103 protein-coding genes, 1 tRNA gene, 1 other RNA gene and 1 pseudogene (1 of these 106 running past the window's edge) are annotated in these 112808 nt (G+C 63.5%); 68 read left to right on the forward strand and 38 right to left on the reverse strand.

The window, feature by feature from the left end; genetic code table 11:
- Positions 1-490 precede the first annotated feature (490 nt).
- Positions 491-1105, forward strand: coding sequence for a LysE family translocator (locus AC1D0N_RS17195; RefSeq protein WP_477245915.1), 615 nt, complete (start codon positions 491-493; stop codon positions 1103-1105).
- A gap of 9 nt (positions 1106-1114) precedes the next feature.
- Here the strand turns inward: AC1D0N_RS17195 and AC1D0N_RS17200 are convergent, their stop codons facing one another.
- Both AC1D0N_RS17200 and AC1D0N_RS17205 read right to left on the reverse strand, forming a co-directional pair.
- On the reverse strand, positions 1115-1441 hold the full coding sequence (locus AC1D0N_RS17200; protein ID WP_477245917.1) for a hypothetical protein: 327 nt from the start codon (positions 1439-1441) through the stop codon (positions 1115-1117).
- 134 nt (positions 1442-1575) lie between these two features.
- The gene (locus tag AC1D0N_RS17205) at positions 1576-2139 is read right to left on the reverse strand and encodes a peroxidase-related enzyme (protein ID WP_477245918.1); all 564 of its coding nucleotides are present in this window, start codon (positions 2137-2139) and stop codon (positions 1576-1578) included.
- 137 nt (positions 2140-2276) lie between these two features.
- On the opposite strand from AC1D0N_RS17205, the gene AC1D0N_RS17210 reads away from it, so the two are divergent.
- Together AC1D0N_RS17210 and AC1D0N_RS17215 are read left to right on the forward strand one after the other, a co-directional pair.
- On the forward strand, positions 2277-7076 hold the full coding sequence (locus AC1D0N_RS17210) for an NAD-glutamate dehydrogenase (RefSeq protein ID WP_477245919.1): 4800 nt from the start codon (positions 2277-2279) through the stop codon (positions 7074-7076).
- Positions 7077-7349: 273 nt separating this feature from the next.
- The gene (locus AC1D0N_RS17215) at positions 7350-8729 is read left to right on the forward strand and encodes an MFS transporter (protein ID WP_477245920.1); all 1380 of its coding nucleotides are present in this window, start codon (positions 7350-7352) and stop codon (positions 8727-8729) included.
- Between the two features lie 133 nt (positions 8730-8862).
- On the opposite strand, the gene purH is transcribed toward AC1D0N_RS17215, so the two are convergent.
- From purH to AC1D0N_RS17230, 3 genes are all read right to left on the reverse strand, one after another.
- Positions 8863-10479: a bifunctional phosphoribosylaminoimidazolecarboxamide formyltransferase/IMP cyclohydrolase gene (gene purH, locus AC1D0N_RS17220; protein ID WP_477245921.1), complete on the reverse strand. Its 1617-nt coding sequence runs from the start codon at positions 10477-10479 to the stop codon at positions 8863-8865.
- A gap of 97 nt (positions 10480-10576) precedes the next feature.
- Positions 10577-12301: a heparinase II/III family protein gene (locus AC1D0N_RS17225; protein WP_477245922.1), complete on the reverse strand. Its 1725-nt coding sequence runs from the start codon at positions 12299-12301 to the stop codon at positions 10577-10579.
- 156 nt (positions 12302-12457) lie between these two features.
- Positions 12458-13300, reverse strand: coding sequence for a helix-turn-helix transcriptional regulator (locus tag AC1D0N_RS17230; protein ID WP_477245923.1), 843 nt, complete (start codon positions 13298-13300; stop codon positions 12458-12460).
- Between the two features lie 93 nt (positions 13301-13393).
- Here AC1D0N_RS17230 and AC1D0N_RS17235 point away from each other — a divergent pair, with 93 nt between their 5' ends.
- Positions 13394-14329, forward strand: a complete 936-nt coding sequence (locus tag AC1D0N_RS17235; RefSeq protein ID WP_477245925.1) for a phytanoyl-CoA dioxygenase family protein — start codon at positions 13394-13396, stop codon at positions 14327-14329.
- A 286-nt stretch (positions 14330-14615) separates the two neighbouring features.
- Here the strand turns inward: AC1D0N_RS17235 and AC1D0N_RS17240 are convergent, their stop codons facing one another.
- Positions 14616-16004, reverse strand: coding sequence for an RsmB/NOP family class I SAM-dependent RNA methyltransferase (locus tag AC1D0N_RS17240; RefSeq protein ID WP_477245926.1), 1389 nt, complete (start codon positions 16002-16004; stop codon positions 14616-14618).
- The gene (htpX, locus tag AC1D0N_RS17245) at positions 15995-17014 is read right to left on the reverse strand and encodes a zinc metalloprotease HtpX (RefSeq protein ID WP_477245928.1); all 1020 of its coding nucleotides are present in this window, start codon (positions 17012-17014) and stop codon (positions 15995-15997) included. The genes AC1D0N_RS17240 and htpX overlap by 10 nt, the downstream gene beginning before the upstream one ends.
- Before the next feature lie 105 nt (positions 17015-17119).
- Here htpX and AC1D0N_RS17250 point away from each other — a divergent pair, with 105 nt between their 5' ends.
- The gene (locus AC1D0N_RS17250; protein ID WP_477245930.1) at positions 17120-17341 is read left to right on the forward strand and encodes a DUF1674 domain-containing protein; all 222 of its coding nucleotides are present in this window, start codon (positions 17120-17122) and stop codon (positions 17339-17341) included.
- Positions 17342-17483: 142 nt separating this feature from the next.
- Here the strand turns inward: AC1D0N_RS17250 and AC1D0N_RS17255 are convergent, their stop codons facing one another.
- Positions 17484-18149: an HAD-IA family hydrolase gene (locus AC1D0N_RS17255; RefSeq protein WP_477245932.1), complete on the reverse strand. Its 666-nt coding sequence runs from the start codon at positions 18147-18149 to the stop codon at positions 17484-17486.
- A 171-nt stretch (positions 18150-18320) separates the two neighbouring features.
- On the opposite strand from AC1D0N_RS17255, the gene AC1D0N_RS17260 reads away from it, so the two are divergent.
- A complete protein-coding gene (locus AC1D0N_RS17260) occupies positions 18321-19190 on the forward strand; it encodes a transglutaminase-like domain-containing protein (protein ID WP_477245933.1) in 870 nt (289 codons plus the stop codon).
- A gap of 420 nt (positions 19191-19610) precedes the next feature.
- Complete coding sequence (locus AC1D0N_RS17265; RefSeq protein WP_477245935.1) at positions 19611-20879, forward strand: class I SAM-dependent methyltransferase; 1269 nt, start codon at positions 19611-19613, stop codon at positions 20877-20879.
- A 3-nt stretch (positions 20880-20882) separates the two neighbouring features.
- On the opposite strand, the gene AC1D0N_RS17270 is transcribed toward AC1D0N_RS17265, so the two are convergent.
- Positions 20883-21626, reverse strand: coding sequence for an MOSC domain-containing protein (locus AC1D0N_RS17270; RefSeq protein WP_477245937.1), 744 nt, complete (start codon positions 21624-21626; stop codon positions 20883-20885).
- Entirely contained in the window at positions 21626-23581 is a 1956-nt protein-coding gene (gene acs, locus AC1D0N_RS17275; RefSeq protein ID WP_477245939.1) for an acetate--CoA ligase, read from the reverse strand. The genes AC1D0N_RS17270 and acs overlap by 1 nt, the downstream gene beginning before the upstream one ends.
- A gap of 302 nt (positions 23582-23883) precedes the next feature.
- Here acs and AC1D0N_RS17280 point away from each other — a divergent pair, with 302 nt between their 5' ends.
- Entirely contained in the window at positions 23884-24156 is a 273-nt protein-coding gene (locus AC1D0N_RS17280; protein WP_477245941.1) for an usg protein, read from the forward strand.
- 179 nt (positions 24157-24335) lie between these two features.
- The gene (locus AC1D0N_RS17285) at positions 24336-24980 is read left to right on the forward strand and encodes a TrmH family RNA methyltransferase (protein ID WP_477245943.1); all 645 of its coding nucleotides are present in this window, start codon (positions 24336-24338) and stop codon (positions 24978-24980) included.
- A gap of 87 nt (positions 24981-25067) precedes the next feature.
- Here the strand turns inward: AC1D0N_RS17285 and AC1D0N_RS17290 are convergent, their stop codons facing one another.
- Together AC1D0N_RS17290 and AC1D0N_RS17295 are read right to left on the reverse strand one after the other, a co-directional pair.
- The gene (locus AC1D0N_RS17290; protein WP_477245945.1) at positions 25068-26102 is read right to left on the reverse strand and encodes an aldo/keto reductase; all 1035 of its coding nucleotides are present in this window, start codon (positions 26100-26102) and stop codon (positions 25068-25070) included.
- Between the two features lie 59 nt (positions 26103-26161).
- A complete protein-coding gene (locus AC1D0N_RS17295) occupies positions 26162-27343 on the reverse strand; it encodes an MFS transporter (protein WP_477245946.1) in 1182 nt (393 codons plus the stop codon).
- Positions 27344-27469: 126 nt separating this feature from the next.
- Here AC1D0N_RS17295 and AC1D0N_RS17300 point away from each other — a divergent pair, with 126 nt between their 5' ends.
- Positions 27470-28375, forward strand: a complete 906-nt coding sequence (locus AC1D0N_RS17300; protein ID WP_477245948.1) for a LysR family transcriptional regulator — start codon at positions 27470-27472, stop codon at positions 28373-28375.
- A 64-nt stretch (positions 28376-28439) separates the two neighbouring features.
- On the opposite strand, the gene AC1D0N_RS17305 is transcribed toward AC1D0N_RS17300, so the two are convergent.
- The gene (locus AC1D0N_RS17305; protein WP_477245949.1) at positions 28440-29489 is read right to left on the reverse strand and encodes an aldo/keto reductase; all 1050 of its coding nucleotides are present in this window, start codon (positions 29487-29489) and stop codon (positions 28440-28442) included.
- A 430-nt stretch (positions 29490-29919) separates the two neighbouring features.
- The gene (locus tag AC1D0N_RS17310) at positions 29920-30582 is read right to left on the reverse strand and encodes a YggS family pyridoxal phosphate-dependent enzyme (RefSeq protein WP_477245951.1); all 663 of its coding nucleotides are present in this window, start codon (positions 30580-30582) and stop codon (positions 29920-29922) included.
- A gap of 148 nt (positions 30583-30730) precedes the next feature.
- Here AC1D0N_RS17310 and leuS point away from each other — a divergent pair, with 148 nt between their 5' ends.
- Together leuS and lptE are read left to right on the forward strand one after the other, a co-directional pair.
- Positions 30731-33358: a leucine--tRNA ligase gene (gene leuS, locus AC1D0N_RS17315; RefSeq protein ID WP_477245953.1), complete on the forward strand. Its 2628-nt coding sequence runs from the start codon at positions 30731-30733 to the stop codon at positions 33356-33358.
- Positions 33345-33923: an LPS assembly lipoprotein LptE gene (gene lptE, locus AC1D0N_RS17320; protein WP_477245955.1), complete on the forward strand. Its 579-nt coding sequence runs from the start codon at positions 33345-33347 to the stop codon at positions 33921-33923. Before leuS ends, lptE begins: the two co-directional genes overlap by 14 nt.
- Before the next feature lie 90 nt (positions 33924-34013).
- Here the strand turns inward: lptE and fsa are convergent, their stop codons facing one another.
- A complete protein-coding gene (gene fsa / locus AC1D0N_RS17325; protein ID WP_477245957.1) occupies positions 34014-34670 on the reverse strand; it encodes a fructose-6-phosphate aldolase in 657 nt (218 codons plus the stop codon).
- 89 nt (positions 34671-34759) lie between these two features.
- Here fsa and AC1D0N_RS17330 point away from each other — a divergent pair, with 89 nt between their 5' ends.
- The 9 genes from AC1D0N_RS17330 to lepB all read left to right on the forward strand — a co-directional run bounded on the left by AC1D0N_RS17330 (position 34760) and on the right by lepB (position 44664).
- Complete coding sequence (locus AC1D0N_RS17330) at positions 34760-36943, forward strand: primosomal protein N' (RefSeq protein WP_477245959.1); 2184 nt, start codon at positions 34760-34762, stop codon at positions 36941-36943.
- A 37-nt stretch (positions 36944-36980) separates the two neighbouring features.
- Positions 36981-37676 (forward strand): aspartate/glutamate racemase family protein, encoded by a 696-nt coding sequence (locus tag AC1D0N_RS17335; protein WP_477245961.1) that lies wholly within the window; start codon positions 36981-36983, stop codon positions 37674-37676.
- 93 nt (positions 37677-37769) lie between these two features.
- Positions 37770-38165: an AGROH133_08824 family phage infection protein gene (locus AC1D0N_RS17340; protein WP_477245963.1), complete on the forward strand. Its 396-nt coding sequence runs from the start codon at positions 37770-37772 to the stop codon at positions 38163-38165.
- Between the two features lie 235 nt (positions 38166-38400).
- Positions 38401-38961 (forward strand): F0F1 ATP synthase subunit delta, encoded by a 561-nt coding sequence (locus AC1D0N_RS17345; protein ID WP_477245965.1) that lies wholly within the window; start codon positions 38401-38403, stop codon positions 38959-38961.
- Positions 38961-40490: a F0F1 ATP synthase subunit alpha gene (atpA, locus tag AC1D0N_RS17350; protein WP_477245967.1), complete on the forward strand. Its 1530-nt coding sequence runs from the start codon at positions 38961-38963 to the stop codon at positions 40488-40490. Before AC1D0N_RS17345 ends, atpA begins: the two co-directional genes overlap by 1 nt.
- 33 nt (positions 40491-40523) lie before the next feature.
- Positions 40524-41408: a F0F1 ATP synthase subunit gamma gene (locus AC1D0N_RS17355; RefSeq protein WP_477245969.1), complete on the forward strand. Its 885-nt coding sequence runs from the start codon at positions 40524-40526 to the stop codon at positions 41406-41408.
- Positions 41409-41478: 70 nt separating this feature from the next.
- Complete coding sequence (gene atpD, locus AC1D0N_RS17360; RefSeq protein ID WP_477245971.1) at positions 41479-43074, forward strand: F0F1 ATP synthase subunit beta; 1596 nt, start codon at positions 41479-41481, stop codon at positions 43072-43074.
- 109 nt (positions 43075-43183) lie between these two features.
- Complete coding sequence (locus AC1D0N_RS17365; RefSeq protein ID WP_477245973.1) at positions 43184-43591, forward strand: F0F1 ATP synthase subunit epsilon; 408 nt, start codon at positions 43184-43186, stop codon at positions 43589-43591.
- Positions 43592-43803: 212 nt separating this feature from the next.
- Positions 43804-44664: a signal peptidase I gene (gene lepB / locus AC1D0N_RS17370; protein ID WP_477245974.1), complete on the forward strand. Its 861-nt coding sequence runs from the start codon at positions 43804-43806 to the stop codon at positions 44662-44664.
- Positions 44665-44739: 75 nt separating this feature from the next.
- Here lepB and AC1D0N_RS17375 read toward each other — a convergent pair whose 3' ends face one another.
- Positions 44740-46236 (reverse strand): mannitol dehydrogenase family protein, encoded by a 1497-nt coding sequence (locus AC1D0N_RS17375; protein WP_477245976.1) that lies wholly within the window; start codon positions 46234-46236, stop codon positions 44740-44742.
- Between the two features lie 172 nt (positions 46237-46408).
- Between AC1D0N_RS17375 and uxaC the strand changes: the two genes are divergently transcribed.
- From uxaC to recQ, 4 genes are all read left to right on the forward strand, one after another.
- Positions 46409-47818, forward strand: a complete 1410-nt coding sequence (gene uxaC, locus AC1D0N_RS17380) for a glucuronate isomerase (RefSeq protein ID WP_477245978.1) — start codon at positions 46409-46411, stop codon at positions 47816-47818.
- Entirely contained in the window at positions 47815-48591 is a 777-nt protein-coding gene (gene kduD, locus AC1D0N_RS17385; protein WP_477245980.1) for a 2-dehydro-3-deoxy-D-gluconate 5-dehydrogenase KduD, read from the forward strand. The genes uxaC and kduD overlap by 4 nt, the downstream gene beginning before the upstream one ends.
- A gap of 8 nt (positions 48592-48599) precedes the next feature.
- Positions 48600-48938 (forward strand): cupin domain-containing protein, encoded by a 339-nt coding sequence (locus tag AC1D0N_RS17390; protein WP_477245982.1) that lies wholly within the window; start codon positions 48600-48602, stop codon positions 48936-48938.
- A 275-nt stretch (positions 48939-49213) separates the two neighbouring features.
- Positions 49214-51052, forward strand: coding sequence for a DNA helicase RecQ (gene recQ, locus AC1D0N_RS17395; RefSeq protein WP_477245984.1), 1839 nt, complete (start codon positions 49214-49216; stop codon positions 51050-51052).
- A 25-nt stretch (positions 51053-51077) separates the two neighbouring features.
- Here the strand turns inward: recQ and AC1D0N_RS17400 are convergent, their stop codons facing one another.
- The 3 genes from AC1D0N_RS17400 to AC1D0N_RS17410 all read right to left on the reverse strand — a co-directional run bounded on the left by AC1D0N_RS17400 (position 51078) and on the right by AC1D0N_RS17410 (position 53440).
- Positions 51078-52673 (reverse strand): caspase family protein, encoded by a 1596-nt coding sequence (locus tag AC1D0N_RS17400; protein WP_477245985.1) that lies wholly within the window; start codon positions 52671-52673, stop codon positions 51078-51080.
- Between the two features lie 174 nt (positions 52674-52847).
- Positions 52848-53222 (reverse strand): hypothetical protein, encoded by a 375-nt coding sequence (locus AC1D0N_RS17405; RefSeq protein WP_477245987.1) that lies wholly within the window; start codon positions 53220-53222, stop codon positions 52848-52850.
- Positions 53223-53350: 128 nt separating this feature from the next.
- Positions 53351-53440 (reverse strand) — tRNA-Ser (locus tag AC1D0N_RS17410).
- Between the two features lie 371 nt (positions 53441-53811).
- On the opposite strand from AC1D0N_RS17410, the gene AC1D0N_RS17415 reads away from it, so the two are divergent.
- The 3 genes from AC1D0N_RS17415 (at position 53812) to AC1D0N_RS17425 (ending at position 55597) form a co-directional block, all read left to right on the forward strand.
- Positions 53812-54519 carry a 50S ribosomal protein L21 gene (locus AC1D0N_RS17415; protein WP_477245989.1) on the forward strand — a complete coding sequence of 236 codons (708 nt, stop codon included), beginning with the start codon at positions 53812-53814 and terminating at the stop codon, positions 54517-54519.
- 101 nt (positions 54520-54620) lie between these two features.
- Entirely contained in the window at positions 54621-54890 is a 270-nt protein-coding gene (gene rpmA, locus AC1D0N_RS17420) for a 50S ribosomal protein L27 (RefSeq protein ID WP_013529063.1), read from the forward strand.
- 119 nt (positions 54891-55009) lie between these two features.
- Positions 55010-55597, forward strand: a complete 588-nt coding sequence (locus AC1D0N_RS17425) for a GNAT family N-acetyltransferase (protein WP_477245991.1) — start codon at positions 55010-55012, stop codon at positions 55595-55597.
- Positions 55598-55768: 171 nt separating this feature from the next.
- On the opposite strand, the gene AC1D0N_RS17430 is transcribed toward AC1D0N_RS17425, so the two are convergent.
- Positions 55769-56632 carry an endonuclease/exonuclease/phosphatase family protein gene (locus tag AC1D0N_RS17430; RefSeq protein WP_477245993.1) on the reverse strand — a complete coding sequence of 288 codons (864 nt, stop codon included), beginning with the start codon at positions 56630-56632 and terminating at the stop codon, positions 55769-55771.
- A gap of 158 nt (positions 56633-56790) precedes the next feature.
- On the opposite strand from AC1D0N_RS17430, the gene obgE reads away from it, so the two are divergent.
- From obgE to AC1D0N_RS17460, 6 genes are all read left to right on the forward strand, one after another.
- The gene (obgE, locus tag AC1D0N_RS17435) at positions 56791-57822 is read left to right on the forward strand and encodes a GTPase ObgE (RefSeq protein WP_477245995.1); all 1032 of its coding nucleotides are present in this window, start codon (positions 56791-56793) and stop codon (positions 57820-57822) included.
- A 1-nt stretch (position 57823) separates the two neighbouring features.
- Positions 57824-58999 (forward strand): glutamate 5-kinase, encoded by a 1176-nt coding sequence (gene proB, locus AC1D0N_RS17440; RefSeq protein ID WP_477245997.1) that lies wholly within the window; start codon positions 57824-57826, stop codon positions 58997-58999.
- A 3-nt stretch (positions 59000-59002) separates the two neighbouring features.
- Positions 59003-60289 (forward strand): glutamate-5-semialdehyde dehydrogenase, encoded by a 1287-nt coding sequence (locus AC1D0N_RS17445; RefSeq protein WP_477245999.1) that lies wholly within the window; start codon positions 59003-59005, stop codon positions 60287-60289.
- A 47-nt stretch (positions 60290-60336) separates the two neighbouring features.
- Positions 60337-60924, forward strand: coding sequence for a nicotinate-nucleotide adenylyltransferase (locus AC1D0N_RS17450; RefSeq protein ID WP_477246608.1), 588 nt, complete (start codon positions 60337-60339; stop codon positions 60922-60924).
- A 13-nt stretch (positions 60925-60937) separates the two neighbouring features.
- Positions 60938-61708 (forward strand): glycosyltransferase family 32 protein, encoded by a 771-nt coding sequence (locus AC1D0N_RS17455; protein WP_477246001.1) that lies wholly within the window; start codon positions 60938-60940, stop codon positions 61706-61708.
- Positions 61709-61784: 76 nt separating this feature from the next.
- Complete coding sequence (locus tag AC1D0N_RS17460; RefSeq protein WP_477246002.1) at positions 61785-63074, forward strand: MFS transporter; 1290 nt, start codon at positions 61785-61787, stop codon at positions 63072-63074.
- 2 nt (positions 63075-63076) lie between these two features.
- Here the strand turns inward: AC1D0N_RS17460 and AC1D0N_RS17465 are convergent, their stop codons facing one another.
- Positions 63077-63934 (reverse strand): mechanosensitive ion channel family protein, encoded by an 858-nt coding sequence (locus tag AC1D0N_RS17465; RefSeq protein WP_477246004.1) that lies wholly within the window; start codon positions 63932-63934, stop codon positions 63077-63079.
- A 243-nt stretch (positions 63935-64177) separates the two neighbouring features.
- On the opposite strand from AC1D0N_RS17465, the gene rsfS reads away from it, so the two are divergent.
- The 8 genes from rsfS (at position 64178) to AC1D0N_RS17505 (ending at position 72423) form a co-directional block, all read left to right on the forward strand.
- Positions 64178-64555: a ribosome silencing factor gene (rsfS, locus tag AC1D0N_RS17470; RefSeq protein ID WP_477246006.1), complete on the forward strand. Its 378-nt coding sequence runs from the start codon at positions 64178-64180 to the stop codon at positions 64553-64555.
- Positions 64556-64589: 34 nt separating this feature from the next.
- Positions 64590-65072, forward strand: a complete 483-nt coding sequence (gene rlmH, locus AC1D0N_RS17475; protein ID WP_477246008.1) for a 23S rRNA (pseudouridine(1915)-N(3))-methyltransferase RlmH — start codon at positions 64590-64592, stop codon at positions 65070-65072.
- Between the two features lie 125 nt (positions 65073-65197).
- Positions 65198-66541, forward strand: coding sequence for a murein hydrolase activator EnvC family protein (locus AC1D0N_RS17480; protein WP_477246010.1), 1344 nt, complete (start codon positions 65198-65200; stop codon positions 66539-66541).
- A gap of 1 nt (position 66542) precedes the next feature.
- Complete coding sequence (locus AC1D0N_RS17485) at positions 66543-67868, forward strand: S41 family peptidase (RefSeq protein ID WP_477246610.1); 1326 nt, start codon at positions 66543-66545, stop codon at positions 67866-67868.
- A gap of 99 nt (positions 67869-67967) precedes the next feature.
- Positions 67968-69146: a divergent polysaccharide deacetylase family protein gene (locus tag AC1D0N_RS17490; RefSeq protein ID WP_477246011.1), complete on the forward strand. Its 1179-nt coding sequence runs from the start codon at positions 67968-67970 to the stop codon at positions 69144-69146.
- Between the two features lie 156 nt (positions 69147-69302).
- Positions 69303-69824, forward strand: a complete 522-nt coding sequence (locus AC1D0N_RS17495) for an RNA pyrophosphohydrolase (RefSeq protein WP_477246013.1) — start codon at positions 69303-69305, stop codon at positions 69822-69824.
- A gap of 85 nt (positions 69825-69909) precedes the next feature.
- A complete protein-coding gene (gene alr / locus AC1D0N_RS17500) occupies positions 69910-71061 on the forward strand; it encodes an alanine racemase (RefSeq protein ID WP_477246014.1) in 1152 nt (383 codons plus the stop codon).
- Between the two features lie 105 nt (positions 71062-71166).
- Complete coding sequence (locus tag AC1D0N_RS17505) at positions 71167-72423, forward strand: D-amino acid dehydrogenase (protein ID WP_477246016.1); 1257 nt, start codon at positions 71167-71169, stop codon at positions 72421-72423.
- On the opposite strand, the gene AC1D0N_RS17510 is transcribed toward AC1D0N_RS17505, so the two are convergent.
- The 3 genes from AC1D0N_RS17510 to AC1D0N_RS17520 form a co-directional block, all read right to left on the reverse strand.
- Entirely contained in the window at positions 72424-74562 is a 2139-nt protein-coding gene (locus AC1D0N_RS17510) for a phospholipase D-like domain-containing protein (RefSeq protein ID WP_477246018.1), read from the reverse strand.
- Between the two features lie 14 nt (positions 74563-74576).
- Positions 74577-75017, reverse strand: a complete 441-nt coding sequence (locus AC1D0N_RS17515; RefSeq protein ID WP_477246020.1) for a hypothetical protein — start codon at positions 75015-75017, stop codon at positions 74577-74579.
- Between the two features lie 159 nt (positions 75018-75176).
- Positions 75177-76058, reverse strand: a complete 882-nt coding sequence (locus tag AC1D0N_RS17520; protein WP_477246022.1) for a LysR family transcriptional regulator — start codon at positions 76056-76058, stop codon at positions 75177-75179.
- A 197-nt stretch (positions 76059-76255) separates the two neighbouring features.
- Between AC1D0N_RS17520 and AC1D0N_RS17525 the strand changes: the two genes are divergently transcribed.
- Complete coding sequence (locus AC1D0N_RS17525; RefSeq protein WP_477246024.1) at positions 76256-77752, forward strand: CoA-acylating methylmalonate-semialdehyde dehydrogenase; 1497 nt, start codon at positions 76256-76258, stop codon at positions 77750-77752.
- Between the two features lie 414 nt (positions 77753-78166).
- The gene (locus AC1D0N_RS17530; protein ID WP_477246026.1) at positions 78167-78484 is read left to right on the forward strand and encodes a hypothetical protein; all 318 of its coding nucleotides are present in this window, start codon (positions 78167-78169) and stop codon (positions 78482-78484) included.
- A 9-nt stretch (positions 78485-78493) separates the two neighbouring features.
- Here AC1D0N_RS17530 and AC1D0N_RS17535 read toward each other — a convergent pair whose 3' ends face one another.
- Positions 78494-79147 carry a GntR family transcriptional regulator gene (locus AC1D0N_RS17535; RefSeq protein ID WP_477246612.1) on the reverse strand — a complete coding sequence of 218 codons (654 nt, stop codon included), beginning with the start codon at positions 79145-79147 and terminating at the stop codon, positions 78494-78496.
- A gap of 108 nt (positions 79148-79255) precedes the next feature.
- Between AC1D0N_RS17535 and AC1D0N_RS17540 the strand changes: the two genes are divergently transcribed.
- The 3 genes and pseudogenes from AC1D0N_RS17540 (at position 79256) to AC1D0N_RS17550 (ending at position 82455) form a co-directional block, all read left to right on the forward strand.
- A complete protein-coding gene (locus tag AC1D0N_RS17540; RefSeq protein WP_477246027.1) occupies positions 79256-80149 on the forward strand; it encodes a dihydrodipicolinate synthase family protein in 894 nt (297 codons plus the stop codon).
- Positions 80150-80188: 39 nt separating this feature from the next.
- Positions 80189-81437 (forward strand): annotated as a pseudogene (locus AC1D0N_RS17545) (NAD(P)/FAD-dependent oxidoreductase).
- A gap of 16 nt (positions 81438-81453) precedes the next feature.
- Positions 81454-82455: a 4-hydroxyproline epimerase gene (locus tag AC1D0N_RS17550; RefSeq protein WP_477246029.1), complete on the forward strand. Its 1002-nt coding sequence runs from the start codon at positions 81454-81456 to the stop codon at positions 82453-82455.
- On the opposite strand, the gene AC1D0N_RS17555 is transcribed toward AC1D0N_RS17550, so the two are convergent.
- Positions 82448-83365 carry a LysR substrate-binding domain-containing protein gene (locus AC1D0N_RS17555; protein ID WP_477246030.1) on the reverse strand — a complete coding sequence of 306 codons (918 nt, stop codon included), beginning with the start codon at positions 83363-83365 and terminating at the stop codon, positions 82448-82450. The two genes, AC1D0N_RS17550 and AC1D0N_RS17555, sit on opposite strands and share 8 nt — an antisense overlap.
- A gap of 175 nt (positions 83366-83540) precedes the next feature.
- Between AC1D0N_RS17555 and AC1D0N_RS17560 the strand changes: the two genes are divergently transcribed.
- The 11 genes from AC1D0N_RS17560 to AC1D0N_RS17610 all read left to right on the forward strand — a co-directional run bounded on the left by AC1D0N_RS17560 (position 83541) and on the right by AC1D0N_RS17610 (position 95301).
- Entirely contained in the window at positions 83541-83927 is a 387-nt protein-coding gene (locus AC1D0N_RS17560; RefSeq protein WP_477246032.1) for an ectoine synthase, read from the forward strand.
- Positions 83928-84360: 433 nt separating this feature from the next.
- Positions 84361-85263 (forward strand): branched-chain amino acid ABC transporter permease, encoded by a 903-nt coding sequence (locus AC1D0N_RS17565; RefSeq protein ID WP_477246033.1) that lies wholly within the window; start codon positions 84361-84363, stop codon positions 85261-85263.
- 4 nt (positions 85264-85267) lie between these two features.
- Entirely contained in the window at positions 85268-86659 is a 1392-nt protein-coding gene (gene livM, locus AC1D0N_RS17570; protein WP_477246035.1) for a high-affinity branched-chain amino acid ABC transporter permease LivM, read from the forward strand.
- On the forward strand, positions 86659-87774 hold the full coding sequence (locus AC1D0N_RS17575; protein WP_477246037.1) for an ABC transporter ATP-binding protein: 1116 nt from the start codon (positions 86659-86661) through the stop codon (positions 87772-87774). The genes livM and AC1D0N_RS17575 overlap by 1 nt, the downstream gene beginning before the upstream one ends.
- Positions 87774-88502 carry an ABC transporter ATP-binding protein gene (locus AC1D0N_RS17580; protein WP_477246039.1) on the forward strand — a complete coding sequence of 243 codons (729 nt, stop codon included), beginning with the start codon at positions 87774-87776 and terminating at the stop codon, positions 88500-88502. Before AC1D0N_RS17575 ends, AC1D0N_RS17580 begins: the two co-directional genes overlap by 1 nt.
- 110 nt (positions 88503-88612) lie before the next feature.
- Positions 88613-88960 carry a DUF6867 family protein gene (locus AC1D0N_RS17585; RefSeq protein ID WP_477246041.1) on the forward strand — a complete coding sequence of 116 codons (348 nt, stop codon included), beginning with the start codon at positions 88613-88615 and terminating at the stop codon, positions 88958-88960.
- Between the two features lie 137 nt (positions 88961-89097).
- Positions 89098-90216: a branched-chain amino acid ABC transporter substrate-binding protein gene (locus AC1D0N_RS17590; RefSeq protein ID WP_477246042.1), complete on the forward strand. Its 1119-nt coding sequence runs from the start codon at positions 89098-89100 to the stop codon at positions 90214-90216.
- A 290-nt stretch (positions 90217-90506) separates the two neighbouring features.
- Entirely contained in the window at positions 90507-93965 is a 3459-nt protein-coding gene (gene pyc / locus AC1D0N_RS17595; RefSeq protein ID WP_477246044.1) for a pyruvate carboxylase, read from the forward strand.
- 149 nt (positions 93966-94114) lie between these two features.
- Positions 94115-94375, forward strand: coding sequence for a DUF2312 domain-containing protein (locus AC1D0N_RS17600; protein WP_477246046.1), 261 nt, complete (start codon positions 94115-94117; stop codon positions 94373-94375).
- Positions 94376-94547: 172 nt separating this feature from the next.
- Positions 94548-94988: a hypothetical protein gene (locus AC1D0N_RS17605; protein WP_477246048.1), complete on the forward strand. Its 441-nt coding sequence runs from the start codon at positions 94548-94550 to the stop codon at positions 94986-94988.
- A gap of 7 nt (positions 94989-94995) precedes the next feature.
- Entirely contained in the window at positions 94996-95301 is a 306-nt protein-coding gene (locus AC1D0N_RS17610) for a hypothetical protein (protein WP_477246050.1), read from the forward strand.
- Between the two features lie 67 nt (positions 95302-95368).
- On the opposite strand, the gene msrB is transcribed toward AC1D0N_RS17610, so the two are convergent.
- The 4 genes from msrB to AC1D0N_RS17630 all read right to left on the reverse strand — a co-directional run bounded on the left by msrB (position 95369) and on the right by AC1D0N_RS17630 (position 98569).
- On the reverse strand, positions 95369-95773 hold the full coding sequence (gene msrB, locus AC1D0N_RS17615; protein WP_477246052.1) for a peptide-methionine (R)-S-oxide reductase MsrB: 405 nt from the start codon (positions 95771-95773) through the stop codon (positions 95369-95371).
- Between the two features lie 217 nt (positions 95774-95990).
- The gene (locus tag AC1D0N_RS17620; RefSeq protein WP_477246053.1) at positions 95991-97181 is read right to left on the reverse strand and encodes a vWA domain-containing protein; all 1191 of its coding nucleotides are present in this window, start codon (positions 97179-97181) and stop codon (positions 95991-95993) included.
- Positions 97182-97189: 8 nt separating this feature from the next.
- The gene (locus tag AC1D0N_RS17625) at positions 97190-97636 is read right to left on the reverse strand and encodes an N-acetyltransferase family protein (protein WP_477246055.1); all 447 of its coding nucleotides are present in this window, start codon (positions 97634-97636) and stop codon (positions 97190-97192) included.
- 93 nt (positions 97637-97729) lie between these two features.
- Positions 97730-98569, reverse strand: a complete 840-nt coding sequence (locus AC1D0N_RS17630) for an AAA family ATPase (RefSeq protein ID WP_477246057.1) — start codon at positions 98567-98569, stop codon at positions 97730-97732.
- Between the two features lie 133 nt (positions 98570-98702).
- Here AC1D0N_RS17630 and AC1D0N_RS17635 point away from each other — a divergent pair, with 133 nt between their 5' ends.
- From AC1D0N_RS17635 to AC1D0N_RS17665, 7 genes are all read left to right on the forward strand, one after another.
- Positions 98703-99128, forward strand: a complete 426-nt coding sequence (locus AC1D0N_RS17635; protein ID WP_477246059.1) for a DUF4345 domain-containing protein — start codon at positions 98703-98705, stop codon at positions 99126-99128.
- A 25-nt stretch (positions 99129-99153) separates the two neighbouring features.
- Positions 99154-99309, forward strand: a non-coding RNA gene (gene ssrS / locus AC1D0N_RS17640) — 6S RNA.
- Positions 99310-99408: 99 nt separating this feature from the next.
- Positions 99409-99996 carry a 5-formyltetrahydrofolate cyclo-ligase gene (locus tag AC1D0N_RS17645; protein ID WP_477246061.1) on the forward strand — a complete coding sequence of 196 codons (588 nt, stop codon included), beginning with the start codon at positions 99409-99411 and terminating at the stop codon, positions 99994-99996.
- Between the two features lie 61 nt (positions 99997-100057).
- Entirely contained in the window at positions 100058-100882 is an 825-nt protein-coding gene (locus tag AC1D0N_RS17650; RefSeq protein WP_477246062.1) for a TIGR00282 family metallophosphoesterase, read from the forward strand.
- Positions 100883-100962: 80 nt separating this feature from the next.
- Complete coding sequence (locus AC1D0N_RS17655; protein ID WP_477246063.1) at positions 100963-101727, forward strand: TerC family protein; 765 nt, start codon at positions 100963-100965, stop codon at positions 101725-101727.
- A gap of 219 nt (positions 101728-101946) precedes the next feature.
- A complete protein-coding gene (locus AC1D0N_RS17660) occupies positions 101947-102696 on the forward strand; it encodes a YebC/PmpR family DNA-binding transcriptional regulator (protein WP_477246064.1) in 750 nt (249 codons plus the stop codon).
- A gap of 13 nt (positions 102697-102709) precedes the next feature.
- Complete coding sequence (locus tag AC1D0N_RS17665; RefSeq protein ID WP_477246066.1) at positions 102710-103015, forward strand: Rdx family protein; 306 nt, start codon at positions 102710-102712, stop codon at positions 103013-103015.
- Positions 103016-103049: 34 nt separating this feature from the next.
- On the opposite strand, the gene AC1D0N_RS17670 is transcribed toward AC1D0N_RS17665, so the two are convergent.
- On the reverse strand, positions 103050-103526 hold the full coding sequence (locus tag AC1D0N_RS17670) for an anthrone oxygenase family protein (RefSeq protein ID WP_477246067.1): 477 nt from the start codon (positions 103524-103526) through the stop codon (positions 103050-103052).
- A gap of 1 nt (position 103527) precedes the next feature.
- Positions 103528-104361, reverse strand: coding sequence for an NAD(P)H-binding protein (locus AC1D0N_RS17675; RefSeq protein ID WP_477246069.1), 834 nt, complete (start codon positions 104359-104361; stop codon positions 103528-103530).
- Between the two features lie 125 nt (positions 104362-104486).
- Between AC1D0N_RS17675 and AC1D0N_RS17680 the strand changes: the two genes are divergently transcribed.
- Positions 104487-105122 (forward strand): TetR/AcrR family transcriptional regulator, encoded by a 636-nt coding sequence (locus tag AC1D0N_RS17680; protein WP_477246071.1) that lies wholly within the window; start codon positions 104487-104489, stop codon positions 105120-105122.
- 83 nt (positions 105123-105205) lie between these two features.
- On the opposite strand, the gene rpmE is transcribed toward AC1D0N_RS17680, so the two are convergent.
- Positions 105206-105427, reverse strand: a complete 222-nt coding sequence (rpmE, locus tag AC1D0N_RS17685) for a 50S ribosomal protein L31 (RefSeq protein ID WP_006327661.1) — start codon at positions 105425-105427, stop codon at positions 105206-105208.
- Between the two features lie 216 nt (positions 105428-105643).
- Between rpmE and AC1D0N_RS17690 the strand changes: the two genes are divergently transcribed.
- Entirely contained in the window at positions 105644-107446 is a 1803-nt protein-coding gene (locus AC1D0N_RS17690; protein ID WP_477246073.1) for an ABC transporter transmembrane domain-containing protein, read from the forward strand.
- A 23-nt stretch (positions 107447-107469) separates the two neighbouring features.
- On the opposite strand, the gene AC1D0N_RS17695 is transcribed toward AC1D0N_RS17690, so the two are convergent.
- Positions 107470-108957, reverse strand: a complete 1488-nt coding sequence (locus tag AC1D0N_RS17695; RefSeq protein ID WP_477246075.1) for a carboxypeptidase M32 — start codon at positions 108955-108957, stop codon at positions 107470-107472.
- Positions 108958-109112: 155 nt separating this feature from the next.
- Between AC1D0N_RS17695 and AC1D0N_RS17700 the strand changes: the two genes are divergently transcribed.
- Positions 109113-109466, forward strand: coding sequence for a DUF1304 domain-containing protein (locus AC1D0N_RS17700; RefSeq protein ID WP_477246077.1), 354 nt, complete (start codon positions 109113-109115; stop codon positions 109464-109466).
- Positions 109467-109535: 69 nt separating this feature from the next.
- Here AC1D0N_RS17700 and AC1D0N_RS17705 read toward each other — a convergent pair whose 3' ends face one another.
- From AC1D0N_RS17705 to trhA, 4 genes are all read right to left on the reverse strand, one after another.
- Positions 109536-109955, reverse strand: coding sequence for a hypothetical protein (locus AC1D0N_RS17705; protein WP_477246079.1), 420 nt, complete (start codon positions 109953-109955; stop codon positions 109536-109538).
- A 248-nt stretch (positions 109956-110203) separates the two neighbouring features.
- Positions 110204-111232, reverse strand: a complete 1029-nt coding sequence (locus tag AC1D0N_RS17710; protein ID WP_477246081.1) for a peptidoglycan -binding protein — start codon at positions 111230-111232, stop codon at positions 110204-110206.
- 1 nt (position 111233) lies between these two features.
- Positions 111234-112256 carry a MotA/TolQ/ExbB proton channel family protein gene (locus AC1D0N_RS17715; protein WP_477246083.1) on the reverse strand — a complete coding sequence of 341 codons (1023 nt, stop codon included), beginning with the start codon at positions 112254-112256 and terminating at the stop codon, positions 111234-111236.
- 164 nt (positions 112257-112420) lie between these two features.
- On the reverse strand, positions 112421-112808 hold the 3' portion of the coding sequence (gene trhA, locus AC1D0N_RS17720; protein WP_477246085.1) for a PAQR family membrane homeostasis protein TrhA. It continues 305 nt past the right edge of the window; the window shows 388 of its 693 coding nt (coding positions 306-693); the start codon falls outside the window, past its right edge; its stop codon occupies positions 112421-112423.

Here is a 112808-nt window from a genome sequence, read left to right on the forward strand (position 1 = left end):
CGTCCAGCCAATCCTTAGAAACATCAACTCCACAAATGATCTTGTTCACGGTAACCTGCCTTGTGCGTACGGTTGGAACCAAGCGACTGTTCGGTCGTGCGTGACGAAGGCGAAGATCCCAAGCTCTCCCGCGGCTGTAACCTCAGGTGGTACGGGCGACTTCACCAAGCCAAGGTCCGGGCGGCCGCCCGGACCTTGGCTCAACCGCTTCAATCCCACGAAATCTCTCTCGTGCAGATACAAGGTGGCTCGGCGAAGCCGAGACGGAGAGGGGGAAGGCTCGACGTTCACAAGAATGCGGAGCAAACTCACCGGCGCCGCAGGCCCCCTCTCCGACCGCTTCGCGGCCACCTCTCTCCCCCGCTTTGCGGGGGCGAGGAACCCAAGCCTTGGTAGGTCAGTGCAAATGGTCCGTATCGAGTTGCCTTTGCCAGAGCCGCAGCTGTCGAGTATTTGTGGTTGATCGAGCCCTGACGCAGAGACTCACACCATGCACCTCACCTCGCTCCTGATCTTCGCCGCCGCTCTTTTCGTCGCCGCCGGTTCGCCCGGCCCGTCGATTGCTGCGCTCGTAGCGCGGGTGATCGCCAAGGGCTTTCGCGATGTGTTCCCTTTCCTGCTCGCCATGTGGATCGGCGAGGGCATCTGGCTGTCGCTGGCGGTGTTCGGGCTGGCGGTGGTGGCGCAGACCTTCCATTTCGCTTTCGTCGTGGTGAAATGGGTCGGCGTCGCCTATCTCGCTTACCTCGCCTGGAAGATGTGGACGGCACCGGTCGAGGCGCGCGAAGGCGAGATGCCACGCGAAGATTCGCCGGCAAAGCTGTTCTTTGCCGGCATGGCGGTTACGCTCGGCAACCCCAAGATCATGATGTTCTATCTGGCGCTGCTGCCGACGATCATCGACCTCGCTTCGGTCAGCCTCATCGGTTGGGTCGAGCTGACGGCGACCATGGCCGTGGTCCTGGTCGCCATCGATCTCGCCTGGGTGCTCGCCGCATCGCAGGCGCGCAAACTGTTGAAGAGCAAGCGGGCGATGAAGATTGCCAACCGCATCAGCGCCGGCACTATGGCCGGCGCTGCTGCGGCGATAGCGGCGCGGTCCTGAACCGGCGCGTCAACCCATCATATTGAGGATCGGCGCGATCTCGACGTTGCAGTTCGGCTCCATCAGGATCGGACAATCTTTGGCCTTGCTGGCGGCGTCGTCGATGTCTTTCGCTTCGATGATCGAATAGCCGCCGGTCGGGTTGCTGCCGCCATTGTTCTCGACCTTGCCGCCGGGCATGACGGTCTTCGACATGCCGACCGGATTGCCGCGGTCGACCACGGCAGAGCCAAGTTTTCCGAACCAGCCTGTCCAGGTATCGGTTAACGCCTTTAGATCGGCCTCGGTCGCCGGCATCTTGCCCGAGCCGTGATAGATGTAGAGAAACTTCGCCATGTTCTCCTCCCTGATCAGCGGCATCGAACCGGCATGCGGTCACGCCGCGTGCCGATCATCGGACCAAACCGGCAAACAAGCAACGGGGATGCGAGACAGCTAATATACGGCGCGGCTGTGACAGAGGCGATCCGCTATCGGGCCATGGCGTGATATTCATCGTTCGGCCGCATGTCGATGGCCGCTGCCACCCGGTTCGACATGTTGAAGAAGGCGGCGGTCGAGGCGATGTCCCAGATGTCGCGGTCGGAAAAGCCGGCCTGGCGCAAAGCTGCCCGGTCGGCCTCGACGATCTTTGCCGGCTCTTCGGTCAGCTTCACCGCAAATTCGAGCATCGCCGTCTGTCTGGCGGACAGGTTGGCGGCGCGAAAATTCATCACCATCATCTCGCCCAGCGACGGATCGCCGGACAGCTGGCGCACTGCCGCGCCATGCGCGGTCAGGCAGTAGTAGCAGTGATTGATGGAGGAGACGACGACCGCGATCATCTCGCGCTCCAGCTTCGACAGGCCGGAGCTGCCCAGCATCAGGTCGTTGTACATGTCGGTGAAGGCGCGCAGCTTCTTCTCGTCGAAGGCGTAGGCCCTGAGCACATTGGGGACGAGACCGAGCTTTTCCTCGCATTTCGCAAAATAGGCTTTTGTTGCGTCGCTCAGCTCCGTTTGTGCAAGGTCAAGCGCGGAAATCCTGCCGGACATGGGGCATTTCTCCTCTTTGGGCGCGGATCTGTCGCGGAATGCCGATATTTCTTCGCAAGCCGTCAAACCTTTGTCGCCAAATACCGGTCATCTGCTACCATAGTCGCAAAAGCATGTGACGGGAGGGAATTAGCGTCATGGCCAGCCTGAAATCCGCAGACAGCCCAAAAAAGAGCAAACCGATAAAGGGAGGTGCGGCAAAGGCGGGCGAAAAGCCCGGCAGGCTTGCCGACTACCTGCTTGCCCGGGCGCCGGCTGAAGACATCGCCGCCTATGACGTCGAAGATCTGGTACGCGCTGCCGATCTCGCCGGCCGTGCCGTTGCCAGGCACAAAAAGGGCGGTTGCGTCGTTGCCATAGATGTCGATTCCGGTGTCGTGCGCGAGGGCCGGCCGACGACGGTCATCACTGTCGTCAACGACAACATGCCGTTCCTGTTCGATTCCGTCCTTGGCGAGATCACCGAAAGCGCCGGCGAACCGCTGCTGGTCACCCACCCGGTCATCACCGTCAGGCACGGCAAGGGCGGCGTCGATGAAATCCTGGGCGATGGCGGCTACGCCAAGGGCGACGACAGCCAAGACCGGCTGAGCGTCATCCACGTCCATATCGGCCGCCTTTCAGCCGACCAGGCCGAGGCTTTGGCCGAGCGGTTGAAGAAGATACTCACCCAGGTGCGCGCTGCGGTCACCGACTGGAAGCCGATGCTGGCCCGCCTCGACCAGGCTATCCACGAATTCCGCTACGCGCCGATGCCCCTCGACAAGGCCAGCGTCACCGAGGCGATCGCCTTCCTCGAATGGCTGCGCGATGACAATTTCACCTTCCTCGGCATGCGCGAGTTCAAATACACCGGCGGCGAGAAGAGCGGCACTCTGGAGCGCGCCGACAAGCCCGGCCTCGGCATCCTGTCTGATCCCGACGTGCTGGTGCTCAGACGCGGCACCGAAGCGGTGACGACGACACCGGAAATCCGCGCCTTTCTGCATGGGCCCGAACCGCTGATCGTCACCAAGGCCAATGCCAAGTCGGCGGTGCACCGCCGCATCTATCTCGACTACATCGGCGTCAAGACCTACACCGCCAAGGGCGTGCTGTCGGGCGAACTGCGCATGGTCGGCCTGTTCACCTCGACCGCCTACACGCGCTCGGTGATGAAGATCCCCTATCTCAGGTCGAAAGCCGAAACCATCATCGCCAAGTCCGGCTTCAATCCGGGCGATCACTCCGGCAAGGCGCTGATCAATGTGCTGGAGAGCTATCCGCGCGATGAGCTGTTCCAGGTCCCGGTGCCGATCCTGCGCAAGCACGCCGAAGCCATCCTGGGGCTGGTCGAGCGGCCGCGCGTCAGGGCGCTGGTACGCGCCGACCAGTTCGACCGCTTCGTCTCGATCCTCGTCTTCGTGCCGCGCGACCGTTACGACAGCGTCGTGCGCGAAAAGATCGGCGCCTATCTGAAGACGGTGTTCGAAGGCCGGTTGTCGGCCTATTACCCGGCCTTCCCGGAAGGCGGGCTGGCGCGCGTGCATTTCATCATCGGCCGGTCCGGCGGCAAGACGCCGAAGATCGAACAGGCGACGATCGAAGCGGCGATCCGCGGCATCGTGCGGACCTGGGAAGACGCGCTGCGCGAAACCGCGGCCGAAACCGGCGCCGATGCGGCGCTTACGGCCATCGCCTCGCGCTTTTCGGAAAGCTACCGCGACAGTTTCCCGCCGGCAGTGGCGCTGGCGGACGCCGGACGCATCGCCAAAATCGATGCGTCCAATCCGATCGCCATCGACTATTACCGGCATGCCGACCAGAAGCCGCATCAGGCGGCGCTGAAGATCTTTCATCATGCCAGCCCGGTAGCGCTGTCGCGGCGGGTGCCGGTGCTGGAAAACATCGGCTTCCGGGTTATCAGCGAACGCACGTTCGAGGTCGGTGACGAAGCCTCCGGCATGGTCTTCGTGCACGACATGGAGCTGGAGAACAGCTACGGCAAGCCGATCGATCTCACTGACGGCGGCGCGCTGTTCGAGGATGCGTTCCTGTCGGTCTGGCGCGGCGATGTCGACAATGACGGCTATAACGGCCTTGCCCAGACCGCCGGCCTGTGGTCGGGCGAGGTCACCATCCTGCGCGCCTATGGCCGCTATCTGCAGCAAGCCGGCATCCCGCAGAGCCAGGACTTCATCGCCGCCGCGCTCAACCGCTACCCGGAGATCGCGCGCGGCCTACATGCGCTGTTCGTTGCCCGTCTGGGGCCGACCGCCGAAGGGGAAGGCGTGGTGGCGGCCAAGCATCTCAAGGCCAAGATCAAGGACGCGCTGGAGGACGTCCCCAACATCGACGACGACACCATCATCCGCCGCTACCTCAATCTGATCGAAGCGTCGCTGCGAACCAATCATTTCGTTGCCGAAACGAAAGAAAAGGGCCAGTCGCTGGCGATCAAGCTCGATTCGCATGCAGTCGACGGTTTGCCGGCGCCACGGCCCTGGCGCGAGATCTTCGTCTACGGGTCCGAGGTCGAGGGCGTGCATCTGCGCTTCGGCCCGGTTGCGCGCGGTGGCCTGCGCTGGTCGGACCGTGCCCAGGATTACCGCACCGAGGTGCTCGGCCTGGTCAAGGCGCAGCAGGTCAAGAACGCCGTCATCGTGCCGGTCGGCGCCAAGGGCGGTTTCTTTCCCAAGCGTCTGCCGGTCGGTGGCAGCCGCGACGCGATCTTCGAAGCCGGCACGTCGGCCTACAAGAACTACGTCTCCAGCCTGTTGTCGATCACCGACAATATCGGCCTCGACGGCATCATCCCGCCGGCCGGCGTGGTGCGCCGCGACCCTGACGATCCCTATTTCGTCGTCGCCGCCGACAAGGGCACGGCGACCTTCTCCGACACCGCCAATGCGATCTCGGAGAAGCATGGCTTCTGGCTAGACGATGCCTTTGCCAGCGGCGGGTCGGCCGGCTACGACCACAAGAAGATGGGCATCACCGCCAAGGGCGCCTGGGAAGCGGTGAAGCGGCATTTCCGCGAGATCAATCGCGACATCCAGACCACGCCGTTCACCGTCGTCGGCGTCGGCGACATGTCGGGCGACGTGTTCGGCAACGGCATGCTGCTATCGCCGCAGACACGGCTGATCGCCGCCTTCGACCATCGCGACATCTTCATCGATCCCGACCCGGATATGGCGGCGTCGATGGCCGAACGCGAGCGCATGTTCGCCCTGCCGCGCTCAAGCTGGCAGGACTACGACAAGACCAAGCTGTCCGAGGGCGGCGTCATCGTCTCGCGCAGCCAGAAGTCGATCACGCTGCCGGCGGCGGCAGCAGCAGCCATCGGGCTTGACAAGACGACCGCGACACCGGTCGAGATCATGAAGGCCATTCTCAAGGCGCCGGTCGACCTTCTGTGGTTCGGCGGTATCGGCACGTATCTGAGGGCATCGACCGAAACCAACGGCGATGTCGGCGACCGCGCCAATGACGCGATCCGTATCACCGCGCTCGACGTGCGCGCCAAGGTGATCGGCGAGGGCGCCAATCTCGGCGTGACGCAGCGCGCACGCATCGAGTTCGGCCTGAATGGCGGCCGCTGCAATTCCGACGCCATCGACAATTCGGGCGGCGTCAATTGCTCCGACGTCGAGGTCAACATCAAGATCGCGCTGGCGTCGGCCATGCGCAAGGGATCGCTGACCCGCCCGGCGCGCAACAAATTGCTGGCCGAGATGACCGGCGAGGTCGGCGGCCTGGTGCTGTCCAACAATTACGAGCAGACGCTGGCGCTTTCCATCGCCCGCAAGCGCGGCCTTGCCGACATTGCGCATCAGAGCCGCTTCATGGCGGCGCTGGAGGCACGCGGCCTGCTCGACCGCGCCGTTGAGACGCTGCCGTCGCCGGCAGCGCTTGCCGAGCGCGAGGCGCGCGGCGAGCCGCTGACCCGGGCCGAACTTGGCGTGCTGCTCGCCTATGCCAAGATCGTGCTGTTTTCCGACATCGTCGCCAGCGACGTGCCTGATGACGCGCATTTCGAGCGCGACCTGATGGGTTATTTCCCTGATCGCATGGCGAAGAAGTATGGCGACGAAATCCGCAACCACCGGCTGCGCCGCGAGATCATCGCCCGCGTCGTCGCCAATGACCTGGTCAATCGCGGCGGACCGTCCTTCGTCAACCGGCTGCAGGAAGCCACCGGCCGCACCGCGGCCGACGTGGTGCGCACCTTCGCCGTGGTGCGCGACGGCTTCGCGCTGCCGGCGCTCTATCGCGAGATCGATGCGCTCGACAACCAGATCGACGGCCAGGTGCAACTCGATCTCTACCAGTCGGTTAGCCGGCTTATTTTTATGACCAGCGGCTGGTATCTGAAGAACGATGCCGGCATCGCGCCGCTTGGCCAGCGCATCGCCGAACTGCAGGACGCGCGCAAGGCACTCGAGCCAAAACTCGGCTCGCTGCTGCCGGCCTTCTCGCGCGAGCGGATCGAGGAAAAACGGCATGGCCTGTTCAAGGGCGGTGCGCCGGAGAAACTGGCCGAACGGCTGGCGCTGGCCGATATGGCGGAACTCATCCCCGACATCGCGCTGACGGCACGCATGGCGAATGCCGATATCGTCGCTGCGGCGAAGGCCTTCTTTGCGGTCAGCGATGCCTTCCGCATTCCGCGCGTCGAGGATGCGGCGCGCTCGATCACGCCGTCGGACTATTACGACCAGTTGGCGCTCTCCCGCGCCACCGACACGATCGGCGCCGCTCGCCGCGGCATCGCGGTGGCGGCACTCACCGGCCACGCCAAGGCGACGGATCCGGTGGCGGCATGGCTGGAGGCCGGCGGCGAAAGGGTGGCGCGCATCCGCGAGCGGCTGCAGGCGCTGACCGAAGGCGGCGACATTACCGTGTCGCGGCTATCGGTGGCCTCGGGGCTGATGAGCGATCTGACGGGGATGTGATCATCTTCGCAAGGCTGGCGCCGCCACTCATTGCCCTGCCGGGCACTTCTCCCCGTATAGGGACGGGGAGAAAGGGCTGACCCAGCCTTGGCGCCCTCATTGCAACGCCGGCGATTGGCGAAATCATCAATGAGGGCGACCCTCTCCCCGTCCCTATACGGGGAGAGGATGCCGGCAGGCAGGTGAGGGGCAGCAGCAAACTTCGTCGGTTTGCATGGTCGTCAAAAACATGCAGACATGGCGCCCGACACGGGCGGTGCCGGGGGAATCAGCATGGCGGCGGTAGAGACAGTGCAGCGGGCGTCGGGACGCGGCATTTGGGGATGGATGTTCTTCGACTGGGCGGCACAGCCGTTCTTCACCGTCGTCACCACCTTCATTTTCGGCCCCTATTTTGCTTCGCGCATGGTCAGCGATCCGGTGATGGGTCAGGCAATCTGGGCCTGGGGTATCGCTGCCGCCGGCCTGGTCATTGCCGTTTTGTCGCCCATTCTTGGCTCGATCGCCGACCAGACCGGGCCGCGCAAGCCGTGGATCGCATTTTTCGCGTCGATCAAGATCACCAGTCTTTGCCTGTTGTGGTTGGCGGCGCCTGGCTCGAATGCATTCCTGATCGTGGCGTTGTTCTCGCTGGCCTCCGTCGCGGCGGAGTTCTCAACCGTGTTCAACGATTCCATGATGCCGCGCCTGGTGCCGAAGAGCGAGATCGGCCGCATCTCCAACATTGCCTGGGGCCTCGGCTATCTCGGCGGCATGGTCGCGCTGATCTTTGTCATCGCCTGCATGGCCGGCTCGGCGGAAACCGGCAAGACGATCCTTGGCCTCAATCCCATCTTCGGGCTCGACCCGAAGCTCGGCGAAGATGCACGCGCCACCGGGCCACTGTCGGCCGGCTGGTATTTCCTCTTCATCCTGCCGATGTTCTTTTTCACCCCGGATGCCGTCAAAGGCATCCCCATCCGGCCGGCCGTACGCCAGGGCCTGTCCGAGCTGAAGTCGACACTGGCCGAAGCGCGCAAGCGTGGCGGCATCTTCCGCTTCCTTGTCGCCCGCATGATCTATCAGGACGGCGTCAACGCGCTGCTGACGCAGGGCGGCGTGTTTGCTGCGGCGATGTTCGGCTGGTCGATCACCGAGATCGGTATTTTCGGCATCATCCTCAATGTCGTCGCCATCTTCGGCTGCTGGATTGCCGCCCGCGTGGACACGGCCTTCGGCTCCAAAGTGGTTGTGATGATCGCGCTTGTGATGCTGACGGTGGCCACCGCCGGCATCGTCTCGACCGGACCAGGTTTCACGCTGCTTGGCCTCATACAGCTCTCGACCACCGATTCGGGCGGTCTGTTCGGCACAGCGGCGGAGAAGGCCTATATTCTCTATGGGCTTTTGATCGGGCTGGCCTTCGGGCCGGTGCAGGCGTCGTCGCGCTCCTACATGGCGCGCAGCGTGACAGCTGCCGAATCAGGCCGCTATTTCGGCATCTATGCGCTGTCGGGCCGGGCGACCAGTTTCCTGGCGCCGTTCCTGTTGGCAACGATCAGCTGGGCCACCGACTCAGCGCGGCTCGGCATGGCGGTGATCATCCTGTTCCTCGGCATCGGCATTGCGATATTGATCAAGACGCCATATCCGGCGGATCAGCCGGTGGAGTAGTTTTACCCTCCCCCTTGTGGGGAGGGTCGATCCGCGAAGCGGAGCGGGGTGGGGGTGCGGCGCCAATCACCCCACACCGGCGCGCTCGCTTGCGAGCGCACCGACCCTCCCCATCAAGGGGAGGGTAAAAGCGCTAATGCCTGAAATGCCTCACACCCGTAAACACCATCGCTATGCCGTGCGCGTCGGCGGCGGCGATGACATCGTCGTCGCGCATTGAGCCGCCCGGCTGGATGACGGCGGTGGCGCCGGCTTCGATGGCTGAGATCAGCCCATCGGCGAAGGGGAAGAAAGCATCGGAGGCGACCACCGAGCCCTTGGTCAGTGGCTCGGCCAGACCAGCGGCCTCGGCGGCGTCGAGCGCCTTGCGGGCGGCGATGCGCGAGGAATCGACGCGGCTCATCTGGCCGGCGCCGATGCCGACGGTGGCGCCATCTTTGGCGTAGACGATGGCGTTCGACTTGACGTGCTTGGCGATGCGGAAGGCAAATTTGAGATCGGCCATCTCTGCCGGCGTCGGCGTGCGCCTGGTCACCACTTTTAGCTCAAGGTCGTCGACGACCGCATTGTCACGGCCCTGGACGAGCAGTCCGCCGGCGACGGATTTGACGGTGATGCCGGCGGTGCGCGGATCGGGCAGTCCGCCGGTGACCAGCAGCCGCAGATTCTTCCGGGCGGCGACGACGCGGATTGCTTCTTCGGAGGCGTCCGGCGCGATGATCACTTCGGTGAAGGTCTTGACGATCTCTTCCGCCGCCTCGGCATCGAGGATGCGGTTCATGGCGACGATGCCGCCAAAGGCCGAGACCGGGTCGCAGGCCAGCGCCTTGGCATAGGCTGATATCAGCGACGCGCCTTCGGCGACGCCGCACGGGTTGGCGTGCTTGATGATGGCGACGGCTGCGGAGCGCGCCGGATCGAACTCGCCGACCAGTTCGAAGGCGGCGTCGGTGTCGTTGATGTTGTTGTAGGAAAGCTGCTTGCCCTGCAGCTGGCGCACTGTGGCGACACCCGGCCGCTTGTCACCGTTGATGTAGAAGCCGGCGCTCTGGTGCGGGTTCTCGCCGTAGCGCATGACGCTGTCCAGCCTGCCGCCGAAGGCGCGCCAGGTCGGATGCTCGATCTCCAGCGCTTCGGCGAACCAGCCGGAGATCGCCGCGTCATAGGTGGCGGTGCGGGCAAAGGCCTTGGCCGCCAGCTTCTTGCGGAAATCCAGCGAGAGGGAACCGATATTCATCTCCAGCGCATTGAGCACCGAGGCATAGTCGCCGGGGTCGGTGACGATGGCGACATAGGCGTGATTCTTGGCCGAGGCGCGGATCATCGCCGGGCCGCCAATGTCGATGTTCTCGACGATCGAGGCGTAGTCGGCGCCGGAACGGCGCACCTCCTCGAACGGGTAGAGGTTGGAAACCAAAAGGTCGATCGGCTCGATCTTGTGGTCGCGCATCGCCTTGGCATGCTCAGGGTCGTCGCGCACGCCAAGCAGGGCGCCATGCACCGAGGGATGCAGCGTCTTGACGCGGCCGTCCATGATCTCGGGAAAGCCGGTGAGCTCGGAGACGTCACGCACCGCCAGGCCGGCTTCGGCGATGGCCTTGGCCGTGCCGCCGGTTGAGACCAGTTCGACGCCAGCCGCGGCCAATCCCCTGGCGAAGTCGATCAGGCCGGTCTTGTCGAAAACGGAAAGCAGCGCGCGGCGGACGGGAACGAGGTCGGGCGCGGGAATGTTCTTGGCGGCGACGGCCATGGGCTGGCGGCCTTTCGAGGCTTGATTTGAAGCGTCCGCGGGCCGTAGCACATGAGATCAGGAAATCAAACCGCAAGCGCGGCGAGTGCAGACACAGTCAGTTGTTTTCCGGGTAACCGGCGATGGTCGTGCGCGTCAGCTGCCAGTGAACCTCTGATATCTCCGAGGCCTTGAAGGCAAGCACGATCTGGCGGCTGCGGCGTGGGCCGCCAAGACCGGCGAAGTAGATCGACTCATCGACCTCCGGCACCACTTCGGCGCAGGTGAACACCCAGGTGTCGGCGCCGTCGGCGGCCAGCACCAGCCGGTCATGCTCGTCCTGCAGCACGTTGATGTCGGGATGGATGTGGAAGCGCAGGGTGACGAAATCGCGGCCATTGTTGCGGATCGCAGCATTGCCGGGCCGCTGGATGCGGTCCCTACCGGCAAGCACATTGCCGTCCGACGACAGTTTCAGTTCGCGTTCATGCAGGAAGCCGAAGCGTGCGACATAGCCGTCGTGGCGGGCGATGAAGCCCTGCATGCCCTTCTGGTCGATGCGTTTGCAGGGCACATGCTGCGGGCCGCCGATCAAGGGTGTGCCGAGCAGGTCGTTGACGCGCAGCGAATGGCTGAAGCGCCCCGACGAGGTGTCGTTGATGGTGGCGGTCGAATGCGCCGCGGTGGCACGCGCCAGCGGCCGGAATTCAGCGGCGCCATAAGTGTCGATGCCGGCATTCACGACATAGTGCTGGCGGCCCGAGGATAGTTCGAAGGCGAGGCAGCCGGCATGCGCTGCGTTCGACACGTCGACCGGCGGCGGCAGGCCGGTATCGGCGATCACCGTCACGCCGCCCATGGACAGCCGCTCATAACCCGAATGCGGCGCGTGCAGCAGTGGCGCGCCGGCGGTGTCGTCGTGACGCAGAATGGTGGCGATACGGTCATGGATGGTGGCGCCCATGCCGTTGAAGCGGGCGAGGCTGCCATCCTGATGGCGAAAGAAGCGCAGTGCCGGCAGCATGCGGTCGATGGCGCCCATCAGCGCGGCCGGCGGTGTCTCCGCCTGGTTGGCATAGGTCTGGCGCAGCGGCAGAAGGTCGGCGAGCAGTTCGAGAACCGTCATCGGATTGCGTGAGATATGGCCGCCATCGGCAAGGATCTGGCGGTCTAGCTCCTCGGCGAGATTGCGGGTGGCGCCGCGCAGCGCCGATGCCGGCGCCGGCAGCGACAGAGCGGCAAAGGCCAGTGCAATGCGGGCGCGCAGCCTGTCCTTGCCGTCCGGCATTTCGCGCGCCATCGACCTGAGATAGCGGATCTGGACGGCAAGCGATTTCAGGAAGGAGCGGTAGAACGGGAACTCGGCGCCCTGCAGCACAACCGAGGAATGCTGCAACCAGGCAATGACGCGCTTGGCCGTGGTGCCTGGCTCCCAGGCGACGCCGGAAATATTGCTGCCATGGATGGCGATCCAGTCGGAAACCAGCGCACGGGCGTTGGCGGCGGCGAGCTCGGTGCCGGCGGCACGCATGTGGCGCAGCCAGCGAAAGCCGTGCAGCGTCTTCAGCCAGCCGCGATTGGAGACCCCGATCTGGAACGGCGACTTGCCGCCGGTCTCGACCAGATGTCCCGACAGCGGATAGCGGCCATAATAGATCTCGAGCGCAATTTGCGGGTCGGCGAGGCGCAGATCCGGCGGCGCGATGAGGACGCGTTCGGGCGTGCGGCCGGAATAGCGCCAGCGATAGACAGGCCCGGCACGCAAGCGCCGGCGCGCCTTGCGCCAGAACTCCTTCGCGACAAGCGTCCAAAGACGCGTCGTGCTGCCGGCAGCGAGTGCCAAAACCCCTCCTGATCGTCACATACCCCGACACAAGTTTATATGATTCAAGAACTTATGCGAAGGCGAATTCCACTGGCGTGAAGGAGTTCACGCCGTTGCCGTCGGACCAGCCCCAAAAAAGTCAGCACATTTCGGAGATCAAGTCCCTGATCGCGCTCACGTCCGCCTGTGGTGGCTACGGAACGCGCTGGGCGAACACTTCTCGCGATCGCGAAAGAGCCGCGAAAAATAAAACGCATCGTGGATGCCGACCGCAGCCGCGACAGACTCCACCGGGGAATCGGAGGCGACCAGCAATTGCTTGGCAAGGTCGAGCCGTATGCGCAGCTGAAATGCCTTGGGCGACATGCCGGTGGCCAGCGCAAACTTGCGGCGCAGCGTCGCCGGCGAGATGCCGAATTTCGCGGCGAACGCGTTGAGGTCGAGCCGATCGAGCGCGCAACTGCGCAGTTCGTCTACGACATGCTGAAAATCGGGGGCGCGCCGAAAATCGGGATCTTGTTTGCGGTTGTTCCCTTGGGTCGCCTGCCTGGCGGCCTGCACAACGATTGCGTGCATGGTGGCAGCGGCTTCCGCCTGGCTAAGCACGGTATCCAACGACAGTTCGGCGTGCAGCCTGTCGAACAGGCGGTGCATTTCGCCCAGGTCGTGCAAGGCAATGACGGGTTCTTCTTCGGCGATGAGCCGCAGCCGCGTGAAATCGCGCGTCATAGCGCCCTCGAAGAGCGCCCAGCGTTCGGTCCATCCCGACGCGTCCGGTCCATAGGAATGTATCTTGCCGGGAAATAGCCAGAACAAGGCCGGCGCAGCGATCGCCTGCGTGCCGCCAGCCCTGGTTTCAAGCCAGCCTTGCCCCTCCTCGACGAGCACGACGGCGAAATCCGGCAGCCTGCGATTTGTGATTGCCTGGGTGACACGATGCCGGCCGACGCCCGTTGCCGACAGGCCACCGGCAGCGGCCGGCGGCGATCTGTACAGCGCGAAGTCCCGTTCTGGCATGAGCGAAAAGTCCAGCTTTACTTTCTGTCCATGGGCAGAGTGTTAAGTTCTATGGCAGCATTTCGCCGAAACGACACGCCATAGGTGATCGAAATGTCAAGCCTTGCCGCCGGGGCACAACGCGAAGCCGCTGTTCTTCCTGTCGATCTGATCGCCAACGGCAAGGTGTTGTCGACAGCGCAAAACCGGTTGGGATATCTCACCCCGACCGACCCCTCGGTCGGTGTCGAGACGATCCGCAAGCTGTTTGCGGCGCAGGGCTATGTCTGGCTGAAGGGTCTGCTGCCGCGCCGCGACGTGGTCGATTTTCGCGGCTTTGTGTTTTCATATATGGCGGATACCGGGCTGCTCAAACCCGGGCTCGATCCGTCGCTCGGCATAGCGGCAGCCGGCACCTTTGACCGCCAGCTCGCCGACCGCCGGCTGATGTCGCTGGTTCGCTCTGCCGCCTATGAAGGCTTTTGCGCGCAACCACCTCTGTCCCGCTTCATGGACAGGTTCCTGGGCGGGCTGTCCTACCTGCACAAGCGGAAGATCATGCGCTTCACCCAGCCGGGAACATCGGCTGCGACGCCGGCGCATTACGATCTTGTCTATCTGCGTGGCGGTACCAGCCGGATCGTCACGGCCTGGATTCCGCTCGGCGACATTTCAGTCGATATGGGCGGCCTGGTTTACCTCGAGGGGTCTCATGCGATCGGCGCTGACATGGAAGCCCGGTTCAACAGGGACAATGCCGGCATGGACGCCCAGGAGCGCATCAGCGCCTACAACCGCAACATGGCCGAGGGCGGCTGGGTGTCGAAAGATCTGCCCGAAATCGCGGAGCGGTTCGACGCGCGCTGGCTGATCGCAGATTTCGAGGCCGGCGATGTCGTTCTTCACTCGCCCTACATGATCCATGCCTCGACGACCAACCAGAGCCTGGACGGGCGCATCCGGCTTTCCACCGATATCCGCTTTCAAAACGTCGATGACGAAATTGATGCGCGGTGGGGGAACCACTGGTCCCTGGACGACATGCTTTAAGGCATCGCAAACGTTCGGAATTAGCCGAGGCACCACAACTTCGTCATCCTAGGGCGAAGCAGGAGCGAAGCTCCGTCGCGGAGACCCTAGGATCCATGCCGTGACCTCGATCGAAGGATGCAACGGAGCAGAATACTGCACCGTTTCAATGCTTTAACGTCACGGCATGGATTCCGGGGTCTGCGCCGCGTCGCTTCGCTCCTTGCTCCGCCCCAGAATGACGAAGTCACCAAGGCTGCGGCCAATCACCAAGGCATGCGATCCGCCTACGCAAGCACTAGAAGTCCTAGGCTACCCGCCGCATGCGGGCGGCGAAGAAGCCGTCGAGACCGGAAACTCCAGGCGAACCAAGGTCGAGATCGGCGGGCGTGGTGCGCAGCGTGCCCTCTGGCGTCAGGAAGTTATCCATGCCGGCGATCTCACCCGGTTTTAGAGGATCGTCGACGATGCCGGCCGTCTGGGCGAGGAAGCTGCGATAGAGGTCTTCCCCCTCATGCGGGTCGAGCGAGCAATTGGAAAAGACGATGCGTCCGCCCGGCTTGACCAAGGTGACGGCGCGCGCCAGCAATTTTCGCTGCAGGTCGGCGAGTTTCTCGACATCGGCGGCCGTCTTGGTCCAGGGCACGTCGGGGTGTCGCCGCACCGTACCGGTGGAGGAGCAGGGGGCGTCGAGCAGGACGGCGTCGAACAGTTCCGCCGGCTGGTATTTCAGCAAATCGGCCTGGACGATCTCGGCCGAGAGGCCGAGGCGTTCGAGATTTTGCGTCAGCCGCGCCAGCCGGTTCTTCGAGGTGTCGACAGCGGTGACCTTGGCGCCGGCAAGAATCAGCTGCGCGGTCTTGCCGCCCGGCGCGGCGCAGAGATCGGCGACGCGAAGCCCTTGCACATCGCCGAACAGCCGGGCCGGAAAGCTGGCTGCCGCATCCTGCACCCACCAGGCGCCGTCCGCGAAGCCGGGCAGTTCGGTGACCGACGCGCTGAGCTTTTCCACGCGCACGGTGCCGGTCGGCAGCACGATGCCGCCGAGCTTCTCCGCCCAGAGAGCCGCATCGGATTTGACCGAGAAGTCGACCGGCGCCTCGACGCGGTGGGCAGCGAGAATTTGCCTGGTCTTGTCGACGCCATAGGCGGCTTTTAGCCGATCGGAAAACCATTTTGGCGCTTCGTCGGTGGCGGCGAGGGCGGCGGTCAGCTCGGCTTCCTTCGCTCGCGCCAGCGTGCGCAGCACACCGTTGACGAGGCCGGAGAAACGCTGCGTGCGTGGGTCGGACTTGGCGTGGGTCACGGCAAGGTCGACGGCGGCGCTGTCGGGAATGTCGAGGAACAGGATCTGCGCCGCCGCCACATGCAGTATGTGCGACAGTGCCGTGGCGTTGGGCGGCAGCGACTTTTCCAGACGCCGCGCCAGCAGCCCTGAAATGGTCATGCGGTAGCGCAGCGCGGTGACCAATATGGCGCGCACCAGGCCACGGTCGCGCAGGTCGAGCGCCCTGTATTGCGGGTGGCCGTTCTCGTGGTCGGTCAGTCCGTCCAGCGGCGTCCGGGCGTCGATGACGGCGGCGAGCAGCCGGGCGGCCGCCTTACGGGCGGCGAGGCCGGCCACCGGTCCATCGGCGTCGCCTGTTTCACGATCGGCTGAAATTGCGGGCCGGGGCCTGGCCCCGCTCACGACCACGGACCCTTGGGTCCGGTCGGATTGCGGCCCCACGGGTTGGATTTCGGCTGCGCGGGCTCAGCCGGCGGCTGCGGCTCGGCTGGCTTGCCCCACGGTCCCGCCGATGGCTGCTCGTCCGCCTGGCGGAGCGTCGGTGCCTGGCGTGGCGCTGCCTGCGGCGCGCCGGCCATTTCGCGCGCCATCGCCTGCAGGGCAGTGATGCGGTTGTCGGTGTTCGGGTGGGTGGAAAACAGACTGTCCATGCGCTCGCCGGAAAGGGGATTGATGATGAAGAGGTGGGCGGTCGCCGGATTGCGTTCCGCGTCCGGGTTACGGATGCGTTCGGCGCCGCGGGCGATTTTGTCAAGGGCAGAAGCCAGCCATAGCGGGTTTCCGACGATCTCGGCGCCGCGCCGGTCGGCCTCGTATTCGCGGGTGCGGCTGACCGCCATCTGCACGATCATGGCGGCGAACGGCGCCACCATCATCGCCACCAGCACGCCGACAAAGCCGAACGGGTTGTTGTTGTCGCGGTTGCCGCCGAAGAAAAAGGCGAAATTGCCGAGCATCGAGATCGCGCCGGCAAGCGTGGCGACGATGGTCATGGTCAATGTGTCGCGGTGCTCCACGTGCGCCAGTTCGTGCGCCATGACAGCCGCGACTTCTTCATGCGTCAGGGCCTGCAACAGACCGGTGGAGGCGGCGACCGCGGCATTTTGCGGATTGCGGCCGGTGGCGAAGGCGTTCGGCTGCGGGTTGTCGATCAGATAGGTTTTCGGCATAGGCAAGCCGGCCCGATTGGCGAGGTCGCGCACGATGGCGTAATATTCAGGCGCGGTTTTCTCGTCGACCTCGACGGCGCGGTTCATCGACAGCACCATCTTGTCGGCGTTCCAGTAGCTGAACAGATTCATGCCGGCGGCGAACAGCAGCGCGATCATCATGCCGCCGGTGCCGCCGATCAGAAGGCCGACGCCCATGAACAGCGCCGTCATCGCGGCGAGAAGCATGGCGGTGCGCAAAGTGTTCATCGTCTGCTCCGTGTGGGTCGGTGGTAAAAAGGGGTCGATCCGCGTCGGTTCATCGCTATATGATGGGAAACGCCTGCGCTCGTTTCAATCCGCCGGACATATCGCATGATCGACGAAACCAGCAAAACCGACGCCGTTCCCGTTGACGACACGCCGCAAAAGCCAGTGTCGCCGGCGGCCAGCCGCGCGCTGGCCGAAGCCAGGGCGCGCCGCGAAGCCTATCGCGAGAAGGAGGCCGCGCTGCCGAAGGAAATCGGCGGCCGCGGTGGCAAGGAGCCCGGCCGCTATGGCGATTGGGAGGTGAAAGGCCTGACCAGCGACTTCTGAGGATATGCCGGGATTCAGGTGATGCCGGCCTGCGAACAACCGATTCCTGCGCTTCCGGTACTCACGGACCCAAAAGTCCGCTCCGTTCCGGTTCTCGGCATCGATTGTTCTCGACTCGGCCTGACCTGAATCGCGACATATCCTAAGCGGCGCTGCGTTGTGGTTCGAGAGCGATCCAGCCGTTTTCGTCGATGGTGGTATCGACCCCCTCGTAACCGTCTATCGCGGCATGCTGCGTCGGCAGTGGGTGCTGGTGGGTGGCGCTGATCACCATCACCGACGCGCCCGCGGCCTCCGCTGCCGCGATACCCGCCGGAGCGTCCTCGAAGACCAGGCAGTCGCCAATATCGACGCCGAGCTGTTTCGCCGCCAGCAGGAAACAGTCGGGCGCCGGCTTGCCGTGGGAAACGTCCTCGCCTGCGACCATCAAAGCGGGCACCGGGATGCCGGCCGCCTCCATGCGCAGCAGCGCTAAGGAGCGCGGCGCCGAGGTGACGATCGCCCAGCGTTCGGGCGGCAGCGACGCCAGGAACGCCGCCGCGCCGGCGATCGGAAGAATGCCATCCAGATCGGCCGCCTCAGCCTGCAACAGCACATACGCCTCGTGGGCGGCGTCGACGCCCGGAAGCGCCAGCCGGCCGATTGTCTCGATCGCCCGCACGCCATGGATCGTCGGCAGGAAGGCGGCAACGTCGAGACCTTGCCGGTGCGCCCACTCGGCCCAGACCCTTTCCGCTGCGGCAATCGAATTGATCACCGTGCCGTCCATATCGAACAGGAAGGCCGCGAATTTTCTGCCTGCAAACATCTGAAATCCTGGGAACGTTTCGGGAGGGGAGAAGAGACGCCAATCGTAACGGCGCGGCGGCCGGATGGAAAGGCACGCGGGGCGTCTTTTCGACCAGCCCAAGGGAACCATGGCCCGCCCTTTTGCGTTTGAGCAAAACTGTTTTCCACGATGACCAAAAGGGGGACTGCGATGCTGATCCGGCTCGGCTATGAAATCGCCATCGACTGTATTGCCGCCACGCCGGTCGTTTCGCTGCTCGAGATCCACAAGGACAGGCAGGCCGACATCAAGCGGCAGACGCGGGTGCTGACCTCGCCATCGGTGCCGACCAAGGTTTATCACGACCTTCATGGCAACGCCTGCCGTCGGTTCACCGCGCCTGCCGGCAATTTTCGCATCCTCTACGATGCCGTCGTCGAGGACAGCGGCGAGACTGACGCGGTCAACACGCTGGCCAAAGAAGTGCCGGTGGCGGAGTTGCCCGACGAGGTGCTGTTCTATCTCCTCGGCAGCCGCTACTGCGAGACCGATCATCTCGGCGATCTCGCCTGGCAGCTCTTCGGCCAGCTTCCGCCCGGCTGGGCGCGCGTGCAGGCGATCGTCGATTATGTCCATAGCCGGCTGTCCTTCGGCTACGGTTATGCGCGCTCGACCCGCACGGCGGCGCAAGCGCATGAGGAGCGCGTCGGCGTCTGCCGCGACTTCGCGCACCTGGCGATCACGCTCTGCCGCTGCATGAACATCCCGGCCCGCTATGTGAACGGCTATCTCGGTGATATCGGCGTGCCGCTCGACCCGGCGCCGATGGATTTCTCGGCCTGGATGGAAGTGTTCCTCGACGGCAAATGGTACACGTTCGACCCCCGCCACAATCGCCCGAGGATCGGCCGCGTCGTCATCGCGCGCGGTCGCGACGCCACCGACGTGCCGCTGCTACACAGTTTCGGCCAGCACCAGCTGTCGCTGTTCAAGGTGTGGACCTACGAGCAGGAGGGCAATCTGTTCAACCCGCCCTATCACGGCATCGATAAGACGGTCAGCGCGCAGATGCTGGCCTAAATGGCTTTGTTTTTATGCATGTCGTTGTCCCAAAACCGCTGCACATTTTTGGGCGACATGCACTAAACGGAAAAGGCCGCCGCTTCTTGCGAAGCCGGCGGCCTTCCGTGTTTCCGTCCATGGCGCGGCCCATGGCGGTGACCGAAGTCACCCGCCGCGCATTTCGCGCCTTAACGGGAAGACTGCTTCCCGAAAGTGCAATCCGCTGAGGCCACGTTCTGGAAAACGAAATCACTCGACATCGGATCACCTCCTTTCGATTTGTTGAACACATCCTCATGATGGGGTGCGCCGCAGCAAAAGACAAGGCGCCCCGCTGAAAAACCGCATGGGCCGGGTTTCTCGTGCGAGCGGGTTGCGGCCGGCCGGTCGGACGGGCAAAATCATTGCCGGCCACCCAGCATTTGGGAGGAGGACGGCATGGAAGCAGCCGAGAGGGCAGCCCGGATCGTTCGGACGGTTATCGAAGCGCTGAAGCCGGGCTTTGCGGTCAGGCTGTGGACCGGTGAACGGATCGGTCCCGCCACCGGCCCGGTGCTTGTCATCAACGACCAGGACATCGTCTGGCAGATGGTGCGTCGGCCCTCGTTCTCGACGCTGATCGAGATGTGGATTTCCAAGACTGTCGACATAGAGGACGGATCGCTGTTCGACTTCTACGCCCTGCCTTCGCAAGGCAAGCTTCGCACGAAGCTCAAGACATTGCCGAAGCTGGCGATCCTGCGCGACCTGCCAGCCGTGCTGTTTTCGCGAAAACAGATGACTGCGCGGACCGATCTTTCCGGGCGCAATCCCTTCGTCAGCGGTTCGAGCCAGGAGGCGATCCAGCACCACTACGACATTTCAAACGCCTTCTACCGGCTCTTCCTCGACGACCGTATGGTCTACAGCTGTGGCTACTTCAAGGATTTCGCCAACAGCATCGATCAGGCGCAGATCGACAAGCTCGACTATATTTGCCGCAAGCTGCGGCTGAAGCCCGGCGAAAGGTTGCTCGACATCGGCTGCGGTTGGGGGGCGATGCTCATCTACGCCGTGAAAAATTATGGCGTCGTTGGCCACGGCGTTTCGCTGTCGGAGGCGCAGACCGAACTCGCCCGCGAGCGTATTCGTGCCGAAGGGCTGGAGGATCGCATCACCATCGAAATCAAGTCCTATGCGGAACTTTCCGGCACCTTCGAAAAGATATCGTCGATCGGCATGTTCGAGCACCTCGGGCTTGCCAATCATGCCACCTATTTCTCGACCATCCATCGTCTGCTCAAGCCTGGCGGCATCTATCTGCATCATGCCATCACCCGGCGCAGCAAGGGCGACATGAAAAAGACCCTGCGCAAGGGTCCGGAATTCAAAGCGCTGATCAAATACATCTTCCCGGGCGGCGAACTCGACACCATCGGCATGACGCTCGGCAATCTCGAGGCGCATGGCTTCCTCGTCTATGACGTCGAAAACCTGCGCGAGCACTATGCCCGCACCTGCCGTCTGTGGGCCGAGCGCCTCCAGGCACGGTTCGACGAAGCGATTGCCGAAGTGGGTGAGGCCAAGGCGCGGCTCTGGCTGCTATATCTCACCGGCTGCTCGATCACCTTCGAGCGCGCCTCGGCACAGATTTTCCAGACCGTCGTCACCAGGCGCGCGCGGGGGCCAAGCGGCTTGCCGCCGACGCGGGCGGATCTGTATCGATAATCCTCAGAGAAACCGCATCGTTGCGCCGATCTCGACGCGGGCGGGCTGGTCGACCGTGCAATAGACGCCGAGATTGTGGGCGTTGTGGCGGACCAGGTTGCGCAGGATGGCCGGGTCGTGGTCGAAGCCGTCCTGGGCGATAATGGTGAAGCCGCAGCGGCGGCACGGCTCCGAGATGGTCAATTTGAGGTCGCCGATCGCCAGCCTGCGGCCGATCCATTCCGTTTCGGGAAACGAGCCCTCGACCGCCGCCATGTCGACGACGATGTTGGGCCGGAAGCGGCGCGGGTCGGCGGTGCCTTCCGGATGCAGCACCTTCAGGCGCGCCAGCGATGCCGTGGTCAGCAGATGGATGGGCGCCTTGCGATAGCGCGCCGCGGTCAGCGGGCCGGCATAGCCGGGCGCGGCATTTTCAGGGCCGAACGGCCGGATCGAGGCTTCGAAGCCGAGATAGGCTGATACGGCGCGGTCGCTTTCGGCGCCGGGTGCCGCCAGCCAGTCGCCGCCGGGAACGGCAACTTCAAGGTGGCGAGCTTGTGACAGCCGAGTGCGGATGCGCGGCACCTTGTGCCATTTCGCATCGCGATCGGGCCGCGCGATTTCGTTGTCGGAGACATCGACGAGACCGAACATGCGGTCGCCGTCGATGCTTTCCTGACTTACCAAAATCGCGTCGAGGCGTTCACCGGCGAGCGAGCTCGCCGGATAGCGCCAAAGCTCAGTGACGGAACCGATCGTCGACGGCATCAGCCCTTCTTGTTCTGCCGGTTGGCGATCAGGTCGTCGACCACAGCCGGATCGGCCAGCGTCGATGTGTCGCCGAGCGAGCCGAAATCGTCCTCGGCGATCTTGCGCAGGATGCGGCGCATGATCTTGCCGGAGCGGGTCTTCGGCAGGCCCGGCGCGAACTGGATCTTGTCGGGCGAAGCAATGGCGCCGATCTCCTTGCGAACATGGCCGACCAATTCCTTGCGCAGCTCCTCGCTCGGCGCCTCGCCGGCCATCAGAGTGACGTAGCAGTAGATGCCCTGGCCCTTGATGTCGTGCGGGTAGCCGACGACGGCGGCCTCGGAAACCTTGTTGTGGCTGACTAGTGCCGATTCCACTTCCGCCGTACCCATGCGGTGGCCGGAGACGTTGATCACGTCGTCGACGCGGCCGGTGATCCAGTAGTAGCCGTCGGCATCGCGGCGGCAGCCGTCGCCGGTAAAATACTTGCCCTTGTAGGTGGAAAAATAGGTCTGGATGAAGCGCTCGTGATCGCCATAGACGGTGCGCATCTGTCCGGGCCAGGAATCGGTGATGCAGAGATTGCCGTCGGCGGCGCCGTCGATCACCTTGCCCTCGCTATCGACCAGCTGCGGCTTGACGCCGAAGAAGGGCCGCGTCGCCGAACCTGCCTTTAGGTCGGTGGCGCCAGGCAGCGGCGTGATCAGGATGCCGCCGGTCTCGGTCTGCCACCAGGTGTCGACGATCGGCACCTTGCCGTTGCCGACGACGTTGAAATACCACTCCCAGGCTTCCGGATTGATCGGCTCGCCGACCGAACCAAGCACGCGCAATGACTTGCGCGACGTCTTTTTCACGGGATCGTCGCCGGCGCCCATCAGCGCGCGCAGCGCCGTTGGTGCCGTGTAGAAGATGTTGACCTTGTGCTTGTCGATGACTTCCCAGAAGCGGGCCTGCGAAGGGTAGTTGGGCACGCCTTCGAACATCAGCGTGGTGGCGCCGTTGGCGAGTGGCCCATAGACGATGTAGCTGTGGCCGGTAACCCAGCCGACATCGGCGGTGCACCAGTAGATGTCGCCGTCGTGGTAATCGAAGACATATTGGTGCGTCATCGAGGCGTAGACGAGATAGCCGGCGGTGGTGTGCAGCACGCCCTTCGGCTTGCCGGTCGAGCCCGACGTGTAAAGGATGAACAGCGGATCTTCGGCCTTCATCTTCTCCGGCTTGCACTCGGCCTTCACCGAAGCGATTTCATCGTGGTACCAGACATCGCGCCCCGGCGCCCAGCCGACCTTGCCGCCAGTGCGGCGCACGACGACGACATTCTTGACCATGACGAAATTCTTGGCGGCGATGTCGATCGCCTTGTCGGTGTTCTCCTTCAGAGGAATGGCCTTGCCGCCGCGCAGGCCTTCGTCGGCGGTGATGACGAAGGTCGATTCGCAATCGACGATGCGGCCCGCCAGCGCATCCGGCGAAAAGCCGCCGAAGACGATCGAATGGATGGCGCCGATGCGCGTGCAGGCGAGCATCGCATAAGCCGCTTCAGGGATCATCGGCATGTAGATGGTGACACGGTCGCCCTTCTTGACGCCGTGCTTCTTCATCACATTGGCGAGCCGGCAGACATGCTCGTAGAGTTCGTTGTAGGTGATCTTCTTGTCGTCATAGGGATTGTCGCCCTCCCAGATGATGGCAGTCTGGTCGCCGCGTTTCTTCAGGTGCCGGTCGATGCAGTTGTAGGAAACGTTGGTCAGCCCGTCCTCGAACCATTTGATCGAGACCTTGCCATCGAAGGAGGTGTTCTTGACCTTGCTGAACGGCTTGAACCAGTCGATGCGCTTGCCGTGCTTGCCCCAGAACTTGTCCGGGTTCTTGACGCTTTCGGCATACCATTTGAGATAGGTGTCGTTGTCGATCAGCGCGTTCTTCTTCCACGCCGGCTGGACGCGATGGACATGAACTTCGGACATTTCTTCACTTCCTCCCAAACCAATCCGCCGGCTTGAAACGCCGGCGGGATCGCGGCGACGCGGCCGCGAATTCGCGCGCATTATTATCAGTTCCGCGGTGACGGCAATATTAGACGTTGGGTTTGCGTGGCGGGATGACGCAGGGGCACCGTCATGCGCTGTCAGCACTCGGCCCAATTCGCTGCTAACTGTATGTTTTCGCGTGGAAAAGCCTGTTTCGATCAGGAAAAATCAATAGACAGTTAAGCAACGGCGCGCACAATGTTCGTTGGGAGGCGAGGTGAAACAACCTGGGGGCTGCAATGCGCGACCATGCCGAAATGGACCTGATGCTTAGGGGTTATGGCCTGACCACGGCCAAGATTCTCTATCATTTTCCCGATCATCCACATCTCTTGCAGAGCTTCATCTGGCAGGACTACGACCTGGCGCCGAAGTTTCCGGTGCTGATCAAATTCATCGAATTCTGGCAGGCCAAACTCGATGGCCCGCTGCATTCGGTTGTCTACACGCACCAGAAGCTGATCGCGCCGAATGAATGGCGCAAGGTGGATGGCGAGTTCGTGCTGCATTAGCAGGCTGTTGAACCCTTTTTGGTCACGGGCAAAATTCAATCAACCGTTTGCCGCCAATGGCCGCGATGGGTGGAAAGCGAACTCCTTAGACTGTTTTGCATGCGCTTGGCACGGCGAAGTTGCATTGGCTGGAGAAAACAGGCATTTGCCGCCAGAGAGAGGACCGGAGGTTGGCCGCCATGGAAGAACAAACCGAACCGAAGCGGTCGGCTCGTCGACGTGCTGATGAGATCAAGGCGTTTCGCTGCAAAAACCTCCTTGCGGTGCTTGAGAACCCTACTGACGTAAAGAACATCGGAACCGTAATCCGGAACGTAAATGCCCTAGGCGTTGAGAAGGTGTATGTGATCGATCCTCGCCGGTCGCTTCCCGAGGACTGGAACGACCTGCGTGACCGAAAGTCAGTTTCTAAGACCTCCGTTTCGGCCGTGAAATGGACGTTCGTCAAACGCTTCGACAGTACTGACCAATGCTTTGATCATCTCGAAAAGAACAACTTTAAGTCGATTGTGACGTCGCCGCATGTGAAAGGAAAGGCGAGTATTTTCCTCCACGAAGGCGACTTTACGATACACTCCAAGCTCGCAGTATGGTTTGGGAGCGAGGCAGTCGGCATCAGTGACCGCGCCGTTGAGAGAAGCGAGATGTGCGTTAGCATACCAATGTTCGGAATGATTGAGAGCCTTAACCTGGGCACAAGTTCCGGAATTGTCTTGTATGAAGTCGCGAAGCAAAGACGTGAATATCAAAGCAGATTCAGGAAGCGCGATTACCGGGGGGAGCGATCAACGCCATTGCCGACGGTGATCACTCCGAAGACCTAGTTCGCCTGGTGTCCGCTTTGGGCGGCAAGCGGACTTTGGTGGCAGATGAATAGCTTCCTGTCATCGTCAGCCGGTTAGCGACCCTTTTCACACCGCCGGCGGGTTGAGCCTTGCAAAGCCTTCCTGGCGGCGATAGGGGAAATAGGGGTAGGGCGCGGTGACCTCGCTTGCAACGTCGAGTTTTTTCATCTGCTCCGGCGTCAGCGTCCAACCAATGGCGCCGAGGTTTTGGCGCAATTGTTCCTCGTTGCGAGCCCCGATGATGACGGACGACACGGTCGGGCGCTGCAACAGCCAGTTGATGGCGATCTGCGGAACGGTCTTGCCGGTTTTCTCGGCCACCGCGTCAAGCGCATCCATGACCCGGTAGAGATGTTCGTCCTCGACCGGCGGGCCGAAGCTCGCCGTGTCGTGCAGCCGGCTCTTTTCCGGCAGCTGTTGGCCGCGGCGGATCTTGCCGGTCAGCCGGCCCCAGCCAAGCGGGCTCCACACCAGCGCGCCGACGCTCTGGTCGAGGCCGAGCGGCATCAATTCCCATTCATAGTCGCGGCCGAGCAGCGAATAGTAGACCTGATGCGCGACATAGCGCGGGTAGCCATGCCTGTCGGCGAGGCCGAGCGACTTCATCACTTGCCAGCCGGAGAAATTAGAGACGCCGACATAGCGCAGCTTGCCGGCGCGCACGAGATCGTCGAGCGTCGACAACACCTCCTCGATCGGCGTCGCGGCATCGAAGGCGTGTAGCTGCAGCAGGTCGATATAGTCGGTGCCAAGACGCCTGAGCGCATCCTCCACGGCCTTGATCAGCCGTGACCGGGACGAACCGTAGTCGGCCGGGCCGTCGCCCATCGGCAAAGACGTCTTGGTCGAGATCAGCACTGCGTCGCGGCGGCCCTTGATGGCTGCGCCGAGAACTTCTTCGGACGCGCCGTTCGAATAGACATCGGCGGTGTCGAACAAATTGACGCCGGCTTCCAGGCAGATGTAGATCAGTCGCCGTGCTTCATTGGCGTCGCTGGTGCCCCAGGCGCCGAACAATGGCCCCGAACCGCCAAAAGTCCCGGTGCCGAATGAGAGTGCCGGAACCTTGAGGCCCGAGGCGCCGAGACGTCGATAGTCCATTTTCTTACTCCTGCGGGTGTGGACGGAAAGTGAAAGCGATCTGGCTTTGCCAGCGGATGTCAGGACCGCACGGAAGCGGGCGTGCCGAGTGCGGCGGTGCGATCGAGGCGCAGCGCCAGCGTGGCCACGCCGAGCGCCGAGAGCGGCAAGAGCGCTGCAACCCAGGCGACAGCGCCGAGGCCGGGGCCGTGCGAGATGACCGCGCCGCCGAGCCAGGCGCCGCCGGCATTGCCGAGATTGAAGGCGGCGATGTTGAAGGACGAGGCGAGGCTCTGGCCGGCGCCTTGCGCCTTTTCCAGCACCCACATCTGCAGCGGCGCCACAGTGGCGAAGGCGGCGGCGCCGAGCAGGCCGACATAGATGACGGCCATCACCTGGCTGTGCAGGGCGAAGGTCATGGTGCCGAGCACCAGCGCCAGCACCACGAGGCTGCCGAGAACGGACGGTACCACCCAACGATCGGCGAATTTGCCACCGAGCAGATTGCCGGCGATGAGGCCGCCGCCGAAGACCAGCAGGATCGGCGATACCGCAGCTTCCCCAAAGCCGCTGATCTCGGTCAACAGCGGGGCGATATAGGTGAAGACTGCGAAGACGCCGGCATAGCCAAGCACGGTGGTGGCAAGGCCGAGCAGCACCGGCATGCGGCCGAGCACGGCGAGGTCACTGCGCAGGTCGCTCTTTTCCGGCGCTGCCTGGCTGCGCGGCACCAGCGTGAGAATGATGGCAAAGGCGGCGAGCCCGACCAGAGTTACCGCCCAGAAGGTCGCCCGCCAGCCAAAAGCCTGGCCGAGCCAGGTGCCGAAGGGCACGCCTGCTATGTTGGCGATGGTCAGGCCGGTGAACATCAGCGCGATCGCCGAGGCCTTCTTGTTGGGTGCCACCAATCCGGTGGCGACGACCGAGCCGACGCCGAAGAAGGTGCCATGGGCAAAGGCGGTGATGATGCGGGCGCCCATTAGCGTCCAGTAGTCCGGCGCCAGCGCACAGGCGAGATTGCCGAGCGTGAAGATCGCCATCAGCGCCAGCAGAACGGTCTTGCGCGGCCAGTTGCCGGTGGCGATGGTCAAAAGGGGTGCGCCGATGACGACGCCGAGTGCATAGCCTGAAATCAGCTGGCCGGCGGCCGAGATCGAGACGCCGAGGTCTTTGCTGACATCGATCAGCAGGCCCATGATGACGAATTCGGTGACACCGATGCCGAAGGCGCCGGCGGCGAGGGCATAGAGAGCAAGAGGCATGGCGGTTCCCACTTCGAAGGCGATGAGCGCCCTGTCCAAATCCGCGCCCCGACCCGAAAGATCGTGCTGCCATGCACTGTGAACCAGACTTGCGTCGGGCACATTTTCTATGAAATAGATTCACAGATGGCGAGATCCGATATCAATCGCTCCGGCGAGATCGAAGTCTTCGTGCGCGTCGTCGAGGCGGGTAGTTTTTCCGCCGCGGCGCGCGAACTGCGCATGACGCCGTCGGCGGTGAGCAAGCTGATCGCCCGGCTTGAAGCCAGGCTCGGTGCGCGGCTGGTCAGCCGCTCGACGCGCAAGCTGCAACTCTCCCCGGAAGGCTCGGCCTTCTACGACAGCGGCGTGCGCATCCTGGCCGACATGGCGGCCGCCGAGCGCGAGGCGGCGGCAGGTGCGGCACCGCGCGGGCTGTTGCGCGTCAACAGCTACGTGCCGTTCGGACAGCACCGGCTGATCCCGCTTTTGCCGCGCTTCCTCGAACGCTACCCCGAAATATCAGTCGATCTGGTTTTGACCGACAGCGTCATCGACCTGATGCAGGAGCGCGCCGATGTCGCCATCCGTGCTGGACCGCTCAACGAATCACGACTGGTGGCGCGCAAGCTCGGGCAAAGCCGGACCGTCGTCGTCGCAGCACCTTCCTACCTCGAGATGCATGGCACCCCGCAAGTGCCCGCCGATCTCGAACACCACAACCGGATGAGTTTCGGCTTCGTGCGGCATATCGACGGCTGGCCATTTCTCGACGGCGCCGGCGGAAGCGTGATTGTCCCGACGACTGGAAACGCGCTGGTCAGCGACGGCGAGGCCATGCGGCTGATGGCGCTTTTCGGAGTGGGCATCGCCCGGCTGGCGCGCTGGCATGTGGAGGCCGACATCGCCGGCGGGCAGTTGCTGCCGTTGCTGGAAGATTTCAATCCGGGTGATGAGGAGTTCACCCACGCCGTCTATGTCGGCCAGGGTAAGCATCTGCCGGCGCGTGTCCGGGCTTTTCTCGATTTCCTCGTCGAGACCGTGCGGCTCTGAACGACAGCAAAGGGCCGCGTACCGACGGGGCACGCGGCCTTCGCGAAACTGTCCTCGAAGAGTCCTATTTCTTGGCCACGAACGGTGCCGGGCGCCGGCCTGCCGCTTGCCGCTCCAGCATCCAGCCGGGATATTCGGCGGGCAGCGCGCTCACCTCATCCAGCTTCGCCAGATCGTCGGCGTCGAGCTTCAGCTCCGCGGCGGCAAGGTTCTGTTCGAGCTGCTCCATGCGGCTGGCGCCGATGATGACGCTCATCACGAAGGGTTTGGCCAGCACATTACCCAGCGCGACGGTGGCGACGCTGACATCATGCTTTTTGGCGATCTCGCGCATCACGGCCACCGCGGCCCAGGCGCGGTCCTCGTTGACCGGCGGGAAGTTGAAGGAGGCGCGACGGCCCTCGCCATTGCCGGGGGCGCCCGGCCCGTATTTGCCAGACAGCAGCCCGCCGGCCATCGGCGACCACACCATCAGACCGAGCTTTTCCTCATTGAGCAGCGGCACGATCTCGCGTTCGAGGTCTCGGCCGGCGATCGAATAGTAGGACTGGACGGTCTCAAAACGGGCAAAGCCCTTGCGGTCGGCAATGCCGAGCGCCTTGGCGATGCGCCAGGCCGCCCAGTTGGAGACGCCGACATAGCGGACCTTGCCGCTGGCAACCAGATCGTCCAGCGCCCGCAGCGTCTCGTCGATCGGCGTCACCGTGTCGGTGCCGTGCAGCTGATAGAGGTCGATATGGTCGAGCTGCAGCCGTTCCAGGCTTGCGTCGACCGCGTCCATGATGTGGCCGCGCGAGGAACCGCGCTGGTTCGGACCGCTGCCCATGGCGCCATGCACCTTGGTGGCGACGACCACGTCCGACCTTTTGACGCCGAGATCCCTGAGCGATTGGCCGAGCAGTTTCTCGGATTCGCCGAAGGAATAGACATCGGCCGTGTCGAAGAAATTGACGCCGCCGGCGATCGAGCGGCCGACGATCTCGTTGACGCCCTTCTGGTCGAGGCTGGCGATCAGGCCCCATTGGGCGTTCTCGCCGGCGGCGCCGAAAGTCATGGTGCCGAGGCACAGTTCGGAGACAAACATCCCCGTATTTCCAAGTTGATTGTAGCGCATGGTGCGGCTCCAGAAGATGTGGTGATGACACCAATCATATAGGAACGATACGTTTCGTTTCCAGTCGTGGCTTAACGATGTACCGGCGCTGGCATCATGGAACCCGTTAGCCACGCCGGGCATTCGCTGGGGCTGTCCGGTGGATCATGGTTCCTCGGAAATAGAAACCTTGGAGATTGGCCGAAACATTTCTCGCTTCGTTATCCACGGGCGGAGCAGCCGCGAAGCGGCGTCGCGAAGACCCGAGGATCCATGCCGCGACCCTGGCCTAAGGGCGCGGCGGATGAGAATTCTGCACCGCAGCAGCGCTGTCATGTCCCGGCATGGATCCCGGGGTCTGCGCTGCGTCGCTTCGCTGCTTGCTCCGCCCCAGGATGACGAAGATGCGGTCGCCTGCGGCCAATCGCGCATGGCGGAAACAGGCAGTTGGCTAACGGCTGCCGAAGATCGCCGACCCAACCCTGACGCTGGTGGCGCCGAAGGCGATTGCCGTCTCGTAGTCGCCGGACATACCCATCGACAGTTTTGCGACGCCGGCCTCACGCGCCAGCTTTTCCAGCAGCGCGAAATGCGGGCCGGGGTTCTCGTCGGCCGGCGGGATGCACATCAAGCCTTCGATGGCGAGGCCATGGACGTTGAGACAGCGGGTGACGAAAGCGACGGCCTCGCGCGGCTCGATGCCGGCCTTCTGGGGCTCCGAGCCGGTGTTGACCTGCACGTAGAGTTTTGGCGCGCGGCCCTGTCTGGCAATTTCCCTGGCGAGTTCGGCAGCGATCTTTTCTCGGTCGACGGTCTCGATGACGTCCGCCAAAGCAACGGCTTCCTTCGCCTTGTTCGACTGCAGCGGGCCGATGAGATGAAGCTCGATGTCGGGGAATTCCTGTTTCAGCGCCGGCCATTTGGCCTGCGCCTCCTGCACCCGGTTTTCGCCAAAGACGCGCTGGCCGGCTTCGATGACCGGGCGGATGGCGTCGGCTTCGAAGGTCTTCGACACGGCAACCAGCGTTACGGAACCGGCGTCGCGGCCAGCCTCGCGCTCGGCAGCAGCGATCCTCGTCTTGACGGCGAAAAACTGTTCGACGGCGCTGGCCATGCCTATATCCTGTCTGTCTTTCTAGCGCTGGCCGGCTCGCCGCAGTTGACGGGTCCGGCAATCCATGGTGAACACCGCGACGACAATTTACCTTGGCCACCGGGCCTTGTCCGGCGGTCTGCGCCTGCTTTTAAGTGAAAATCATCCGATGGCAACCGAACGATACAATCCGCGCGCGTCAGAGCCCAGATGGCAGAAGGCCTGGGCCGAGAAGAAGCTATTCGAAGCGCAGAACGACGACCCGAAGCCGAAATACTACGTGCTGGAGATGTTCCCCTATCCGTCGGGGAAGATCCATATCGGCCATACCCGCAACTACACGATGGGCGACGTGGTGGCGCGCTACAAGCGGGCCAAGGGCTTTAATGTGCTGCACCCGATGGGCTGGGACGCGTTCGGCATGCCCGCCGAAAACGCGGCCATGCAGAACAAGGTCCATCCCAAGGAGTGGACCTACGCCAACATCGCCGCCATGCGCGAGCAGCTCAAGATGATGGGCCTGTCGCTAGACTGGGCGCGCGAATTCGCCACCTGCGATGTCGACTATTACCACCGCCAGCAGATGCTGTTCCTTGACTTCGTCGCGAAGGGGCTGGTGACGCGCAAATCCTCCAAGGTCAACTGGGACCCGGAGGACATGACGGTGCTCGCCAACGAGCAGGTCATCGACGGCCGCGGCTGGCGCTCGGGCGCGCTGGTCGAACAGCGCGAGCTGACGCAGTGGTTCTTCAAGATCACCGACTTTGCCCAGGACCTGCTGGAGTCGCTCGACGGCCTCGGCGAATGGCCGGAAAAGGTCAAGCTGATGCAGCAGAACTGGATCGGCCGCTCGGAAGGGCTGCTGATCCGCTGGCCCCTGGCAGCACCGGTTGGCGATGCGAGCGAACTGGAAGTCTACACGACCAGGCCCGACACCATATTCGGCGCCTCTTTCATGGCGGTCGCCGCCGACCATCCGCTGGCCAAAAAGGCAGCCGAGACCAATGTCGAACTGGCGAAGTTCATCGACGAGGTCCGCCACATGGGCACTTCGGTGGCGGCACTGGAGACGGCTGAGAAGAAGGGCTTCGACACCGGCATCCGTGTCGTGCATCCGTTCGACGACAGCTGGACGCTGCCGGTCTATGTCGCCAATTTCGTTTTGATGGAATACGGCACCGGCGCCATTTTCGGCTGCCCCTCGGGCGATCAGCGCGACCTCGACTTCGCCAACAAATACGGCCTGCCGGTCATCCCGGTGGTGATGCCGGAAGATGCCGACGCCAAAACCTTCCAGATCACGGAAGAGGCTTATGTCGATGACGGCGTGATGATCAATTCGCGCTTCCTCGACGGCATGAAGCCGGAGCGGGCTTTCGAAGAGGTCGCAAAGCTGCTGGAGCAGAAAAGCATCGGCGGCCGGCCGATGGCCGAGCGCAAAGTGAATTTTCGCCTGCGCGACTGGGGCATTTCGCGCCAGCGCTACTGGGGCTGCCCGATCCCGATGATCCATTGCGAGGATTGCGGCGTCGTGCCGGTGCCGAAGGCCGACCTGCCGGTCAAGCTGCCCGACGACATCGAGTTCGACCGTCCCGGCAACCCGCTCGACCGTCACCCGACCTGGCGGCACGTCAAATGCCCGCAATGCGGCAAGGACGCGCGGCGCGAGACCGACACGATGGACACGTTCGTCGATTCGTCCTGGTACTTCGCCCGCTTCACCGCGCCCTGGGCGAACGATCCGACCGAGCCGAAGGCTGCCGACGATTGGCTGGCGGTCGACCAGTATATCGGCGGCATCGAGCATGCGATCCTGCACCTGCTCTATTCGCGCTTCTTCACCCGCGCCATGCGCGAGACCGGGCATCTCGACCTGGCCGAGCCGTTCAAGGGCCTGTTCACGCAAGGCATGGTGGTGCACGAGACCTACCGCGTCGGCGGCGCGTCGAACAATGGCCGCTGGCTGTCGCCGGGCGAGGTTAGGATCGAGGATGTGGGCGGCAAGCGCCGCGCTATCGAAATCGCCACCGGCGAAGAGGCGGCGATCGGCTCGCTCGAAAAGATGTCGAAGTCGAAGAAGAACACGGTGAGCCCGGAAGACATCACCGACGGCTACGGCGCCGATACCGCGCGCTGGTTCATGCTGTCGGATTCGCCGCCCGAGCGCGATGTCGAATGGACCGACGATGGCGCCGCCGGTGCGCATCGCTTCATCCAGCGCGTCTGGCGTCTGGTGTCGATCGCCGCCGAGACGCTCAGCGGCGTCAAGCCGCAAGCGGCGAAGGAGGGCGAGGCGGGCGCCGTTTCCAAGGCCGCGCACAAGATTCTGAAGGCGATCGGCGAGGATATCGAGAAGCTCGGCTTCAACCGCGCCATCGCCCGCATCTACGAGCTCGCCAATGCGCTGACCACGCCGCTCAACGATGTTGCCGAAGGCAAGGCCGATGAGGCGCTGAAAGCCGCTTGCCGCGAGGCAGTGGAGATCCTGGTGCATGTGGTCGCGCCGGTCATGCCGCATCTGGCCGAGGAGTGCTGGCACACGCTGGGCGGCACCGATCTGGTCGCCGAACGGCCGTGGCCGGTCTACGATCCGGCGCTGGTCGTCGACAATGAGATCGTGCTGCCGGTCCAGGTCAACGGCAAGAAGCGCGGGGATTTGACAATTGCCCGCGACGCGGATCAAGGTGCGGTCGAAAAAGCGGTTCTGGCCCTCGACTTCGTGCAAAAAGCGCTGGAAGGTAAGGCGCCCCGCAAGGTGATCATCGTGCCGCAGAGGATCGTCAATGTCGTTGCCTGATTTCGGAAAGACGACGCATTTGCTGCGACGCGCCGCGTTGTGCGGGCTGGTCGCCTCGGTGACGCTGGTTTCGGCCTGCACGGTCAGGCCGCTCTATTCGAGCGCGCCGCTGACGGTCGGCTCCACGGTCAGCGCTTCGGCCGAACTGGCGTCGATCTCGGTCAAGCCGGTCAAGACCCGCTACGCCCAGCAGGTCCGCAACAATCTGATCTTTGCGCTTGGCCAGGGTGCCGGCGAGCCGGCCGCGCCGGTTTATATGCTTGATCTCGGCGTTAGCGAACTGGTCGAATCGGCGGCGCAGGTGCAAATCCAGACCAACGAGGACGAGCCGACGGCAGGTACGGTCACGCTGACCGCGAACTACGTGCTGACCGACGCCAAGACCGGCGCGGTCATCGCCACCGGCAAGCGCTCGATCCCGTCATCCTTCGACAAGCCGACCCAGGAGTACGCTTCCTATCGCGCGCAGATCGATGCCGAGAACCGTGCTGCGCGCGAACTGGCCGAAATGGTGACCCTGTCGGTCGCCCAGGACCTGGTCAAGCACGGAAAGACCTCGAGCTAGAGGCTTTCCCGCTTAGATTCATTGGATGAAAACCTGGCAACAAAAAAGGCCGATCGCTCGGCCTTTTTTGTTACGCGGTGCGGCTTGGCCTCAGCCGATCGTCTGGCCGGTCTTTGCCCAGTCGGCGAGGAACTGTTCCAGGCCCTTGTCGGTCAGCGGATGCTTGACCAGCGCCTTCAGCGTCGCCGGCGGCGCGGTGACGACGTCGGCGCCGATCAGGGCTGCCTGCTTGACATGGTTCACGGTGCGCGCCGAGGCAACGAGGATCTCGGTCTGGAAATCGTAATTGTCGTAGATCTGCCGGATTTCCTGGATCAGCTCCATGCCGTCGAGGCCGATGTCGTCAAGGCGGCCGACGAAGGGCGAGATGAACGAGGCGCCGGCCTTGGCCGCCAGCAGCGCCTGGTTGGCCGAGAAGCAGAGCGTGACGTTGACCAGGCGGTTCATCTCGGTGCGGATCGTCTTGCAGGCCTTCAAGCCGTCCAGCGTCAGCGGCACCTTGATGCAGACATTGTCGGCTATCTTGGCCAGAACCTTGGCCTGCTGCATCATCTCGGAATATTCGGTGGCGGTGACTTCGGCCGAGACCGGGCCCTTGACGATGTCGCAGATCTGCTTGGTGACTTCTGCGATCTTGCCGCCGGATTTCAGGATCAGCGAAGGATTGGTGGTGACGCCGTCGAGCAGCCCCAGATCGTTCAGCTCACGAATGTCCTTGATATCGGCGGTGTCGACAAAAAATTTCATGGGGGTCTCCTGAAGATTCTTATGTGCATGCCATGCACATTCGGGGTTGCCCTTTGATCTAGACCAAAGTCGGGGCAAGGTCACGCCTCATGATCGAAGATTCGCCCTTTGTCGCAGCCGCACCGGTGCTGGTGCCGATGCCTGCCGAACGCCCCTACACCTATGCCGTGCCTGCCGGCATGCGGGTGGTGCCGGGCTCGATCGTGCGCGTGCCGCTCGGTCCGCGCCAGGTTGCCGGCGTCGTCTGGGATGGCGTGGTCGAAAAGGTCGACGCGAAAAAACTGCGACCGATCGAGCAGGTTTTCGACTGCCCGCCGATCGATCGTGCGATGCGCCAGTTCGTCGACTGGATCGCGCAATACACGCTGTCGCCGCCCGGCATGGTGGCGCGCATGCTGCTCCGGGCGCCGGAAGCCTTTGACCCGGAACCGTGGATCGAGGGCTTGCTGCGCACCGTGACCGAGCCCGACCGGATGACGGCCGCGCGGATGCGGGTGCTGGAGACAGCGGAAGGCGGGCTCGCCTGGACGCGCTCCGGGCTGGCGCATGCGGCTGGCGTGTCGTCGACCGTCATCGATGGGTTGAAGGCGCAAGGTGTCTTCGAGACGGTGATGATCCCGCCGCGACCGGTGGTCGCAGCACCCGATGCGAGCTATGCCGTGCCGGAATTGATGGCGGACCAGGGCGATGCCGCCGCCATGCTGCGTAGCAATGTCATGGCCAGCGCCTTCGGTGTCACGCTGCTCGACGGCGTCACCGGATCGGGCAAGACGGAAGTCTATTTCGAGGCGGTGGCGGCCGCACTCGACCAGGGCAAGCAGGTGCTGATCCTGCTGCCGGAGATCGCACTGACACATGCCTTTCTCGAACGCTTCCAGCAACGCTTCGGCGCAAAGCCGGCGGAATGGCATTCGGACCTGCCGCCAAAAATGCGTGAACGGGTCTGGCGGCAAGTGGCGGAAGGCGGCGTGCGCGTCGTCGCCGGCGCGCGCTCAGCGCTGTTCCTGCCGTTCAGGGAACTCGGGCTGATCGTCGTCGACGAGGAGCATGACCCTGCCTACAAGCAGGAAGACCGCGTCTTCTACAATGCGCGCGACATGGCAGTGGTGCGTGGCCATATTGGCGGCTTCCCGGTGGTGCTGGCCTCGGCAACACCGTCGGTGGAGAGCCGGGTCAACGCGCTGCAAGGCCGCTACGGCAGGGCGGTGCTTTCAGCGCGCTTTGCCGAGGCAGCACTTCCCGACCTGAAGACGATCGACATGCGCCGGGCGCCACCGGCGCGCGGCGGGTTCCTGTCGCCTGTGCTGATCGATCATATGCGCCGCACGCTGGAGAAACAGGAGCAGTCGCTGCTGTTTCTCAACCGGCGCGGCTATGCGCCGCTGACGCTGTGCAGGGTTTGCGGCCATCGTTTCGGCTGTCCGGTCTGCTCGGCCTGGCTGGTCGAGCACCGCTTTCGCGGCCAGCTCGTCTGCCACCATTGCGGGCACAACGAACGCCGTCCCGAGGCCTGTCCGGAATGCGGCACGCTCGACCATCTGGTGGCTTGCGGTCCGGGCGTCGAGCGCATCGCCGAAGAGGTCGTCGCGCATTTTCCCGACGCGCGCACCATCGTGCTGTCGTCAGACCTGATGGGCGGCGTGCGGCGGTTGAGGCTGGAGCTGGAAGCCATCGCCGATGGCGAGGCCGACATCGTCATCGGCACCCAGCTGGTCGCCAAGGGCCACAACTTCCCCAACATGACGCTGGTTGGCGTCGTCGATGCCGATCTCGGCCTGGCCAATGGCGATCCGCGCGCCGCCGAGCGCACTTTTCAACTGCTCAGCCAGGTGACCGGTCGCGCCGGCCGCACCGGCAAGAAAAGCCTTGGCCTGCTGCAGACATTTCAGCCTGAGCATCCGGTGATGCGGGCGATCGTCTCCGGCGACGCGGATGCCTTTTACGAGCGCGAGATCGCCGAGCGCGAGCGGGCGGCATTGCCGCCTTTCGGCCGGCTCGCCGGCGTCATCGTCAGCGCCGCGTCGCGGGCGGAAGCCGAGGGCCATGCGCGCGGCCTGCGGCGTGCTGCGCCTGAAGCCACCGACCTCTTCGTGCTCGGCCCGGCCGAGGCGCCGCTATCCTTGCTCGGCGGCCGCCATCGTTTTCGCCTGCTGATCCAGGGCGAGCGTCGCGCCGACATGCAAGGCTTCATCCGCACCATGCTGGCCGAAGGGCCGAAACAGCGCGGCTCGGTGCGGGTGCAGGTCGACATCGACCCGCAGAGCTTTTTGTGAGATCGACGATGCAAATCGGATCGGAGCAGCGAACGTCATGAAAACCCTTGGCCTGATCGGCGGCATGAGCTGGGAATCGACGGCGATCTATTACCGCCTGCTCAACGAGATCGTGCGCGAGCGTCTGGGCGGGCTGCATTCGGCAAGGCTTTTGCTGTGGTCGTTCGATTTCGCCGAGATTGCCGAGAGGCAGCATGAAGGGGACTGGCAAGGCGCCGGCGTGCTGTTGAGCGATGCGGCGCGCAAGCTCGAGCAGGCGGGAGTCGAAGGGCTGCTGATCTGCACCAATACCATGCATAAATTGGCCGACGCCGTGCAGGCGGCGGTGTCGATCCCGATCATCCATATCGCCGATGCCACGGCCGTGGCGGTCAAGCGCGCCGGCGTCAGCCGGCCGGCGTTGCTGGCGACGCGCTTCACCATGGAACAGGATTTCTACATGGGCAGGCTCATCGACAAGTATGGGCTGCAGCCCGTGGTGCCGGATCAGGCCGGGCGGGACATGGTTCATCGGGTGATCTACGACGAGCTGTGCCAGGGCATCGTCACCGCCGCGTCAAAGGCAGCCTACACGGATGAAGTTGCCCGCATGCGGCGCGATGAAAAGATCGACGGCGTCATCATGGGTTGCACCGAGATCACCATGCTGATCGGCCAGCCGGATTTCGACATCCCGGTCTTCGACACGACGCGCATCCATGCCGAGGCGGCGGTCAAATTCGCTCTGGGATAACCCGATCTAAAATCGCAATACCCATCTGGTGCATGTCTCCCGGTCGGCTAGAATGCTCAAGATTTTCAAGACAAGCATTTTCGAGGGGACAAGATGGAATTTGCATTTCCATGGCCGGCGAGCCAGGGCGAGTGGCTGGCATGGTCGAGCGCCGTCGTCACGCTGGCCTTCGGCCTGCTGCTGTTTCTGGCGCCCAGAATTGGCTTCAGGATTCTTCGGCTGCAGCCGAAGCCCGAAAAACTCGCCGCCATTGCCGAAGGACGCGGCCGCATGTCGGGCTTTTATCTCGGCGTCAGCCTGTGCTGCATTCTGCTGGCTCAGCCTCTGCTCTACATGGCGCTCGGCTTTTCCTGGTTGTTCACCGCCTTCGGCCGCTTGCTGTCGATGATGTCTGACGGTGCCAACACGCCTTTCAACTGGGTTTCCATCGTCGTGGAACTGGTGCTGGCCGGGCTGCCGCTTGCCTTTGCCTTCGGCTTTTTGCCTTGAATCCAACGGCTTCGGTTGAACTCAGCCGCCAGATGCGACAATAGTGCCTGAAAAGCATGCGGAACGACGCATTGCGGTCTTAAAATGCCTGTGCTAGACGGCAATCGACTTTCGGCCGGGGATAGCGGAAGCCGCGCCTCCGTGCTTGAAAAAATGCAGTAAGGTCAAAGATTTAGCCAGAGTTTTTGCTCGCGCCAACAATCTGCGGCCTGTCAGACAAGAGAAAAGACGGTCCGTGGCCCAATCGTCATCGCCAATCTCAGGTGTCGCAGAACGCTATGCGGGTTCGCTGTTCGAGCTCGCGCTGCAGGCAAATTCGATCGCCAAGGTCGAGGCCGATCTCAACAGTTTCCAAGCAATGCTAGACGGCAGCGCCGATCTTTCCCGCCTGATCAAAAGCCCGGTGTTCTCCAGTGAGGACCAGGCCAAGGCGATCGCGGCGATCGCCGACAAGGCCAAGATTGCCGGCCTCACCGGCAATTTCCTGCGCGTCGTCGCCCGCAACCGCCGGCTGTTCGCCATTCCCGGCATGATCAAGGCGTTCCGCCAGATCGCCGCCGAACATCGTGGCGAGACTGCCGCCGAGGTGACCTCGGCGCATGAGCTGACGGCGGCCCAGCAGACTGAACTGAAGGCGGCGCTGAAAAGCGTTGCCGGCAAGGACGTGGCCATCTCCGTCACCGTCGACCCGTCGCTGCTCGGCGGGCTGGTGGTCAAGATGGGCTCGCGCCAGATCGATACGTCGCTCAAAACCAAACTCAATTCGCTCAAGCTTGCACTGAAAGAGGTCGGCTGATGGACATCCGCGCCGCGGAAATTTCCGCAATTCTGAAAGACCAGATCAAGAATTTCGGCAAGGAGGCCGAGGTCTCCGAAGTCGGCCAGGTGTTGTCCGTCGGTGACGGTATCGCCCGCGTCTACGGCCTCGACAATGTCCAGGCCGGCGAGATGGTCGAGTTCCCCGGCGGCATCCGCGGCATGGCGCTCAACCTCGAAGCCGACAATGTCGGCGTCGTCATCTTCGGCGCCGACCGCGACATCAAGGAAGGCGACATCGTCAAGCGCACCGGCGCCATCGTCGATACGCCTGTCGGCATGGGCTTGCTCGGCCGCGTCGTCGACGCGCTCGGCAATCCGATCGACGGCAAGGGCCCGATCAAGGCGACCGAGCGCAAGCGCGTCGACGTCAAGGCCCCCGGCATCATCCCGCGCAAGTCGGTGAACGAGCCGATGTCGACCGGCCTCAAGGCCATCGATGCGCTGATCCCGGTCGGCCGCGGCCAGCGCGAGCTGGTCATCGGTGACCGTCAGACCGGCAAGACCGCGATCATCCTCGACACGATGCTCAACCAGAAATCGGTGCACGACAACGGCCCGGAGAAGGAAAAGCTCTACTGCGTCTACGTCGCCATCGGCCAGAAGCGCTCGACGGTCGCGCAGTTCGTCAAGGTTCTCGAAGAGCGCGGCGCGCTCGAATATTCGATCATCGTCGCGGCCACCGCTTCCGATCCGGCGCCGATGCAGTTCCTGGCGCCATTCACCGCCTGCACCATGGGCGAATATTTCCGCGACAACGGCATGCACGCGCTGATTAGCTATGACGATCTGTCGAAGCAGGCCGTCGCCTATCGCCAGATGTCGCTCTTGCTGCGCCGCCCGCCGGGCCGCGAAGCCTATCCGGGCGACGTGTTCTACCTGCATTCGCGCCTTCTCGAGCGCGCCGCCAAGCTCAATGACGACAATGGCGGCGGTTCGCTGACCGCGCTGCCGATCATCGAGACGCAGGCCAACGACGTCTCGGCCTACATCCCGACCAACGTCATCTCGATCACCGACGGCCAGATCTTCCTGGAAACCAATCTGTTCTTCCAGGGCGTTCGCCCGGCCGTCAACGTCGGCCTGTCGGTGTCGCGCGTCGGTTCGTCGGCGCAGATCAAGGCGATGAAGCAGGTCGCTGGCTCGATCAAGGGCGAGCTCGCGCAGTACCGCGAAATGGCTGCTTTCGCGCAGTTCGGTTCCGATCTCGACGCCGCTACGCAGCGCCTGCTCAATCGCGGCGCGCGCCTGACCGAGCTTTTGAAGCAGCCGCAGTTCTCGCCGCTCAAGGTCGAGGAGCAGGTCACGGTGATCTTCGCCGGCGTCAACGGCTATCTCGACAAGCTGGCGATCAACCAGGTCGGCAAGTTCGAGCAGGGCCTGCTGTCGCATATGCGTGCGGCCGGCAAGGACGTGCTCGACGCCATCCGCAAGGAGAAGGCGCTGTCGGACGATCTGCGCGCCAAGCTGAAGGCGGAGATCGACGCCTTCGCCAAGACCTTTGCTTGAACGAAGCCGATTGGGTTGGATCAGGTTTGAAGCATGCCTTCGTTAAAAGACCTTCGTAACCGTATCGCCTCGGTCAAGGCGACGCAGAAGATTACCAAGGCGATGCAGATGGTCGCCGCGGCGAAGCTGCGTCGCGCGCAGGAGGCTGCGGAAGCCGCGCGCCCCTATTCGGAGCGGATGGGCGCGGTGCTGGCCAACATCACCCAGGCGATCGGCGGCGGCGGCGATGCCCCGGCACTGATGACCGGCACCGGCAAGGATGACGTGCATCTGCTGGTCGTCTGCACTGCCGAGCGCGGCCTGTGCGGCGGCTTCAATTCGCAGATTGCCCGCCTCGCCCGCGACCACATCCGCAAGCTCTTGGCCGACGGCAAGCAGGTCAAGATCATCTGCGTGGGCAAGAAGGGCTTTGATATTTTGCGTCGCGACTACGCGTCGCTGGTGCTCGACCGTGTCGACCTGCGCGAGGTCAAGACACTCGGCTTCGTCAATGCCGATGCGATTGCCAGAAAGATCATCCACCTGTTCAATGAGGGTGGCTTCGACGTCTGCACGCTGTTCTATTCGCAGTTCAAGTCGGTGATCAGCCAGATTCCGACCACGCAGCAGATCATTCCGGCGGGTATTGCTTCCGCTCCAGCCGCGGCCGCGGACGGTGGCAATGCCGTCTATGAATATGAGCCGGAGCCGGGCGAGATCCTCTCCGATCTCATTCCTCGCAACATCTCGGTCCAGGTTTTCCGCGCGCTGCTCGAAAACGCAGCCGGCGAAATGGGCGCCAAGATGAGCGCCATGGACAACGCGACGCGCAATGCCGGCGACATGATCAACAAACTGTCGATCACCTACAACCGCCAGCGGCAGGCGCAGATCACCAAGGAACTGATCGAAATCATTTCGGGCGCCGAGGCGCTCTAGGCGCGACCGCCAGAGGGTCATCGGCCTTCTGCTGGAGCGTGAGAAACAAAGGACGAAAAGGGTAAAGACGATGGCGAAAGCAGCGACCCCCAAGACGGCAGCCCCGAAGACCGCCGCAAAGGCGGCACCGGCGAAGGCTCCAGCAGCGGCCAAGGCCGCTCCGGCCAAGAAGGCAGCCGCGCCCGCAAAGGCGGCAGCGCCCGCCAAGGCAGCCGCAGCCAAGACGCCGGCGGTTTCCGTCAAGAAGACCGGCGTGGTCGGCAAGGTTCGCCAGGTCATCGGCGCCGTTGTCGACGTGCAGTTCGGCGAGCACCTGCCGGCCATCCTGAACGCGATCGAGACGGTCAATGTCGGCAACCGCCTGGTGCTCGAAGTCGCCCAGCATCTCGGCGAAAACACCGTGCGCTGCATCGCCATGGACTCGACCGAAGGTCTGGTCCGCGGCCAGGACGTCTATGACACTGGCGCGCCGATCACCGTGCCGGTCGGCCCGGGCATGCTCGGCCGCATCATCAACGTCATCGGCGAGCCGGTCGACGAAGAAGGCCCGGTCGACGGCATTGAGATGCGCGCCATCCACCAGCCGGCGCCGTCCTATGTCGAGCAGTCGACGGAAGCGCAGATCCTGATCACCGGCATCAAGGTTCTCGACCTGCTGGCCCCATACGCCCGCGGCGGCAAGATCGGCCTGTTCGGCGGTGCCGGCGTCGGCAAGACGGTGCTGATCCAGGAACTGATCAACAACGTCGCCAAGGCGCATGGCGGCTTCTCGGTGTTCGCCGGCGTTGGCGAGCGCACCCGCGAAGGCAACGATCTCTACCACGAGTTCATCGAGTCCGGAGTCAACAAGAAGGGCGGCGGCGAAGGTTCCAAGGCGGCACTGGTCTATGGCCAGATGAACGAGCCGCCGGGCGCCCGCGCCCGCGTCGGCCTGACCGGACTGACGGTCGCCGAATATTTCCGCGACCAGGGCCAGGACGTGCTGTTCTTCGTCGACAACATCTTCCGCTTCACGCAGGCTGGCTCGGAAGTGTCGGCTCTGCTCGGCCGTATTCCTTCGGCCGTGGGCTATCAGCCGACGCTCGCCACCGACATGGGCGCGCTGCAGGAGCGCATCACCACGACGACCAAGGGCTCGATCACCTCGGTGCAGGCGATCTACGTGCCGGCCGACGATTTGACCGACCCGGCGCCGGCGACCTCGTTTGCCCACCTTGACGCGACGACCGTGCTCAACCGCGCGATCTCCGAAAAGGGCATCTACCCGGCCGTCGACCCGCTGGACTCGACCTCGCGCATGCTCGACCCGCTGGTCGTCGGCGAGGAGCACTATGGCGTCGCGCGCCAGGTGCAGTCGATCCTTCAGCGCTACAAGTCGCTTCAGGACATCATCGCCATCCTGGGCATGGACGAGCTCAGCGAAGAGGACAAGCAGACGGTGGCCCGCGCCCGCAAGATCGAGCGCTTCCTGTCGCAGCCGTTCTTCGTAGCCGAAGTGTTCACGGGTTCGCCGGGTAAGCTCGTCGACCTCGCCGACACCATCAAAGGCTTCAAGGGCCTCTGCAACGGCGACTATGATCATCTTCCGGAAGCTGCCTTCTACATGGTCGGCGGCATCGAGGAAGCGGTCGAGAAGGCACAGCGCCTGGCGGCCGAAGCGGCATAAAGAAGCGAAAAGAAGCGAATAGCGAATAGGGAGTAGCGAATAGGGCGTATGAGTCGGCGATAGTTCCTGAACTATTCGCTACTCGCTATTCCCTACTCGCTAGATTGGCATGGCTGAAGCTTTCAAATTCGAACTGGTTTCGCCGGAGCGCCTGTTGGTTTCCGAGCAGGTCGAGTCCGTCGTCATTCCGGGCGCCGAAGGTGAGATGACCGTGATGGCGCATCATGCACCGGTCATGACGACGATCAAGCCGGGTGTCGTCACGCTGAAGACCGTGGCAGGCCAGGAAGAGCGCTATGTGGTGTTCGGCGGCTTTGCCGATATCGTGCCTTCCGGCTGCACGCTGCTGGCGGAATCCGCCGTGGCGGTGAAGGATGTCGACCGCACCGATCTCGCCCGCCGCATCCAGGAAGCCAAGGAAGACGCCGCCGACGCCAAGGACGACCAGACCCGCAGCAAGGCCGAACAGTTCCTTAGCCAGCTCACCACGCTGGAAAGCGCTATTCTGCCGGCCTAGTATTTCGCTTCTACAAGCGATTGAGAAAGCGGGGCTTGCCCCGCTTTTTTGTTTGGTGGACAGTCCGGCCGCCGTGGCATGAGGAGTGGCCGATGACGGAAGAAGCAGCGCAACGAGAAACAGCCTCGCGATCCCTGTGGACGACGGCGCTGATAGCGGCCTTTGGCGGCCCGTTCGCCGGCTTCCTGTGGATCGGAGCTGGCAGGCTGGCCGTGATCAGCCTGCTGGTCATCAGCGCCGTCAGCATTGCGGTCTGCTACATCGGGTTTCCCGTGATACCAGGAATGGATCTTGCAGCCGTTGGCACTTACTCAGGCTACGGTCTGATGGTCGTGTGGGTGGCGATCGTTCTCCCCTTCGCACGCCGGTTCAAGCCGGACAGATGGTTTGCGCGAGGGGTTGCGGTGTTCGTGCTGGTGTTTTACGCGTCGGCCGTGGCAGCGTTTGTCACCCGCACGTTCTTGTTCCAGTCCTTTTCCACGCCGTCCGGCAGCATGGTGCCGACGCTGGTGGACGGTGACTATTTCTTCGCCTCCAAGTTCGCCTATGGCTATGGCCGCTACACCGTTCCTCTCGGGCTGCTGCCCTTCGAGGGCCGGATCTTTGCCGCCGAGCCGACGCGGGGCGATATTGTGGTGTTCAAATTTCCGCCGGATCCGAGTATCGACTACATCAAGCGGGTCGTTGGCCTGCCGGGCGAGAAAATCCAGATGGTCGACGGGATACTTTACATCAATGGTGTGGCGGTTGGGCTCGAAGATATCGGCCCATACGCATCCGAGGACGCTCCTCAAACCGCCAGATTGCAGCGTGAAACCTTGCCCAATGGCGTCTCCTATTCGCTCGTCAACCTCACAGACGATTCGATAGGCGACAACACGCGCGTGTTTGAAGTGCCCGAAGGCCACTATTTCATGCTTGGCGACAATCGCGACAATTCTTCCGACAGCCGGTTCACGGTCGGGTTCGTTCCCTATGAAAACCTGGTCGGCAAGGCCGTGCGACTGTTCTGGAATTCGAAAGGTACCGACTATTCGTCTCGGCAAACGCTGGATGGAACCGCCGCCCACTAAGGCGCCCGCTATCGGCCTATGCTAGAATAGCTCGGGCCACTTCTTTGCGGGATGCCGCCGGCCAGCCAACCGGGGTCAGCGGATCGTTTTGTCCGAACCAACACCTATAAAGAGCGCGGCGAGGGCAAGGGTCGGCCCGCCCTGCCTGAGATGGACGAGATGGGTGGCCACGAACTCGATCAGCGTCTGGCGCTCGGCGTGGTCCTTGGCGAAGCCGGCCAGGTCGAACACCGCTGCTGCTGTCGCTTCCGTCGGCAGGTCGCGGCTGAAAAGCGCCGCCAGCGCGGTATCCAACGGATCGGTGAAATGGCCCTCCGGTAAGGTCTTGCCGCGCGCCGCGCAGGCGGCGATCCAGGCGGCGATCACCAGAGTCAGATGCTCAGGCAAGGCGCCGGCTTCAAGCCGTGCGACGGCGGACGCAACGATTCGTTGCGGCAGTTTTTGGCTGCCGTCATTGGCGATCTGCGCCGTGCGGTGTGCGAGGGCGGTGTTCGAAAAACGCTCGGTGAGCTCCGCCGTGTAAGCTGATGTGTCGAGCCCGGCATCCTCCGGCAGCGTCGAAACGGCTTCGGCCCACAAGGCATCGACGAACTGCCGGATTGCCGGATCGGCGAAGGCGCGGTCGACCGTCGCGTGCCCGCTGAGCAGGCCGAGATAGGCGATGGCCGAATGCGAACCGTTGAGCAGCCTCAGCTTCATATCTTCGAAGGGCCCGACGTCGCCGACCATGGTGACGCCGAATTTTTCCCAGGCCGGCCGGCCCGCCGGGAAATTGTCTTCGACCACCCATTGGCAGAATGGCTCGGTCATCACCGGCCAGGCGTCTTCGACGCCAAGCTCAACAGCAATGCGCGCCCGGTCGGTGTCGGTAGTCGCCGGCACGATGCGGTCGACCATGCTCGAGGGGAAAGCCACTTCGTTGGCGACATGCCGGCCAAGGTCAGCGTCGCGCTGCGTGGCGAATTCGACCAGCAGACGGTGCAAGGTGGCGCCGTTGGCCGGCAGGTTGTCGCAGCAGAGTACGGTGTAAGGCGGGACACCAGCGGCGCGGCGGCGCGCCAACGATTCGGCGAGGAAACCATGCGCCGTTTTCGGACGTTGCGGGTTCGCCAGATCGTGAACGATGTCGGGATGGGCTGTGTCGAGGTTGCCGTCGGCGGCCCTGAGATAGGCTTTTTCGGTGATCGTCAGCGTGACGATAAGCGTGCGCGGATCGGTCAGCGCGGCCAGCACCGCGCCCGGATCCTCCGGTGCCACCAACATCGACTGGATCGAGCCTATGACGCGCAGGCTCTCACTGTCGCTGCTTCTCACCGCCAGCGTGTAGAGCCCATCCTGCGGCGCCAGTGCGTCACGCGTGTCGGTGCTGCGCAATGAGACGCCGACAATGCCCCAGCCGGTCTCCCCGGCCGCCAGGCAGTCGTCGACATAGGCGGCCTGATGGGCGCGATGGAACGCACCAACGCCGAGGTGGACGATGCCCGGTGCGACGCGGCTGCGATCGTACCGGGGGAGTGCGACTTGCTTCGGCAATGACTGGAGTGTGTTGTCGGACAGATGACCGCTTGTCATGGCATCAAAGGGGCTGACGGAGTTGAGTGCATGGATATGTTCCTGCGCGGCGGATCGCACGCGGCGTAACACCTGTTTCCTGGCTCGGCAAGGACGCCAATTCCCGGCAACAACGTTGACATCATTCCTGCTCGACCGTACCGATACCGGCCCTGGGAGGAGCCGCTTTTCGATGATCGCGCTGACCGATCCGGATCTGCTGTTTCCGCCCGAAGCGCATTTGCGTTCGCTGGCCCGTGATCTCTACGCCGGGGTGAAAAATCTGCCGATCGTCAGCCCGCACGGTCACACCGATCCGCGCTGGTATGCGCTGAACGAGCCCTTCCCGGATCCGGCGCAATTGCTGATCGCACCGGATCACTACATTTTCCGCATGCTGTTCAGCCAGGGCGTTCGCCTCGAGGATCTTGGTGTGCCGACGCTGGACGGCGCGCCCGTGGAGACCGACGGCAGGGTCATCTGGCGGCGCTTTGCCGAGCACTACTATCTGTTTCGCGGCACGCCGACCCGGTTGTGGCTCGACCATGTGCTGGCCCATCTGTTCGGCATCGACGAGCCGCTGAGTGCGGCAACAGCCGACCGGCATTACGACACCATCGCTGCCCTGCTGCAGCGCGACGAGTTCCGCCCCCGCGCTCTGTTCGAGCGCTTCAACATCGAGGTCATCGCGACGACCGAGGGCGCGCTCGACGATCTCAAATGGCACAAAGCGATCCGCGACAGCGGCTGGCAGGGCCGGGTCGTCACCGCCTACAGGCCGGATGCCGTCGTCGATCCCGACTTCGAGGGGTTCTCGGCCAATCTCGAACGGCTTGGCGAGATCACCGGCTGCGACACCGGCAACTGGGCCGGCTATCTCGATGCGCACCGCCAGCGGCGCGCCTTCTTCAAAGGTTTTGGCGCGACCTCGTCCGACCACGGCCATCCGACGGCGGAGACCGCCAATCTTTCCGATGCCGCCGCCACCGAACTGTTCAGCCGCATCCGCCGTGGCTCGGACGATGAGCGCGAGCGCAAACTGTTTCGCGCCCAGATGCTGACCGAAATGGCCAAGATGAGCCGCGACGACGGGCTGGTGCTGCAGATACATCCCGGCTCCTGGCGCAATCATTCGCCGGCTATTTTTCAGAAATTCGGGCGCGACAAAGGCTTCGATATCCCGACCCGAACCGACTATGTGACGGCCCTGAAGCCGCTGCTCGACTGCGTCGGACTGGAGCGTGATCTCACCATCATGCTCTTCACGCTCGACGAAACAAGCTATGCGCGCGAACTGGCGCCGCTGGCCGGCGTCTATCCGGCGCTGAAGCTCGGGCCGGCCTGGTGGTTCCACGACAGTCCCGAAGGCATGCGCCGGTTCCGCGAGATGACCACCGAAACGGCCGGCTTCTACAACACCGTCGGTTTCAACGACGACACCCGCGCCTTTCCATCCATACCCGCCCGCCACGACATGGCGCGGCGGGTCGACTGTGCATATCTGGCGCGTCTCGTTGCCGAGCACAGGCTGCGCGAGGACGAGGCACACGAACTGGCCGGGGAGCTGGCCTACACCCTTGCCAAAAGAGCCTATCGGCTATGACGACGAAGACCGATCTCTCCACCTTCAGCCTCGCTGGCAAGCGCATCCTTGTCACCGGCGCCAACACCGGCATTGGCCAGGGCATCGCCGTGTCGATCGCGCGCGCCGGCGGCGCCGTCGTCGGTGTCGGCCGCTCGGCGATGGATGGGACGGCTGAGAAGATCGCGGCGGCGGGCGGACAGTTCGAGGCGGTCAGCTGCGATCTTGCCGACCATGCCGCCGCACAGGCGATGCTCGACAGCGTCTGGGAGGAAACCGGGCCGCTCGACGGGTTGGTCAACAATGCCGGCATCATCCGCCGCGCTGATGCGGTCGATTTCTCGGAGGCCGATTGGGATGACGTGACCGACGTCAATTTGAAGACGGTCTTTTTTCTCAGCCAGAGGTTTGCCAGGCGTGTTCTTGCCGAGCCGGGACGGTGCGGCAAGATCGTCAACATCGCCTCGGTGCTGAGCTTCCAGGGCGGCATTCGCGTGGCGTCCTACACCGCTTCGAAACATGGCGTGCTTGGCATCACCCGATTGCTCGCCTGCGAGTGGGCGGCGAAAGGCATCAACGTCAATGCCATCGCGCCCGGCTATGTCGAAACCAACAACACCGAGGCATTGCGCGCCGATCCCGATCGCAGCGCCGCCATCCTGGCGCGCATTCCGGCCGGGCGCTGGGGTGGGCCGGAAGACATCGGCGACGCCGCCGTGTTTCTGTTGGCGCCGGCGTCCAACTACATGCATGGCGCCGTGGTGCCGGTGGATGGCGGCTGGCTGGCGCGATAGGAGTGGCAATGACCGAAGCAAAGATCTTTGCGCATGCCGGCGAGGGCGCCTGGACGCCGACCCCGGACGGCAACCGCAGGCGGGTTGTGCTGCACACCGACGAGTTGATGATGGTCGAGTTCGGCTTCGACAGAGGCGGCGTCGGCGCGCTGCATTCGCACCCGCATGTCCAGGCGAGTTATGTCGCCGAAGGCCGCTTCGAGGTAACCATCGACGGCAGGAGCGAAATCCTTGAGACGGGCGGCAGCTTCATCGTCCCGTCCAATCTGGTCCATGGCGTCAAGGCGCTGGAGGCCGGGCGTCTGGTCGACAGTTTTACCCCGCATCGCGCCGATTTCCTGGACTGATACAGTCTTCATCAATGGTTCCAAAACGAAAATGCCCGCGCCTCCGGAGAGGCGCGGGCGTGTTGCCTGGGCGCTTGTGGCGCCGCGGTACTCAAAACATCACCGCAGGGTCGGGACGGTGCCGCAAGATGGTGAAAATAGATTTAACAGGGCTGGATTAGCCCCGCTTTATCGGCCAAGCAGGACGGCAGGTCTTTGGCGAGTCGAATGCCGGCGGAACGAATCGCGCGGGCGGACTCAACCATGCATCCGCTTCAACAGCAGGCGACAAGGTGATGCAGATATCGGCGGCGAGCGCCCCGGCGCAGGATCCCAAGCGGCGCGTCTTGAAGGATGTGTTCGGCTTCGACGACTTTCGTCCCGGCCAAGCCGATGTGATGGAGGCATTGCTGGCCAGGCGTCATGTGCTGGCCGTCATGCCGACGGGCGCTGGCAAATCGCTCTGCTATCAGGTTCCGGCGCTGGTTCTGGGCGGGCTCACCATCGTCGTTTCGCCGCTGGTGGCGCTGATGCAGGACCAGGTCGCGGCATTGCGGCTTGCCGGCGTTGCCGCCGACACGATCAACTCCTCGATCGAGCGCGATGCCAATATCGCGGCATGGCGCCGCGTCGCGGCGGGCCAGACGCGCCTGCTCTATCTTGCGCCGGAGCGGCTGATGACCGCGCGCATGCTCGAGGCGCTGGCCAGGCTCGATGTCCGCCTAATCGCCGTCGACGAGGCGCATTGTATCTCGCAATGGGGGCCGGCGTTCCGACGCGAATATGAAGAACTGTCGCGGCTGCGGGATATTTTCCCCGACGTGCCGATCATTGCGCTGACGGCGACGGCCGACGAAGCCACGCGCACCGACATTGAAGCGCAATTGTTTGCCGGGCGCGTCGAAACCGTGGTGCTGGGTTTCGACCGGCCGAACATCAAGCTTGCCATCGAGGCCAAGCAGGACAGCAAGCGCCAGTTGCTGAGCTTCGTCCAGCGTCATCAGGGCCGCAGTGGCATCGTCTACTGCCTGTCGCGCAAGAAGACGGAGGAAATGGCGGCGTTCCTCGACAAGAACGGCGTCACCGCCCTGGCCTATCATGCCGGCATGAGCAAGGAGGCGCGTGATGCCAATCAAAACGCTTTCATGACCTTGTCCGGCGTCGTCATGGTGGCGACCATCGCCTTCGGCATGGGCATCGACAAGCCGGATGTCGCCTATGTCTTCCACACCGATCTGCCGGGCAGCCTGGAGGCCTACTATCAGGAAATCGGCCGTGCCGGCCGCGACGGGCGGGCGGCCGAGGCGCATATGCTGTTTGGTCTCGGTGACATCCGCATGCGCCGGCTTTTCATCGACGACGAGGACGCGCCGGTGGGGCACAAAAGGCGCGCCCATGGCCGGCTCAATACGCTGATCGGCTATTGCGAGACGGCTGAGTGCCGCCGCCAGATCCTGCTTGGCTATTTCGGCGAAGAAGCATCGCCTTGCGGCAATTGCGATACGTGCCTCGACCAGGCGCCGCGCGCGGATGGCGTGGCGGAGGCGCAGATCATCCTCGCTTCCGTGCGCGAGACCGGCGAACGCTTCGGCGCTGGCCATGTCGTCGACATTCTGCTCGGCCATGAGACCGAAAAGGTGCTGGCCAGGGGGCACCAAAGGCTCACCAGCTTCGGGACCGGATTGGCGCACAAGAAGGATTTCTGGCTGTCGCTGATCCGCCAGCTTGTCGCGAACGGTTTCCTGGTACCGGATCCGGGCGGCCATGGTGGCCTTGCCATCGCGGAAAAGGGCCATGCGCTTGGCCGCGGCGAGGTGGCGTTCCAGTATCGCGTCGAGATGCGCACGCGCGCCGCACGCGGCAAGGCCCGCGCCGGTCAGTATCCCGAGGGCGAAAATGTGGATGCGTCGCTGCTCGCCGCGCTCAAGACGCTGCGGCTGCGTCTGGCCAAGGAACGCCAGGTGCCGGCCTATGTGGTCTTCTCCGATCGCACGCTGATCGACATGGCCGAGCGCCGTCCGCATGACCTCGATGCCTTCGCCGAAGTGAATGGCGTGGGTGCGGCGAAGCTCAAGGAGTTCGGCGAGATTTTTCTGAGCGCGATCGCTGGGCACCAGTCCGATGCATCGGCCTGATGCTCTGTCGAGATCAGTCGCGATTTCAATAGTGGGCGTAGCCGCTCAACGGACATTTCTGGGACGAGGGAACCTGAAACGGGCCGTCAATGCCGCTGCAGGTGCGGAACCTGGTCTTGCCCGACTTCGAAGCTGGCGGCGCCGAAGCCTCTTTTGACTTCGCTGTCGGCCGTGGCTTTGCCGCTTGCTCACGTCTCGTTTTCTCGCGCACGACCGCCGGGATCCGCGGCTTTTGCGATCCGGCGCTTTCCTGCCGCCTGGCCTCGGAGGCTTGCTGGGCGCGATAATTCTTCACGGCGGCTTCGGTATCGAGTTTCAGCTTGTCATATTGGCTGGGTGTCAGGAATGTGCTCGGGGACAGGCCATTTTCTTGCTGCCAGAGGCCGATGGCCCGGCGCGTCTTGGCGCCGAACGTGCCATCGGCTTTGTCCAGATCATAGCCGATCGCCAGCAGCCTTTCCTGCAGGTCGATCTTTTGCTGGCGGTCGAGCCCGATGGCGCTTTCCGTCAATTCCGGCTCCTTGTCGGGGCCGGCCGTCGCGGCCGGAGTTTGCTGCGTCGTCGTCGATCTCGGCGCGTCGCTTTCCACCTTGGCGACAACGGATTGTGCCTGCTTGATCTGGTCCAGATTGAGGCGCGCCAGATCGGCGAACGCGCCATTGGGAAACTGCCGCAGATAGGCCTCGTAGTGTGCAACGGTGTTGCGCTTGGAGGCTTCGTCCCAGACGCGCTGTTCGACATCCCAGCCGCGCGAGTCCGTCTCGGCCGCCGGGGTCGGAACCTTGTTGTCCGGAGCCTGCTGAGGCAAGGCCGGCGTTGCCGGCGCCTGCGGCCCGATAAAGACCTCGCGGCCGAGCGAGGCGTTGTGCCATGGCCGCTGGCGGCCATCCGTTTCGGCCGTTACCTCACCGCGCACACGGGTCAGCGCGCTCTGGATCTCCACGCCGGGCTCCGCCAGATGCCTGGCAAGAGAGCTCGTATAGGGGCTGTTGGCGCCATCGCCGTCATAGGACACCGCGCCGGGATCGGTCGCATAGGCGATGAGCACACCGCCGGTGCCGGCCTCGGTCGATGGCACCTCGATCGGCGCCAGTCCAGGGGCGGTTGTCGAGCGGCTCTTCGGCATCGCGGCGGCCAGGGTTCTGGCCAGCGGGTTGTCGCGGCATGCATCGAGGATGATGATGCCGACGGCCGGGTCCGGCGGCAGGGCTGCCAGCAGCTCGTCGATCTGAATGGTGCGGGTCCTGAGATGCGCCGGCGCCGTCAATTCGGCATCGACCGGAACGAGATAGTTCTTGCCGTTCACCTGCATGCCGTGGCCGGCATAGTAGATGAGCGCCAGCTCCGCGTCGTATGAGGCTTCGGTAAACCGGTTCAGCCGCTCGCGCATTCCGGCATAGTCAAGGTCGACGCCTTCGATGACCTTGAACCCGGCGTGTCGCAGTGTCTCGGCCATCAGGCGAGCGTCGCTGGCAGGGTTAACCAGCGTGGGCGCATAGACATATTTGCTGTTGCCGATGACCAGGGCCACCCGATTGCTGTCGGCAGCAAACAGGTTTGCCTGCAACAGGTCTGCCGCAGTCAGCAAAAGCAACCCAACAATGACGGCCCAGAACCGCATCGATCGCACTCATGATCAAGTAGCGTGCTTTGCCAACTTAACCCGTGCTGCCAGTCTCCACTGTGAGATGGCCCACTCTTCGCATCAAGCAACCAGTATAGCACGCAAGCGCGGCCTTCGCATTCAATTCAGCGGACTGTTTGTAGGGATACCAGGTTTATCTTCGGCACGGCCTCACGGCCAGGCGCGCATCATTGCATTTGTCGAAAGCCAGGCCATCAACGGCAGCGCCAGCAGCAGCGCCAGCCGAAGCCCCGCCAATCGTGCGGCGTTCAGGTCGTGACGCCGCAACAGCAGCCATGCTCGCATGGCTGCGCCGAGAACGAGCAGGGCGTAGAGGCCAGCCAGGGTCCAGAAGAGCTGCTTGCCCGTTACGGGAATGCCAGCTTGTTCCAGCCCCTTGCCGATGGCAGCCACCGGTACCGCCACGAAGAAGGCGACGCCGATGCCGAAAAAGAAGCCGATCATCGCACCAGGAAACGCCGTGGCCGACAGAGCGACAGCGATCGCCAGCAGGATGAGCAGGGTGATGAACGCGCGCTGGGTCACCGCAAAACTCCGTCCGTTGGCGCGCCAATAGCAGCAAAGGCTTAGAGATCTGTTGTCCACTCGCCCAACGAATGGGAGCCGGAAATCGGCCTAAGTGGGTCTGGGAATTTCCGTGGCGTGGAAAGCAATGGCGGAGAGGGAGGGATTCGAACCCCCGATGGGCTTGCACCCATGCCGCATTTCGAGTGCGGTGCATTCGACCACTCTGCCACCTCTCCGCGGTCATGGTCGGCCGTTGCCGGCGCGGCGCACTAGATAACGGCTGCACCGGCAGGTTACAAGGCCCAATCTGCCTGTTATCCGGCTTCTTCGGCACAGCACCGTTTCTGCCGGGTGCGAACGTCCGGCGTCACGCCGTTTAGGGGCGCCTTACGGGACGCGAATGCCCTGCAGCGGAAAACCTTCGGCGCCGGGGCGCTTGTCCTGGCCGTTTGCCTTGACTTCACCGCAACCTTCGGTTAGGGACAGCGCGCAATCGGCGTGGAGGGTTCTTCCGCGCCGCTTGTTTTTTGAACCCGCAGACTGACAAAAAGACGGCCGAACCGCCAACGCGGTTCATCAAGGCCGACCGAACAGCGAAAGGCAAAAAATGTTCGCAGTCATTAAAACGGGCGGTAAGCAGTATCGCGTTGCCGCCAACGATCTCCTGAAGATCGAAAAACTCGAAGCCAATGTCGGCGATATCGTTGAAATCGGCCACGTGCTCGCGCATGGCGAGGGCGACAATGTCACCTTCGGCGCGCCGTTTGTCGATGGCGCGATGGTCACCGCCGAAGTTGTCGAACAGGGCAAGAACCGCACCGTCATCGCTTTCAAGAAGCGCCGCCGGCAGAATTCGCGCCGCAAGATCGGCCATCGTCAGCTTCTGACCACCGTGCGGATCGCCGAGATCCTGCTGGCTGGCGCCAAGCCGACGAAGACGGCAGCGGTCAAGGCTCCGAAGAAGGAAGCCAAGGCTGAGGTCGCCCCCGAGGCGAAGGCCGAAGCCGCGCCGAAAGAGGCCAAGGCCAAGAAGGAAGCCAAGGCAGAGGCTGCCCCGAAGGCAGAGGCCAAAGCTTCTGAAGCCGCCGCCGCGCCGCTGTTCAAGGCGCCGAAGGGCGAGCCGGACGATTTGACCGTGATCAAGGGCATCGGCCCGGTCGCCGCCAAGGACCTTGCCGAGCAGGGCATCATCACCTTCGCGCAGCTTGCCAAGCTGTCGGACAAGGATGTCGCCAAGATCGACGAGCATATGCCGTTCAGCGCCGAGCAGATCAGCGACTGGCGCGAGCAGGCCAAGGAACTGGCGAAGAAGTGAAACGAACCGGCGACCAGGTCGCCGGATCGGACTTGAAACGGAACGCGAACGCGTTCATAAGACCATTCAAGCGCCCTCGAGGGCGCATCGGAGTTAGTTAGATGGCACACAAGAAAGCTGGCGGCTCGTCGCGCAACGGTCGCGACTCGCATTCCAAGCGCCTGGGCGTGAAGAAGTTCGGCGGCGAAGCCGTGATTCCGGGCAACATCATCATTCGTCAGCGCGGCACCACGTGGCATCCCGGCGTCAATGTCGGCATGGGCACGGATCACACCCTTTTTGCGCTCGAAACCGGCGCAGTCACCTTCAACAAAAAAGCCAACGGCCGAACCTACGTATCGGTCAATCCGATCGCCAAAGCCGCGGAGTAGCCGGTTCCGTACGAGAACACCGGCACCCATCTCGGGAACCGGTGTCTGGCCAAGCCAGGAAATGGATCAGGGGAGATGGGTTTTCCATCTCCCCTTTTTCTTGTGCCTGGAGGACTGACATGGTTGCCGAAGCGGAAGACACGGAAGACGAAAGTTATGCGATAGACTGCCCGGTGCTGGCCACCGAGCGGCTGGTGATGCGTGCCCCGCGTGAAAGCGATATCGGCCAACTGGCCGCACTCGCCGACAACCGTCATGTCGCCGAAATGCTGGCCCGCATGCCGCACCCCTATGGCGAGGCCGAGGCGCGCGCCTTCCTTGCGATGACGGCGTCGCGCCGGGCGGGGATCGCCTTTGCCCTGACGCTGGCGGGAACCGACACCTTCGTCGGCTGCGCCGGCCTCAACACCACCGATCGCGGGCTGGAACTCGGCTACTGGATCGGCGAACCCTTCTGGAAGCGCGGCTATGCGACCGAGGCCGCGCACGCGATGGTCGACCTCGCCTTCCAGAGGACGACGATCCAGGTCCTGCATGCCTCGACGCGGGTCATCAATCCGGCCTCGCGCCGCGTCATCCACAAATGCGGCTTCCAGTATGCCGGCCAGGGCATGCTGAACTCGATCGTCGCCGGCCAGGTTCCGGTCGAGCGCTACAGGCTCGATCGCAAGACCTGGACCAGCCTCAGGAATTGGGTCCACTTTTGAGGTGTGCTGATATTCAGGTGATGCCGGCCTGCGAATGGCGGTTTCCTGCGCTTCCGGTGCTCACGTACTTTAAGTACGCTCCGCTCCGGTTCTCGGAACCCGTCATTCTCGGCGCGGCCTGACCTGAATCTCAACACACCTCGGCGCGGAACCAAGGGCCTGGAACTCTGGTTAGGCGGTCTCGAGCCAGACCGGCAGATGGTCGGAACCGACCGCTTGGCGGTCGACCCACAGGCGCTTCAGCGATTTGGCGAGCGAGGCCGAGGTAAAGACATAGTCGATGCGCTTGTGGCGGCTGACATCGTCGGGCCGCTTCGGATCGACCCAGGTGACGAGATCGGGCGTATCGAGACGCTGGGCGGCGTCGACGGCGAGATCGGCGGTCAGCGGCATGCCGAACTCATGATCCGGGCGGCCGGCAAGTTCGACATATTCGGGCGATCCGGGCAGCATGTTGAAGTCGCCGAGCACGATGAAGGCCTCGGGATAGGGCAGGTCCGGCAGACCGATCTCGGGAATGCCCGACAGGCCGCCGCCCTCGAGCGCATAGTTCAACAGGCGCTGGCGCAGGAAACGGATCTGGCTGGTGCGTTCGACCGGACTGCGATGGTCGAGATGAGTGGAGTAGAAACGGATGAAACCGAGCGGCGTCTCGATCAGCGCCTCCAGCGCGCCGCGCTGGAAGTTCATCGCCTCGAAACTGCGGCTGCGCGGCAAAAGCAGGTTGCGCGACAGATGAATGGGAGTTTTCGACAGCACCATGTTGCCGAGTTGGAAGGTGGTCGTCAGCGCCCGGCCGTTCTCGATGCGCGAGCCGACATTGACCTCGAAATTGCTGCCATAGGCGGCGAAATATTCAGGCAGCGCCTCGCCGATCTCGGCCACCATGTCACGGTTGCCGTTCCTGGGGTTGTTGCGGGTGACCTCCTGCAGCGCAATCACGTCGGCGCCGCGCACGGCGTCGGTGATGCGGCCGACGTCGTATTGCCCATCGAGACCGATGCCATATTGGATGTTGTAGGTTACAACCCGCATTCCACACCTCCCCGGCCCGGGCAAATTGCAACAGCGCCGCAAAAAATCGCGCGGCGCCGTCGTCGCAAAACGGCCTCGCCCTTCGCCCCACCTTGGTTTAGAGCAGTGCCGAGGGTTAGAGCAATGCCGCAAGGCCAATAGAGAAACTACGAAATCCGATGAAATTTCTCGATCAAGCCAAAGTCTACATCCGCTCCGGCGACGGCGGCGCCGGTTCGGTGTCGTTCCGGCGCGAAAAATTCATCGAGTTCGGCGGGCCGGATGGCGGCGATGGCGGCCGTGGCGGTGATGTCTGGCTGGAGGCCGTCAACGGCTTGAACACGCTGATCGACTATCGCTACCAGCAGCATTTCAAGGCCAAGACCGGCATTCACGGCATGGGCCGCAACATGACCGGCGCCAAGGGCGCCGACGTGACCCTGAAAGTGCCGGCGGGAACCCAGGTGTTTGCCGAGGACAATGAGACGCTGATCTGCGACCTGACCGTGGTCGGCCAGCGTTATCTGCTTGCCAAGGGCGGCAATGGCGGTTTCGGCAACCAGCATTTCAAGACCTCGACCAACCAGGCGCCGCGCCGCGCCAATCCCGGCCTGCCGGGCGAAGAGCTCAACATCTGGCTCAGGCTCAAGCTGATCGCCGATGCTGGCCTGGTCGGCCTGCCCAATGCCGGCAAGTCGACCTTCCTGGCGGCGGTCACCGCGGCCAAGCCGAAGATCGCCGACTATCCCTTCACCACGCTGCACCCCGGCCTCGGTGTCGCCCGCATCGATGCGCGCGAATTCGTCATCGCCGACATTCCCGGCCTGATCGAAGGCGCGCATGAGGGCGTCGGCATCGGCGACCGCTTTCTCGGCCATGTCGAGCGCACGCGTGTGCTGCTGCACCTGGTCTCAGCGCAGGAGGAGAACCCTGGCAAGGCCTACAAGACCGTGCGCGCCGAACTCGATGCCTATGGCAACGGGCTGGTCGAAAAGGTCGAGATCGTCGCGCTCTCGCAGGTCGATATTCTCGACGCTGCCGAACGCAAGAAGAAGGTCGCGGCGCTGAAACGTGCCGCCGGCCGCGCGCCGATGCTGCTGTCAGCCGTGACCGGCGAAGGCGTCGAGGCGGTGCTGCGCGCGCTGATGGCGGTGGTCGGCGAAGCCCGCGCCGCCACTGCGGCTCCGGTCGAGACGCGCTGGGATCGCTAGCATGGCCGCGCAGTCGCTGAAAAAATACCGGCGCATCACCGTCAAGATCGGTTCAGCGCTGCTCGTCGACCGCACGAGCGGCCTGAAGCGCGACTGGCTGGCTTCGCTGGCCGACGATATCGCCGTTCTGGCTGAAGGCGGCGCCGAAATCCTCGTCGTGTCCTCCGGCGCCATCGCTCTTGGCCGCACCATTCTCGGCCTCGGCAAGCGGGCGCTGAAGCTGGAGGAGAGCCAGGCGGCTGCTGCCGTCGGGCAGATCGCATTGGCCGGCGCCTGGTCGGATGCGCTCGGCAGAGGCGGCCTGAAATCAGGACAGATCCTTTTGACGCTGGGCGACACCGAAGAGCGCCGCCGCTACCTCAATGCGCGGGCGACGATCTCGACGCTGCTCAAAATGAAGGCGGTGCCGGTCATCAACGAGAACGATACGGTGGCGACCTCCGAAATCCGCTATGGCGACAATGACCGGCTGGCCGCGCGGGTGGCGACGATGATGGGCGCCGACCTTTTGGTGCTGCTATCCGATATTGACGGGCTCTACACCGCACCGCCGGCCAGCGACCCGGATGCCAAGTTCATTCCAGTGGTCGACCGCATCACGCCGGATATCGAGGCGATGGCGGGGGCGGCGGCGTCCGAACTGTCGCGCGGCGGCATGCGCACAAAACTCGACGCCGGCAAGATCGCCACCGCCGCCGGCACCGCCATGATCATCACCGCCGGGACGCGACTGTCGCCGCTGATGGCGATCGAGCGCGGCGAGCGCGCCACCTTCTTCCGGCCGAGCGCCAATCCGGTCAAGGGTTACAAGACCTGGATCGCCGGCCAGCTCGAACCGGCGGGACGGCTGACAGTCGATGCCGGCGCCATCGGCGCGCTTTTGTCGGGCAAGTCGCTGCTGCCGGCCGGCGTCAAACTGGTCAGCGGCAATTTCTCGCGCGGCGATACGGTGGCGATCCTGTCGCCGGAAGGCCGTGAGATCGCGCGCGGGCTTGTTGCCTACGATGCCGCCGATGCCGTAAGGATCGCTGGCCTGAAGACTGCCGAAATTGAAACGGTTCTTGGTTACGAAGCGCGTTCGGCGATGATCCACCGCGATGACCTTGTGGTGAGCCATTCCAGTGACCAAGTACGGGCCGGTGACCAAGTATTGGCCGGTGACCAGAGCGGAGGATGAGCCATGCTGAAGCTGCATGAAAAATCCCGGGATGATACTGCCGCACTGATGGCCGATATCGGCCGCCGTGCCCGCGCTGCTGCCCGACCGCTGGCCATCGCTACCACAGGTGCCAAGAACGCCGCGCTCCTCGCCATGGCCGACGCGATCATTTGCCGTGAGCAGGAGATTCTCGACGCCAACGCCATCGATGTCTCGAATGGCCACGAGTCGGGCTTGTCCTCCTCCTTCATGGACCGGCTGAAGCTCGATCCGGCGCGCATCCGCGCCATGGCGGTCGGCATCCGTGAAATCGCTGAACTCAAGGATCCGGTCGGCGACGTCATCGCCGCCTGGGACCGGCCGAACGGTCTGCATATCGAACGCGTGCGCACGCCGCTTGGCGTCGTCGGCGTCATCTATGAGAGCCGGCCGAATGTGACGGCGGATGCCGGTGCGCTCTGCCTCAAGGCGGGCAATCCGGTGATCCTGCGCGGCGGCTCGGACTCGCTCAATTCATCCGCCGCCATCCATGCCTGCCTGGTCGAGGGGCTGAAAGCCGCCGGGCTGCCGGAAGACGCCATCCAGCTGGTGCCGACCACCGATCGCGCCGCCGTCGGCGAGATGCTGAAAGGTCTTGACGGCGCACTCGACGTCATCATTCCGCGCGGCGGCAAAAGCCTGGTCGGGCGCGTGCAGACCGAGGCCCGGGTGCCGGTCTTTGCCCATCTAGAAGGCATCTGCCACCTCTACATCGACCGCTCGGCCAAGCTCGACATGGCGGTCAACATCGCCGTCAACGCCAAGATGCGGCGCACCGGCGTGTGCGGTGCTGCCGAGACTTTGCTGGTCGACCGGGCCGTTGCCTCGACGCATCTGGTGCCGATCCTCGACGCGCTGCGTGCGGCCGGCTGTGAGATCCATGCCGATCTCGAAGTGATGAAGCTGTTCTTCGACGCCAAGCCGGCGATCGATGCCGACTGGGTGACCGAATATCTCGATGCCATCATCGCGGTAAGACTGGTCGACGGCGTTGCCGGGGCGATCGAGCACATCGAGACGTTCTCCTCGCATCACACCGAGGCGATCGTCGCCGAGGATGCGAAGGCGGTGGAGCGCTTCTTCAACGAAATCGATTCGGCAATCCTCCTGCACAACGCCTCGACGCAGTTCGCCGATGGCGGCGAGTTCGGCATGGGCGCCGAGATCGGCATTGCCACCGGCAAGATGCATGCGCGTGGGCCGGTCGGCGTCGAGCAGCTGACCTCTTTCAAATACCGCGTGCGCGGGTCCGGCCAGATACGGCCTTGAGCGATCTTTCGAAGTCCTGGCCGGGCGTCGGGTATCGGCATCTGAAGATGCCGCATGCCGAAAAGGGCCTGGCTGTCGGGCTGTTCGGCGGCTCGTTCAATCCGCCGCATGCCGGCCATGCGCTGGTTGCCGAGATTGCCTTGAGGCGTCTGGCGCTTGACCAGCTGTGGTGGATGGTGACGCCCGGCAATCCGCTGAAGAGCGCGCGCGAGCTGGCGCCGCTCAGCGACCGGCTGCTGCAGTCGGAGCAGATTGCCAAGAACCCGAAGATCAAGGTCACCGCCTTCGAGGCCGCCCACCATATCCGCTTCACCGCCGACACGCTGGCGCTGGTCAAGGCGCGCAACCCCGGCGTCGATTTCGTCTGGATCATGGGTGCCGATAGTTTGCGCGATTTCCACCGCTGGCAGCGCTGGCGGCAGATCGTCATGACCTTTCCAATCGCGGTGATCGACCGTCCGGGGGCAACGCTGTCGTTCCTGTCGTCGGTCGTCGCCAAGACCTTCGACTACGCCCGCGTCGACGAATGTGACGCGCCGCGGCTCGCCCGCATGAAGGCGCCGGCCTGGACCTTTATCCATGGCCCGCGTTCATCGCTGTCGTCGAGCGCGATCCGCAATATGGCAAAGCTGTGATCGGTTCGGGGCCATGATCGATCAGGACCTGCCTGCGGTTCATGCCGTCTGGATCGGCGGGCCGCTCGGGTCGATGCATGTCGCCTGCCTGAAATCCTTCGTCAGGATTGGCCACCGGACGGTGCTGCATGTTTATGACGACCCGACGGATGCACCGGCGGGCGTCGAACTCGCGGATGCGTCAAAGATTCTGCCGCGGGAGCGCGTTGTCGTCCACCGCAACGGCAGCTACTCGCTGTTCGCCGACATTTTTCGCTACAAGCTGCTTGCCAGCGGGGCCGAGATCTATGTCGACTGCGACATGTATTGCGTGCGGCCTTTGCCGCGCCGTCCCTACATGTTCGGCTGGGAGAGCCAGACCCGCATCAACAATGCGGTGCTGAGCCTGCCTGTCGGTTCGCCGATCTTGGGCGATCTCGCCGAGATGGTGGATCATCCCGAGCGGCTTCCGGAATGGTTTTCATGGACCAAGCGCTTGCGCTTCGGCGCCCGGCGGGCGTTCGGACTGATGAAGGGGTTCGAGAATCTGCCGCATGCCTCGCTTGGACCGCCTTTGCTGACCCATCTGGTGCGCAAGCACGGCCTCTTGGCCGAAGCCTCGCCGCTGGATGTTTTCTACACCAACATCGAGGGACAGGGCACCCTGCTCGATCCGCAACGGTCTCTCGTAGACCTGATCAGGCCCGACACTTTGGCCATCCACCTCTGGCATGGGTCGCTGCGCAAACTCTCGCTCGCCGATGTGCCGCCGACCTCGCCGCTGGGCGAAATTCTGGCCATGTGAGGATCCGCGCTGCTGGCCGTCCGGCGATGTCGCTTTTGCGGCGGCTTTTCGCCGTGCGGTGGGCGATGGTGCATGAATGCTGGAGAAGGACCGCGCCACAATCGATCCGGAGCAAGGCAAGCCGTCGGCGCCGCTGATCGCCATTGCCAGCGTCGTCGTGTCGATGGCGCTGATCGCCGTCGGCAACGGGCTGATGTTCGCCTATATTCCGGTGCGGCTCGGCGCCGAGGGTTTCGATCCGACCTGGGCCGGGTTGATCATCACCGGGCTTTCGGCGGGAGGTCTCGCCGGCTGCATCCTGACCGGACCGCTGGTCAGAAGGGTCGGCCACGCCCGCGCCTTCATGGTGCTGTCGGCGCTGATCGCGCTCTCCAACGCCGCTGTCGGCGCCGGGACGCATCCGACCGTCTGGATTGCAGCGCGGGCTCTTTATGGCTTCTCGATCTGCGGCCTTTTCATTGTGGCGCAGAGCTGGCTGAACGACGCCGTCGCCAACGCCATACGCGGCAGGGTGATGGCGTTCTTCTACGTCGCCTATGTCGCCGGGCTTGGTGTTGGCTATGGGACGCTGGCGCTGGTCGACATCAATACGGCGGAGGCACCGCTGGTCGGCATCGCCTTCACGGCGCTGTCGATCCTTCCCGTCGGCATGACGCGGCTCGCACAGCCGCCAGCGCCGCGGGCGGCATCGGTAGCGCTGCTTCGGGCCTGGCGGATCTCGCCGGTCGGTGTTGCCGGCATGCTGGCCGTCGGCGGCCTGTCGATGGCGATTGCCGGCTTCGCGCCGATCCATGCCACGGCCAAGGGCTACAGCCAGGCCGATGTGGCGCTGCTGCTTTCGGCCATGCCGGTCGGCACGCTGATCCTACAGATTCCGCTCGGCTGGATTTCCGATCGCACCGACCGCCGCTATGTGCTAATCGCCGCCTCGGCACTTGCCGCCGGTGCGGGAGCGTTCGCCCTCGGTTTCGATGGCGGCGCGCTGGCGGCCCTGATCGTCATCTATATCGTCTGGGACGGCGCCTCGGAATCGATCTACTCGCTGGCCAGCGCGCATGCCGCGGACCGCGCCGGCAAGGACGACATGGTGGCGCTGTCCAGTTCGCTTTTGTTTGCCTGGTCGCTGTCGGGGTTTGTCGTGCCCGGTATCGTGACAGCGCTTTCGGCCGTCTACGGCACGCAGGCCTTCATCTACGTGGCGATCGTCATTGCCACCGGCTTTTGCCTGTTCGTGCTGTGGCGGGTGGCCACCACGCGGGCGGTTCCCGCCACTGAGACCGGCAGCTTCGCGCCGATGACGGCGCAGGCGCCGCTGCCGGTGGAACTCGCCTTCGCGGGCGAAGAGCCGCGCCGCACGGATAACTAGTCCTATTGCCTTGTGGTCGAGGGTTCTTGATACGGCGCTTCCGGCGGGGGCGCGGGCACCGAAATCCCTTCGGCATCGAAGGATTGCTTGGCGCGTTTGGTGAGATCGATCTGGGTGGCGAAGAAATCGGCTGACGAGGTCCAGTAGCGCAAGGTGATGGCGACGGTGCTGTCACCGACGGTGGCGACAAAGGCTATTGGCGCCGGCTCGCGCCTGGCGCGCCGTTCGGCAGCGGCGGTGGCCAGCATCGTCTTTTGGGCAAGATCGATGTCGTTCCAGGAGCCGATGGTCAGCGTTATGTCGCCGCGGCGAACGCCATTGCGCGTATAATTGCGAACCGGCTGGTTCCAGAGCGTCGAATTGGGCGCAAGCATGTAGACGCCGTCGACGGTCCGCAGCCGGGTGGCGAACAGCCCTATTTCCTCGATGATGCCGGAAATGGCGCCGACTTCGACATATTCGCCGATGCGGAAGGGCCGCAACGCCAGCAGCATGATGCCGGCGGCGATGTTCTGCAACGTGCCTTGCAGGGCCAGACCGATGGCGAGGCCGATGGCGCCGATGGCGGCAATGATCGACGCTGTCTGCACGCCGAACTGGCCAAGCACCATGATGACGACGAGGATCAGGATGGCGTAGCGGACGATCTTCGAGAAGAAGTGGCGCAAGGTTGCGTCGAAGCCATGGATGTGGCCGAGGCCGGCGAAGATCGATCGTTCGGCGAGCCCGGCGATGACGTAGCCGACGACCAGCAGGATTATGGCTCCGACGGCCGAGAAGGAATAGGAAACGATCAGCGTGCTGAGTTGCGCAAGGCCTGCTTGCACCGTGAGAAGGGTGTTCTGGGGGTCGATTGGCATGATTGGGAATCCGTGTTGGTCGGCAAGTCGATAACCCTCGCAAGGCGTCCGGGTTCCCATTTTTGTCGGGGGCGCGGAACCGCAATACGGGCCCTGCGTTTGCGATGGCGGAGCCTGCCGTCTTGAAACTGCAACGGAACTCTGCCTATCTAAGTGGTGTCACCTGCTTTGAAGGGTGATTTGGTTGTTCTTGCTGCGAAAGGAAATACACTGAGAACAGCACTGCGGAAGAAGGCCGACATCGTGCCTTCGCCGGCCGGGATCAGCGTAAACGACGCCGTGTCCCGCGCCATCAAGACAGTCCTTGCCAGTCTGGAAGACTCCAAGGCCGAAAACATCGTCTCAATCGACATTCAGGGGAAATCGAGCCTCGGCGACTACATGGTCGTTGCGTCGGGCCGATCGCACCGTCATGTCTCGGCTGTCGCCGACCATCTGCTCAAGGCGCTCAAGGATGCCGGTCTCGGCATGGCGCGCGTCGAGGGACTGGCCGGTGCCGACTGGGTCCTGATCGATTCGGGCGACATCATCGTCCATGTCTTCCGCCCCGAAGTCCGCGACTTCTACAATCTTGAAAAGATGTGGCAGGCGCCGGATCTCGAGGAAGAGACCCTCCACTGAGCAGCTTTTGTATTAGCTGCTTTTCGAGGCGAGGATGAAGATTACCGTTCATGCCGTGGGCCGAATGAAAGCCGGCCCCGAGAAGCAACTCGCCGACCGTTATTTCGAACGCTTCGCCAAGAGCGGCCCGGCGGTGGGGTTCGAATTCTCAGGTGTTGTCGAGATTGCCGAAGGCCGCGCCCAGACCGCCAATGAGCGTCGCCGCGAGGAAGGCCAGAAGCTGCAGACGCTCTTGCAGCAAGGCAGTGCGCTGATCCTGCTCGACGAGCGTGGCAAAAACCTGTCATCCGAGGATTTCGCCGGGCGCATCGGCCTGTTGCGCGATGGCGGCCGCAAGGGGCTGGTCATGGCCATTGGCGGCGCCGACGGCCACGATCAATCGCTGCGCGATCAGGCGGAATTGATGGTGTCGTTCGGCGCGCTGACCTGGCCGCATCAATTGGTGCGTGTGATGTTGGGAGAACAGCTGTACAGGGCCGCCACCATTCTTTCGGGGCATCCCTATCACCGCTCGTAATCCTGCGAATTGGCCGACCCGCCCGGATTTCCGCCCCAATGCGCAGCCAGATTGCGCTGAGCTGGTGGACCTTTCGAACATGGTTGATTGTTCGTTAACGAAGCCGCGCATAGAGTCGGGCTTCAATGTCTGAAGACTGGAAATCAAGAACGAGCTCCTGGCGCGCGCGCTGCGGCATCGCTGCGGCGGCGGTTGCGCTTTCGCTGGGCGCCGTGCGGGCGCAGAACACGCTGGACATGGCGCCCGATCCCGATCAGAGCCGGGCCGAGTACGAGCAGGTCTCGAAAGAGATCACGCTGTCGTCTGAGCGGTTGGGCAAGCTTGCCGCCGACATCGCGGCGGTCAAGAAGGACCATGCCTCGATCACCGCGGCGCTGATCCAGTCGGCGATGACCGAGCAGAAGCTCGGCCAGGACATCGAGGACATCGGCGCCAAGCTGGAGGGGCTGAAGGGGCAGGAGCAGAAGCTCCGCACTTCGCTCATGGCGCGGCGCGACGTCCTGGCTGAGGTGCTGGGCGCGCTGCAGCGCATGGGGCTCAATCCGCCGCCGGCGATCCTGGTCAAGCCCGAGGACGCGCTGTCTTCGGTGCGCAGCGCCATCCTGCTCGGCGCGGTGGTGCCGGAACTGCGCCAGCAGACCGACAGCTTGCTGGCCGACCTCAAGGAACAATCGCGGGTGACCGCCTCGATCGAAGCCGAGCGGGCACGGTTGACCGCGGCGGTCAGCGAGCAGGCGGCTGAAAAGAAGCGGCTCAGCATGCTGCTTGAGGCCAAGCAGAAGCTCGAAGCGGACACCTGGACGGCGATGGTGGCCGAAAAGCAGCGATCCCAGGCACTTGCGGCCAAGGCCGGCAGCCTGAAGGAGCTGATCGCCTCGCTCGAGGCCGACAAGAGCCGCAAGGCGGCGGATGCGGTTAAGGCCGGCGAGCAGAAGGCGGCTGACGCCGACAAGGCGGACGCAGGCACAACCGCGTCAACGGAACTGGCGTCGCTGCCGGTGCCGGAAGGCAATCAGCTGACCGCCACGGCGCCGTTTTCGGCGCTCCAGGGGCAGGTCGCGCTGCCGGTCACCGGCAAGATCAAGCGGCGCTTCGGGGCCGACGACGGTAACGGCGCAGTGATGCTTGGCGACATGGTTGCGACACAATCGGGAGCCATCGTCACCGCACCGGCGGACGGAAATGTGCTTTATGCGGGGCCCTTTCGCTCCTATGGTCAACTCTTGATCCTGAACGCAGGTGACGGCTATCATGTCGTTCTGGCGGGGATGAGCAGAATCAGCGTCGCGTCTGGCCAGTCGGTGCTCGCAGGAGAGCCGGTCGGCGCGATGGGAGAGGCCCGGGTGGCAAGCACCTCGGCCTCGAAGAATGGAAATGCCACGCCGGAACTCTATGTCGAGTTCCGCAAGGATGGAAAACCCGTCGATCCGACCCCATGGTGGGCGGACCGTTTTTCTGGAAGGACGTGAAATTATGCGGAAACTGTCGCTTCTGTTTGCCGGTGCGCTGATGGGCGCATCAGCGATGAGCCTGGTCTACGGCGCGCCTGGCTCGACGGCGAACGCTGCGGGCTCCGAAACCTACAAGCAACTGGCGATCTTCGGCGACATCTTCGAGCGTGTTCGGGCGCAGTATGTGACGCCGCCGGATGACAAGTCGCTGGTCGAAAACGCAATCAACGGCATGCTCGCCTCGCTTGATCCGCACTCGTCCTACATGAACGCCGAGCAGGCGCAGGACATGCGCGTGCAGACCAAGGGTGAGTTCGGCGGCCTCGGCATCGAGGTCACCATGGAGAACGACCTGGTCAAGGTGATCACGCCGATCGACGACACACCGGCCGCCAAGGCTGGCGTGCTGGCCGGCGATTATATCGCCAAGATCGATGGCGAAGAGGTTCGCGGCCTGACGCTGAACGACGCGGTCGAGAAGATGCGCGGCCTGGTCAACACGCCGATCAAGCTGACGATCCTGCGCCAGGGCGCCGACAAGCCGATCGAGCTGACGGTCGTGCGTGACATCATCAAGGTCAAGGCGGTCAAGTTCCGGGTCGAAAACGACGTCGGCTACATGAAGATCACCTCGTTCACCGAAAAGACCTATGACGACCTCGAGAACGCCATCGACACCATCAAGAAGCAGGTGCCGAACGACAAGCTCAAGGGCTATGTGCTCGATCTCAGGCTCAACCCGGGCGGCCTGCTCGACCAGGCTGTGAGCGTGTCCGACGCCTTCCTCGACCGTGGCGAGATCGTCTCGACCCGCGGCCGCGATCCCAAGGACGTCACCCGCTTCGACGCAAGGCCGGGCGACGACATCGGCGCCAAGCCGCTGATCGTGCTCGTCAATGGCGGCTCGGCCAGTGCCTCGGAAATCGTTGCCGGCGCGCTGCAGGACCTGCGCCGCGCCACCGTGGTCGGCACGCAGTCCTTCGGCAAGGGTTCGGTGCAGACCATCATCCCGCTTGGCGAGAACGGTGCGCTGCGTCTGACGACGGCGCTCTACTACACGCCGTCCGGCAAGTCGATCCAGGGCAAGGGCATCACGCCCGACATCAAGGTCGACCAGCCGCTGCCGCCGGAATTGCAGGGCAGGGACCTGACCCGTGGCGAATCGGACCTCAAGGGCCACATCAAAGGCGCCGATGAGAGCGATACCGGTTCGGGCTCGGCTGCCTATGTGCCGCCGGATCCGAAAGACGATCTGCAGCTCATCTATGCCGAGCAGCTGTTGCGCGGCCAGAAGACCGATCCGGCATTCCCGCCGAATCCGGAGAAGGCTGTGCTCAACCAGTAAGGATCGACCCGGCCGGGCAAGCAGCTCTGGCCGGCTGATCGAAGCAATGCAATGCTGCCGGGACCGTGAGGTTCCGGCAGTTTGATTCGGGGATGCTGCTTGGCAGACATCGTAAAGGATATCGAACGCCCGCTCGGACAGACCGCCGCCCGGCCGCCGCGCGTGGCCCGCAGCATCAGCAGCGGTGCGGTTGCGGCCACGCTTGCCGTGCTGGCGGTGGTCGGCATCTCCGGCGCGATCGCACTGCGCGAAAAGCCGTTCCGCAAACCGGAAGCAGCCACCGTTTCGACGCCGAAAGTGACGGCCGCGGCAGAGCCTGCAGCAGCGCCGGTCGCTGCACCGGCGGCGCCGAAGGTGGACGCGCCGGCCAAGACGGGCGGGCCGCAGATCATCCATGTGCAAACGGAAGAGGGCGATGGTCCGCCCAAGGCGGCCATCGTCATCCACGACCCGTCGACGCTCGGCCAGAACCTGAAGATCGCGCATATTCCAGACAAGGCGCTGATCGAGCCCAGCGACACCGGACCGTTGCCGATCCGTGCCGCCGACGGAAGGCGGCCGTTCGATGTCTATGCGCGACCATGGTCCGGCGCGCGCGGTGCCCGCGTGGCGATCGTCATTGGCGGGCTGGCCGTGTCGCAGACCGGCACGCAGGCGGCGATTGCCAAGCTGCCGGCCGAGGTGACGCTGGCTTTCGCGCCGCAAGGCAACAGCATCGGCCGCTGGATGCAGGCGGCGCGGCAGGGCGGCCATGAGATCGTCCTGCAGGTGCCGTTGGAGCCGTTCGACTATCCCAACGTCAATCCCGGCCGCAACACGCTGACGGTTTCCGCGACGCCGGATGAGAATTTGAAGAGTTTGCGCTGGGCGCTGTCGCGCACGACCAACTATACCGGCGTCATGAACTATATGGGCGCGCGCTTTTCGGCCGACGCGACAGCGATGGGGCCGTTCATGGCCGAGCTCGGCAGACGCGGCCTGGCCTATGTCGACGACGGCTCGTCGGCACGCAGCCTGGCGCCCGACCTGGCGTTGAAGGACGGCGTGCCGTTCGTCGCCGGCGACACGGCGATCGACGCTGTACAGGATCGCGGCGCGATTCTCAAAGCGCTCGACGCGCTGGAAGCCACCGCGCGGGCCAAAGGCTCTGCCGTCGGCATCGGCTCGGCCTTCGACCTGACCGTCGACACGGTTTCGTCCTGGGTGATCGAGGCCAAGAAGCGCGGCATCGAGATCGTGCCGATCTCGGCGGTGGCCATTGACCCGGAAAAAGGCTGACAGCCGTTTTGATAATTCTACTCCGGCGGGCATCTGGCGGCGTTTTCTGCGCTTCCGGTGCTCACGTACTTTAAGTACGCTCCGCTCCGGTTCTCGAAACCGCTCGCCACCTGCCTCGCCGGAGCGAATTCTCAAAACGGCTGGAAATCTGACCCGATGTCGAAGAAGAAACGTGTCGACCCCGAAACGCTGCCCTATCGTCCCTGCGTCGGGCTGATGATCCTCAATGGTGACGGCCTGGTCTGGGTCGGCCATCGCATTGCCGAACCGGACAGCGAATTCGCCGGCACAACGCAGCTCTGGCAGATGCCGCAAGGCGGCATCGACAAGGGCGAGGAGCCGCTGCAGGCGGCGGAGCGCGAACTCTACGAAGAAACCGGCATGCGCTCGGTCTCGCTGCTGGCCGAAGCGCCGCACTGGATCAACTACGACCTGCCGCCCGACCTGGTCGGTATCGCCTTCAAGGGACGCTTTCGCGGCCAGACGCAAAAATGGTTTGCCTTCCGCTTTCACGGCGAGGCAAGCGAAATCCAGATCAATCCGCCGCCGGGCGGGCATACGGCCGAGTTCGACAAATGGGCCTGGCGGCCAATGCAGGACCTGCCCGGGCTGATCGTGCCGTTCAAGCGCAAGGTCTATGAGGACGTGGTGGCGGCGTTCCGGCATCTGGTGGCGTAGCTGCCGCCGGCAGCGAGTGCAGCGGCCATGGTTGCCGCGCCCGCGCGGCGGCCCTATTGATGGGTTGGCGCAACAAGGGGCTGGCATGAGCAACGCCGCCAAAGGGTCTTTCCCCGAACCTGTCGACACTGCCGGCGAGCCGGTCAGCGAAGCGGCGGCCGGCGCGATTCTGACCATCGACCTTGGCGCCATCAAGGAAAACTACCGGCGATTGAAGGCGCAACTGGGCGGCGTGCGGTGCGCCGGTGTCGTCAAGGCCGACGGCTATGGTCTGGGCGCGGCGCCAGTCGCACGGGCGCTGGCAGAAGAAGGCTGCACGATCTTCTTCGTCGCGCTTCTGGCCGAGGGTCTGGCGCTGCGCAAGGCTCTCGGACCCCAACCAGTGATCCATGTCCTCAACGGCCTCCCGCCCTGCTCGGAACCAGAGGGGGTTGCGGCGGACCTTGTTCCCGTCATCAACAGCGCTGGCCAGCTCAAAGCATGGGGTGAAGCCGGCCGACAGGCCGGCAGGAAACTGCCAGCCGCCATCCAGGTCGACAGCGGCATGTCGCGGCTCGGCATGGCACCTGCGGAAGTGGAAGCGATTGCTGCTGATCCGCATGCCTTCGACGGCATCGCCGTTACCCTTGTCATGAGCCATCTCGCTTGCGCCGACGAGCCGGAGCATCCGGCCAACGAGCGGCAATGGCTGGTCTTCGAACGCCTGCGAAAGGTGCTGCCCGAGGCTCCCGCCTCGCTCGCCAATTCCTCCGGCATCTTCCTGGGGTCGGCCTTTCATTTCGACCTCGCCCGCCCGGGGGCGGCGCTCTACGGCATCAATCCAACGCCGGGCGAACCGAACCCGATGCTGCCGGTGGTGCGGCTGCAGGCCAAGGTCGTGCAGACGCGGCGACTCGAAAAGGGAGCCGGCGTCGGCTACGGCCACACGTTTCATGCAACGGGTCCATTGAGCGCGGCGACAATTTCACTTGGCTATGCCGATGGCTGGCACCGTCGCGCGGCTTCCGCCGCCTGGTTCGAAGGCGTGCGCTTGCCGTTCCTCGGACGCGTGTCGATGGACTCGATCATCCTCGACATTTCCGCACTGCCGGCGGGCAAGCTTGCGGAAGGTGACCTCGTCGAACTCCTGGGTCCGTCGCAGAGCGTCGACGATGCCGCCGGTCATGCCGGCACCATCGGTTATGAAATCCTGACCAGCCTCGGCTCCCGCTTCCATCGCCGCTACGTGAACGGATAGCGGCAGAGCACGCAAGCACTTGGCGGACGCTGCAAAATCCGGCAGACAGAAAGCGACGGTCTGGGCTTCAAGCCCAGACGAGACGTCGTCGTGGAGAATGGTGCGATGAAGATCCTGGTGTTGGGCGGCGGCGTGATCGGGGTCACCACCGCCTATTTTCTCGCCGAGGCCGGCCACGAAGTGACGGTCATCGACCGCCAGAAAGGCCCGGCGCTGGAAACCAGCTTTGCCAATGCCGGCGAGGTGTCGCCCGGCTACGCCTCGCCCTGGGCGGGACCCGGCATCCCGCTGAAAGCGATCAAATGGCTGCTGATGAAGCATGGTCCGCTGGTGGTGCGGCCGGCCTTCGATCCGCATATGTGGGTCTGGCTGCTCAAGATGCTGCGCAACTGCACGGCGGAACGCTACGCGGTGAACAAGGCGCGCATGGTGCCGCTGGCCGAATACAGCCGCGACACGCTGAAGGCGCTGCGCGAGACGACCGGCATTGCCTATGACGCGCGGGCCGAGGGAACGCTGCAGCTTTTCCGCACGCAAGAGCAGCTCGACGGCACGGCCGGCGACATCGAGGTGCTGAAGACGTATAGCGTTCCCTACGAGGTGCTCGATCCCGATGGCTGCATCGCGGCGGAGCCGGCACTGGCCGGCGTGCGCGAAAAGTTCGTCGGCGGGCTCAGGCTGCCGGGCGACGAAACCGGCGATTGCAAGATGTTCACCGACCGTCTGGCGGAGCTGTGCGTGGCGCGCGGCGTCACCTTTGAATACGGCACGACGATCAGACGTGTCGTCAAGAACCGCAACCGCATCACCAACATCGCCACCGACAAGGGCTGGCGGGTGGCCGACGCCTATGTGATGGCGATGGGCAGCTATTCGGCGAAATTCATGCGCCAGCTGAAACGTCCGATCCCGGTCTATCCGGTCAAAGGTTATTCGATCACCGTGCCGATCAAGGATGCGGCCGCCGCGCCCGAATCCACGATCATGGACGAAACCTACAAGGTGGCGATCACGAGGCTTGGCGACCGCATCCGCGTCGGCGGCACGGCAGAAATTTCAGGCTTCGATCTCAGGCTGCACGAATCGCGGCGCCGCACGCTCGAGCACTCGGTCGGCGACCTGTTTCCGGAGGGCGGCGACCTCAAGGCGGCGACGTTCTGGTGCGGGCTGAGGCCGATGACGCCGGACGGGCCGCCGCTGATCGGCCGCACCGAATTTTCCAACCTCTATCTCAACACCGGCCACGGCACGCTCGGCTGGACCATGGCCTGCGGCTCGGCCAAGGTTCTGGCCGACATCATCTCCAGCCGGGTGCCGGACATCAATGTGCGCGACCTCGGGCCGGAACGGTACGTCAAGTAGCTAGAACGCTTCCTTCGCCCAGCCTTTGCCGAACAGCAGGCGGTAGGCCCACGGGATCGTCACTTTCGTCGACACCGGGTTGGAATGAGCGACATAGTCGTCGTAGATCGGCTGCATCCTGGCATAGAAGGCGGGATCGAGCACCATCATGCCGTTCTCCGAATCGTGGAAGAAGCTGCGGTTGTTGAGGTTGACGGACGAGATCGCCACCAGTCTTTCGTCGATCATCATGATCTTGGAATGCAGCACGACATCCGGCGCCTTGAATTCGCGGATGTTGATGCGGTCGCCATATTTCTCGACGAACAGCTTGTTGAGCGCTGTCAGGAACTTGCCGCCGATGTCGCCCTTTAGGTCGATGCGGCCGACAATGTCGATCCTGACGCCGCGGGCCAGCGCCCGGTCGAAGGCCAGAGCCAGCTTCGGCGTCAGGTTGAGATAGGGATTGACGATCTCGATACGGCGCTCGGCGGTGTCGATCAGTTCGACGAAATACGCCTCCAGCGCATGCCCGTCTTCGTAAGGCACGGAGATGAAATGCCGCGCCGCGCCCGGCGGACGCTGGCCGCCTGAGCGCACCGGAATGGAGAAGGGCCTGATAATGTTGGTGTCGGCGTCGCGCAGCCACAGCGTCGACAGATGCGCGGCGAGCGTCTCGACCGTGGCCCGGTCCGATATCTCGATGTCGAAGTCGCTCCAGTTCGAATAGTAGTTCAGCGACAGCCCGTCGGTCCGGCCATATTGCTGGAGGTTCGGGTAGCGCGACAGGTCGACAGGCTGGTGGAACAGGAAGCCGTCATGGATGTTGCGGCCGCCGATGATGACGCGGGAGCGGCCGGGATCCTGCGCTAGCGTCGCCAGCATCTTGACGTGGTGGGTCTTGTGGAATTGCGACAGCTGCTCGTCGATCGGCGCGCCGTGGTCTGGCCGCCAGCGGTATTCCTGCAGCTCGACATTGGGGAATTCGGCCGCCAGCCGATGCAGCATGGCGTCGTCCTTGTCGCGCTCCAGCACGTCGGTGACCATGATGCGCACCTTGGTGCCGAGCGCGGCGTGATGGCGGATCAGCCGCTCGATGATGCGGCCGGAAAAGTCCGCCTTGAACTCCAGCGACGACAGATAGATCAGCCTGAGTTTGGGCGCGTGCGAGAAATCGAGCGGCAGTTCGGGATCGCCCTTGTCGAAGGCGCTGTCGGGCAAGGCCGCGCCCATCAGCGCTTCGACCTTGGCGTTGAAGCCCTCGCGCGACTTGCGCAGCAGGCGCGGCTGTCCGATCGGCAGCGAGCAGGTCTGCGACAGCCAGCGGCTGGCGTAGAAAACGCGGTCGAGTTCTTCGAGGCCGGCCGGATCGGGGACCGGACAGCGTTGGTAGCGGCTGTCGAAGGCGGCCAGCGCCGGGTCGGCGATTTCTTCGCGCAGGATGGTCAGCGGCGCGCCGGCCAGCGCAAGGCTGGAGCGGATTTGCAGATCGCAGCGGTTCAGGCCGTCGCTTGGAAACAGGCTGACGGCGACACCGTCCCCGGACAGGTGGAAACGAAATGCCTCGCCCCTGGCGACGGTGCGCGAATGGCCGCCGGCGCGGAGCGCCAGAGCACCATCACACGTGCCGCCGATGTCGACGGGTTGCTGCCCCGCCTGGCGCAGCAAGATTTCGACCGAGCGCGCCTGCAGGCCGGAGAAGCTGAAAGTCTTGGCCTGAGAAGGCCGGGCAGCGGCGTCGATATAGAGCGTCTGCCGCGACACCCGCCAGCGACCGTCGAAACGGCCGTCGCTGGCCTTGCCGCTCGCCGGCGGTACCTGCGCCGTGGCGACCGGCTTTGCCAATTGTTCCAGCGCCCGATAGGTCGCCTGGAAATCGCTGTTGGCGATGGCGTGACGATCATGGCCGAAAGGGCCGGTGCCATTGGTGCGGTCGATGGCGCCGATCTGGTTGTGGGCGAGCAGCGCCAGGAACTGCTTTTCGTAGTCGCTGGTGCCGGCGTCGCCGAAAAACTGGGTGGCCGCGATTTGTGGTCCTGATGCACCCGCCGACAGCGACGGTCTCGTGCAATCATTTCCGTTGGGGAAGAAATCGCAGCCATTGCGAAGCGGTCCGGCGCAGCCGGCAAGCGCGGTAAACGCCAGTCCGAACAGGGCCATGCACGCGGCCCGGTTCAACCCGCTGCCTCGTTCAATTCCTTCAACTGGGCGGGATCACGCGGGGGCATGAAGCCTTGCGGAAAGACCTTGCAGACGGGGAGCGCGAAGGTGGCGATCAAAAGCTCTGCCTTGCTGCGCATCTTTTTTGGCGCCGTCTTGTCATCGCGGATCGCCTTGGCCGAGGCGATGAGGGCGCTGTCGCAATCGCAATGGTTGTGACGGGCGATGTAGCAGGCGTCATGGGTTTGGCAAGCGCTATCGAGACGATCGACCGGTCGAGCCGAGAGGTCGCCGGTGCGGGTGCCGGGGCCGCAGTAATTGCCGAAGACGAAAGGCGAGGGGCGTGCCATAGCCGTGCGGATCGGCTTGGGCAATTCCGCTTCCGGCACCTTCGTCCACGGGTTGGCGCAGGCCGAGACGAAAAGCAGCGGCAGGATGGCAAGAACGGCTCGCATGTCTATCCGCGCCAATTTCCGAAAATGTCCCCACCCAGCGCTTTGGCCACGTGATCGAGAACGCCTGCACCTGATGCCACACTGGCCGATTTTGTGGCAAGGGCAAGGCGGCTTGGTTTGCACTACGGACGGTACGTTCGTCCCCGACGCGCCCCGATCCTATACGAATAGCCCGCGTTCCCGCTCCACCGCCTTGGTGATGAAATTGGCAACGATCTGGACGCGGCGCAACGGCCGGACAGATTCGTGATAGACCAGCCAGTAGGCGCGGCGGATGGGCGCGACGATGTCGACCGGCAGCAACTCCGGCATCGAGCGGGCGACGAAGGTGTGCAGGATACCGATGCCGGCCCCCGATCGCACCGCTTCCGCCTGGCCGAGTGCCGAGGAAATGGCAAAGCTGGTGCGCCAGTCGGCGCTGAACTCGGCCGCATAGTCGAGCGAGGGGCTGACGATGAGGTCCGGCACGTAGCCGATCAGATTGTGCTGGCCAAGCTCGGCGGCTGTTTTGGGCAGACCATGCGCCTCGGCATAGGCGCGGGAGGCGAACAGGCCGAGCGTGTAATCGACCAGCTTCCCCGCCACCAGTCGGCCTTCCGTTGGCCGCTCGACGGTGATGGCGATGTCGGCCTCGCGCCTGGACAGCGAGAAGGAGCGCGGCACCGGCACCAGCTGGATGGTGAGTTCGCGGTGAAGCGCGGTGAGCTGGCCGAGGTGCTTGGCCAAAAAGGCGACGCCAAAACCGTCCGGCGCGCCGATGCGCACCGTGCCGGAGACATCGTCGCCCTCGCCGGCAACGGTGGAGCGCGCGGCGATCATGTCGCCCTCCATGCGCTCGGCGATGTCGAGAAAGCGCTCGCCGGCCGGCGTTAGCTCGCTACCGGTGGTAAGCCGGCGAAAGAGTTTCGTCCTGAGCGCATCTTCGAGCGCGGCGATGCGGCGCGAGACGGTGGCGTGGTTGAGCTCCAGCCGCTTGGCGGCGCCAAGGATCTGGCCGGCACGGGCCACGGCGAGGAAGATGCGGACGTCATCCCAGTTCATGGGAATGGTCCCGGTGAAAACGGTCAAGGCTCAACGTGTGGTTCCAGCAATCGATGCTGCACCCTATCATTTGCGGCAATTAATGCACAGACACCAACCGCTATCTATTTTACGCACAACGGTTGCGTTCTGGCTCGCGTTGCCATCGACCGCGCAAAGGCGTTGAATAATCCCATCACAACAAAGGGAGAGAAATCATGATCGACTACGGTCATTTCATCGGCGGCAAGCATGTCGCCGGCACCAGCGGCCGCAAGCAGGATGTCATGCAGCCGATGGACGGCACTGTGCGCGGCACGGTGGCGCTGGCTTCGCAGGCGGAACTGCGCGCAGCGGTCATCAATGCCAGGGAAGCCCAGCCCAAATGGGCGGCAACCAACCCGCAGCGGCGCGTGCGCGTCTTGATGAAGTTCCTCGAACTGGTCGCCAAGGAATACGACTCGCTGGCCGAGATCCTGGCGCGCGAGCATGGCAAGACCATCGCCGACGCCAAGGGCGACATTCAGCGCGGCCTCGAAGTGGTCGAAGTCTGCATCGGCGCGCCGCATATGATGAAGGGCGAATTCACCGATGGCGCCGGCCCCGGCATCGACGTCTATTCGATGCGTCAGGCGCTCGGCGTCGTCGCCGGCATCACCCCGTTCAATTTCCCGGCCATGATCCCGCTGTGGAAGATCGCGCCGGCCATTGCCTGCGGCAACGCCTTCATCCTGAAGCCTTCCGAGCGTGACCCGGGTGTGCCGATGCGCATCGCCGAACTGTTCATCGAAGCCGGCCTGCCGGCGGGCATCCTCAACGTCGTCAATGGCGACAAGGACGTGGTCGACGCCATCCTCGACGATCCTGATATCAAGGCCATCGGCTTCGTCGGCTCGACGCCGATCGCCCAGTACATCTATTCGCGCGGCACCGCGTCGGGCAAGCGCGTGCAGTGCTTCGGCGGCGCCAAGAACCACATGATCATCATGCCCGACGCCGACATGGACCAGACCGTCGACGCGCTGATCGGCGCCGGATACGGCTCGGCCGGCGAACGCTGCATGGCGATCTCGGTGGCGGTTCCGGTCGGCAACGACACCGCCAACCGGCTGATGGAAAAGCTGATCCCGCGCGTCGAAAGCCTGAAGGTCGGCCCGTCGACGGATTCGTCCGCCGATTTCGGCCCGCTGGTGACGGCGCAAGCGCTGGAGCGGGTCAAGGGTTATGTCGACATCGGTGTCAAGGAAGGCGCCAAGCTGGTCGTCGACGGCCGCGGCTTCTCCATGCAGGGCTATGAAGACGGCTACTATATGGGCGGCTGCCTGTTCGACAACGTGACATCAGACATGCGCATCTACAAGGAAGAGATCTTTGGGCCGGTGCTCTCGGTGGTGCGTGCACCGACCTATGAGAACGCCATCAAGCTCGCCAACGACCACGAAATGGGCAATGGCGTCGCCATCTTCACCCGCGACGGTGACGCGGCGCGCGACTTCGCAAGCCGTGTCCAGGTCGGCATGGTCGGCGTCAACGTGCCGATCCCGGTGCCGATCGCCTATTACACCTTCGGCGGTTGGAAGGGTTCCTCCTTCGGCGACCTCAACCAGCACGGCCCGGACGCCTTCCGCTTCTACACCAAGACCAAGACGGTCACGTCGCGCTGGCCGTCCGGCGTCAAGGATGGTGCGGAGTTCGTCATTCCGACGATGAACTAGCCGGACGATTTCCTGTTTGCGCGTCCTCGCCTTCGGCTGCGGGTGCGCGCGCAGGCATCAAAGATGGTGCAGAGTTTGTCATTCCGACGATGAACTGAGGTCGGATTTTATCGAGCCAAGGGCGCGGCTTTTGCCGCGCCCTTTTTTTGCACGGCATCGTGTTGTTTGGATCGTGTCATGCGGTGACAAAATCCTGTGCGGTGGCGCCGGTGACGGCAAGGCAATGGTGCTTGTTTTCGGATCGGGACCTCACCATATCGAATCCAGGGATGTGATAAACTCCCTGACGACAGACCGGAAACCAGAAGGAGTGACGTGATGAAGACGTCGGACCCGGCCTGGCACGATCCGGTATATTGAGGCTGCCTATATGTGCCTCCCTTTGCCGGAACGTGAAGGCGAAGGAGGTGCCAAATGGCACACAAATTTTCGTTTCGATGGATCAGGATAGCCGCGATCGCCGCCGCGTTGGCGCTGTCGACGCTGCCCGCTCAGGCACAACTCGTCTGCGGCGGCCACAGTGATGTTATCGCCGGACTGGCGCAGGCCTTTCAACAGAGGCAGATCGGCTACGGTGTTGTCGGGCAAGCTGCCGTTGTCGAAATCTATGTCTCGGCAAGTGGGACATGGACCCTGCTGATAACCGACGTAAACGGCCAAAGCTGTATCCTCGCGATCGGTGAGGGATGGGAGAATACCCTCACCGTGACCGCGATGGCGCACGGGAACTGAGCTGCCTGATCAGCGCGTGGCAGCTGCCTCGGCATGGCCGCGCAGCAGCGCCATCAGGCGCTTGGCGTCCTTGGCGGCGGCCTCTTCGTCGCCGGCCAAGATCGAGCGGATCAGCGCGACGTGGTGCTCGGCAGACTCAGCGAGGCCGGTGTCGGCCTTGTAGCGGAACCAGAAGCGGCGGCTGTGGGTCTGCAAGGGTGCGGCCAGCCGGGCAGCGAACGGATTGTCGGCGGCCAGCGCCAGTGCCTCGTCGAGTGCCTTGTCGGCCTGGATGAAGGCAAGCACATTGCCGGAGATGACCGCCTTCTGCATGGCAAGCGCCGCATCGTGAAACAGGTCGGCTGCCTCGCGGGTGACGAAGCGGGCGGCCGAGCGGGCCAGCACCACTTCGATGCCGCGCCTGGCGTCGAGAACGCGCAGCCAGTCGCCGGGATGCAGCGGGGCAATGGCAATACCGGCGCGCGGCCGCACATCCAGCAGGCCTTCCCAGGCCAGCCGCTGGATCGCTTCGCGCACAGGCGTGCGCCCGAGCTTGAGCCGTTCGATCAACGCGCCTTCGGTGACGAAGCTGGCGGGCGCCAGTTCAAGCGTCACGATCATGTGCTCGAGCACGCGGTAGGCTTTCGCCGCCACCGGCTCTGCGCTTTGGCTTTCATCGACCAATGCCAAGGGTCATCTCCTGATATATTTTGGATATATCACAACGGAATCCGCATTGACAGCGGCTTTCGCTTGAAATATATCACTGATATATCAGATGGAGAGATGACCATGTGGACCGGAGTTTTCCCCGCCGTCACGACCAAGTTCACCGCGGACGACCGCCTCGACCATGCCGAGATGGAGCGCTGCTTTGCGCTGCAGATGGAGGCCGGCTGCGACGGCATCATCGTCTGCGGCTCGCTCGGCGAAGGACCGATGCTGTCGCCTGACGAGAAGATCGAAGTGCTGAAGACGGCGCAGAAGATCGCCGGCAAGAAGCCGGTGCTGCTCACCGTCAACGAGGCCGGCACCCGCGAGGCCGCAAGCATCGCACGCCGCGCCGCGAAAGAGGGCGCCAACGGGTTGATGGTGGTGCCGAGCCCGATCTACCACACCAATGAGGAAGAGACGGTCGCAGCACTGCGCGCCGTCGCTCAGGCCGGCGATCTGCCGGTGATGATCTACTCCAACCGGCTTGCCTACCGCGTCGACGTCACCGTCGACCAGATGGAGGAGCTGGCGTCGGACAAGCGTTTTGTCGCCATCAAGGAATCCTCCGACGACATCCGCCGCTCGACCGAGATCATCAACCGCTTCGGCGACCGCTACGATCTGTTCACCGGCGTCGACAATCTGGCGTTCGAGGCGCTGTCGGTCGGCGCCATCGGCTGGGTGGCCGGACTGGTCGTGGCGTTCCCGCGCGAGACGGTCGCCATCTACCAGCTGATGAAGCAGGGCCGCCGCGAGGAGGCACTTTCCATCTACCGCTGGTTCCGGCCGTTGCTCGACCTCGACGTGTCGACCTATCTGGTGCAGAACATCAAGCTCGCCGAAGTTTTTGCGATTCAAACCAACGACCGGGTGCGCATGCCGCGCCAGCCGCTTTCGGGCGAACGCCGCAAGGCGGTCGAGAAGATCGTCAAAGACGCGTTGGCGGTGCGGCCGAATCTGCCGCAGTTTTAAAGGGACCGTCAGAGCAGATATGCAGCGCGGCACATGGCAATGAATGGTCATGCTACACTCGACGTCGCCATCGTTGGTGGCGGCATCATCGGCATCTGCGCCGCTGCCTTTCTGACTGAGGCAGGGCGCAACGTCACGATCTTCGACCGGACGGGCATTTGCGAAGAGACGAGCTCCGGCAATGCCGCTGCCTTTGCCTTTTCCGACGTGCTGCCGCTCGCCCACAAGGGCATGATCAGGCAACTGCCGAAATGGCTTGCCGACCCGCTCGGGCCGCTCAGCATTCCGCCCGCCTATCTGCCAAAACTCCTGCCCTGGCTGTTCCGCTTCTGGCGTGCCGGGCGCAGTGATCGCTATGAGGGCAGCATCGCGGCACAAGTCGCGATGATGCGGCTCGCCGAAGCCGAATGGGCCGGGCTGATGGCGCGCTCCGGTACCGGAGACATGCTGCACGAGGACGGCTCGCTCGAACTCTATGAGAGCGAAGCCGAGTTCAAGGCATCGCTGCCCGGCTGGGCGGCCAAGCAGCGTTTCGGCATCAGCTTTCGCCATGTCGATGGCGAAGAGCTGGCGCGGCTGCAGCCAGGTCTGTCACCGCGCTTCATCAAGGCCACGTTCGTGCCGGGATGGAAGACCGTCGCCGACCCGAAATTGCTCGGCAAAGCCATCTGGGCCTATGCGCAGAGCAAGGGCGCGCGTTTTGAAAAGGTTCGGATCGAACGTATCGATGCGGCTCAGGACGGCGCGACGCTGACGCTGGCCGATGGCACGACGCGGCAGGCAAAACACCTCGTCATCGCCGCCGGCGCCTGGTCGCATCTGCTGGCCAAAAATCTCGGCGACCGCATCCCGCTCGAAACCGAACGCGGTTACAACACGACGCTGCCGAAGACCGCCTTCGACGTGAAGCGGCAGCTGATCTTCTCCGGCCATGGCTTCGTCATCACGCCGCTCGATACCGGCCTGCGCGTCGGCGGCGCGGTCGAGCTCGGCGGCATCGAGCGGCCACCCAACTATGCCCGCTCGAAGGCGCTGCTGGGAAAGGCGAAAGCCTTCCTGCCGGGGCTCGATCCCTCAGGCGGCCGCGAATGGATGGGGTTTCGTCCCTCGCTGCCGGATTCGCTACCGGTCATCGGCGGTGCTCGGAACAGCCCGTCTGTCGTCTATGCCTTCGGCCACGGCCATCTCGGCCTGACAGTCGGCGGCTACCGGCCGCTTGATCCGCGATCTCGTTCTCGGGCAGACTCAGCCGATCGATCTCGCCCCTTTCAGTCCACAGCGGTTTTGAGTTTCCAGGAGACGTCATGGCCAAGCAATCCTTCTTCTGCATCGACGGCCACACTTGCGGCAATCCCGTGCGGCTGGTCGCCGGCGGCGGGCCGCTGCTCCAGGGTTCGACGATGATGGAGCGGCGCGCGCATTTTCTCGCCGAATATGACTGGATCCGCACCGGGCTGATGTTCGAGCCGCGCGGCCATGACGTGATGTCGGGCTCGATCCTCTATCCGCCGACACGCGAGGATTGCGACATCGCCATCCTGTTCATCGAGACGTCGGGCTGCCTGCCGATGTGCGGCCATGGCACCATCGGCACGGTGACGATGGCCATTGAGCATGGGCTGATCAAGCCGAAGACGCCGGGTATGCTGAGGCTCGACACGCCGGCCGGCCTGGTCACCGCCGAATACAAACAGGTCGGCGAGTATGTCGAGGAGGTGCGCATCACCAATGTGCCGTCTTTCCTCTATGCCGAAGGGTTGACGGTCGAATGCCCTGGGCTCGGCGAGATCAGCGTCGATGTCGCCTATGGCGGCAATTTCTACGCCATCGTCGAGCCGCAGAAGAATTATCGTGACATGGCCGACCATTCGGCCGGCGATCTCATCGCCTGGAGCCCGGTGGTGCGGCAGCGGCTCAACGACAAGTACACATTCGAGCATCCGGAGAATCCGGGAATCAACCGACTGTCGCACATGCTTTGGACCGGCAAGCCGACAGTGGCGGGCGCGGATGCGCGCAACGCCGTCTTCTACGGCGACAAGGCGATCGACCGCTCCCCGTGCGGCACCGGCACCTCGGCCCGGATGGCGCAGCTTCATGCCAAGGGCAAGCTTAAGGCGGGCGACGACTTCGTCCACGAATCGATCATCGGCTCGCTGTTCAAGGGCAGGGTCGAGAAAGAGGTCAGCGTTGCCGGCAAGCCGGCGATCATTCCCTCGATCGGCGGCTGGGCGCGAATGACCGGGCTGAACACCATCTTCATCGACGACCGCGATCCGTTCGCGCATGGCTTCGTCGTCAAGTGACGTCGACGTGTCCGGCCTGAGAGCCGCCTGCTTCCTTGTCAGCCGAAACCTCTTGACGAAACCAGTCGGCGAATTTGAACGCTGCCGGTGAGGCTTGCGCCAGCATGGTCAGGAAGTAGCCCTTGTCGCGGTTGGTCGCGATCTCCGACAGGACGATCAGGTCGCCGCGCTTCAGCTCATCGCGAAAAACTTCGACGGGGCAGAGCGCCACGCCGTGGCCGGCGATGACCGCCGTCGCAAGAATGTTGAAGTCGGCGAAAACCGGCCCGTTGCCGACATCGACGCCGGGCAGTCCGCTTTCAGAAAACCATTCGCGCCAGCCATCGCGGGTCTCGTCGTGCAGCAGGTCGGCGCCGGCAATACCGGCCGGCGTGCGCAGATGATCCCTGCCCGCGAGATAATGCGGGCTGCACACCGGCCGGTTGAGGCGGGAAAACAGCTTGAGGCTGGTAACGTCGGGAGAGGGATCGGCGCCGAGTGTGATCAGCACGTCGTTCTGACCGTCGATGAACCTCTCATCGGCCTTGGCATAGGCGACCCGCATGCCGATGCCGGGGTGACGGGCGGCAAAGTCGGACAGACGCGGCACGAGCCAGCGGCTGGCGATGGAAGGGATGCAGCCGACGGACAAGGTTTCCTGGCCGGCATTGCGGCGAATGCGGCGGCAAGTGGCGTCGAGTTCGGCAAGCGCGCCACTGGCCGAGGTCTGCAGGATCACCCCGGCTTCGGTCAGCCGCACCTTGCGGGCATCCCGGTGAAACAGTGAGACGCCCAGCCATTCCTCCAGCCGCCGGATCTGGTGGCTGATGGCCGGGTGGGTGACGTGAAGCTCTTCGCCGGCAGCCGAAAAGCTCAAATGGCGGGCCGCCGCCTCGAAAGCGCGCACGGCATTCAACGGGATGTAGTCCATCTGTCAAATTTACTAACATATCAGGTGAGAAGCAATCATTTGAAAGCGCCCCTCAGCTGCGGCATTCCTGCAGGCGGATCCCGGGATCATCGCAAAAACTTGAGATAAAGCAGCGCTATCCCTTAGTCCGTTTTGCGTGTCATGGCCTGTGGCCGTAGCTTTCGAAAGAACGATCATGTTTACAAGACAACTCACTGATGTAGAAAAATCTGACTTCTTCGTCGATTGGGGCAATGGCACCAGCCATCGCCTGCTGACCCAGCAGGACGGCATGGGGTTCACCGTCTGCCATACCGTCGTGCGCGCCGGCAGCGAATCACGGCTCCATTACATCAGGCATTTCGAGGCCTGCTACTGCATCGCCGGCGCGGGTGAGGTCGAGGACATGTCCGGCACTGTCCATCGCATCGAGCCGGGCACGATCTATGTGCTCGACGAACATGACGAGCATTTCCTGCGCGCGGATGCGGCCAATGACATGGTCCTGGTCAGCGTGTTCAACCCGCCATTGAAGGGCACCGAGCGGCACGTTCTCGGCCAGGACGGCGGTTCGGCCTACTGAACCCGGGCGGAGCGATCATTGCTCGATTGGATGGCCGGGTTGAAAGCCATCTCAATCGCCGGCCATGATCCGTTTTAGCGCAGGTTTGTCGCCAGCTAACAGAATCCGGAGCCGCGGGGCGCGAAAGGCGCGAAAACCGGATCGCCTTCAATGACGCAACGATCCTGCTCATCACCTAATTTTGACGGTGGTTTCTTCGAAACGAGGTGCATGATGCGGCCGAATCGTCAAAGACATTGCGTTATGCCAATGATAGGGTCCGCGATAGTCCAGGGGTCGGATAAGAAAAAACGGGCAATCTGATGGCGTGTCGGGAAAACACGCATGACCATCGAAAAATCACGTTGCAATCCGGGCTCGAAACTTTACGACTAGGGGAAATACGAAAAGGAATGCGTCTGCATGGGCGACATTCCAGGGGAGCCACAACAGCATGCAGTACTTCATCCAGCAGCTTATCAACGGGCTGACGCTGGGATCGATCTATGGGCTGATCGCAATCGGCTATACGATGGTCTACGGCATCATCGGCATGATCAATTTCGCCCATGGCGACATCTTCATGGTCGGCGCCTTCACCGCCCTCATCGTCTTCCTCATCCTCGGCGCCCTGTTCACTTCGGTGCCGATTGTGCTCGCGCTGCTGATCATGATGATCGTGGCGATGCTGCTTACCAGCCTCTACAACTGGACGATCGAAAAGGTGGCCTACCGGCCGCTGCGCGGTTCGTTCCGGCTGGCGCCGCTGATCACCGCGATCGGCATGTCGATCGCGCTGTCCAATTTCGTCCAGGTGACGCAAGGGCCGCGTAACAAGCCGGTCCCGCCGATGGTGTCCAAGGTCTTCACGATCGAGGGCGTCAGCGTGTCGCTGAAACAGATCATCATTGTCGTGGTCACCGCGATCCTGCTGGCGCTGTTCTGGTATCTCGTCAACAAGACCTCGCTTGGCCGAGCGCAGCGCGCCTGCGAGCAGGACCGCAAGATGGCGGCGCTGCTCGGCATCGATGTCGACCGTACCATTTCGATCACCTTCATCATGGGCGCCGCCCTTGCCGCCGTCGCCGGCACGCTGTTCCTGATGTATTACGGCGTGGTGGTATTTTCCGATGGATTCACGCCCGGTGTTAAGGCGTTTACCGCGGCGGTGCTCGGCGGCATCGGCTCGCTGCCCGGCGCCGTGCTCGGCGGGCTGCTGATTGGCTTCATCGAGAGCATGTGGTCGGCCTATTTCTCCATCGACTACAAGGACGTCGCCGCCTTCTCCATCCTGGCGATCGTGCTGATCTTCCTGCCGTCCGGCATTCTTGGCCGGCCAGAAGTCGAAAAGGTCTGAAATCATGGCGGTTACCGTTTCTCCGGAAAGCGACGTCGTCGCCAGCCCCGTCCAGCGCGCCTTTCGCGAGGCGCTTTATGCCGGCGCCATCGCGCTTGGCCTGTTCGTGTTGTTCATCGGCCTGAAGACCGACCAGAATATCTCCAACGAGCTGATCCTGGTGCAGCGCTGGGGTCTGCTGGCCATAGTGGTGCTCCTCACCGCCGCTGGACGTTTCCTCTATGTCGGGTTCGCACAACCCGCCCTTGAGCGCGCCAAGGCGCAAAAGGCCCAAGCTCCAGCAGTCGCGGCGCAACCCGGCTTCGTGCGCCGCAACTTCAACAAGATTGGCATAACCGTACTGTTCCTGTATCCGATCGTGATCGTTCTGCTGGTCGGCTTCCAGGGCTCGCTGAAGTGGGTCGACAATTTCGGCATCCAGATTCTGATCTATGTGATGCTGGCCTGGGGGCTGAACATCGTCATCGGTCTGGCCGGCCTGCTCGACCTCGGCTACGTCGCCTTCTATGCCGTCGGCGCCTATGCCTATGCGCTGCTCGGCACGCATTTCGGCCTGTCGTTCTGGATCCTGCTGCCGGCCGCAGGCCTGATGGCAGCGTTCTGGGGCGTGATGCTCGGTTTTCCGGTGCTGCGCCTGCGAGGGGACTATCTGGCGATCGTGACGCTGGCCTTCGGCGAGATCATCCGGCTGGTGATCATCAACTGGCGCGAGGTGACCAACGGCTCCGCCGGCATTTCCGGCATTCCGAAGGTCTCGTTCTTCGGCCTGATGTCGTTCAACGTCTCGGACCCGAACTACATCGCCAAAGTGCTGGGCATTGCCCAGTCGGGCGCCTATTACAAGATCTTCCTCTATTATCTCATCCTGCTGCTCTGTCTGCTCACCGCGTTCGTCACCATCAGGCTGCGCCGCCTGCCGGTCGGCCGCGCCTGGGAAGCGCTGCGCGAGGACGAGATCGCCTGCCGTTCGCTCGGCATCAACACCACCACCACCAAGCTCACCGCTTTCGCCACCGGCGCCATGTTCGGCGGCTTTGCCGGCTCGTTCTTCGCCGCACGGCAAGGCTTCGTCAGCCCGGAATCCTTCGTGTTCCTGGAATCGGCGATCATCCTGGCCATCGTCGTGCTCGGTGGCATGGGCTCGCTCGGAGGCATCGCGGTGGCGGCGCTGGTGATGATCGGCGGCACGGAAATCCTGCGCGAGCTGGACTTCCTCAAGGCCATATTCGGTCCTGACTTCACACCGGAGCTCTACCGCATGCTTTTGTTCGGCATGGCCATGGTCATCGTCATGTTGTGGAAGCCGCGCGGTTTCGTCGGCAGCCGTGAGCCGACAGCCTTCCTCAAGGAGAGAAGAGCGGTCTCGGGGTCCTTCACCAAAGAGGGACACGGCTGATGAGCATGAACTCGATTCAGAAGACCGATCCGTCCATGAAAGACGCCATCCTCCAGGTCGACCATCTGTCGATGAAATTCGGTGGTCTGGTCGCCATCGGCGATCTGTCTTTCCAGGCCAGGCGCGGCGAGATCACCGCACTGATCGGACCGAACGGCGCCGGCAAGACCACCGTGTTCAACTGCATCACCGGTTTCTACAAGCCGTCGGAAGGCATGATCACGCTCAACCTCAGCGGCGGCTCGAGTTTCCTGCTCGAACGGCTGCCGAACCATGAGATCCCGGCGCGCGCCAAGGTGGCGCGCACCTTCCAGAACATCCGCCTGTTCTCGGGCATGACGCTGCTGGAAAATCTTCTCGTCGCCCAGCACAACAAGCTGATGAAGGCGTCGGGTTATACGATGCTGGGCCTGTTCGGCTTCCCGAGCTACCGCAAGGCGTCGGCCGAATCGATCGACCTCGCCAAGCATTGGCTGGAGAAGGCCAATCTCGTCGACCGTGCCGACGATCCGGCCGGTGACCTGCCCTATGGTGCGCAGCGGCGCCTGGAGATCGCACGCGCCATGTGCACCGGTCCCGAGCTTTTGTGCCTCGACGAACCGGCGGCGGGCCTCAATCCGAAGGAATCGGCGGCACTCAACGATCTGTTGATGGACATCAGGAACAGCACCTCGATCCTCTTGATCGAACACGACATGTCGGTGGTCATGCAGATTTCCGACCATGTCGTGGTGCTGGAATACGGACGCAAGATCTCCGACGGCAGTCCGCAATCGGTGCGGACCGATCCGCGCGTCATCGCCGCCTATCTCGGTGTCGATGACGAAGAGGTCGAGACGGTGCTGACCGAGGTCGGTGACGAAGCCGTCATCGAGCAGTTGGACACCGGTCCCGACAAGGCGCACGGGTCCGACATGTCGTCGTCGATGATGGCTGGCTCGGTGACCGACACGATCGGCCACAGTGAGGGCGAACGCGTCACCGTGTCGAAAGGCGCCTCCAAGGCAGAGCAGGTCGATGCAAAGGCCAACTTGCCAAGAAAGTCGTCCGAGCGAGCCACGGCCAAGCCGACCGGGAAGTCCTCGACAACCAAGCCGCGCGGAGGACGCAAATAATGGCCGCCAATACGCTGCTCGATATCAAGGGCGTCCAGACCTTTTACGGCAATATCCGGGCGCTGAACGGTGTCGATGTCGCCGTCAACGAGGGTGAGATCGTCGCGCTGATCGGCGCCAACGGCGCCGGCAAGTCGACGCTGATGATGACCATCTTTGGCGCGCCTCGCGCCCGCGCCGGCACCATCACCTTCGCCGGCACCGACATCACCCAGATGCCGACCCACGAGATTGCGCGCATGCGCATCGCGCAATCGCCGGAAGGGCGCCGCATCTTCCCGCGCATGACGGTGATGGAAAACCTGCAGATGGGCGCCAGCCTCGACAACCTCAAGCATTATGACGAGGACGTCGAGAAGGTGTTCACGCTGTTCCCGCGCCTCAAGGAGCGCATCGCCCAGCGCGGCGGCACGCTGTCGGGCGGCGAGCAGCAGATGCTGTCGATCGGGCGCGCGCTGATGGCGCGGCCGAAGCTGCTTTTGCTCGACGAACCGTCGCTGGGCCTGGCGCCGCTGATCGTCAAGCAGATCTTCGACGCCATCCGCGAACTGAACCGCACGCAAGGGTTGACCGTGTTCCTGGTCGAGCAGAACGCCTTTGGCGCGCTGAAGCTCGCCACCCGCGGCTATGTCATGGTCAACGGCAACGTGACGATGAGCGGCACCGGCAAGGAACTGCTCGCCAATCCGGAAGTGCGCGCCGCCTATCTCGAAGGCGGCCATCACTGAGTTTGGAGCGGAATGTGCATCCGATATTCCGCTCCAAGTTGTTTGTTTGTCGCATGATCTTTGTCCGAAAAGTCTGCAACTTTTCGGGACCATGCTAGGGAGTCATCATCATGCAGGGCATTCTCTACGAGGAACCCTCGATCTGGCAGTTCTTCTTCGTCACCTGCCTGCTTGGCGGCTGGGCGGCATGGATGACCGGCAAGGCCAGTGCCCAAACATGGCGCAGCTTCATCCAGCTGTTCGCCTACATGCTCGGCCTCGGCATCGGCATCAGGTTCATCCATCATGCGCTGTTCGGCGGCACGATGTTTTCGCTGCATTACTACATCGTCGACACCATCGTGCTGCTGATATTGGGCTTCATTGGCTATCAATACACGCGCACCAACCAGATGGTGACGCAGTATAATTGGCTCTACGAACGAGCGTCGCTTTTGAGCTGGAAACCGAAGGGCTGACGTTCATCATTAACGCCGTTCCGGGGATGAATCGGCGTGACAAGTGCCTGAAAATCGGCAAAGTAAACTTTCTGCGAGCAAGAGTGGGCATCGCATGAAAGCATCATCCACGCCCACTCGGTAAATGGGAGCGTTATATGAAAAAGTCACTTTTGTCCGCCGTCGCCCTGACCGCGCTTGTCGCGTTCAGCGGTAACGCGTGGGCTGACATTCTGATCGGCGTCGCCGGTCCGATCACCGGCCCGAACGCAGCGTTCGGTGCCCAGTTGCAGAAGGGCGCCGAGCAGGCGGCCGCCGACATCAACGCGGCCGGTGGCATCAACGGCCAGCAGGTCAAGCTCGAAGTCGGCGACGACGTGTCGGATCCGAAGCAGGGCATCTCGGTTGCCAACAAGTTCGTCGCTGACGGCGTCAAATATGTTGTCGGCCACTTCAACTCGGGCGTCACCATCCCGGCGTCGGAAGTCTATGCCGAGAACGGCATTCTCGTCATCACGCCTTCGGCGACCAACCCGCAGCTGACCGAGCGCGGCCTGTGGAACACGTTCCGCACCTGCGGACGCGACGATCAGCAGGGCAAGGTTGCCGGCGACTATCTCGCCGCGCACTTCAAGGATGGCAAGATCGCGGTCATCCATGACAAGACGCCTTATGGCCAGGGCCTCGCCGACGAAACCAAGAAGGCGCTCAATGGCAACGGCCTGACCGAAGTCTTGTATGAAGGCATCAATGTCGGCGACAAGGACTTCTCGGCCCTCATCGCCAAGATGAAGGACGCCGGTGTCAATGTCGTCTACTACGGCGGCCTGCATACCGAGTTCGGCCTTATCGAGCGCCAGGCGGCTGACCAGGGCCTCAAGGTCCAGTTCATGTCGGGCGACGGCATCGTGTCGAACGAACTGGCTTCGATCGCCGGCGACGCCGTCGATGGCACGCTGATGACGTTCGCTCCCGATCCGCGCAAGAACCCGAACGCCAAGGAACTCGTCGAGAAGTTCCGCGCCGCCGGTTTCGAGCCTGAGGCCTATACGCTCTACTCCTACGCCGCCCTGCAGATCGTCGCCGCCGCCGCCGCCAAGGTCGGCTCGTCGGACGATGCGCAGAAGGTTGCCGCAGAGATCAAGGCGAGTGGCCCCTGGAAGACCGCTATCGGCGACATCGGCTATGACGCCAAGGGCGACATCACCCGCCCCGACTACGTCATCTATAATTGGAAGAAGGGTGACGACGGCAAGTACACCTACTTCGAGCAATAAGCCGACAAACATCTGAAATCGGAAAATGCCCGGCGCGCTGCGCCGGGCATTTTTCATGTCTGGTACGACCCCCTGCAAAACCCGAAATCGAGCCTCGATGCGGCGGGCGAAGGGCATCCGCCCGGATCGCAAATCGGAGGCTGCCGACGCGTCCAGGCAAATGCATGCCGCTTTCACGCGAAGAATCGATTTAAATCGGTTTAATCGCCTCCTGATTTTGTTTGCACTGCAGCATTTTCGCGTTAATCATTGCCTTTAGCCCCCATCCCCTCGTGTCTGGAGCCCAGTCCTTGGCAATCACGAAGATCCTTGTCGCCAATCGGTCCGAAATCGCCATCCGCGTCTTTCGCGCGGCCAACGAACTCGGCCTCAAAACCGTGGCGATCTGGGCAGAGGAAGACAAATATTCGCTGCACCGCTTCAAGGCCGACGAAAGCTACCAGGTCGGGCGCGGACCGCATCTGACCCGCGACATGGGGCCGATCGAAAGCTACCTGTCGATCGAGGAAGTGATCCGCGTCGCCAGGCTTTCGGGCGCCGATGCGATCCATCCAGGCTACGGCCTGTTGTCCGAAAGCCCCGAATTCGCCGACGCCTGCGCCGAGGCCGGTATCACCTTCATCGGGCCGAAGCCGGACACGATGCGCCGGCTCGGCAACAAGGTTGCGGCGCGCAACCTCGCCATCGAGGTCGGCGTACCGGTCATCCCCGCCACCGATCCGTTGCCGGATGACATGGAGGCGGTCAAGAAACTGGCCAAGGAGATCGGCTACCCGGTGATGCTGAAGGCATCGTGGGGTGGCGGCGGCCGCGGCATGCGCGCCATTCGCGCCGAAGCCGACCTTGCCCGCGAGGTCACGGAAGGCAAGCGCGAGGCGAAAGCCGCCTTCGGCAAGGACGAGGTCTATCTCGAAAAGCTGATCGAGCGCGCCCGCCATGTCGAGGTGCAGGTGCTGGGCGACCGCCAAGGCAACGCCGTGCATCTGTTCGAGCGCGACTGTTCGATCCAGCGCCGCAACCAGAAGGTGGTCGAGCGGGCGCCGGCGCCGTATCTCGAGATGGCGCAGCGCGAGGAGCTGTGCAGCTACGCGCTGAAGATCGCGCGCGAAACAGCCTATATCGGCGCTGGCACGGTCGAGTTCCTGCAGGATGCCGACACCGGCAAATTCTACTTCATCGAGGTCAACCCGCGCATCCAGGTCGAGCACACCGTCACCGAGCAGGTGACCGGCATCGACATCGTCAAGGCGCAGATCCACATCCTGGATGGTTTTGCTATCGGCACGCCGGAATCGGGCGTGCCGGCGCAGAAGGACATCAGGCTGAACGGCCATGCCCTGCAGTGCCGCATCACCACGGAAGACCCCGAGCACAATTTCATCCCCGACTATGGCCGCATCACCGCCTATCGCGGCGCCACCGGTTTCGGCATCCGCCTCGATGGCGGCACCGCCTATTCGGGCGCGGTCATCACCCGCTTCTACGATCCGCTGCTGGAAAAGGTGACGGCATGGGCGCCGACGCCGGCCGAGACCATCGCCCGCATGAACCGCGCGCTACGCGAGTTCCGCATCCGCGGCGTGGCGACCAATCTCACCTTCCTCGAGGCGATCATCAATCACCCGAGTTTTGCCGACAATTCCTACACGACCAAGTTTATCGACACGACGCCGGAGCTGTTCCAGCAGGTCAAGCGGCAGGACCGCGCCACCAAGCTGCTCAACTATCTGGCCGATGTCTCGGTCAACGGCCATCCCGAGACACGCGGCCGGCCCAAGCCGAAGGCCGATGCGGCGGCCCCTGTGGTGCCCTATCTCAACGGCAATGTGCCTGGCGGCAGCAAGCAGAAGCTCGACGCGCTCGGGCCGGAGAAATTCGCCGGCTGGATGCGCGCGCAAAAAGAGGTGCTGGTCACCGACACGACGATGCGCGACGGGCATCAGTCGCTGCTGGCAACGCGCATGCGCACGCATGACATCGCCGGCATTGCCGGCACCTATGCGCGGGCCTTGCCGCAGCTTTTGTCACTCGAATGCTGGGGCGGCGCCACTTTTGACGTCGCCATGCGCTTCCTCACCGAAGACCCGTGGGAGCGGCTGTCGCTGGTGCGCGAAGCCGCGCCCAATCTGTTGCTGCAGATGCTCCTGCGCGGCGCCAATGGCGTCGGCTACACCAACTATCCCGACAATGTCGTGCAGCATTTCGTCAAGCAGGCAGCTGCCGGCGGCATCGACCTGTTCCGCGTCTTCGACTGCCTGAACTGGGTCGAAAACATGCGTGTCGCCATGGATGCGGTCGGCGCCGAGGGCAAGTTGTGTGAGGCGGCGATCTGCTACACCGGCGACATCCTCGATCCGGCGCGGGCCAAATACGATCTCAAATATTATGTCGGGCTGGCCAGGGAATTGCAGGCGGCCGGTGCTCACATCATCGCCGTCAAGGATATGGCCGGACTATTGAAGCCGGCTGCGGCCCGCGTGCTGTTCAAGGCGCTGCGCGAGGCGAGCGACCTGCCGATCCATTTCCACACCCACGATACGTCGGGCCTGTCGGCGGCGACGGTGCTGGCGGCGGTGGAGAGCGGCGTCGACGCCATCGACGCGGCGATGGATTCGCTGTCGGGCAACACCTCGCAACCATGCCTGGGCTCGATCGTCGAGGCGCTGAAGGGCACCGAGCGCGATCCCGGCCTCGATCCGCTATGGATCCGGAAAATCTCGTTCTACTGGGAGGCGGTGCGCAACCAGTACGCTGCCTTCGAAAGCGACCTCAAGGGTCCGGCCTCGGAAGTCTATCTGCACGAAATGCCGGGCGGGCAGTTCACCAATCTGAAGGAGCAGGCGCGCTCGCTCGGGCTGGAGACGCGCTGGCACGAGGTGGCGCAGACCTATCACGACGTCAACCTGATGTTCGGCGACATCGTCAAGGTGACGCCGTCGTCCAAGGTCGTCGGCGACATGGCGCTGATGATGGTGAGCCAGGACCTGACCGTCGCCGATGTCGAGAACCCCAGCAAGGACATCGCCTTCCCGGACTCGGTTGTGTCGATGCTGCGCGGCGATCTCGGCCAGTCGCCCGGCGGCTGGCCGGAGGCGCTGCAGAAGAAGGTGTTGAAGGGCGACAAGCCGATCACGGTCAGGCCGGGCTCGCTGCTGAAAGCCGCCGATCTCAAGGCGAGCCGCAAGGAGATCGAGGAGAAGCTCGAGCGCAAGCTGTCAGAATTCGAATTCGCCTCGTGGCTGATGTATCCAAAAGTGTTTGCCGACTTCGCCGGCGCGCAGGAGACCTACGGGCCGGTCAGCGTGCTGCCGACGCCGACCTATTTTTACGGCATGAAGTCGGAAGACGAGATCTTTGTCGACATCGAGAAGGGCAAGACGCTGGTGGTGCGCTGCCTGGCCATCGGCGATGTCGACGAGAAGGGCATGGTCACCGTGTTCTTCGAGCTCAACGGCCAGCCGCGCCGCATCAAGGTGCCGGACCGGGCGCATGGCGCTTCCGCCGCCAAGGCGCGGCGCAAGGCCGAGCCCGGCAATGAAGCGCATGTCGGCGCGCCGATGCCGGGCGTCGTCTCGGCGCTCTCGGTTGCCGCCGGCCAGGCGGTCAAGGCCGGTGACGTGCTGCTGTCGATCGAAGCCATGAAGATGGAGACGGCACTGCATGCCGAGCGCGACGGCACGATCGCCGAGGTGCTGGTCAAGGCCGGCGACCAGATCGATGCGAAGGATCTGTTGATCGCGTTCAATTGACGCGCCGATCGATCGCTCTGGGGACGGCTGGCAGCAGCCGTTCACGAAGCGCCGATAATGTCTTGACCCGCCGCGCCCGCTCGGGCATCGAACCCGCTCCATTTCGCCGCGCCAGAATCGCGGCGCTTAAAAAGAAGCGGAGAAGAAAAATGGCCGACGACATCACCGATACCAGCCAGACTGTTGCCGCCGGCCAGTTGCGCGCCTTCATCGAGCGCATCGAGCGGCTCGAGGAAGAGAAGAAGACCATTTCCGATGACATCAAGGAAGTGTTCGCCGAGGCCAAGGGCACCGGCTTCGACACCAAGGCGATGCGGTCGATCATCCGGCTGCGCAAGAAGGACCAGGCCGAGCGGCAGGAAGAGGAAACCATCCTAGATCTCTACAAGGCCGCGCTCGGCATGGTGTAAGAGACTGTCTGGAAATTCTACTCCGGCGGCCATCTGATGGCGTTTTCTGTGCTTACCTAGGCTCACGGACCCAAATGTCTGCTGCGCTCCGGTTCTCGAAACCACCACCATATGACTCGCCGGAGCGAATTTCGAAAACAGTCTCAGGCCGAGCATGATGCTGGAGCGGGCCATGAGCGAATTCGATTTCGGCGCCCGCCGCGCCTCTGAATTTCGCCAACGCAGCTTCTGGACGCTGTTCGCGGAACGGCATCCGGAAGAACGGCCTCTAATGGCGCGGCGCGGGCCATGGTTCTGGCAGCGCGGGTTGCCCGATTTCGCCCTGGTGCTTTCCATGTATGTCGCTCCGGCGCAGAACCATGTCGGCGTCTTCTTCGGCCGCAACGAGAAGTTCGGCGCTACAGAATCCTGGTCGCGACTGAAGCCGTTCCAGGCGGCGATCGAAGACAGGCTGAAGCTCAGGCCGGAACAGAGTTGCGAGGGCCTCGGCATCAATTCGATGTGGCGGGTCAACTGCTTTGCCGAGGACAATTGGCCGGCGATGGCCGACTGGCTGGTGACGGAATGCTCACGCATCGAGCGTGCCGTCACCGATGTGCTGGGCCAGAGGTAGATCGCTGATGTCTGCCGCGGGATCCTTCTTTAGCTCGCGCTGGCAAGGTACCGTGCCGCTCGATCGGGTGTTCTGGCGCGACCTGGCCTTTATCGGCACCGCGATCAACATCGCCTCGACGGTGGCGGCACTCATCCTGCTCGGGCTGAAGCTGCCGCTGGCATTGGTTCTGGCAGTGCATTTTTCGCCGGTGCCCTACAACATCTTCCTGACCCTTGCCGTCTGGCGAGCCGCTGAGAAGGCCGGTGGCGCCAAGGCCTCGGCGATGATGCTCGGATCGGCGCTATGGCTGATCCTGACGGCTGTCGTCTAAATTAAAGCAATCGCTGAACGAAAAAGGGCGGCCGGAGCCGCCCTTCGCAAGATGACCGAATTGCGACTTAAGCCGCCGGCTCGAATTTCAACGCGACGCCGTTGATGCAATAGCGCAGGCCGGTCGGCGGCGGACCGTCGTCGAAGACGTGGCCGAGATGACTGCCGCAGCGGGCACAGTGGCACTCGGTGCGGACCATGCCGTAGCTGCGGTCGACCGTGTTCTCGACCGAACCCGGGACCGGATCGTTGAAGCTCGGCCAGCCGGTGCCGCTCTCGAACTTCAGCTTGGATTCGAACAAGGGCTGGTCGCAGCCGACACAGGAAAAGGTGCCGGCGCGCTTTTCGTAGAGCAGGGCGCAGCTTCCCGGCCGCTCGGTGCCATGGTTGCGCATCACCGCATATTGCTCCGGCGTCAGCCGGGCGCGCCATTCGGCGTCGGTGCGGGTGACGGGATAGGTGTGGGTGTCCATTTGATCTCCTCAGCCTTGCCGGCTCGTTGTTGATTGCAAGCTCGTATTCGCACCAACATAGGCATTTGTTACGCGTCTGCCCAGATTCAGGCGAGGCCGGCCTGCAAATGGCTGATACCTGCGCTTCCGGTGCTCACGTACTGCAAGTACGCTCCGGTTCTCGCACGCCGTCATTTTCGACTCGGCCTGACCTGAATCTTGGCCGCCCAGCCGCAAGTCAATGTTTCCTTGAAAGCTGCTTCGTCGCGCCCTCCAGACCGGCGAGCGTCAGCGGAAACATGCGGCCGCCGAAGATGTCGCGGATCATCGCGATCGAATGGGTAAAGCCCCAATTCTTCTGGTTTTCCGGATTGAGCCATACCGCGTTTGGCCAGTGCTGCAGCAGGCGGCCGAGCCAGACCACGCCGGCCTCCGGGTTCCAGTGCTCGACTGAGCCGCCGGGATGCGCGATCTCATAGGGGCTCATCGAGGCATCGCCGACGACGATCACCTTATAGTCCGGGCCGTATTTGTGGAGCAGGTCGAAGGTGGGGATGGTCTCCGCGTGGCGGCGGCGATTGTCCTTCCACACGCCCTCGTAGAGGCAATTGTGGAAGTAAAAATATTCGAGCTGGCGGAACTCGGCGCGGGCGGCCGAAAACAATTCCTCGACGGTTTTGATGTGATCGTCCATCGAGCCGCCGACATCGAAGAACATCAACAGCTTCACCGCATTGCGCCGTTCGGGCCGCGTCTGCACGTCGAGATAGCCGTGCTCGGCGGTGGCATGGATGGTGCCGGGCAGGTCGAATTCTTCCTCAGCGCCTTCGCGCACCCAGCGGCGTAAGCGCTTCAGCGCGATCTTGATGTTGCGGGTGCCGAGCTCGACGGCATCGTCGAAGTTTTTGAACTCGCGCTTGTCCCAGACCTTGACCGCGCGGCGATTGCGGCTTTCATGCTGGCCGATGCGCACCCCTTCGGGGTTGTAGCCATAGGCGCCGAAGGGCGAGGTGCCGCCGGTGCCGATCCATTTGGAGCCGCCCTGGTGGCGGCCTTTTTGTTCCTCGAGCCGCTGCTTCAAGATCTCCATCAGCTTTTCGAAACCGCCCAGCGCCTCGACCAGTTTTTTCTCTTCCTCGGTCAGGTGCTTTTCGGCGAGACGGCGCAGCCATTCCTCGGGAATATTGGCGACGTCTACCGCATCCGGCCCATCCAGCGCTTCAATGCCCTTGAAGACATGCGCAAAGACCTGGTCGAAACGGTCGATATGGCGCTCGTCCTTCACCAGGGCAGTGCGGGCCAGGTAGTAAAAACCCTCGACGTCATAGTCGACCAGTCCCGCTTCCAGCCCTTCCAGCAGCGACAGATATTCCCGGAGCGAAACGGGAACCCGCGCGGCCTTCAGTTCGAGGAAGAAGGGGATGAACATGGTCTTGTCTACATCAAATCATATTCGATAAAGCCGGTCCGCCGTGCGACATGATCGTAGAGCTTGCGCGCGGTGGTGTTGGTCTCGTGGGTCATCCAGTAGACGTTCTTGACGCCGATCTTTGCCGCTTCCTGCTTCACCGCTTCGATGAGAGCGGCGCCGATGCCTTTGCCGCGCACATCGGGGTCGGCGAACAGGTCCTGCAGATAGCAGTTGTTTTTCTCGGACCAGCCGGAGCGGTGGTAGAGATAGTGGGTGAGACCCACGGCCTTGCCGTCGAGCGTGGCGATGAAGCCCTTTGGCTCGAACTCACCTTCCGTGAACAGCCGCTTCCAGGTGATGGCGTAGACCTCTTGCGGCAGCACCGTCTCGTAGAAAGTCAAGTAGGCGGTCCACAGCCGCTGCCAGTCGGCATGATCGGACTGCGCCAGTGGGCGGACGGTGATCTCGGTCATTTCATTTTCCTCCGAAGCTTCATGCCCGAGGCTGCCTTGATGCCAGGCTGCCCGCAACCGTCCACAGCAGGGGAAAACCCTATTACTGCCGTCCTACCCCTGCCTTCTCGCCATAAAAGCCAGGCGCTCGAATAGGTGCACGTCCTGCTCGTTCTTCAACAGCGCGCCGTGCAGCTTGGGCAGCGCGTTTTTTGGGTCGGCGCGCAGATCCTCCGGCGCGATGTCGTCGGCCACCAACAGCCGGATCCAGTCCAACGCTTCGGAGGTTGACGGCTTCTTCTTCAGGCCGGGCACGTCGCGGATTTCGTAGAACTGGGTCAGCGCGGCGCGCACCAGGTTCTGCTTGATGCCGGGATAGTGGACGTCGACGATCTTGTGCAGCGTCTCGACGTCGGGAAAGCGGATGTAGTGGAAGAAGCAGCGGCGCAGAAAAGCGTCCGGCAGTTCCTTCTCGTTGTTGGAAGTGATGATGACGATCGGCCTGACTTCGGCGCGGATCGTCTCGCCGGTTTCGTAGACGAAGAACTCCATCCGATCGAGCTCCTGCAGCAGATCGTTGGGAAACTCGATGTCGGCCTTGTCGATCTCGTCGATCAGAAGCACGACTTTCTTGCCGGCGGCGAAGGCTTCCCAGAGCTTGCCGCGCTTGATGTAGTTCCTGATGTCGTTGAACCTGTCATCGCCGAGCTGGCTGTCGCGCAGCCGCGACACCGCGTCATATTCATAGAGGCCCTGCTGCGCCCTTGTGGTCGACTTGACGTGCCATTCGATCAGGTCGAGGCCGAGTGCGGATGCCACTTGTCTGGCCAGTTCGGTCTTGCCGGTGCCGGGCTCGCCCTTGACCAGCAAGGGCCGCTCCAGCGCGATCGCCGCGTTGACCGCAACCATCAGGTCTTTGTCGGCGACATAGGCCGCCGTGCCTTCGAAACGCATTTTTGCTCCTTGGTTCTCTTCAGCTGAACCGTAAGGACGCGGCCCTGCCTGTGCAAGGCTGCGGCGAAGCTGCCGTGAAACCTCGCGCCGCCAACTTCGTTCCTTTGTCATCCTTGGACCGAGGGCGACAGAGTTGAAAGAAAAGACATTCGGCAAGGCAGCGCTGCAAGTGGCTGTGGCGGTGCTGGCGGCGACACCGGTGCTGGTCGGCCTAGAAGGCATGATGTCGGGGCCGCAGTTCCTGCATGTCGCAGCACCGTGGCCGGTCGATCTCGACAGCCATTTCCGTTTCCTCTCCGGTTTCTTCCTCGCCGTCGGCATCGCCTGGTACAGCTGCATCCCCGGCATCGAGACCAAGACCGAACGGTTTCGCCTGCTTGCCGCCTGCACCTTCAGTGGCGGGTTGGCGCGGCTTTTCTCGCTGCTGGTGGCCGGTGCGCCGTCGGCGGGCCACATCGCCGGGCTCTGCGTCGAACTGCTGGCCATGCCGGCGCTGGTCTGGTGGCAGGGGCGGGTCGCGAATAATGCGGCCGAGAATGTCTTGGCATCTGGTCTATAGGCGGCAACAGGCCTATATCAGGGTCGACGGTCTGCGCTTCCCGGCAGGAGAACATTTTCCCCGGGGCCTTAATGATCCCTAGGGAGCTGTCCCTGGGAAGACCCGTGGGTTTTCTCATACGGCGCCCACCTACTTTGTAGGTTCCCGGGATCGCTCTCTCCACCGGTTGTGTGGATCGTCACTCAAACGCTTTGGATCCACTGACATTCCGGTGGATCATGCGGTAGAAAACGTCGCTCCTGACACTCCGCCCAAATCCGACCTTTTCTACCTTGGCTCCATGACCTCTCCGAAAGACCTGAAAAAGCATCTCCGCAAGGAAGCACTCGGCCGCCGCGATGCGCTCGATGAGTTCTGGCGGGTGGAGGCGGCTCTCGAAATGGCCGAGACGGCGCGCGATCATCTCGCTGTCGAACCGGGACAGATCGTCTCCGGCTTCTGGCCGATGCGCTCGGAAGTCGACGTGCGGCCGCTGATGTTTGCCTTGCGCGAGCAAGGAGCAAGGCTTTGCCTGCCGGCCATTCTCGACAAGACCACCATCGTCTTTCGCGAATTGGTGCGCGGCGCGCCGATGGTCGAGATGGGATTCGGCACGGTCGGGCCGCATGAAGAGGCCGAGGTGCTCGATCCCGCGGTGATGCTGGTGCCGCTCGCCGCCTTCGACGCACGCGGCCACCGCATCGGCTATGGCGCCGGCTATTACGATCGCGCCATCGCCAAGCTGATCGACAAGGGCCAGCCGCCCCGACTGATCGGCATCGCCTTCGACTGCCAGGAAGTGGCGCTGGTGCCGGACGAGCCGCATGACGTGGTCATCCCGGAAATACTCACCGAGAGCGGGTTGCGCCGGTTCTCGCCAAAATTGTAGATAGATTATCTTTCAGACGCATGATCCTTTCCAAGGGTCCATGCAGCTTTTCAGGACCTAGATGAGACTTCTCTTTCTTGGCGATATGGTCGGCAAATCGGGGCGCACGGCAGTGTGGGAACAGCTGCCCGGCCTGATCTCGGATTTCAAACTCGATTTCGTCATTGTCAATGGCGAGAATGCCGCCGGCGGCTTCGGCATCACCGAAGACATCTTTCGCGACACGATCGCGGCCGGCGCCGATGTCGTCACCACCGGCAACCATGTCTGGGATCAGCGCGATGCGCTGGTTTTCGCGCCGCGCGAGGAACGCTTCCTGCGCCCGTCGAATTTCCCAAAGGGCACGCCGGGGCGCGGCTCCGGCGTCTACATCGCCAGGAACGGCGCGCGCGTTCTGGTCGCCAACATCATGGGCCGGGTGTTCATGCATCCCGAGCTCGACGATCCGTTCCAGGCCGGTGAGCGCGAACTCGCCGCCTGCCCGCTCGGCGAACAGGCCGATGCGGCGGTCATCGATTTTCACGCGGAAGCGACTTCGGAGAAAATGTGTTTTGCGCATTTCGTCGATGGTCGCGCCAGCCTCGTCGTCGGCACCCACACGCACCAGCCGACCGCCGACCACCAGATCCTCAATGGCGGCACCGGCTATCTGTCCGACGCCGGCATGTGCGGCGACTATGATTCCTCGCTCGGCATGGACAAGGAAGAACCGCTCAACCGGTTCCTGTCGAAAGTGCCGAAAGGCCGGTTCGAGGCGGCGACCGGACCGGCGACATTGTGCGGCGTCGGCGTCGACATTTCCGACCGCACTGGCCTCGCCGAGAAGATCGCGCCGTTTCGCCGCGGGCCACGGCTGGAGGAAACCGCGCCGTCCTTCTGGTCGTGACATTGATATGGGTGCAGGCAGTACCTAACTGCCGGCCAACCGCGACACTGCTCTAGATCGTTAAAGAGGGGACGACCTCCATGCAGCTCATCGAATTCCTGGCGCCGCATTTTGCCTTCGTCAACGATCCGACCGCCTGGATCGCGCTGCTGACGCTGGTGGTGCTAGAGATCGTGCTCGGCATCGACAATCTGATCTTCATCTCGATCCTGACCAACAAATTGCCGGAGGCGCAGCGGGCCCGCGCCCGGCGGCTCGGCATTTCGGCGGCGCTGGTCATGCGGCTGGTGCTGCTTGCCACCATCTCGATCATTGTCCAGCTGACGACGCCGGTGTTCACCGCCTTCGGCCACGGCTTTTCCTGGCGCGACCTGATTCTGATCGCCGGCGGCCTGTTCCTGGTCTGGAAGGCAACCAAGGAAATCCACCATACGGTCGATCTCGACGATCACCAGGATTCAATGATGGGCGAGACGCTGCAGCTTTCGCTCGCCGGCGCGATCTTCCAGATCCTGCTGCTTGACCTCGTCTTCTCGATCGATTCGATCATCACTGCTGTCGGCATGACCGACGAGATTGCCATCATGTACATCGCGGTGATCGTGGCGGTGAGCGTGATGATGCTGGCGGCCGCGCCGCTGGCCAATTTCATCGCCAAGAACCCGACCATCGTCATGCTGGCGCTGGGCTTCCTGTTGATGATTGGCATGACGCTGATTGCCGACGGCATGGGCTATCATGTGCCCAAGGGTTACATCTACGCCGCCATGGGCTTTTCGGCGCTGGTCGAAGGCCTCAACATGCTGGCGCGCAAACGCAAGAAGTCCAAGTCCGGCGGCCATTAGCCCCAGAAAAGGCCGCGATCCTAAGCGCCTGCGTTGCTTCCACGGCGCGGCTGGACGAATTGAGCCGATTTATCTATAAGCCGGCCATTCCGACACAGAGCGCCGTTGCGTCCATCAGGATGCTTCAGGACGTTCTAGATTTTGAATTTGAGCATTGCGGAAGACGAGGTGAATCACCTCGCTTCAGGATGCTCTAGCCGAGAAGACGACAGGGGTGCCATGGCTGGCCATTCACAGTTCAAGAACATCATGCACCGCAAGGGCCGCCAGGACGCGGTGCGGTCGAAAATGTTTTCCAAGCTGGCACGCGAAATCACCGTCGCCGCGAAGAGCGGTACGCCCGATCCATCGATGAACCCGCGCCTGCGCCTTGCGGTGCAGAACGCCAAGGCGGTTTCGATGCCGAAGGACAACATCCAGCGCGCCATCAACAAGGCGTCGATGGGCGATGCCGAAAACTACGAATCCGTGCGCTACGAGGGCTATGGCCCAGGCGGCGTCGCCGTCATCGTCGAGGCACTGACCGACAACCGCAACCGCTCGGCCTCCAATGTGCGCGCCGCCTTCACCAAGGCGGGTGGGGCGATGGGCGAAACCGGCTCGGTGTCGTTCATGTGGGACCGCGCCGGCGAGATTTACTATCCAGCCTCGGCCGGCAACGCCGAGAAGGTCATGGACGCGGCGATCGAAGCCGGGGCCGACGACGTGCAGTCGGACGAGGAAGGCCACACCATCTACTGCGCCTTTGAAAGCCTGGGCGAGGTGTCGAAGGCGCTGGAAGGCGCGCTCGGCGAGGCCGAGTCGGTCAAGCCGATCTGGAAACCGCAGACCAATATCGCCGTCGACGAAGAACGGGCACAGTCGCTGATGAAGCTGGTCGCCACGCTCGAGGATGACGACGACGTGCAAAGCGTCTACGCCAATTTCGAGGTCGACGACGAGACCATGGCCAAGCTCAGCGCGGCATGATCGAAACTCGAACATGAGCGATCTCCCAGCCATCCGCATCACCTATTGCACGCAGTGCCAGTGGCTGTTGCGGGCCGGCTGGATGGCGCAGGAGCTGCTCTCCACCTTCGGCACGGATCTCGGCGAAGTGACGCTGGTGCCCGGCACCGGCGGCATCTTCACCATTTCCTGCAACGACACGCTGGTCTGGGACCGCAAGCGCGACGGCGGCTTTCCGGACGCGGCAAAACTCAAGCAGCTGGTGCGCCACGTCATCGATCCGGATCGGGATCTAGGCCATTCCGACCGCAAGGGTCACACGCAAAAGGACCCCGCCTGAGGCGAGGTCCTTTTGCGTTTGCGACGTGCCATTTTCACACCAATGCGAAGATGAAGCAGGCCATCGCCACGATGGCGGTGATGGTGCGGACGTGGTTCCACATTACCCATTGGCTCAGATGGTTCGCCCAAACGGCGGCGCCGTTGGCGCTGGTCGGGTCGACGGTGGCGAGCGCATCGTTGAGCGGCACGTTGAAGACCATGGTCACGATCGGGTTGCCGATCAGGTAGATCACTGCGCCGGCAAGCAACCAGTACGAGCCGGACTGGCTCCAACCCATGATGGCGGCGGCGATAAGCACCACACAGAGCAGGCCGGTGCCGAAAAGCGCCGTCATGAAGGTCGGGGTGATCACCGTGATGTTGATCGAATTCATCGCGGCGATGCCCGCTGGGACGGGCAATCGCGCGAGTGCTGCCATGACGAAATTGGAAAAGGCGAAGAACACGCCGCCGACGACGCCCGAGCCGATTGCGGCAATGATGGTGAAGGTGGGAAGAAGCTTGATCATCTCATTTGCTCCAGATGCCGGTTGCGGCGGTTTCGGTTGCGTAGGTGGAGAAGTCTTTCGGCGCACGGCCAAGCACGCGCTGGACGCCGTCTGTGAGCGCTTCGTTGCGGCCGTCGAGCACTTCGGTGAACAGCTCGTTGAGCAGCCAGGCGAACTCAGGCGGCATGTCGTGCGCGGCCACCGCGGTGGTGAACTCGGCGTGCGAAATCCTGACGAAGCGGATGTCGCGGCGGGCCGCCTTGGCGATCTCGGCGACCGCGTCGGCGAAGCTTAGGAGTTGTGGCCCCGTCAGCTCATAGAGCTGGCCGACATGGCCTGGCTGGGTCAGGGCGATGAAGGCGGCTTCGGCGATGTCGTCGGCATCGACGAAGGGTTCGCCGACACTGCCGACCGGCAACGCCACCTCGCCGTCGAGCAAGGAGTAGATGAGGAAGCCTTCGCTGAAGTTCTGGGCAAACCAGGCGCAGCGCAGGATCGTCCAGTCGGCGCCTGAGGCTTTGACCATCTCTTCGGCGCGTTGGGCCTCGGTCTCGCCGCGGCCGGACAGCAGCACCAGCCGGCTGACGCCGCTGGCCACGGCAAGCCTGGCGAAGGCACCGATTGCTTCGGCCGCACCCGGCACGGCCAGGTCGGGATAGTAGCTGATGTAGACGGCACTGACGCCCTCAAGTGCAGGAGCCCAGCTTGCGGGAACTTCCCAGTCGAAACGCGGCGTGGCGGAGCGCGAACCAATCCGCACCGGCAGGCCGCACGCCGTCAGCCGCTCGGCCAGACGGCGGCCGGTCTTTCCGGTGCCGCCAAGGATCAAGGTCGGTTTTTCTGTCGTGTTGTTCATCTCGATTTCCTCTCGCCTTGAAATATGAGCAATCCTCACATTTGCAAAACGTGATAAACCCTCGTATTTTGCGAGTCAAGCCAATTTCACGGCGGTTCAGCTGAGCGCGTTTGTTGGAGACAGTCATGGAAGGCACCGCCCCACCGGCCAACGAACAGATCGCCTCGCCGCGCCGGGCGCCGAGCCAGCAGCGCAGCCGCGAGCGGGTCGAGCGCATGCTGGCCGCCGCCTCGGCGCTAATTGCCGAACAAGGCAGCGACGCCATGCGCATGGGCGAAGTGGCGGAAAGGGCAGGTGTCTCGATCGGCTCGCTCTACCAGTTCTTTCCCGACAAACGTGCGATCGTCTGGGCGCTGGCAGAGCGCCATACCGCCGAAAGCCAGGCCTGCATCGCGGCCGCTTTGGCCGATGTCAGTGACGCCGAGGGCCTGCGGCGGGCGTTTTCGGAGCTGGTGGATATCTATTACGGGCTGTTTCTGGCCGAGCCCGTCATGCGCGACATCTGGTCGGGCACACAGGCCGACAAGGCGCTGCGTGAACTCGAACTCGCCGACAGCCGCGCCAACGCCGAATTCCTCACCGCGGTGCTGAAGCGGCTGCGGCCGGCCGCCGATCCGGCGGCGCTGGAAACCACGGCATTTCTCATCTGGCAGATGGGCGAGGCCGCCATGCGGCTGGCGATCTCGGTCGAGCGAGATGAGGGCGACAGGCTGGTCGCCGCCTACAAGCGCATGGCGTTGCGGGAGCTTCTGCTTGAGTAGGGAGCGAAAGCTGAACCTTAGGCGCGGTGACAAAAAACCCGCCTCAAGGGCGGGTTTTTGATCTGCGACAAGGCCGACGTGGCTTAGAGGCCGAAGCCTTCGAAACGCTTCTTGAACTTCGACAGGCGGCCGCCGCGGTCGAGCAGGGTCTGCTGGCCGCCGGTCCAGGCCGGGTGGGTGGTCGGGTCGATATCGAGGTTCATCGTATCGCCTTCCTTGCCCCAGGTCGAACGGGTCATGTATTCGGTGCCGTCGGTCATGACGACCTTGATGGTGTGGTAATCGGGATGGATGTCGGTCTTCATTGTTCTGATCCTGGGCTTTGTTCGTGGCTTGCCGAGCGGCCGACGGGCGCAAAGCCTGCGTCGATGCGCCCCTTTTTAAAACTCGAAGCCGCAGCTATTGAGGAGCCACGGCTTCTAAAACGGTCGGCGAGCCTATACATCAGCCGGAATTGAATCACAAGGCCGTGGCAGGCGCATATTGAATCGCCCACCCGGAAGCGGCCAGAGGAAACGGTCATGGCGGATATCAGCGGCGGGGAAGACGAGCGTCGGCGCTCGCTCGGGCCGCTGCGGCGCCTGTTTCCCTATCTCGCCCGCTACCGGAAAATGGTCATCGGCGCGGTCATCTCGCTGGTCGTCGCGGCGGCAACGACACTGGCGCTGCCGCTGGCCGTGCGGCGCATGATCGATCACGGTTTTTCGGCTTCCGATTCCAACTTCATCGCCGAGTACTTCGCCATGCTGGTGGTGATGGCTGCCTTGCTGGCGGCGGCGTCGGCCAGCCGCTACTATTTCGTCATCACGCTGGGTGAGCGCGTTGTTGCCGATATCCGCAGCGATGTGTTCCGCCATGTCACGACGCTGTCGCCGTCCTTTTTCGATACCTCCCAGTCGGGCGAGATCGTGTCGCGGCTCGCCGCCGACACAACGCAGATAAAGTCGGCTGTCGGAGCGACCGCCTCGGTGGCGTTGCGCAACGTCATCCTTGGCCTTGGCGCCGTAGCGATGATGGTCGTCACCAGCCCGAAACTGTCAGGGCTGGTCATTGCCGCCATTCCGCTGATCGTGCTGCCGCTGGTCGCTTTCGGCCGTTCGGTGCGGCGCAAGTCGCGGCTGGCGCAGGACACGCTGGCCAATGCCACGGCCTATGCCAGCGAGCAGATCGGCGCGGTGCGCACGCTGCAGGCCTTCACCAATGAGAAGCTGGTCACCAATCACTTTTCGGCTGCCGTGGAAGCCGCGTTCGATGCGGCGCGGGCCTCGGTCTTTGCCCGCTCCTTCCTCACCTTCTTCGCCATTTTCATGATCTTTTCCTCGGTGGTGGCGGTGCTGTGGTTCGGTTCGCGCGACGTGCTCGCCGGCACGCTGTCGCCGGGCACGCTCGGCCAGTTCCTGCTCTATTCGGTGTTCGCCGCCGGCGCGCTCGGCGCGCTCTCGGAAGTGTGGGGCGAACTTGCCCAGGCGGCCGGTGCCGCCGAACGGCTGACCGAAATCCTCGCTGAAAAACCGGCCATCCAGGCGCCGGCCGATCCGAAGCCGCTGCCGGCGACGGCGAAAGGCGCGATCGGCTTCGATGACGTGTCCTTCTCCTATCCGGCCCGGCCCGATCGCGCCGCCGTCCATGGCCTCAGCTTCCAGGTCAAGCCCGGCGAGACGGTGGCGATCGTCGGTCCCTCGGGGGCCGGCAAGAGCACGGTGTTCTCGCTGATCCTGCGCTTCTACGACCCCGAAACCGGCAGCATCGTCATCGACGGCGTCGACGTGCGCGAAGCCGATCCCGCAGCGGTGCGGGCGCGCATCGCCATCGTGCCGCAGGACGTCACCATCTTTGCGGCGACCGCGCGCGACAATATCGGCTTTGGCCGGCCGGGCGCCAGCGAGGCCGAAATCGAGGCGGCAGCGAAAGATGCGCTGGCCGACGAATTCATCCTCAAGCTCGAGAAAGGCTATGACAGCCAGGTCGGCGAGCGCGGCGTGACGCTGTCCGGCGGCCAGCGCCAGCGCGTGGCGATCGCCCGCGCGATCCTGCGCGACGCACCGATCCTTTTGCTCGACGAGGCGACCTCGGCGCTCGACGCCGAAAGCGAGACGCTGGTGCAGATGGCGCTGGAGCGGCTGATGCAGGGCCGCACCACCATCGTCATCGCCCACAGGCTGGCGACAGTGCTGAAGGCCGACCGCATCCTGGTCATGGATGGCGGCCGCATCGTCGAGGAAGGCACCCATCAGAGCCTCGTCGCCAAGGGCGGCATCTATGCGCGGCTGGCCAAGCTGCAGTTCGAAACCGGGGCCAGCGCGTTCAGGGGCGCGGCGGAGTAGGCATGCGCATTTCGCCTATTTGCCTAGGCGTCCCCATATCGTTTGCGCAAATGCTCGGTGAAATGCGCGGCATTGAGCTTTTCGCCCGTGGCGCGTTCGAGAAGTTCCGGCGTCGACCAATGCGAGCCCTGCGACCAGATTTTCTTGCGGCGCCAGTCGTTGATGGCGGCGAAATCGCCCCTGGCAAGGTCGTCGTCGACAGAGGGATGGTCCTTCGTCAGCGCCGCCCATTGCTGCGCCGCCATCATGGCGCCCAGCGTGTAGGACGGGAAATAGCCGAAGGCAGCACCAGGCCAGTGCACGTCCTGCATCGGCCCGTCGGCCGGATTGTCGATGGTCGACAGGCCGAGATAGTCGCGCATCTTGGCGTCCCAGGCCTCGGGCAGGTCGGCCGCCTGCAGCCGTCCCGAGACCAGTTCCTGTTCCAGCTCGAAGCGCAGGATGACGTGCAGCGGGTAGGTCACCTCGTCGGCATCGACGCGGATCAGGCCGCGCTCGACCCGGTGCACATGCGGCAGGATGTCGTCGAGCGTCCAACTCTCGCCAAGATGTCGTTCGATCACCGGCAGCGCCCAGCGCCAGAATTCTGGGTTGCGGCCGAGCTGCTTTTCGACGAACAGGCTCTGGCTTTCGTGCACCGCCATGCCGCGCGCCTTGCCGAGCGGCCAGTGCGCCCATGCTTTCGGCAGGTTCTGCTCGTAGAGCGCATGGCCGGTCTCGTGCAGCACGCCCATCAGCGCCGACAGGAAATCGGAGGTCTTGTAGCGGGTGGTGATGCGCACGTCGCTGGGCACGCCGCCGCAGAACGGATGGTGCGACACAGACAGCGAGCCATGGGTGAGGTCGAAGCCGACCGCCGCCATCATGGCGAGGCCGAGTTCGCGCTGCCTGTCGATGGCATAGCTGCCTGAAAGCGGTTTTTGCGGGCGTTTCGCCAGTCGCTCTTCCTGCACCGCCAGCGCTTCAGGGACAAAACCCTTCAGAAAGGTCTTCAATTCGGCGAACACCGGCGTGATGTCGGCGGCGCGGTTGCCGGGATCATATTGCTCCATCAGCGCGTCATAGGGATCGAGGCCGAGCACGTCGGCGCGCAGCGCCGCCTCCTCACGCACCAACGCCACGATGCCTTCGAGCGCCGGCAGGAAGCCGGCCCAGTCGTTCTTGCCGCGCAGGTCGCGCCAGAGCTGTTCCGAGCGCATCCGGGCGACCGTCTGCCGCTCGACGAATTCCACCGGCAGGCAGGTCAGGTTGGTGTATTGCCGGCGCAATTCCCTGACCGCGGCCTGCTGTTCCTCGTTCAGCGTTTCCTGCTCGGCCGCCGCAATCCAGTCGGCGATCTCCGGCGCCGTCGCCTGTCGGTGATGCATGCCGGCAAGGGCCGACATCGCCTCGGCGCGCTTCTCGCCACCGCCGACGGCCATATGGGTCGCCTCGTCTGCGCCGAGGATGGCAAGCGCGTGCTCCAGCGCTTCGAGCTTGTGGCCGAGGTCATCGAGTTTCTGAAAGGACATGGGCTGCTTCCGGTGAGTTTGGACGGCGGGAAAAGATACCAACGCACGGCTATTGGCAACCCTTCAGGGCGGCTCTCGCCGATGCAACTTGCGGAAGTGATGGCGCGCGTGGAATGCTGGCTGACGGCAAAAGACCGCGATAGAGGGGAGACAAGATGATCGGCAACATTCTGGTCGGGCTGGTGGCCCTGATCCATGTCTACATCGTCTATCTGGAGATGGTGCTGTGGGACACGCCGCGCGGCCATAAGGCTTTCGGCCTGACGCCGGAATTCGCCAGCGCTTCGAAAGTGCTCGCCGCCAATCAGGGGCTTTACAATGGCTTTCTCGCCGCCGGGCTGATCTGGGGCCTCTATCTCGGCGCCGCCGGGTTCCAGATCAAACTGTTCTTTCTGCTCTGCGTCGCCATCGCCGGTCTCTATGGTGCGGCGACGGTGGGCCGGAAAATCCTGTTCATCCAGACGGTGCCGGCAGTGCTGGCGCTGCTGGCGGTGTGGCTCGGCTGGTAAAAAGGACGCCTGCGGGGCAACGGCCCCGAGGCGCCAGGCAGTCCCTTCCTTGTCCTTGCTTGGATGATGTCAGCCGTTCGGATAGTTTCCGCCGTCCGAGCCGTCACCCATGTTGAAGCCGCTGCCGGTGTCGCTCAGCAGCCGCTGGTCGAGATCGTCGAGCCGGTGCAGCAATTGGGCGTATTGCGCTGCCGGTATCCTGCCATGGTCGGCGGCAGCGGTTTTTTCGGCAGCCTGGCTGATATTGGCGGCCCGCTGGTGCAGCCTTTGTGCCTCGGCCGGCGTGATCGTGTTCGCCTGCCTTGCGTCGGCGATGCCCTTGTCGACGCCTTGCACCTGATCGATCAGTGCCGCGACGCGCGGACCGGTGAAATCGGTCGGTGCAGCCTCGTCAAGGGCGCCCTTGTGGTGTCCGGCGGCGTAGGCGCCGGCGAGCGGAACGGCGATGAGAAGTGCGGTGAGAGTTGCAGTCCTGTTGAAAGAGCGCATGGCTGCGTCCTCCTCTTACTGGGGAAGGAGGCGATTGTTTCGCCAGGCTTCCGTCCGGGCCGTCCGGTTCCGTCGCGTCGCGATGATGGGAGCCATCGCCGGCGGTTCTCGGCCCAAGGCGAACGCTAGGAGCGCTCTGCGGCAAAGTGTAATTAAAAAAAGATAATCTTTTCAGGCCTTGCCGGCCTAGGCCTGCGCCCTAGAGTTGAGCCGGCAAACAAATTCGCGTGATATCGCGTGAAGATGGATCAACGTTCGGTGAGCTTCAATTCGATGCGGCGGTTCTTGTTGCGCGCCTCTTCGGTGTCGGCGGGATCGAGCGGCTGGAATTCGCCGAAGCCGGCGGCGACCAGCCGGTTGGCCGGCACGCCGTTCTCGATCAGGAATTTCACCACCGAGGTCGAGCGCGCCGTCGACAATTCCCAATTGTCGCGGTAGCGGCCGGCGCCGGACAGCGGCTTGTTGTCGGTATGGCCGTCGACGCGCAGCACCCAGTTGATCTCCGGCGGGATCTCTTTTTGCAATTCGATGATGGCGTCGGCAAGCTTCTTCATCTCGACCTTGCCGGCCTCGTTGATCTCTTCGGAGCCTGTGGGAAACAGCACTTCCGACTGGAAGACGAAGCGGTCGCCGACGATGCGGATGTTCTCGCGGTCGGCGAGGATTTCGCGCAAGCGGCCGAAGAAGTCGGAGCGGTAGCGGTTGAGCTCCTGCACGCGCTGAGCCAACGCGACGTTGAGGCGGCGGCCGAGATCGGCGATCTTGGTGTTGGAGTCGCGGTCGCGCGTTTCCGACACGTTGAGCGCGTCTTCGAGCGCGCCAATCTGCTTGCGAAGTGCTGCGATCTGCTGGTTGAGGATCTCGACCTGGCTCAGCGCCTGTTGACTGATCTGACGCTGGCTGTCGAGTTCGCCGCCCAGCTGTATGGCACGCTGGTTGGCGGCGTCGCCGGCGCCCGCACCTTGCGCCAGCAGCTGTTCGAGCCGGCTCTTTTCCGCCTCTGACGCAGACAGCGATGCCTGCAGATTGGCGAGCGAATCATCCTTGTCCTGCGTCGTCGAGCGCTCCAGCGCCAGCAACTGGGTCAGTTCGTTGATCTGCGAGTTGAGGCGGGTGAGCGCCGTATCCTTGCCGGAGAGTTCACGGCCGAGCAGGAATTGCGCCAGCACGAAAACGGTGAGCAGGAACATGATCGCCAGAAGCAGCGTCGACAGCGCGTCGACAAAGCCCGGCCAGTAGTCGATGCGGCGATCGGTGCGCCGCTTGGCGAGCGCCATGTTAGTGGACCCCGGGCTTCTTCAGGGCGTCGGCGATTTTTTCCAGCGTATTGCGCATCGCCTTCTGTTCGTCCGACTGGGCTTCGACCCAGTCGCGCATGATCTGCTGTTCCGAGCGCATGTTCTTGACCAGACCCGAAATGCCGTCGGCGAGATTGGCCATGGCGGTGGCAACGCGTGGATTGGAGCCGCCGTTCTCCTGCATGCTGCGCAGCCTTTCCGACAGCACGCGGATCTCGTCGGAGGATTCGGTCTTGGCCGGATCGGCGACGACGATGTCGGACGAGAGATCAGTGACCGAGGACAACCAGTTCTCAAGTTCGGTGTAGAAGCGGGTCTGGGCGCGGCCGGCCTGCAGGTCGAGGAAGCCGAGCACCAGCGAGCCGGAGAGGCCGAACAGCGAGGACGAGAAGGCGGTGCCCATGCCGGCCAGCGGCGCCGACAGGCCCTGCTTCAACGAATCGAGCACGGCGGCGGCGTCGCCTGTGCCGGGATCGAGCGACTCGATGGTTTCGCGGATCGAGCCGATGGTGTTGAGCAGGCCCCAGAAGGTGCCGAGCAGGCCGAGGAACACCAGCAGGCCGACAAGGTAGCGCGAGGTGTCGCGGGTTTCGTCGAGGCGGGTGGCGATCGAATCAAGCATGGTGCGCATCGAACTGGTCGAGAAGGCCACGGTCGACGAGCGGCCGATCATCGCCTTCATCGGCGCCAGCAGCACCGGTTCGGTGGTTTCGGAGCCGGCACGGAAGGAATTGACCCAGCGCACTTCGCGAAACAGCCGTCCGACCTGGGCGAAGGCGAGCAGGATGCCGACCGCCAGCACGCCGACGATCAGGCCGTTGAGGCCGGGATTGCTGCCGAAGGCGGTCGAGATCTGGCGGGTCAGGATGGCGGCGATGAAGGCGACGATGGCCAGGAAGATGACCATGGTCAGCACGAAGACCTGCGGGCTCGACAGTTTGTGCGGATCGTAAATCAGGACATCAGAACGCCTGCCCATGCCGAAGGATCTGAGAAAAGCCATCCGTGCCCCGTTTCCGATGCTCTTTATTTGCCTTGACGCAATTCCGAACGGGAAACCGCTCACACTTTCCCTGGAACTGCTCCAGTGCCGCCGATCACGTAATTCGCGACTTTAAACGGAATTGTGACCAAATTGAATGGCGCCTGGCAATATTGCCGGAGAGCCTAGAACCGGTTGATGACCAGGCAGTCGACCATGGCGGCCAGATGCAGGCCGGCGCCGGTGACGACGAAGCCGTGCCACAGCGCATTGTGGAAGCGGAGGCCTTTCCAGGCGAAGAAGATGACGCCGCAGGAATAGACGACGCCGCCGGCAACGATGAGCGCGATCGATGTCGTCGGCAGTGTCTCGACGAGTGGCTTGGCCACGACGATACCGCTCCAGCCGATGGCGAGATAGAAGACGATCGCCAGCCTGTCGAAGCGGCCGGGAAGCAGCACTTTTATGGCGATGCCGATGGCCGCCGCGGTCCACACCAGGACGATCATCGAAACGGCCAGCGGCGAGGTGTCGAGCTGGGCGAGGAAAGGCGTGTAGGTCGCGGCGATCAGC

The organism is Mesorhizobium sp. P2_E10 (genome assembly GCF_056404235.1).

Excerpts from the sequence above, each read along its gene's own strand:
- AC1D0N_RS17550 (WP_477246029.1), top strand. The coding sequence starts at position 81,454 with ATGGCCAAGCAATCCTTCTTCTGCATCGACGGCCACACTTGCGGCAAT.
- AC1D0N_RS17305 (WP_477245949.1), bottom strand. The coding sequence starts at position 29,489 with ATGCGCTACAATCAACTTGGAAATACGGGGATGTTTGTCTCCGAACTG.
- AC1D0N_RS17670 (WP_477246067.1), bottom strand. The coding sequence starts at position 103,526 with ATGATCAAGCTTCTTCCCACCTTCACCATCATTGCCGCAATCGGCTCG.
- AC1D0N_RS17375 (WP_477245976.1), bottom strand. The coding sequence starts at position 46,236 with ATGACAAGCGGTCATCTGTCCGACAACACACTCCAGTCATTGCCGAAG.
- AC1D0N_RS17705 (WP_477246079.1), bottom strand. The coding sequence starts at position 109,955 with ATGCGCTCTTTCAACAGGACTGCAACTCTCACCGCACTTCTCATCGCC.
- AC1D0N_RS17250 (WP_477245930.1), top strand. The coding sequence starts at position 17,120 with ATGATCGACGAAACCAGCAAAACCGACGCCGTTCCCGTTGACGACACG.
- AC1D0N_RS17565 (WP_477246033.1), top strand. The coding sequence starts at position 84,361 with ATGCAGTACTTCATCCAGCAGCTTATCAACGGGCTGACGCTGGGATCG.
- AC1D0N_RS17260 (WP_477245933.1), top strand. The coding sequence starts at position 18,321 with ATGCTGATCCGGCTCGGCTATGAAATCGCCATCGACTGTATTGCCGCC.
- AC1D0N_RS17700 (WP_477246077.1), top strand. The coding sequence starts at position 109,113 with ATGATCGGCAACATTCTGGTCGGGCTGGTGGCCCTGATCCATGTCTAC.
- AC1D0N_RS17495 (WP_477246013.1), top strand. The coding sequence starts at position 69,303 with ATGTCGAAGAAGAAACGTGTCGACCCCGAAACGCTGCCCTATCGTCCC.
- AC1D0N_RS17210 (WP_477245919.1), top strand. The coding sequence starts at position 2,277 with ATGGCCAGCCTGAAATCCGCAGACAGCCCAAAAAAGAGCAAACCGATA.
- fsa (WP_477245957.1), bottom strand. The coding sequence starts at position 34,670 with ATGAAATTTTTTGTCGACACCGCCGATATCAAGGACATTCGTGAGCTG.
- AC1D0N_RS17235 (WP_477245925.1), top strand. The coding sequence starts at position 13,394 with ATGTCAAGCCTTGCCGCCGGGGCACAACGCGAAGCCGCTGTTCTTCCT.
- AC1D0N_RS17330 (WP_477245959.1), top strand. The coding sequence starts at position 34,760 with ATGATCGAAGATTCGCCCTTTGTCGCAGCCGCACCGGTGCTGGTGCCG.
- AC1D0N_RS17690 (WP_477246073.1), top strand. The coding sequence starts at position 105,644 with ATGGCGGATATCAGCGGCGGGGAAGACGAGCGTCGGCGCTCGCTCGGG.
- atpA (WP_477245967.1), top strand. The coding sequence starts at position 38,961 with ATGGACATCCGCGCCGCGGAAATTTCCGCAATTCTGAAAGACCAGATC.
- AC1D0N_RS17585 (WP_477246041.1), top strand. The coding sequence starts at position 88,613 with ATGCAGGGCATTCTCTACGAGGAACCCTCGATCTGGCAGTTCTTCTTC.
- AC1D0N_RS17695 (WP_477246075.1), bottom strand. The coding sequence starts at position 108,957 with ATGTCCTTTCAGAAACTCGATGACCTCGGCCACAAGCTCGAAGCGCTG.
- AC1D0N_RS17525 (WP_477246024.1), top strand. The coding sequence starts at position 76,256 with ATGATCGACTACGGTCATTTCATCGGCGGCAAGCATGTCGCCGGCACC.
- proB (WP_477245997.1), top strand. The coding sequence starts at position 57,824 with ATGGCCGCGCAGTCGCTGAAAAAATACCGGCGCATCACCGTCAAGATC.
- AC1D0N_RS17680 (WP_477246071.1), top strand. The coding sequence starts at position 104,487 with ATGGAAGGCACCGCCCCACCGGCCAACGAACAGATCGCCTCGCCGCGC.
- purH (WP_477245921.1), bottom strand. The coding sequence starts at position 10,479 with ATGGCCGTCGCCGCCAAGAACATTCCCGCGCCCGACCTCGTTCCCGTC.
- AC1D0N_RS17355 (WP_477245969.1), top strand. The coding sequence starts at position 40,524 with ATGCCTTCGTTAAAAGACCTTCGTAACCGTATCGCCTCGGTCAAGGCG.
- AC1D0N_RS17520 (WP_477246022.1), bottom strand. The coding sequence starts at position 76,058 with ATGAACTGGGATGACGTCCGCATCTTCCTCGCCGTGGCCCGTGCCGGC.
- AC1D0N_RS17285 (WP_477245943.1), top strand. The coding sequence starts at position 24,336 with ATGGAAGAACAAACCGAACCGAAGCGGTCGGCTCGTCGACGTGCTGAT.
- AC1D0N_RS17510 (WP_477246018.1), bottom strand. The coding sequence starts at position 74,562 with ATGGCCCTGTTCGGACTGGCGTTTACCGCGCTTGCCGGCTGCGCCGGA.
- AC1D0N_RS17445 (WP_477245999.1), top strand. The coding sequence starts at position 59,003 with ATGCTGAAGCTGCATGAAAAATCCCGGGATGATACTGCCGCACTGATG.
- AC1D0N_RS17205 (WP_477245918.1), bottom strand. The coding sequence starts at position 2,139 with ATGTCCGGCAGGATTTCCGCGCTTGACCTTGCACAAACGGAGCTGAGC.
- AC1D0N_RS17310 (WP_477245951.1), bottom strand. The coding sequence starts at position 30,582 with ATGGCCAGCGCCGTCGAACAGTTTTTCGCCGTCAAGACGAGGATCGCT.
- AC1D0N_RS17555 (WP_477246030.1), bottom strand. The coding sequence starts at position 83,365 with ATGGACTACATCCCGTTGAATGCCGTGCGCGCTTTCGAGGCGGCGGCC.
- atpD (WP_477245971.1), top strand. The coding sequence starts at position 41,479 with ATGGCGAAAGCAGCGACCCCCAAGACGGCAGCCCCGAAGACCGCCGCA.
- AC1D0N_RS17450 (WP_477246608.1), top strand. The coding sequence starts at position 60,337 with ATGCCGCATGCCGAAAAGGGCCTGGCTGTCGGGCTGTTCGGCGGCTCG.
- lptE (WP_477245955.1), top strand. The coding sequence starts at position 33,345 with ATGTCGTTGCCTGATTTCGGAAAGACGACGCATTTGCTGCGACGCGCC.
- AC1D0N_RS17665 (WP_477246066.1), top strand. The coding sequence starts at position 102,710 with ATGAGCGATCTCCCAGCCATCCGCATCACCTATTGCACGCAGTGCCAG.
- AC1D0N_RS17675 (WP_477246069.1), bottom strand. The coding sequence starts at position 104,361 with ATGAACAACACGACAGAAAAACCGACCTTGATCCTTGGCGGCACCGGA.
- AC1D0N_RS17530 (WP_477246026.1), top strand. The coding sequence starts at position 78,167 with ATGGCACACAAATTTTCGTTTCGATGGATCAGGATAGCCGCGATCGCC.
- AC1D0N_RS17200 (WP_477245917.1), bottom strand. The coding sequence starts at position 1,441 with ATGGCGAAGTTTCTCTACATCTATCACGGCTCGGGCAAGATGCCGGCG.
- AC1D0N_RS17655 (WP_477246063.1), top strand. The coding sequence starts at position 100,963 with ATGCAGCTCATCGAATTCCTGGCGCCGCATTTTGCCTTCGTCAACGAT.
- AC1D0N_RS17660 (WP_477246064.1), top strand. The coding sequence starts at position 101,947 with ATGGCTGGCCATTCACAGTTCAAGAACATCATGCACCGCAAGGGCCGC.
- AC1D0N_RS17400 (WP_477245985.1), bottom strand. The coding sequence starts at position 52,673 with ATGCGGTTCTGGGCCGTCATTGTTGGGTTGCTTTTGCTGACTGCGGCA.
- AC1D0N_RS17215 (WP_477245920.1), top strand. The coding sequence starts at position 7,350 with ATGGCGGCGGTAGAGACAGTGCAGCGGGCGTCGGGACGCGGCATTTGG.
- AC1D0N_RS17515 (WP_477246020.1), bottom strand. The coding sequence starts at position 75,017 with ATGCGAGCCGTTCTTGCCATCCTGCCGCTGCTTTTCGTCTCGGCCTGC.
- AC1D0N_RS17425 (WP_477245991.1), top strand. The coding sequence starts at position 55,010 with ATGGTTGCCGAAGCGGAAGACACGGAAGACGAAAGTTATGCGATAGAC.
- AC1D0N_RS17290 (WP_477245945.1), bottom strand. The coding sequence starts at position 26,102 with ATGGACTATCGACGTCTCGGCGCCTCGGGCCTCAAGGTTCCGGCACTC.
- AC1D0N_RS17455 (WP_477246001.1), top strand. The coding sequence starts at position 60,938 with ATGATCGATCAGGACCTGCCTGCGGTTCATGCCGTCTGGATCGGCGGG.
- AC1D0N_RS17620 (WP_477246053.1), bottom strand. The coding sequence starts at position 97,181 with ATGTTCATCCCCTTCTTCCTCGAACTGAAGGCCGCGCGGGTTCCCGTT.
- AC1D0N_RS17540 (WP_477246027.1), top strand. The coding sequence starts at position 79,256 with ATGTGGACCGGAGTTTTCCCCGCCGTCACGACCAAGTTCACCGCGGAC.
- AC1D0N_RS17710 (WP_477246081.1), bottom strand. The coding sequence starts at position 111,232 with ATGGCGCTCGCCAAGCGGCGCACCGATCGCCGCATCGACTACTGGCCG.
- AC1D0N_RS17295 (WP_477245946.1), bottom strand. The coding sequence starts at position 27,343 with ATGCCTCTTGCTCTCTATGCCCTCGCCGCCGGCGCCTTCGGCATCGGT.
- AC1D0N_RS17460 (WP_477246002.1), top strand. The coding sequence starts at position 61,785 with ATGCTGGAGAAGGACCGCGCCACAATCGATCCGGAGCAAGGCAAGCCG.
- AC1D0N_RS17255 (WP_477245932.1), bottom strand. The coding sequence starts at position 18,149 with ATGTTTGCAGGCAGAAAATTCGCGGCCTTCCTGTTCGATATGGACGGC.
- AC1D0N_RS17390 (WP_477245982.1), top strand. The coding sequence starts at position 48,600 with ATGACCGAAGCAAAGATCTTTGCGCATGCCGGCGAGGGCGCCTGGACG.
- AC1D0N_RS17335 (WP_477245961.1), top strand. The coding sequence starts at position 36,981 with ATGAAAACCCTTGGCCTGATCGGCGGCATGAGCTGGGAATCGACGGCG.
- AC1D0N_RS17715 (WP_477246083.1), bottom strand. The coding sequence starts at position 112,256 with ATGGCTTTTCTCAGATCCTTCGGCATGGGCAGGCGTTCTGATGTCCTG.
- rlmH (WP_477246008.1), top strand. The coding sequence starts at position 64,590 with ATGAAGATTACCGTTCATGCCGTGGGCCGAATGAAAGCCGGCCCCGAG.
- AC1D0N_RS17630 (WP_477246057.1), bottom strand. The coding sequence starts at position 98,569 with ATGCGTTTCGAAGGCACGGCGGCCTATGTCGCCGACAAAGACCTGATG.
- AC1D0N_RS17575 (WP_477246037.1), top strand. The coding sequence starts at position 86,659 with ATGAGCATGAACTCGATTCAGAAGACCGATCCGTCCATGAAAGACGCC.
- AC1D0N_RS17605 (WP_477246048.1), top strand. The coding sequence starts at position 94,548 with ATGAGCGAATTCGATTTCGGCGCCCGCCGCGCCTCTGAATTTCGCCAA.
- AC1D0N_RS17580 (WP_477246039.1), top strand. The coding sequence starts at position 87,774 with ATGGCCGCCAATACGCTGCTCGATATCAAGGGCGTCCAGACCTTTTAC.
- AC1D0N_RS17610 (WP_477246050.1), top strand. The coding sequence starts at position 94,996 with ATGTCTGCCGCGGGATCCTTCTTTAGCTCGCGCTGGCAAGGTACCGTG.
- AC1D0N_RS17590 (WP_477246042.1), top strand. The coding sequence starts at position 89,098 with ATGAAAAAGTCACTTTTGTCCGCCGTCGCCCTGACCGCGCTTGTCGCG.
- AC1D0N_RS17600 (WP_477246046.1), top strand. The coding sequence starts at position 94,115 with ATGGCCGACGACATCACCGATACCAGCCAGACTGTTGCCGCCGGCCAG.
- alr (WP_477246014.1), top strand. The coding sequence starts at position 69,910 with ATGAGCAACGCCGCCAAAGGGTCTTTCCCCGAACCTGTCGACACTGCC.
- rpmE (WP_006327661.1), bottom strand. The coding sequence starts at position 105,427 with ATGAAGACCGACATCCATCCCGATTACCACACCATCAAGGTCGTCATG.
- AC1D0N_RS17300 (WP_477245948.1), top strand. The coding sequence starts at position 27,470 with ATGGCGAGATCCGATATCAATCGCTCCGGCGAGATCGAAGTCTTCGTG.
- AC1D0N_RS17230 (WP_477245923.1), bottom strand. The coding sequence starts at position 13,300 with ATGCCAGAACGGGACTTCGCGCTGTACAGATCGCCGCCGGCCGCTGCC.
- AC1D0N_RS17650 (WP_477246062.1), top strand. The coding sequence starts at position 100,058 with ATGAGACTTCTCTTTCTTGGCGATATGGTCGGCAAATCGGGGCGCACG.
- AC1D0N_RS17365 (WP_477245973.1), top strand. The coding sequence starts at position 43,184 with ATGGCTGAAGCTTTCAAATTCGAACTGGTTTCGCCGGAGCGCCTGTTG.
- AC1D0N_RS17265 (WP_477245935.1), top strand. The coding sequence starts at position 19,611 with ATGGAAGCAGCCGAGAGGGCAGCCCGGATCGTTCGGACGGTTATCGAA.
- acs (WP_477245939.1), bottom strand. The coding sequence starts at position 23,581 with ATGTCCGAAGTTCATGTCCATCGCGTCCAGCCGGCGTGGAAGAAGAAC.
- uxaC (WP_477245978.1), top strand. The coding sequence starts at position 46,409 with ATGATCGCGCTGACCGATCCGGATCTGCTGTTTCCGCCCGAAGCGCAT.
- AC1D0N_RS17625 (WP_477246055.1), bottom strand. The coding sequence starts at position 97,636 with ATGACCGAGATCACCGTCCGCCCACTGGCGCAGTCCGATCATGCCGAC.
- AC1D0N_RS17465 (WP_477246004.1), bottom strand. The coding sequence starts at position 63,934 with ATGCCAATCGACCCCCAGAACACCCTTCTCACGGTGCAAGCAGGCCTT.
- AC1D0N_RS17270 (WP_477245937.1), bottom strand. The coding sequence starts at position 21,626 with ATGCCGTCGACGATCGGTTCCGTCACTGAGCTTTGGCGCTATCCGGCG.
- AC1D0N_RS17280 (WP_477245941.1), top strand. The coding sequence starts at position 23,884 with ATGCGCGACCATGCCGAAATGGACCTGATGCTTAGGGGTTATGGCCTG.
- AC1D0N_RS17430 (WP_477245993.1), bottom strand. The coding sequence starts at position 56,632 with ATGCGGGTTGTAACCTACAACATCCAATATGGCATCGGTCTCGATGGG.
- kduD (WP_477245980.1), top strand. The coding sequence starts at position 47,815 with ATGACGACGAAGACCGATCTCTCCACCTTCAGCCTCGCTGGCAAGCGC.
- htpX (WP_477245928.1), bottom strand. The coding sequence starts at position 17,014 with ATGAACACTTTGCGCACCGCCATGCTTCTCGCCGCGATGACGGCGCTG.
- leuS (WP_477245953.1), top strand. The coding sequence starts at position 30,731 with ATGGCAACCGAACGATACAATCCGCGCGCGTCAGAGCCCAGATGGCAG.
- rpmA (WP_013529063.1), top strand. The coding sequence starts at position 54,621 with ATGGCACACAAGAAAGCTGGCGGCTCGTCGCGCAACGGTCGCGACTCG.
- AC1D0N_RS17415 (WP_477245989.1), top strand. The coding sequence starts at position 53,812 with ATGTTCGCAGTCATTAAAACGGGCGGTAAGCAGTATCGCGTTGCCGCC.
- AC1D0N_RS17645 (WP_477246061.1), top strand. The coding sequence starts at position 99,409 with ATGACCTCTCCGAAAGACCTGAAAAAGCATCTCCGCAAGGAAGCACTC.
- recQ (WP_477245984.1), top strand. The coding sequence starts at position 49,214 with ATGCAGATATCGGCGGCGAGCGCCCCGGCGCAGGATCCCAAGCGGCGC.
- AC1D0N_RS17340 (WP_477245963.1), top strand. The coding sequence starts at position 37,770 with ATGGAATTTGCATTTCCATGGCCGGCGAGCCAGGGCGAGTGGCTGGCA.
- livM (WP_477246035.1), top strand. The coding sequence starts at position 85,268 with ATGGCGGTTACCGTTTCTCCGGAAAGCGACGTCGTCGCCAGCCCCGTC.
- msrB (WP_477246052.1), bottom strand. The coding sequence starts at position 95,773 with ATGGACACCCACACCTATCCCGTCACCCGCACCGACGCCGAATGGCGC.
- obgE (WP_477245995.1), top strand. The coding sequence starts at position 56,791 with ATGAAATTTCTCGATCAAGCCAAAGTCTACATCCGCTCCGGCGACGGC.
- AC1D0N_RS17195 (WP_477245915.1), top strand. The coding sequence starts at position 491 with ATGCACCTCACCTCGCTCCTGATCTTCGCCGCCGCTCTTTTCGTCGCC.
- AC1D0N_RS17505 (WP_477246016.1), top strand. The coding sequence starts at position 71,167 with ATGAAGATCCTGGTGTTGGGCGGCGGCGTGATCGGGGTCACCACCGCC.
- AC1D0N_RS17480 (WP_477246010.1), top strand. The coding sequence starts at position 65,198 with ATGTCTGAAGACTGGAAATCAAGAACGAGCTCCTGGCGCGCGCGCTGC.
- AC1D0N_RS17560 (WP_477246032.1), top strand. The coding sequence starts at position 83,541 with ATGTTTACAAGACAACTCACTGATGTAGAAAAATCTGACTTCTTCGTC.